This is a genomic window from Bradyrhizobium sp. Kon58 (assembly GCF_055807455.1).
In genome coordinates this window covers 437,685-523,588 of sequence record NZ_JBVVOT010000002.1, presented here as the reverse complement: position 1 = coordinate 523,588, position 85,904 = coordinate 437,685, and the positions used below count along the sequence as shown (strand labels likewise).

Genomic DNA, 85,904 nt, shown 5'->3' with positions numbered 1-85,904 from the left:
CGCTGGTAAGCTCGACGGGTGCGGATCTGAGCGTCACCGGCAAGGCCGACCTGCTCAAGGCTCTCGGCCTGACCACGTCGACCGGTGCGGGTAATGCCACCGTGAACGTCAACCGGACCACGAGCGCGGCTTCGCTGGGTGCGGAGATCGCGGACGGTTCGTCGCTGAACGTCGACGGTCATGTCATCACCTTCAAGAACGCGCCGGTTCCGGGCTCGACCGGTGCTCCGAGCGTTCCGAGCGGTTATGGTGTGAACGGTGCGGTCGTCACCGACGGCAACGGCAACTCGACGGTCTATCTGCAGGCCGGCACGGTCAACGACGTGCTGAAGGCGATCGACCTTGCCACTGGTGTGCAGACCGCGTCGATCAATGCCAGCGGCGTTGCGGCGCTTACGACCGCCACCGGCCAATCGAACTCGTCGATCAATACGTCCGGTCAGCTCAAGCTCTCGACCGGCATCAACGCCGACCTGACCATCACCGGCAGCGGCAACGTGCTCAACGTGCTTGGCCTCGCCGGCAACACCGGTAATGCGACGGCGTTCACCGCGGCGCGCACCTCGGGCATCGGCGGCATTGCCGGCAAGACCTTGACCTTCTCCGCCTTCAACGGCGGCACGGCGGTCAACGTCACCTTCGGCGACGGCACCAACGGCACGGTCAAGACGCTCGATCAGCTCAACACGCAGCTTCTGGCCAACAACCTGGCTGCAACGATCGACGCCAACGGCCGGCTGACCATCACCGCGTCCAACGACTATGCGTCCTCGACGCTCGGTTCGACGACGGCGGGCGGCGGAATCGGCGGCACGCTGACTTCGGCGCTGACCTTCTCGACGGCTTCCAGCCCCGTCCAGGATGCGGTTGCACAGACGGCCCGTGCGAACCTGGTGTCTCAGTACAACAACATCCTGAACCAGATCGACACGACTTCGCAGGACTCCTCGTTCAACGGCGTCAACCTGCTGAACGGTGATCAGCTCAAGCTGGTGTTCGACGAGACCGGCAAGTCGAGCCTCAACATCACCGGCGTGACCTACAACTCCAAGGGTCTGGGCCTCGCTGCCTTGACCGTCGGTGTCGACTTCATCGACAACGCCGCGTCCAACCGCGTGCTGACCAACCTGAACGCCGCGTCGAGCACGCTGCGCTCGGAAGCCTCGGCGCTCGGTTCGAACCTCTCGGTGGTGCAGGTGCGTCAGGACTTCAACAAGAACCTGATCAACGTGCTGCAGACCGGTTCTTCGAACCTGACGCTGTCCGATACCAACGTCGAGGCGGCCAACAGCCAGGCGCTGTCGACCCGCCAGTCGATCGCGGTCTCCGCGCTGTCGCTGGCCAACACTTCGCAGCAGAGCGTGCTCCAGCTACTCCGCTAAGTAGCTGGTATCATTAAATAAAATAAGAGCGGCGGGGTCATTTGCCCCGCCGCTTTTTTGCGTCCGGAGGCGGGCAGGGACGTTCACCGGCCATTAACCCTATCCCTTAAACCGGCGTTAACCATACTTTAAAGGACAGCCTCTAAGACTGGACAAAAGCCCGCTTTCAAGACCGCGCGGCCGATTCGTACCCGGTTCAAGAGGAAGACTCGCCAATGTCCAACATCGTTCTCTCGGCGTCCGTTCGCCAGAACCTGTTGTCGCTGCAGTCGACGGCCGACTTGCTGGCCACGACGCAGGAGCGGCTGTCGACCGGTAAGAAGGTCAACACAGCGCTCGACAATCCCACCAACTTCTTCACGGCCCAGGGGTTGGACAACCGGGCGAGCGACATCGGCAACCTGCTGGATGGCATCAACAACGGTGTGCAGGTGCTCCAGGCCGCCAACACCGGCATCACCTCGCTGCAGAAGCTGATCGACAGCGCCAAGTCGATCGCCAACCAGGCGCTCCAGACCACGGTCGGCTATTCTACGAAATCGAACGTCTCCACCACGATTCCGGGTGCGACACCCGCCGACCTCCGCGGCACGACCTCCTATGCGAGCGCGACCGCCAAGAGCAACGTGCTCTATACCGGCGCAGCCGGTGGCGTAACCCCGGTCACGGGAACCGCCGCGCTCGGCGCCTCGCTGGGCTCGAACGCCGGCACGAATGTCGGGTTTGCCGCGACCGCGGCCGACGGCACGACGGCACTATCCGGTGCCACCACGCTGGTCGGCACCACGACATCCACCACCTTCGGCGCGCCGCCCGCGGACGGCGACACCATCACGGTCAACGGCAAGACCATCACCTTCCGCACTGGTATCGCCCCGACGACGCAGCCGACCGGCTGGGGCCTCAACCCCAGCGGGCACATCGCAACGGATGGTAACGGCAATTCGATCGTCTACGAGGGAACGCCGGCTGCGCCCGGCGCAACTATCAACGACGTCCTCAGCGCGATCGACCTCGCCAGCGGCGTCAAGACCGCGGCAATCAGTGCAGGCGCGGCAACCATTACGGTCAGCGGCTCGAGCGGTCCGATCGGCACGCTGCAGGTGGCATCGTCCGTCACGGGCGGCCAAGTCACGCTGAAGAGCTCGACCGGCGCCGATCTGAGCGTGACCGGCAAGGCCGACTTCCTCAACAAGCTCGGTCTGACCGCGGCGACTGGCGCGGGCAATGCGAGCGTGACCGCGGACCGATCGACCACCGCGGGCTCGCTCGGTTCGCTCGTTCAGGACGGCTCGACGCTGAACATCGACGGCCACACCATCACTTTCAAGAACGCCCAGTCGCCCCAATCGGCATTGAGCGTGACCTCCGGCGGCGTCAACGGCAACATCGTCACCGACGGCAACGGCAATTCGACCGTCTACCTCCAGAGCGCAACGCTCTCCGATCTGCTCAACTCGATCGACCTTGCCACCGGCGTCAAGACCGCCAGCATCTTCAACGGCTCGGCGACGCTGTCGACCACCGCGGGCCAGATCCCCTCGTCGGTCAACAGCAGCGGTCAGCTTGCGCTCTCCACCGGCATCAACGCCGACCTGTCGATCACCGGCACAGGCAATGCGCTCAACGCGTTCGGTCTCAGCGGCAATACCGGAACGGCGACCGCTTTCGCCGCGGCGCGCAACTCCGGTGTTGGTGGCGTCGCCGGCAAGACGCTGACCTTCACCTCCTTCAACGGCGGCACGCCGGTCAATGTCACCTTCGGCGACGGCACCAACGGCACCGTCAAGACGCTCGACCAGCTCAATGTGCAGCTTCAGGCCAACCACCTGACGGCGACGATCGACGCCAATGGCGTGCTGACGGTCACCACCGTCAACGAGTACGCATCCTCGACCCTCGGCTCGAGTACCGCCGGCGGTACGGTCGGCGGGACGCTCACCGGCGTGCTGGCCTTTACCACCGCGCAGCCACCGATTCAGGATCCCGTCGCGCAGACCGCGCGCTCCGGCCTGGTCAGTCAGTTCAACAACATCCTGGCGCAGATCGACACGACCTCGCAGGACTCGTCCTTCAACGGCGTCAACCTGCTCAACGGCGACACGCTGAAGCTGGTCTTCAACGAGAACGGCAGCTCGACGCTCGGCATCAACGGCGTCGTGTTCAACGCGGCCGGCCTCGGTCTCAGCAATCTCGTTCCGGGCACGGACTTCATCGACAACGGTGCCACCAACAAGGTGCTGGCCAGCCTGAATGCCGCCTCGAGCACGTTGCGCTCCGAGGGTTCTTCGCTCGGTTCGAATCTGTCGATCGTGCAGGTGCGTCAGGACTTCTCCAAGAACCTGATCAACGTTCTGCAGACCGGCTCGGCCAACCTGACGCTGGCCGACACCAACGAGGAAGCGGCGAACAGCCAGGCGCTGTCGACCCGCCAGTCGATCGCGGTGTCCGCGCTGTCGCTGGCCAACCAGTCGCAACAGAGCGTGTTGCAGCTGCTCCGCTAATTTCGCGGCGCAAGATCACTCATCGATTTCGCGGCGGGGCTAACGCTCCGCCGTTCATTTTACGGAGATCGCTAAGGCAGGATTAGCTGAGATCGACGCGCACCACGCGTGACGTGTTTACAGCGTGCACATGCGCGTCTAGCTTCACGATGACGAAGAACTCCGAGACCCGTAATAATCCGGAGTGCTTCCAAGCACACATGTAAGCAAATCTTAAGCGGTGCTGCCTAGGGTCAGGAAAGAATTCCTTAAGCGCGTTCAACGCGCTAGGTAACCTCCAGGGTGTGATTGATGTCGAATTCCGCTGCCTCGGCCTACGCGCGTGTTGCAACGACCACCGCATCTCCTCGCGACATCGAAGCGCAGACCCTGCTCAAGGCCGCGAACAAGCTTCAGGATGCGATCAACAGCGCCGAGCCGTTCAGCGAGCAGACCACGCAGGCCCTGATGTTCAATCGCAAGCTCTGGACGATTTTCCTGAGCGAGGCCATGCGCGAGAACAATCCGCAGCCGATCGACGTCCGGCAGAAGATCGCCAACATCAGCGTGTTCGTGCTGAGCCAGACCGCCGCGCTGCAGATGAGCCCGCAGTTCGATCATTTCCGTCCGCTGATCGAGATCAACCGCAATATCGCCGCTGGTCTGTCCGGCCGTCCGTGATCGAGCACGGCTCGTTCCGCCTCGGCAACACCAAATTCATGCTGACGGATAACGGCAAGACGCAGATCAGGAACGTCGTCACCGGTCCCGCGACCGGTTCGAGCGATCTCGATGTTGCCGTTGCGAGGCTCGACGCCCGATTATCAGGCGCTGCGGTCCGTGCTGGCCGGACGCGAGGGCTCGGATTTCAAATCCTGCGCATGGAAATAGGCCCGCCGGCGCAGCATTGCTTCGTCGGGGAACTGGTTGACCACCGCGTCGGTCCTGTCGTTGACGACCTGGAAGACGAACGACGCCGCCGCCTGGTCGAACACGACCTGGCGTGAGACGTTCTCGTTGCTTCGCAAATCATTGCGTGCAGGCGCGCTCGCCTCGCCAGCGGCCACTGTCTGGCTCACGGGCAGATCGGTTTGCACGGCCTCGTTCGCCGCCGCATTGGACGTCGTTACGATTTGCACGGCGACCGGTATCCCCACCGGCCTGATGCTGAAATCTGTACTCATGGCAGCCTCCTGGTTGCCTCACGTGAGTCAAATCCCAACCCCTCTCAATACGCAACCATGGAACACCAGGATTGAACACCCGGTAAGGAAACGTGCCTAACCGCGCGACGATGTTGCCGCGCGGTTTTTCATAAAATTGTCGTTTGTTATTGCGCGCGCTCAGAGCGAGCGGCTGACCGCGAGCGGCGTGATGTGGCGTGGGCCCGGCGTGGCGCGGCGTCCCGCGGCCGTGTAGGTGTTCGGAACGTTGCGCTTCTGGATCTCGGCGTTGACGCCGCGCACGACGCTCTCCGACACCGCGTGAGCGGTTGCGAGCACGGTGAGGTTGACCTGAAGCATCGCGCGGAATGCATCGTGGTGCCGATGCAGCGTCGAGAGCAGCTCGGGCGCGGATTTGGCGAGCTGCGCCTGGTTCGCCTTCAACTGGGTGACGGCGCCGACATAGTTTCGCGACAGCTCCTGCTTCTTGCTCTCGAGGGTCATCGCCTCGCGGACCTGGCCGGCACGTACCAGCTCGGTCTCGCGCTCGATCAGACCGAGCAGGGCACTCATCGCATCCATCAACTGCTCGGCGATCTTGCGCGCCTCGGCGCTGCCGGGTGCGGTGTTCGGGCGCTGCGCTTGCACCGGCTGACGCGAGGCGTTGAAGTGGTTCATCTCGTTTGACCTTATGCCGTGCGGATCGTTTTTGCCTGCTGCATGATCAGGGTGCGATAGACGTCGGTGGCGATGCCGACGCCGCCGGCGTTGGCGAAATTCTTGGAATATTGCTCGGTCAGCATCGAGCGCCACACGCCGGTGCCAGGCGTGTCGCCGAACGGGCCTTCGCCCTTCAGGCCCGAGGTCATCTGCGAGAACATGCTGTTGAGGAACATCGCCTCGAAGTCGGTGGCGATCTTCTGCGCCTTGGCCTGCTGCTTCGGCGAGACCTTTTGCAGTGCCGCCGCGAGATCGAAGTCCGGCCGGCCGTTGCGGCTCTCCACCGAGAAGGCGGAGCTGGCGACCCGTGCGGTGTTGACCATGCCGGTCTGCATCACATCACCTCGATGTCGGCTTCGATCGCACCGGCGGCCTTGATCGCCTGCAGGATGCTGATGAGATCGCGCGGGCCGATGCCGAGACCGTTGAGGCCGTCGACGAGCTGCTGAAGCGAGACGCCGTCCTTGACGACGGCGAACTTCTTGCCGTCCTCGGTGACGCTGACGCTGCTGCGGGGTGCGACCACGGTCCGGCCCCGGGACAGCGGGTTGGGCTGGCTGACCTGCGGGCTCTCGGAGATCGTGACGGTGAGGTTGCCCTGTGCGACCGCAACGGTGGCGACGCGAACGTCGCGGCCCATCACGATGATGCCGCTGCGTTCATCGATGATGATCTTGGCGGCGAGATCCGGATCGACCTGGAGCTGCTCGATCTCGGTGAGAAAGGCGACGACGTTGCCCTTGAACTCCGGCGGGATCGCAAGCTGCACGGTCGATGGGTCGATCGGCTCGGCGGTCTTGACGCCGAGATAGTCGTTGATCGCGGCCGCGATCCGCTTGGCCGTGGTGAAGTCGGCATTGCGCAGCGCAAGGCGGACGTTCGGCAGGCGATTGAGCGCGAACTCGATCTCGCGCTCGATGATGGCACCGTTGACAATGCGTCCGACGGTCGGCACGCCACGCACGATTTTCGCCGCCTCACCCTCGGCCTGGAAGCCGGAGATCGCGAGCGAGCCCTGTGCGACCGAATAGACGTTGCCGTCGGCGCCGAGGAGCGGGGTGACGAGCAGGGTGCCGCCCTGGAGATTCTTGGCGTCGCCGAGCGCGGAGACGGTGACGTCCATGCGCGTGCCCTGGGTGGCGAAGGCCGGCAGATTGCCCGTCACCATCACGGCGGCGACGTTGCCGGTGCGGATGGTGGCGCCGCGGATGTTGACGCCCATGCGCTCGAGCATCGCTTGCAGCGACTGCTTGGTGAAGGGGATGTTGTTGAGGGTGTCGCCGGTGCCGTTGAGGCCGACGACGAGGCCGTAGCCGATGAGCTGGTTCTGCCGCACGCCTTCGATGTTGGCGAGATCCTTGATGCGCGATGTCGCGCTTGCAGAATTGACCGAGAGCACCAGCGCTGACAGCGCGGCGCAGGCCACCCCCACAAGTCTCACCCAACGAACGCTTGGCATCCTCTGCTCCCCGAGGCTCCTCAAATCAAAGGACCATCACGACACTCCCATGACGAGCTGGTCCGACGCTGTCCTTGCGAGCGCTGTGCCAACTCGGGGCAGCGGGGGTAGGTCGCTGAATAGGTTGAATAAATCTGTTTCGAGCGACCTCAGCCGGTGTTGTCCCTGAGGAGCGAAACTGCCGCCCGTCGGCACATTTTGCCGGGCTGTTTACGGGCCGTTAACCATAAAACTGCGAATGTGGCGCATCGATCACCCGGATTGCTTCCGATGCGCATCTACGGACCGAACGGCACCACGCTTGGAACGCCGGCCAGCCAGGCCAGGCGGACGAGCTCCGGCACCTTCGTGTTGCCCGACGCCTCGTCGGCGCCGGAGACGCGGGGCGCCGCCGCACCGAAGGCGGCCGCCAACATCGACGGGCTGCTCGCGCTGCAAGGCATCGAGGAGGATCCCGTCGAGCGTCGCAAGCGCTTGGTCGTGCGCGGAAAGACCGCGCTCGACGTGCTCGACGATCTCAAGATGGGACTTCTCTCCGGCAAGCTCGACGCCTCGACCGTGATGCGGCTGCGCGACGCTGCGGCGAACCTTAAATCGTCCTCCGGCGATCCCGGCCTGGATTCGGTGCTGTCCGAGATCGAGCTGCGCGTCGAGGTCGAGCTCGCCAAGGCCGGGCAGGCATAGCGTCCTACGCCGCTTCATCCTTCAGCTGCGAATCGTAGCGGCGCTGGGCGGCAAGCACGTCTTTCAGATTCTGTTCGGCCCAATCGCGCAGCGGATCGACGGCTGCGGCGAGCGTCACGCCGAGTTGCGTGATCGAGTATTCCACGGTCACCGGCACGGTTGCGATGGCGTGACGCTTGAGCAATCCGTCGCGCTCGAGCGACTTGAGAACCTGGCTCAACATCTTCTGCGAAATGCCTTCGATCGTCCGGCGCAACTGATTGAAGCGCATCGGCTCCTCGCGCAGGAGCAGCAGGATCAGCACCGCCCATTTGTCACCGACGCGGTCGAGGATCTGTCGCGTGGGGCAGTTCGCTGCATAGACGTCTGGCTTCATCGTTGGGTCCTCACGATCCATTCCGCTTATTTGGCGGCCGGCGCCGGTTACTCCTGTGTAATCAGGTAAGCACAAAGTGCTCTCTTAACACCAGCGTTCTTTACGATATCTAGTCACTGTTGGTTACCACAGAAGCAAAGGAGCCTTCCATGAAAATCGCAGTTGCCGGCGCCTCGGGCCGGGCCGGGTCGGAGATCACCAAAGAACTGTCCCATCGCGGCCACACGGTTACGGCCATCGCCCGCAACCCCGAAAAGATCGCGGCCCTGCCGAACGTCACCCCCACCAAGGGAGACGTGCTCGACCAGCTAGGCCTTACCAAGCTGTGGGCCGGGCACGACGTCGTCGTGAGTTCCGTGCACTTCCTGGCCAGCGACGCGCTCAAGCTGATCGGCGCGGCCAGGGACTCCAAGGTCGGTCGCTACCTCGTCGTCGGCGGAGCCGGCAGCCTGGAGGTCGCTCCGGGCGTCAAACTGGTGACAACTGCCGGCTTTCCGGCTCAGTACAAGGCTGAGGCGGAGGCCGGTTCGGCCTTTCTCGACCTGCTGCGGCAGGAAAAGGAGCTGAACTGGACCTTCATCTCGCCGTCTGCCCTGTTCATCGAGGGGGAGCGCACCGGCAAGTTCCGGCTTGGGACCGATCAGCTTCTCGCAGATGCGAACGGGAAGAGCTGGATCAGTTTCGCGGATTACGCCATCGCGCTCGCCGACGAGATCGAGCGGCCGGCCCATGAGAGGCAACGTTTCACGGTCGGCTACTAGGCCTACGGCCGCTCCCGGGCCCTTCAGGATAAACCTTTCCTGTGCAAGGGCTTGGGGGCGCCGGTCGGGCGATCAGGGAAACATTGTCTGTCACAGGAGGCCGCTATATAACGCCCCGCTCAGCGGACCCCGTTCCGCGTACGAGTCGTTGCTTAGACAGATAGGCCGCCCTTGGAAAAGTTGAAAAACTACCGACCGACCGAAAAAGAGCCTTTCATGAACGACAGGCAGAAGGAGTACTTCCGCTTGAAGCTCCTGGCCTGGAAGGATGAGATCCTCAAAGAGTCCAAACTCACCCTGCAGGCCCTGCAGGAGGAGAACGTGAACCACCCCGATCTCGCTGATCGGGCATCGTCCGAAACCGACCGCGCCATCGAACTCCGTGCCCGCGACCGCCAGCGTAAGTTGATCGCCAAGATCGACGCCGCGCTCCAGCGTATCGAGGACAACACCTACGGCTATTGCGAGGACACCGGCGAGCCGATCTCGTTGAAGCGGCTCGAGGCCCGTCCCATCGCAACGCTTTCGGTGGAGGCGCAGGAGCGCCACGAGAAACGCGAGAAGGTCTATCGCGACGAATAGAGTCCGAGCCGCAGCGATGCGGCTCTTTGTTTTTGAACGCAAGGCGCGCCTTTTCGCGTCGTGATCAGCATTTTGCCTGTCGCTTGCAACCGTGCGTTCGGCGCGCGAGCGGAATCACGAAAAGTGAATCGCGATCAATGGGCTAGACTCAACTCCTCCGAGCTCACGTGAGTTCAGATGAGAAACAGCCTTCACTCAGGTGCGGGAGGTTTTGCGAGTCGCATCAAGGACATCGACTCGAATGCTGAGGCACTGATCCAGCAGCTTCACGCATCGCCGCAATCAGGCCTGGTGCGACGCTGCAAGGTGCGCATCCCCATAAAGCCCGGACCAGCTCAATATTTCCTTAAACGCCGGCGCAGCCGATGAGGCTTGCCGTGATGTGGCCGATCAGCGTCCGCAGCTCATTCCAGCTCGGGCTGGCAATGACGTGCGGCCGCGCGACCCCCGCGCTTGTCACGCCCCGGCGGGGATGCTGAAGTACCGCCCTCGATTGTGGTGTGTAGGAGCGGGCGCCGATGGACACAATTCTCGCAGCCGCAAAGGCGATCGCGCTGGCGCGCCGCAACCATGCGCCGCTCGCGGCGCTCGAAGTTCCTCCCGCCGATGAAGCCGAGGGCTATCAGGTCCAGCGCGCGCTGCACGATCTGCTGCTGCCGCATGCCGGCCCGCTGGTCGGCTACAAGATCGGCTGCACCAGCCAGGTGATGCAGGATTACATCGGCATTCCACACCCCTGCGGCGGCGGCGTGTTCCAGAAGGGCGTGCACGACAGCGGCGTGCAGCTCGCGGCTGCCGACTATGTCCGCGTCGGCGTCGAATGCGAGATCGCGGTGCGGCTGAAGCGCAATCTCGCCGCCGGCGAGGCGCCGTTCACGGCCGAATGGGTCGGCGAAGCCGTCGAGGCCTATCATCCCGCGATCGAGATCGTCGACGACCGGTATGTGAAGTGGGAGACGATGGGCGCGCCGACGTTGATCGCTGACGATTTCTTCGCCGCCGGCTGCGTGCTGGGTGAGGTCGTGCCGCGCTCGTCGGTGCCGGACCTGAAGGCGGTCAAAGGCCGCGCCATCGTCAACGGCGAGGAGGTCAGCCACGGCACCGGCGCCGACGTGCTCGGCCATCCCCACAACGCACTCGCCTGGCTCGCCAACCATCTCGCCGCCGAGGGCAAGGGGCTGCACGCGGGACAGCTCGTTCTCACCGGCAGCCTGGTGAAGACGCTGTGGCTGAAGGCCGGCGACAAGGTGCGGATGGAGCTGGACGGGCTGGGTGTGGTGGAGGCGGAGTTTACGTGATCTCTCCGCGTCCTTGCGAGCGAAGCGAAGCAATCAAGAGTCCCTCCGCGGAGAGGCTCTGGATTGTTTCGCTGCGCTCGCAATGACGGAGGTTGGGGCCGCGGCGTCGCTACGATCGTGCACCTGGCCGGCTGTACGCAGCGGCACCATCGCCAAAATACATGCGGCCCTCGCCAGGGGAGCTAGCGAGGGCCGCGTTGTACATCGTCGTCCGCGCCTAGGTTCGCGAACACGATGTGGGAGCTCGGGAGAAGCTAGAAGGGCAGCAGCACGTCCATGACTTGCTGGCCGTAGCGCGGTTGCTGCACGTCCATGATCTGGCCGCGGCCGCCGTAGGCGATGCGGGCCTGCGCGATCTTAGTGGAATCGATGGTATTGTCGCTCTGGATGTCTTCGGGACGGACGATGCCGGCGACGATGAGCTCGCGGATTTCGTAGTTGACGCGGATTTCCTGCTTGCCTTCGACCACGAGGTTGCCGTTGGGCAGGACCTGGGTGACGACGGCCGCGACGTTGGTCTGTAACGCTTCCTTGCGGTCCACGCTTCCTTTGCCCTCGCTGGACGCGGTCGAGTCGGCGGTGAGGATACGGCCGGGCAAGACCTTCTGTGCTTGGGCGCCCAATGTCTTGGCGCCGATGAAGTCGGTGATTCCGGAATCTTCCTTGTTGGTGCGGCTGCGCTGGGTGTCGTTTTCGATATTGGCCTTGTCGGTGATGTTCACGGCCACGGTCAGCAGATCGCCGACCTGATGGGCGCGCTGGTCCTTGAAGAAGGCGCGGCTGCCGTTCCGCCACAGCGAGTTCGGATTGTAGGAGGCGACTTCCGGCTTCGGCATCGGCATCTGCACCGGCTTGTAACCGGGCTGCGTCGTCGGATTATCGATCGCCGACAATTTCGGCTGCTCGCCGATCTGCGACAGCCGGTCGATCGAGGAGCAGCCGCTCGCCAGCGTGCAAGTCGCCAGCAGCAGGGCAGAGATCGCGATGCGACGGGGCCGAAAAGCCGAACTGAACGTGGACATGACTTACTCTGACTTGGCTGGAGCTTGCGAGACGCGAACTTGCGGGATCTGGGCTTGCGCGATCTGCGCCGGGGATGCCGGGGTCTGGACCAGGTTCCGGACGAGGGCTGCGGTATCGACGGGGGCGGGCGCCTCGTCGCGCTTGAGCGAGGAGGTCTGCTCGACCGCGGCCGGCATCGGCGCGGCCTGGCTGGCGCCCTGGACCGTCACCTGGCCGCGGCCGGTGACGACGCCGCTCAGCGTGCGCTTGGTCTGCAGATTGAGCACGCTGATGGTGTCGCCCTCGGCGCCGCTCTCGATCGCCTTGCCGCGCGTGGTGAGGTAGATTCCGGGGACCTGGTAGATGACGGTGACGTTCTGGTCGCGCTGCACGAAGTCGGGCTTGACGATGTCGGCGACGCGGATCGGCGTCCCCGCCCGCATCGGCCGGCGGAGCTGCATGCCGAGCGTGCGATCGCGCGAGGCGGCCTCACCCGTGACCTCGGCCTTCGGTCGGCGCTCCACGGCGACGTCGGAGGCCTTCAGGAGATCGACACGATCGATGTCGCGCGTCAGCACGGCCACTTCCACCGTTTCGATCGCGGTACCGGTGAAACGCAGCTTGGTCGGTGCCGGATTGTTGTCGTTGTTGATCTCGAAGGCGATGTCGAAACGGCCGCTGCGGGCGTCGTAGCGCGTTGCGACTGGCTGCAGCACGCCGGTGTTGGAGGCATCCAACCGCATGTCGGCGATGCCGCGGTCGAACGTGACGGTGATGTTGGCGGCATCGCCAAGTCCAAAGCGGCGCTCGAGCGCCGTGGCGACGGCGGTTTCGAGGTCCTTGTTCGCGAGCGTGCGGGCGAGACGGGTGACCTGGACCTCCCTGATGTCGCCGGTCATGACGCCGATCACCTGCTTTGCGCGTAACACCGCCAGCACCTGGGCGACCGGTAGCGCACCGGTGGTGCCGAGATCGGGCGAGCGGTAGACCGGGATCAGCGCGGCCGAGCCGGCATTGTCGATGAGATCGCCGACCCGCACCACGTCCGAGGTCACGGTGATGCTCGCGCGCAGCGTCGGCGTCGCGATGAAGTCGTCGGCGGCCCGTGCGGGCAGCGCCAGCACGAGGAGAGCGGAGATGGTGGCGAGGGTGGTGCGGATCATCGTCATCACCTCAGCGGAACAACGCCGTGGTCGACTGCATCATCTGGTCGGCGGCGCTGATCACCTTGGCGTTCATCTCGTAGGCGCGCTGGGCGGCGATCAGGTCGCTCATTTCCGAGACGACGTCGACATTGGCCTGCTCGAGGCTGCTCTGGGTGATGTTGCCGAAACCTTCGGAGCTCGCGGTACCGTCCTGCGGCGGGCCGGAGGAGGGCGTCTCGGTGAACTGATTGTTGCCGACCGGCTGGAGGCCCGCCTTGTTGATGAATCGGGTCAGGCCGATCTGGCCCTGGACGGCCGAGGTCGACGAACCCGGCAGCGTCACCGAGACTTGGCCCTGCACGTTGATGGTGAGGCCCGAGGCGTTGTTCGGGATCGTGATCGTCGGTTGCACCGGGTTGCCCTGCGCGGTGACGATGCGGCCCTGATTGTCCATCTGGAAGGTGCCGTCGCGGGTGTACTGGTAGCTGCCGTCGGGCATCAGGATCTTGAAGAAGCCTTCGCCCGTGATGGCCATGTCGAGGTCGTTGCCGGTCTGCGACAGCGTGCCCTGGGTCATGCTGCGCGGGGTGCCGACGGTCTTGACGCCGCCGCCGATGTCGACGCCGACCGGCAGGATGGTGCCCTGGTCGGACGACTGGGCGCCGACGCGGCGGACGTGTTCGTAGATCAGGTCCTGGAACGCCGCGGTCTGCTTCTTGAAGCCGGTGGTGCGCAGGTTCGCGATGTTGTTGGAGATCACCTGAACGTTGAGTTCCTGTGCCGCCATTCCGGTTGCTGCGGTGTGAAGCGCCTGCATGTCAGTTCTCCCTCAATCAGGCCGGAACGTCGGCGAGCTTCTCGATCGCCGATTTGTGCATGTCACTCTGCTGCTGGAGCAGGGTGGCCATGGCGGTGTAGCTGCGCATGACCTCGACCATGCGGCTCATCTCGCCGACCGAGTTCACGTTCGACTTCTCGACATAGCCTTGCTGCACGGTCGACTTGGTGTCGGTCTGCGGGACCGCGGAGCCGATGTTGTAAAGGTTGGCGCCGAGCTTGGTCAGCTTGGCCGGATCGTCGAACGAGGCCATGCGGATCTTGCCGCGGATCGAGTCGTTCTTGGCCGTGCCCTCGAGCACCGTGACGGTGCCGTCCGGCGCGACGTTGATGTCGTGGTCGGTCGGCTGGAAGGTGATCGGGCCGCTGGTGCCCAGCACGAGGTTGCCGTCGGAGGTGACGAGCTGGCCGGTGCTGTTGAGCGAGAATTTGCCGTCGCGGGTGTAGCGCTCGGCGCCATTGGCCTGCACGGCGAAATAGGCGTTACCGCTGATCGCCATGTCGAGCGGATTCTTGGTCGGCTCCATCGGCCCCTGGCCGACGTCGCGGAAGGTGCCGCGATCCTGCACATAGGAGACCCGGCGGTCGGAGCCGACGAAATTGTCCTCACGCGCGTTCGAGTTGAGGTACTCCTCGAACAGCGAATGGTCGGCCTTGAAGCCGTTGGTGTTGGCGTTGGCGACGTTGTTGGCGATGACATCCATCTGCCGTTCCAACGTCATCTGTCGTGACAAGCCGATCAGAAGCGCGTTCTGCATCGGAAATCTCCCCTGAGTGAGATCCGCCAGCTCGCTCTCCCAAGCGCATTGGCCGATCCCGTGAACGAGACCTCGGGTTCTCCCAAACCCTGGGTCTCGATCCTTTCTCAGCGAAACTCGTGCCAAGCTGGAAAACTTTTCAATTTCAATATGTTGACTGTTTTTCGAGGGCACGGGGAGGCGGCAGAAAGGGTCTGTTAGCCATGTTTGCCCGGCAGATTTTTCCTAGCGAAGGCCCGATCGAAAGGTTCCGTTAACCATTATTACCGTAGCGTTTGGGCGTAAGAGGAGCACTGCGCTGGGGCATTTGTATCGCGTCACTGTCTGCCAGGAGCTTCGCTCTTTCGACCCCTTTGAGAGATGAGCGAGCGCGGCGATCATGGCAGAGAATGAAGCGGAAGGCGGCGCAGCCGCTGAGGGCGCGCAAGCCGCTCCGCCCAAGAACAAGTTCAAGCTGATGATCATGGCGGTAGGCCTGCTCGCCGTTCTCGGCGGCGGCGCCGCGACGTGGTTCTTCTTTTTCCGTCACGGCGACGACGAGCATCACGCCGAGGCGGCGCCTCCGCCGAAGCCGCCGTCTTTCGTCGAGGTTCCCGACATCATGGTCAACCTCGCCGGCGCGCCGGGCGAGCGCGTGCAATATCTGAAGCTCAAGATCGTGCTGGAGCTGAAGGAAGAGAAGCAGGTCGAGGCGATCAAGCCGACGATGCCGCGCATCACCGACATCTTCCAGACCTATGCGCGCGAGCTGCGCTCCTCCGACCTCAACGGTTCCGCCGGCATCTTCCGCCTCAAGGAAGAGCTGACCAAGCGCGTCAATGCCGCGGTCGCTCCGGTCCAGGTCAGCGCGGTGCTGTTCAAGGAAGTCGTGATCCAGTGAGCATGACGGGCTAGGGATCATGGCAGGCACCGACCAACCAGACCAGGATGCAATTGCCGCCCAATGGGAGGCCTCGCTCGATTCCGAGGATCCCGCCGAGGCCGCGAAGGCTGCTGCCGAAAACGAACTCTCGGAGACCATGGCCCTGCAATGGGCCGCCATGGTCGAGGATGGCAGCCGCGATCTCGGAGCCGGCAAGAATTCCGGCGAACGGGTGCTGTCGCAGGAGGAGATCGACAACCTCCTCGGCTTCGCGGTCGGCGACGTCACGCTCGACGACCATTCCGGCATTCGCGCCATCATCGATTCGGCGATGGTCTCCTACGAGCGTCTGCCGATGCTCGAAATCGTCTTCGACCGCCTGGTGCGATTGCTGACGACCTCCTTGCGCAATTTCACCTCCGACAACGTCGAAGTCTCGCTCGACCGCATCACCTCGGTGCGCTTCGGCGACTACATGAACTCGATCCCGCTGCCCGCCGTCCTCACCGTCTTCAAGGCCGAAGAGTGGGACAATTTCGGCATGGCCGTGGTCGATTCCAGCCTGATCTACTCGATGATCGACGTGCTGCTCGGCGGCCGCCGCGGCTCGAGCCAGCTCCGCATCGAGGGCCGGCCCTACACCACGATCGAGACAGAGTTGGTCAAGCGGCTGGTCGAGGTCGTCATGGCCGATGCCGAACAGGCGTTCAGGCCGCTGTCGCCGGTGACCTTCACCATCGACCGGCTCGAGACCAACCCGCGTTTCGCCGCGATCAGCCGTCCTGCCAACGCCGCGATCCTGGTGCGCCTGCGCATCGACATGGAAGATCGCGGCGGCAACATCGAGCTCCTGCTGCCTTACGCGACCATCGAGCCGATCCGGGGCGTCCTGCTCCAGATGTTTATGGGCGAAAAGTTCGGCCGCGACCAGATCTGGGAAGGTCATTTCGCCACCGAGATCGTCCAGGCCGAGATCTCCGTCGACGCCGTGCTCTACGAAGCCGACATCCCACTCAAGCAGCTGATGCGGCTGAAGGTCGGCGACACGCTGCCGCTGGACATGCGCGCGGATGCCAACGTCACCGTTCGCTGCGGCGACGTCACCATCACCGAGGGACGCATGGGCCGGGTCGGCGACCGCGTCGCGATACGGGTGACGAAACCCTTGCGCAAGCCAAGTACGACACTTGCGATGTTCGAAAAGGTCGACGAGCAGAACAAGATGATGGAGGCCCCATGAACCACTCCCTAGGAATGGCGATCGAGACGCTGGTGGCTATCCTGCTGATGCTGACCATCGTCTACTGCGTCACGCTCAACAAGCGACTGACGCGGCTGAAGGCGGACGAGCATTCGCTGAAGGCGGTGATCGGCGAGCTGATCACCGCAACCGAGATCGCCGAGCGCGCGATCGGCGGGCTGAAGCTCGCCGTGCGAGACGTCAACGAGAACCTCGGCAGCCAGCTCGCGTCGGCGACCCAGATGTCCGAGCAGCTCTACAAGCAGCTCGGCGAAGCCGACAACGTGGTGCGGCGGCTGTCCAAGATCGCAATCGCCGCGCGCCCCGTCACGAACCCGGAAATGGCCGCCGCGCCCGCAGCCAAGCCCTCGTCGGCGAAGGCGGTGGCGGCTGCGGCCGAAGCCTTCTCCGAACGCCGACGATCCAACGGTCTTGCCGCATAAAGTCAGAGTATGAAGTCTTTTCGCAACATCCGCGTCATTCCGATCGTGCTGGTTGCCGTCGCTGGCCTCGCCACGCTGAAGGTCACGGGTCTTGTGATCAATGGCGGCTATGTCTTCGACTACAAGCCGAGCCCGACCAAGAAGTCCTGGGCGCAGGAGAATCTGAACTTCCCGGCGAGCCGCGAAGATCCCGATATCACCGGATCGACCCATGGCGCGCCGAAGGAGGCGCCGAAGCCGGCCGCACCGGACACCAAGTCCGAAGGCGCGGCGGTCAAGGAGGAAGCCCAGCCGCAGATCTCCGCCTCGGAGCGCGCGATCCTGGAACGCCTGCAGTCGCGCCGCCAGGAGATCGAGGCCCGCCAGCGCGAGATCGACATCCGCGAGAGCCTGTTGAAATCCGCCGAGAAGCGTATCGAAAACAAGGTCGAGGAGATGAAGGCGGTAGAAACCCGTATCTCCGCGACGCAGGCCGAGCAGAAGGCCGCCGAAGCCCAGCGCATGAAGGGCCTCGTGACCATGTATGAGGGCATGAAACCCAAGGACGCCGCGCGAGTTTTTGACCGGCTCGAGATGGGCGTGCTGATCGAGATCGCCTCGCAGATCGCGCCGCGAAAAATGTCGGACATCATGGGATTGATGTCCCCGGAGGCCGCCGAGCGGCTGACGGTCGAGATGGCCCGTCGGGCCAATGGCGGCGGCGATCAGTCCGCCTCGGCCGGCGAGCTGCCCAAGATCGACGGCAAGCCGACGCAAAAGCCGAATTGAGGGCTCATACTTAAGAAGTCCTTAATTGCCAAAATCTACAGTCTGGGGCAGGGGCCGGCACCAACGCCGGCGTGGACGTCGAACCGGAAGTAATGCCGCCAATGGCGCGAGAGGCTGCCGCTGGATTTGTGTCGCGAGCCCGCGCCCTGGCGCGGAGGCTGTCGCGTCATGTCCGCGCGGCGCCGCTGCTGGCAGCCGGCCTGCTGATCGGCTTCACGGCGCCTGTCCGGGCGGCCGATGCTGTCCGGGGCGAGGCGACTTTCTCGGCCGGCGGCGGCTTTGCCCGTCTCGTGATCAAGCTCGGGGAGGACGTCCCCTCCGAGGTGACGACGGCCGGCTCCATTCTCGTCATCCGCTTCGACCGGGCGGTCGACGTGCCCGTCGACCGCGTCCCGGAAGGCGCGCCCGACTACGTCAACTCGGCGCGCCGCGATCCCGACGGCGGCGCCATCCGGCTGTCGCTGGCGCGGCGCGTCACCGTCAACACCATGAATGCCGGCGAACGTACCTTCATCGACCTCTTGCCGGAGGGTTGGAAGGGGCCGCCGCCGAGTCTGCCGATGGACGTGGTCAAGGAACTCGCCGAACGCGCGCGCGTCGCCGAACGCGCGCTGCGCGCCCAGCGCGCCGCGGCGGAGAGCAAGAAGCGTCCGCAGATCCGCGTGCGCGCCTCGGTGCAGCCGACCTTCGTCCGCTTCGTGTTCGAGATGCCCGACGGCGTCGGCGTGTCCTCCGTGCTCAACGAGCAGAAGCTCACGCTCGCCTTCAACGCCAACCTCAATTTCGATCTGGCGGACGCGGTCGTCGCAGCGCCGCCGAACGTCGCCTCGATCAAGCAGAAAGGCGACATCGACCAGACCAGCGTCGAGATCGCGCTGATCGGCGATTCCGACGTGCATTCGTTCCGCGACGAGAAGAACTACGTCGTCGACATCTCCTTCCAGCCGGACAAGGGCAAGATGGCCAATTCGGCCGAGGCTGCGATCGCGCAGGCCAAGCCCGCCGCCCATGGACCGGCGCCTGCGCCTGAAAAGCCTGCGGCCGAGAAGCCGAAGGACGCGCAGCGCGAGATCGCGCCGCCGACGTCCGAGATGATCGCGCGCGAAGCCAGGATCGACGTCAAGCCCGAGGTGAAGGCGGAAGCGCCCGCCGCCATGTCGCCATCTGAAGCGCCGAAATCGATGCCCGCTCCTGCGGCCGAAGCTGCGCACGTTGCGCAAGCGCCAAAGGAGGCGCCCAAGGAAGTTTCAAAGACGGTGGCGCCAGTTGCAGAAACTGCGGTCGCGTCCGCCAAGCCCGTCATGGCCGAAGCGCCTCAAGAGGTCGTGAAGGAAGCTGCCAAGGAACCCGTCAAGGAACCCGTCAAGGAGCCGGTCACGGAGGCCGTCAAGGCTGCTCCAGCAGAGGCGCCCGCAGCTCCGCAGCCGAGTGGTGCCAGCGTCGATGTCCGCCGCGACAGCGACGGCCTGCGCGTGACCTTCCCGCTTCAGGTCGCAACGCCTGCGGCGGCGTTCCGCCGTGGCGATACCGTCTGGCTGGTGTTCGATACGGCGAAGCCGATCGACGTTGAGGCGATCCGCACCAGGGGCGGTGCGATGATCGGGGAAGTCGGCCGCGTCCCGCTGGAGAAGGGACAGGCGGTGCGCATCCGTCTCACCCGGCCGCTGGTCTATTCGCTGACGAGCGAGGAGGTCGGCAAGCAGACCAACTGGCTCTTGACCCTCGCCGACAAGATCCAGGCGACGCCGCTGCCGCTGATGATCTCGCGCAACATCACCGACCCGGCGCTTGCCAACATCGCGATCCCCTTCGCCAATCCGGGGCTCCTGCACAAGCTCACCGATCCCGATGCCGGCGACACGCTCTACGTCATCACCGCGCAGCGGCCGGTGCGCGGCTTCATCAAGCGGCAGGATCTCGTTGATCTCGCGCTGCTGGAATCCGCGCATGGCATCGCGATCCGACCGAATTCCGACGAGGTCGGCGTCGAGGTCGGGGCCGACAAGGTCATCCTCGGCAAGAAGGGTGGGCTGACGCTGTCGCCGGTCGACATCTCGGCCGAGCGCGCGCCGACCGCGGTGCGGCCGGTCTTCAGCCCCGAAGGTTGGCGCAAGGGCCAGTCGGAAAATTTCATAGCGCGCCAGAACGAGCTGATCACGGCGATCTCCAACGTCGAACCGGCGATGCGTTCGCTGCCGCGGCTCGACCTCGCGCAATTCTACATGTCGCGCGCGATGTATCACGAGGCCAAGGCCGTTACCGAATTGATGCTGGCCGATCCTCTCAACAAGGAGGAGAGCGGTGCGCTGATCATGCATGCGATCGCGAGCATCCTGATCGGCCGGCCGGCGCAGGGCCTGAAGGACCTCGCCAACCCCGTGATCGGCAACAGCCACGATTCACAGCTCTGGAAAGCGCTCGCCTATGCGCGCCAGGGCAAATGGGCGGATGCGCGCGAGAAGTTCAAGAACGTCGAATTCGCCATCGCCTCGCTGCCGCTCGACATCCAGCGCATCGTGACGATGGAGGCGATGCGGGCTTCGCTCGAGGTGAAGGACTATGCCGGCGCCTCCAAGCGCCGCAGCGAGCTCGAGGTGGTCGGCGTCTCGCCCGAGGCCGCGCCCGGCTTTGCCGTGCTGCGCGGCCGGCTCGCCGAGGCGCTCGGCCACGACAAGGACGCGCTCGACGACTACAAGTTCGCGGTCGGCTCGTCCGACCGGCCGGCTGCGGCCGAGGCCAAGCAGCTCGAGGTCGCGCTGCGGCAGAAGCGCGACGAGATCGGCAAGGAAGACGCGCTGCGCGAGCTCGAAACGCTCTCGATGACCTGGCGCGGCGACTCGATCGAGGTCAAGACGCTCCAGATGCTGTCGCAGATGTTTGCCGAGAACGGGCGCTACCGGGACGCGCTCACCGCGGCGCGTACCGCGACAAAGCTGCAGCCGAACGCGGAAGCCTCGCGCCAGGCGCAGGACCTCGCGTCCGACCTGTTCACGCAGATCTTCCTGGGGCCCAAGGGCGACGAGCTGCCGCCGATCGAAGCGCTGGGGATGTTCTACGAGTTCCGCGAGCTGACGCCGATCGGCCGTCGCGGCGACGAACTGATCCGACGCCTCTCCGACCGTCTCGCCTCGATCGATCTGCTCGACCAGGCCGCCGAGCTCCTGCAATACCAGGTGGACCATCGCCTCGAAGGCGCGGCGCGTGCACAAGTCGCCGCACGCCTGTCCATGATCTATCTCGCCAACCGCAGACCCGACATGGCGATCACGGCGTTGCGCGCGAGCCGTATCAGCGACCTCTCAGGCGAGCTCAGGCAGCAACGCCTGCTGCTGGAGGCGCGTGCCCAGAGCGACGTCGGCCGCCACGATCTCGCGCTCGACATCGTCTCCAACGTTACGGGGCGCGAAGTGCTGCGCCTACGCTCCGACATCTTCTGGGCGGCGCGGCGTTGGCGTGAATCCGCCGAGCAGATCGAGCTTTATTACGGCGAGCGCTTCCGCGACTTCAAGCCGCTCAACGCGGTGGAGAAAAGCGACATCATCCGCGCCGCCGTCGGTTATGCGCTCGCCGACGACTCGATCGGCATGTCGCGCTTCCGCGAGAAATATGCGCCGCTGATGAGCGAGAGCGCCGATCGGCTCGCCTTCGACATCGCGAGCAAACCGACCGGTGCCTCCAGCGCCGAATTTGCCGATATAGCCAAGCTGGCTGCCAGCGTCGACACGCTCGATGGCTTCCTGCGCGAGATGAAGCAGCGCTTCCCCGATGCCACCGCCCGCGCGCCGGCCTCGCCGCAGGCCAAGGACGAATCTGATCACACCGGCTCGCTGCCCACGATCCCGGTGGTGCGGCAGATCAAGATGACGCAGTAGGATCGCTGCTCCTTCTGGGCCTCGCGAGAGGTGTCCGTGAGCAAGCTCCTCGAAGTGACGGGCAGGGGCCGAAGACGATCGCCCAGGGGCGCGTACTCATCAACCTGATCAGCCCGCGTGGAGAAACAGCGAAGCAGCTAAGGCCAGCAAGCGACGTTAACGGGCTTAATGGAGCTTTATCCGCACCTGATAAATTGCCGAGCCCAAAGTCGACGCAAGCACAAGCACAAGACCAAGCCCGATCATAGGGTTCCTTGCGATCACCGCCGCAAGCGATACGCCCAGCGCAGCAGCCAACATCTGCCAGAAACCCAACAGGGCCGAGGCAGCACCGGCGCGATCGCCGAACGGCGAAAGAGCTTGCGCGCTGCAGAGCGGATTGACCATGCCCATGCCTAGCAGGAATACGCATGCGCCGACAAGAAATGGCAAAAAGCGCCCGTCGAAAAGCGCGAATAGCAACACCATGCCGCCGCCGACACAGGCCAGCGCGAGACCGATGCAAATCGATCGGTCGAGACCAAGGTGCGGAACAATTTTTGTAGCGATAATGCCAGCGCTAAAGACGATCATGACAGTGCCTGCGAAGAACAGGCCGAGTTGCATGGGTGTGAAGTCGAGGCCTTCTATCAAGACACGCGGCAATGCCGAAAACATTGCAAACAGCGCACCTAAGATGAGGCTAACAGTTGCGGCAGGAACCACGAAACGGCGGTCAGTCGATAGCGACCAGTAATTCTTGGCGATCGTCGAGGAATTGAACTCGGCGCGCGGGCCGTGGTGCGTTTCTCCGAAAGCCGCAAGAAATGCTGAAGCGGCGACGACGGCGAAGATTCCGACGAACACAAATGCTGAACGCCAGCCAAAAAAATGATCGAGCGCGCCACCGACCAGGGGCGAGAATCCGGGCGCTGCTGCCATCGCAACCATAACAAAGGTGAGCACGCGGGCTAGCTTTTCGCCCTGAAAAAGATCTCTTGCGATGGCTCGCGAAAGGACAGACGTGGCACATGCGCCACCGGCCTGCACAACGCGGCCAATCAATAGTGCCGCCAAATCATTGGCTAACGCGCACCATATGCTACCTGCGAAAAATACAGCAAACCCGATCATCACGGGTACGCGCCGGCCGAAACGATCCGACAACGGGCCGACAACAAGTTGTCCGACCGCGAACATGGCGAGGAATATGGTGATAGCTGACGTTACCTGAGCGCTGGAGACGCCTACCGCGACGGCGATACTCGGTAGCGAAGGCAACAGAATGTTGGTGGCCAACGTGCCACTCGCAGACAACGCAGCAAGAACGGCGACCTGAAGACCAAGCGGCACGACTCGAGTGAGCGGACGGTCTTCGACGTTGCTGATCATAAGCCGCTTCGGATCAATGGATGATAACCATCATATCAACCACCCATTGAATGCGCAACCTGAGCATAGTGCGGTATGTCACGAACCGCCGAACGCGCTCACGGTGGCAGGCTTTCCCCTTGCGCTGGCAAGCTCAAGTGCACGCCTACGAGCCTTGGGTCAGAGAGGATGAGGGCACCCCCGGGCCCGCTACCCCCCGTAACTCTGCACCAGGCTCCCTGCCACCAGCGACCAGCCGTCGACCAGCACGAAGAAGATCAGCTTGAACGGCAGCGAGATGGTTGCCGGCGGCAGCATCATCATGCCCATCGACATCAGCACGGAGGCGACGACGAGATCGATGATCAGGAAGGGAAGGAACAGCAGAAAACCGATCTCGAAAGCACGCTTCAGCTCCGAGATCATGAAGGCGGGGACGAGGATGCGTAAGCCGAGCTCGTCGGGAGTGGCGGGCGGCGGCTCGCCGGAGAGATCCAGGAACAGCTTGAGGTCCTTCTCGCGCACGTTCTTCTGCATGAAGCCGCGCAGGGGGACGGAGGCGCGCTGAAGGGCGTCCTCGACGCCGAGCTGATTGGCGACGAGCGGACGGATGCCTTCGTCGTAGGATTTTTGCAGGACGGGTCCCATCACGAAGAAGGTGAGGAACATCGCCAGCGCGATGATCACCGAGTTCGGCGGGGCGGTCGCGGTGCCCATTGCGGTGCGCAGCAGCGACAGCACGACCACGATGCGCGTGAACGAGGTCATCATGATCAGGATCGACGGGGCGATCGACAGCACGGTGAGCAGCGCGATCAGCTGGATCGCGCGCTCGGTGACGCCGCCACCGCCAGCGCCTCCGCCGCCGAGATTGATGCTGATGTCCTGCGCATGCGCCGGCATCGCGAGCGAAGCCGCGCCGATCAGGACAGAAAGAAGAAAAACTCTACGCGGGAGGGCCGGCAGCCTCACGAAGACGGCTTCGGACGGCCGAGCAACGAGGCCATCTCGTCTTCGAGATTTTCAAAGCTGGTCTTTTCCGGGGCCGGCTTTGCGGGAGTGGCCGGTGGTGCCGGCGGCTCGCTGCGGGCCACACGCGGAGGAGCGGCCGGGGGCTCCGGGGCGACCGGAGGAGCAAGTGTCTCGCCGGCGGGGCGGCGCAGCGCAGCTTCGAGCCGCTGCGCCATCTCGGCGAGATTCTGCTCGGCGCTCGATGGCGCCGCAGGAGCGGGCGCCGGCGGCGGAACGGGCGGAGCCTGCGGCACAGGCGGAGGAGGCGCGGCGACGCGCTCGGCGCGCACCGGAGGCGCCTTCACCGGCTCGCTCTGGCGCGGCGGACGCGGCATCAGAGGGGGTTCGTTGCGCGCAACGCGCGGCGGAACAGGTTCGGGACGCAGCTCGCGCTCGGGGCGCGGCGCGATCGGCTCGGAGGTGAAGCCGCCCAATGGCGGCTCGCTGCGGCGTTCGGCCATCGCGGCAGCCGGCCGGCGCACTTCGTCGGCGAAGGAGGGGCGCGTGGGCCGCGGTGGCGGCTCGGGCATGTGCGGCTCGGGATGGTCGAGCAGCTCGGGCCGCGGTGCTTCGTCGGCCCAGCTGCTGGTATCATGCATCGGCGCAAGACGCGGTGGCTCGGCGGCATTGGGACGCTGCGGGAGCTGGTCGCGGCCGGGCGCTGCGCGCACGATGTTGGGTTCGACGACGATGTCGGTGGGGCCGCCGATCATCAGCAGATGCTCGACATTGTCGCGCCGGACGAGCACCAGGCGGCGGCGGCCGTCGACCGCGGCGGCATCGATCACGGCGAGTCGGGGCATCCGGCCGCGCTGGGTGTTGGCGCCGAGCCGGCTGGTGGCGAATCGGCGAACCAGCCATGCAGCGACGCCGATCAACGCCAGAACGACGATGAACGCGACGATGAAGGTGATAGGGCTGCCTTGCATACTTGTCCCCGACAAATGGCGCTTGTCTCGGGCCGGTGGTCAGATGCGCCAACCACCGGCTTACGTTGCCCCAAACTGCGATTTCTTAACGTCCCACGGCAAGTTTTGCCGTCCCCAACTCTTAATAACCCATGAATCGCTCGATCCAAAACGACTTCTTGGCCTGTGCACGCGCCGCCAAGCGGTTGGGTTAATGCCGCTTTTGGAGGCGTAGAATCACGGGGCGCGCGCATCCTTGTCCCGGCGGGGGACAACTGCCTACGACCTCCTTAACCAGCTGTTAACCATACAGGCGGCAAATTCTGCCTAGCTTCGGACCCGGGTCCTGCGAGGCGGAAGGAGCCGCAACGATGTCCATCAACGATCTTCCGGTGCTCTCGGCGCTTCGCACCAAGATGCAATGGCACCAGGAGCGCCAGCGCGTCCTGTCCGAGAACGTCTCCAATTCCGACACGCCCAAATTCCGGCCGCGCGACTTGGTCGAGCCGAAGCTGGACAAGGCCGGGGCCGTTACGGGTTCGATGGGCCCCTTGGCGCTTACCCGCACCAGCGGTTCCCACATGGCGCCGTCAGGCGCGGCCTCCGGATTCGACCAGAACAAGAATGCGGGTTTTGAGACCCGCCCCGCGGGCAACGCCGTCAATCTCGAAGAGGAGATGATGAAGGCCGCCAGCAACCAGATGGATTATGCGGCGGCGACCTCGCTCTATTCGAAGAGCCTGCACCTGCTCAAGACCGCGATCGGCAAAGGCTAGAGCTAGAGGAAGCGCATCATGGCGAATGACAGCAGCGACTTTGCCCGTTCGATGGCGATCGCGACCTCCGGTCTGCGGGCGCAGGCCGGGCGCATGCGGGTGATCTCCGAGAACATCGCGAACGCGGATTCGACCTCACAGAGCGCCGGCGGCGATCCCTACCGGCGCAAGGTGCCGACCTTCTCCTCCGCGCTCGACCGTACACTCGACGCGCAGGTCGTCACCCTCGGCAGGATCAAGCCCGACCAGTCCAATTTCCGCACCAAATACGAGCCGAACAATCCGGCGGCGGATGCGACCGGCAACGTCAAATATCCCAACGTGAACTCGGTGGTCGAGATGACCGACATGCGCGACGCGCAGCGGTCGTACGAGGCCAATCTCAATATCATCAGCGCGACGCGCCGGATGATCCAGCGCACCCTCGACATCCTCAAGAGCTGAACAGGACATTTGAACCATGGCAACACCGACAATTGCCGCCAACGCCTATGCAAACCTCGCTCGCGTGCTGGAGAACAGCGGCGCCGGCAAGGGCAGCGAGCCGAGCGGCCAGTCCTTCGCCTCCCTTCTGAAAGACACTGTCGGCAGCGTCCTGGAGTCCGGCCGCAAATCCGATGCGCAGACGGTGGCGATGGCCGCCGGCAAGGCCAACGTGATGGACGTGGTGACGGCGGTGGCAGACACCGATGTCGCCGTGTCCACGCTGGTCTCGGTCCGCGACCGCGTGATCGCGGCCTATGAAGACATCATGAAGATGCCGATCTGATTTTTGGCGCTCGCGCCCGCCCCAACCGTCAATGCGAGCGCCGCGAAGAAATCCAGAGTCTTTCCGAAGCGGCAGTCTGGATTGCTTCGCTACGCTCGCAATGACCGGGGATAGGCCTTCGCATCGCTCACAAGAGCGGTGGGAGGCGAGGAATAAGACAAAGGAACTGCGAAATGACCGGACCGGAAACCCTCGACGTCGCGCGTGATGCGATCTGGACCATCGTGATCGTGTCGTCGCCCCTGATGGTGGTCGGCCTCGTGGTCGGCGTCGTCGTGTCGCTGTTCCAGGCGCTGACGCAGATCCAGGAGCAGACGCTGATCTACGTGCCAAAGATCCTGGCGATCTTTGCCACAATGCTGTTGGCCTTGCCGTTCATGGCCGACGCGCTGCATTCCCACATGCTGCGGATATCGTCGCGAATCATCGGCGGCTGAGGCACTATGCGCCCGTCATGCGCATCGACGTCTCGCTGCTGCCGGCGCTTGCCGCCTCCTTCATGCTCGCCTTTGCCCGGGTCGGCGCGATGGTGATGCTGTTGCCGGGCCTGGGCGAGACCAATATCCCGACACGGATCAAGCTGTCGATCGCGCTGCTGCTCACGCTGATCATCCTGCCGCTGCATCGCAACGCCTATCAGGTCGACATGGGCTCGATCGCGCCGCTGCTGGTCCTGATGCTGCATGAGATCGTGATCGGCATCGTGCTGGGGGCGACCGCGCGGGTGACGTTGTCGGCGCTGCAGGTTGCCGGTTCCGTGATCGCGCAGCAGATGGGGCTCGGCTTCGTCACCTCGGTCGATCCGACGCAGGGACAGCAGGGCGTGCTGGTCGGCAACTTCCTGACGATACTGGGGGTCACACTGCTGTTCGCCACCGACAGTCATCATCTGGTGATCGCGGCGCTGAATGACAGCTACACGATCTTCGCGCCGGGCGAGACCGTGTCGAGCGCCGATGTCGCCGCGCTGGCGACGCGCGCCTTCGCCGCCGCGTTCCGCCTGGGCTTGCAACTTTCCGGCCCGTTCCTGGTGTTCGGCCTCGTCTTCAACATCGGGCTCGGCGTGCTGGCGCGGCTGATGCCGCAGATGCAGGTCTATTTCGTCGGCGTGCCGCTCTCGATCTTCGCCGGCTTCCTGGTGCTCGCCGTGGTGCTCACGGCGATGATGGGCACCTATCTCGACTATTTCATCGGTGTCATGCACCAGATGATGCCACTCAAGTGACCAGGTGATCGATGGCGGAAGACAACGATCCAGAGAGTCAAACAGAAGACCCGACGCAAAAACGTCTCGAAGAGGCGCTCGAACGCGGTGACGTCGCCAAGAGCCAGGAGATCAACACCTGGTTCATGATCGCGGGCGCCACGCTCGTGGTCTCGAGCTTCTCGGGATCGGTCGGCAGCGGGCTGTTGGCGCCGATGCGCAACCTGCTCGCCAATTCCTGGATGATCAAGACCGACGGCAGGGCTCTGCTCGCCCTGATGCAGCAGATCGAAGTCGCGGTGCTGGCGGCGGTGGGCGTGCCGCTGCTGATGCTGGTACTCGCGGCAATTGCCGGCAACGTGCTGCAGCATCGCCTGGTCTGGTCGGCCGAATCCCTCAAGCCCAAGTTCAGCAAGCTGTCGCCTGCCGAAGGCCTCAAGCGCATCTTCGGCAAGCAAGCGGCGGCGAACTTCCTCAAGGGTCTCGGCAAGCTGATCGTGCTCGGCGCGGTCATGACCGTGATCCTGTGGCCGGAGCGGCATCGCATGGAGGCGATGGTCAGGCTCGATCCGGCCGCGCTGCTCGGCGCCTCCACCAGCCTGACCATTCATCTGCTCGCCGCGGTGGTCGCAGCGCTCGCCATCATCGCCATCGGCGACTATTTCTTCCAGTATCGCAGCTGGTTCCAGCGGCAGAAGATGTCGCTCCAGGAGATCAAGGAAGAGTACAAGCAATCCGAAGGCGACCCGCACATCAAGGGCAAGCTCAGGCAACTGCGCCAGCAGCGCTCCAAGAAGCGCATGATGGCGGCGGTTCCCAAGGCCTCCGTGATCATCACCAACCCCACCCACTATTCGATCGCGCTGTCCTACGAGCGCGGCATGTCGGCGCCGATCTGCGTCGCCAAGGGCGTCGACAACCTCGCTTTCAAGATCCGGGAGATCGCGCGCGAGCACGATATCCCGATCGTCGAGAACGTGCCGCTCGCCCGCGCGCTCTATGCCACCGTCGAGATCGACGAGGAAATCCCGACCGAGCACTACCATGCGGTCGCCGAAGTCATCGGCTACGTCATGCGTCTGAAGAGCGGATTCGGTGCCAGCCGGCAATAAAACCCCTGAAAAGTACTGGAAATGGCCGTAATCTGGGAATCAGCGTACCTTTCGCCCCTGCTGCCCTTGCGCCTGCGGGTCCGATTCAGGCAGGGAGGACCCTGCGCGCCCTGTAGCGCGTTGATTCTCTGCCGACAGGCTGTGCCAGCTTGAGATGACTGCCGAGACCGACCACGACCTCACACGCGAGCCCGTTGCGGCGCAAGAGCCGTCGCCGCGCTCGGGCAGCATTGCCCTGGTGCTGCTGGTGGCCGCCGGGCTCGTCGCCGTTGCCGTCGGGCTGATGACGCTCGGGCGCGCGCAGGCGCAGCCCTATATTCTCGGCATCCTCGCCGTGCTGGCGATGGTCGGCCTGTTCAACCTGTTCGCCTTTGCCGCCGGCATCATCCGCTTCGTCGATCGCAATCTCGACGATCCCGTGATGGGCCGCATCGCCGATCACGCCTTCGACGGCCTCGCCGTGACCGACCCGCGCGGCCATGTGGTCTATTCCAATGCGGCCTATCTGACGCTGACCGGCGCCGCCGGCCCGCAGGACGTGCGCCCCGTGGAGCGCGTCTTCATCGGCAACCCCGACGTCTCCGAAGCGGTGTTCCGCCTGTTGAAAGCCGCGCGCGAAGGCAAGCGGCAGCAGGAAGAGGTGCGCATCTCCGGCCATGACGGCAGCCAGGGCCGCTGGCTGCGCATGCGGGTGCGGCCCCTCGGCACCGGCAAGCGCGAGACGAGATACGCGGTGTGGTCGATCGCCGACATCACCCGCGACCGCGAGCGCCAGGAGGACGTGTTCCAGGAACTCCAGCACGCGATCGAATATCTCGATCACGCGCCTTGTGGTTTCTTCTCGGTCAATCCGGCCGGCGAGCTCGCTTACGTCAACGCGACGCTGGCGAACTGGCTCGACTACGACCTCGCCGAGATCGGCTCGGGCGGGCTGAAGCTCACCGACATCGTCTCCGGCGACGGCGCTTCGCTTCTGACCGCGATCGTGGCGGTGCCGGGTGAGGTCAAGACGGAAGTCTTCGACATCGACCTGCGCATGCGTACCGGCAAGACCATGCCGGTGCGGCTCTATCACAAGCTCGCCTTCGGCGCCGACGGTGCGCCAGGCCCGTCGCGCACGCTGGTGATCAGCCGCGCCCGTGACGAGCGCAGCGATCCGGACCGCGCCGCCGAAGTGCGCTTCATGCGCTTCTTCGACCATACGCCGATGGCGATCGCCACCGTCGACCGCGGCGGCAACGTCGTGCGCGCCAATGCGCGCTACGCCAAGCTCGGGCAGGCGTTAGGGCTCGACAGCGCCAGCAAGTCGATCTTCCGCGCGGTCAATTCGCGCGACCGTCATTTGCTGATCGCGGCCATCAACCAGGCCGCCGAGAATCAGGCCGACATCGCGCCGGTCGAGGTCGCGCTGGAAGGAACCAAGGAGCGCTGGGGCCAGTTCTTCGTCACGCCGGTCGACGGGGGTGAGAACGACGCGGAAGCCGCCATCGTGCACATGCTCGAGACCACCGAGCGGCGCGCGCTGGAGAACCAGATCAACCAGTCGCAGAAGATGGAGACCGTCGGCCAGCTCGCCGGCGGCATCGCCCACGACTTCAACAACGTGCTCTCCGCCATCATGATGGCGAACGACTTCCTGCTGAACGCGCACAAGCCGACCGACCCGTCGTTCCAGGATATCATGCAGATCAAGCAGAACGCGACGCGGGCCGCCACGCTGGTGCGGCAGTTGCTGGCGTTCTCGCGGCGGCAGACGCTGCGGCCGCAGGTGCTCGACCTCGGCGATGCGCTCTCCGACCTCGCCATGCTGCTGCGCCGCCTGATCGGCGAGAAGGTCAAGCACGAGACCATCCACGGCCGCGATCTTTGGCCGGTCAAGGTCGACGTCTCCCAGTTCGAGCAGGTCATCGTCAATCTCGCGGTCAACGCGCGCGATGCCATGCCCGACGGCGGCAAGCTGATCATCCGGACCGCCAACGTCACCGCCGAGGAGGCGGCCAGGCTGGCCTACAAGGGCATGCCGGCAGCGGACTACGTGCGGATCGAGGTCGCCGACACCGGTACCGGCATCCCCGCCGATATCCGCGACAAGATTTTCGAGCCGTTCTTCTCGACCAAGGAAGTCGGCAAGGGTACCGGCCTCGGGCTCTCCACCGTCTACGGCATCGTCAAGCAGACCGGCGGTTTCATTTACGTGGACTCCGAGCCGGGGCAGGGCACCTCGTTCCAGATCTTCCTGCCGCGCCATCATGCCGAGCCGGAGGTGCAGGTCGAGCAGCCGGCGCCGGTCGTTGGCGCCAGCAATGGTGCCGCGAAGGAAGCCGGGTCCACGGCGGACGCCAAGCCCCGCACCGATCTCACCGGACAGGGCACTATCCTGCTGGTCGAGGACGAAGAGGGCCTGCGCGCGCTCAATGCACGCGGTCTGCGCTCGCGCGGCTACACCGTGGTCGAGGCTGAGAACGGCGTCGAGGCGCTGGAAGTCCTGGAAGAGCAGAGCGGCGGAATCGATCTCGTCGTGTCCGACGTCGTGATGCCGGAGATGGACGGCCCCACGCTGCTCAAGGCGATGCGCGAGAAGAACCCCGACATCAAGTTCATCTTCGTCTCCGGCTACGCGGAAGACGCGTTCGAGAAGAGCCTGCCCGAAGGCCAGCAGTTCGACTTCCTGCCCAAGCCGTTCACGCTGAGCCAGCTCGTGGCGGCCGTGAAGGAGACGATGGCGAAGGCGGGGTGAGGGCGCGGGCTCCACGTTCTCCGTCATTGCGAGGAGCGAAGCGACGAAGCAATCCAGTTGCCTCCGCGGAAACAGCCTGGATTGCTTCGCTTCGCTCGCAATGACGAGAAAAAAGCTCTCAACAGCCACCGGTAACCCGCGACCGCGGCTCCTTCGCTCACCCGGCCAAGCTGCCGCCAAATATGGGCTTTTGCCACATCCCCGCGACTGAGGGCCGCAGCCACAAGTTCCGATAGTGGCTTCCTTTTTACGGAAGGCTGCCCATCTTAGGGGCACGTCCCCATGCCGGGGATCTGGGAAACCAACATGAATTTCTCGCAACGCTCCCGCAGCATCTTCAAGACGATTGCCGTCGTGCTGGCGCTTGCGCTGCCGACTGCGCTGGCGATCTCGTCCGCCGACGCGCGCGTCGGTGGCGGCATGTCGTCGGGTTCGCGCGGTTCGCGCACCTATTCGGCCCCGCCATCGACCACGACCGCGCCGGGCTCGACCTCGCAGTTCAATCGGACCTACACCCAGCCGGGCGCAGGCATGAATTCGGCTGCCGCCGCCCCCGCGCGCGGCGGCCTGTTCGGCCGCGCCGGCGGCTTTATGGGTGGCCTCGCGGCCGGCTTCCTCGGCGCGGGCCTGCTCGGGATGCTGTTCGGCGGTGGCCTGTTCGGCGGTCTCGGCGGCATGTCGTCGATCATCGGCCTGATCATCCAGATCGTGCTCGTGGTGCTCGTGGTTCGGCTGGCGATGTCCTGGTGGCAGCGCCGCCACACCCCGCAGGCGGCCTATGCCAACGCTGACGCCGGCGCCGGTCCGGGACCGCAGGCGAACAACCGTAGTGGTCTTGGTGGCGGTCTTGGCGGCGGCTTCGGCTTCGGCGCCAACAACGCGCCGCTCGAGATCAAGCCGGACGACTATGAAGCGTTCGAGCGCCTGCTCGGCGACGTCCAGTCCGCCTGGTCCAACGAGGACGTGGCCAAGCTGCACACGCTCGCGACGCCGGAAATGGTCTCCTATTTCGAGCAGGACCTCGGCCAGAACCGCGCCCGCAATGTCGTCAACAAGGTCAGCGGTGTGAAGCTGTTGCAGGGCGACCTCGCGGAATCCTGGCGCGAAGGCGAGACCGATTACGCGACTGTGGCGCTGCGCTTCGCGCTCACCGACAAGACGCTCGACCGCAATACCGGCGCAATTGTCGCCGGCAGCGAGCAGCCGGGCGAGGCCACCGAAGTCTGGACCTTTGCCCGGCGTCCGGGCGGCGCCTGGGAATTGTCGGCGATCCAGCAGACCAACTGATCGCGCGTATAGCGACAAACGAGGGCGTCGTGCTTCGGCACGGCGCCCTTTTTGTTTGAGCGGCACGTTTCCGGTCAGGTGGCCATTTGGGCGAAGCACTTAATTGCTTGTTGGCCGCGCAGAGCTGCCCCAATTTCGCGCCTGCCGGTTGGATGAGGAGATATTCCGTGAGCCAGTGTGTCGCGCGCCTCAGGACAAACTACGAAGGCATTGCCAGGAGTTCGTCCCTGCTGCTGGAGGCGATCGGAACGGCGTATGACCGGATCGAGGCCGAGCGCGACCGCAATTGCTGGATCCATCTTCGCCCACGGCAGGAGGCACTCGAAGAATGCCATAAGCTGGTGGCGCGCGCGCGGACGGGCGAAAATCTTCCGCTGCTCGGTATTCCCTTTGGTGTGAAGGACAATATCGACGTTGCGGGCATGCCGACCACTGCCGCATGTCCGGCGTTCAGCTACACGCCCTGGCATTCCGCGCACAGCGTGGAACGCCTCACCGCAGCCGGCGCAATTTGCCTCGGAAAGACCAATCTCGATCAGTTCGCCACAGGCCTGTCCGGCGTGCGTTCGCCCCATGGCCCCTGCGCGTCGGTTGCCGATGCGCGCTATGTTGCGGGCGGCTCCAGTTCCGGGTCCGCGGTCGCCGTGGCGGCCGGGCACGTCGCCTTTGCGCTCGGCACCGATACCGGCGGCTCGGGGCGCATACCTGCCGGGTTCAACAACATCGTCGGAATCAAGCCGACCGTTGGGCTGGTGTCATCACGTGGCCTGGTGCCGAATTGTCCGACGATCGATTGCGTGTCCGTATTCTGCAATACTGTCAGCGACGGCGAGGCAATCCTCGACATCATCGAAGGGTTTGATTTCGAAGATCCCTACAGCCGCCTGCCCAGAACCTTTTTCCCCGCCAACGGAGCGGCGGCATCATTCCGGTTCGGCCGCGTTGCGCCAGCAGATCTCGAATGCTTCGGCATGTCGGAATGCGGCGAACTCTACGAGAGCGCCTGCGAACGTCTTGCTCATATCGGAGGAACGGCGATCGAGGTGGACTTCGCCCCATTCCGCCAGGCCGGGGAGTTGATGTTCAGCGGTCCCTGGGTCGCGGAGCGGCACTCTGCCATCGCTTCGCTCATTGACGTCGAATCCGGCGCCTTGCTTGATGTCACGAGGACCGTGCTGGGCTCAGCCGCCGGCTATTCGGCGATCGACACGTTTGGCGCCATTCACCGGCTGCACCGGCTTCGCCGCGACGCCGAAGCAATCTTTGCCGGCATCGATGCCCTGGTGGTTCCGACCGCGCCGCGGCCGTTCACACTGGAGGAGATGCATCGTGATCCGATCACCCTCAACAATCGTCTGGGCTACTACTCGTACTTTGCCAATCTACTCGATCTCTGCGGCGTCGCCGTTCCGAATGCGAAATTGCCAAGCGGGATGCCCATGGGCGTGACCCTGCTGGCGCCGGCTTGGCACGATCGCGCGCTGATCGGACTGGCGCGGCGGTTCGAGGCCGGCGCAGACGGATCGGCGTTCGAGTTGAAGTCTGGCGGCTAAAGGGCGGACATTATCCGATCGCCTGCCCGAGCGTAGAAACATCCAGGATCGAAATCACGGATCTTTCGTATCTGATCACGCCTTCGTCCTGGAGCCGCGCGAGTTGCACGGTCACCCATTGGCGGGTGGATCCGATGAGATTGGCGAGATCACCGTGGGTGAACGGCATGCCGACGACGACCTCGTTGTCGCGCTTCACGCCGTAGACGTGCGACAGGAAGATCAGCAGGCTGTGCAACCGCTCGGTGACCGAGCGCGTCCCAAGCATCTGGGCCATTGCCGAATAGCATCGCGCCTTGAATGCGAGGGCATCCAGCAAGGCGACGGCAATCGTCGGCGCTTCCAGCGCAAGCCGCCGCAGCGCCGGTCCGGGCATGAACGTCAACCGGCTGCGCTCGGCCGCAACCGATGTCCACATGTGCGGGCCCGTCCCGAATATGTCGGGCCCGCCGACGAAGTTGCCGGGAAACCAATAGGCGAGCGTGACTTCGCGCCCCGACGGTGCAGCATAGTAGCTGCGTATGCGCCCCTCGCTGATCAGGTAGATCCCGGCCTGTGCGTCGCCCTGAGACCAAACCAGTTGGCCGGCTTCCAGGATCTTTTCGCGTCCGATCGCACGCAAGCGATTGCAATCAGCCCGGTTGAGACCATCCAGCAAGCCGGGAAGCGGTCTGACGAGATCGTCAGACTCCGCGAGCATCACACCTGCCGCTATCGCGCTGTTCGCCCTGTGCATGGCCGGCTCCGCAGGTGAGACCCGGCATCGACTATTCAAGAACCATGCCAGCCCGCTGCGTCGCCTCAGACCCGCGGGCTCCGCGTCGTCAGTCCGCGTCCGACTGATTGAACGCCCGCAACCCTTCCGCGCGGATGACGTCGAGACAATCCTTCTTGAGCGACAGATAAGCTGGCTCGACCATGACAGAACTCGACCGTGGGCGCGGCAGCTTGACCGCGACTTCGCGCAGGATGCGGCCGGGTCCCGCGCTCATGATGAGAACGCGGTCGGCCAGTACGATGGCTTCATCGATGTCATGCGTCACGAATACGATTGTCGCCTTGATCCGGTCGCGCAGCGCCAGCAGATTGTCTTGCATCACCGCGCGGGTCTGCGCGTCGAGCGCCCCGAAGGGCTCGTCCATCAGCAGCACACGGGGCTGATTGGCCAGCGCTCGTGCGATCGCCACGCGCTGTTGCATGCCGCCGGACAGCGTGTTCGGATAAGCGTCGGCGAAACGCTTGAGGCCGACCATCGCGATCAGATCGTCGGCGATGGCATACGCTTCCGTCCTGGACTTCCCGAGCATCCTGGGACCGTGGGCGATGTTGCTGCGGACCGACTTCCAGGGGAAGAGATGCGGCTGCTGGAACACCATGCCGACATCGGGACGCGGACTGTAGACGGGCGCGCCCTCGACCAGGATCTCGCCTTCGAACGGCACTTCCAGCCCGGCGATCGTATTGAGCACCGTCGATTTGCCGCAGCCGGAGGGCCCGGCGATGCAAACGAACTCGCCAGGCGCCACGTCAAAGGAAACGCGATCGACTGCGATCATCTGCCCGCGCTTGGTGTCGAAAACGATGCTCAGGTTCGAGACTTGAATGGCCGGTTGTTTCCGCGCCGATTCGTCGGAGGCAGGCGAACTTGCCAGCGCCAGCTTCATGCTCGATCGAGACCCCGACATCAGCGCCACCAGACGATACGTTCGGCAAGAGCCGCAAACAGCCGGTCGGCTATGAACGACATCAACCCGAGCGCTGCGAGTCCACCCATGACCTGGCCCGTTTGCAAATTCTGCTGCGCAATCTCGATCCTGTAGACAATGCCGGCGAAAGCGCCGGCCAGTTCAGCCGCGACGAGCGTGTAGAAGGAGATGCTGACGGCGGTGCGCAACCCGACCACGATGTAGGGAAGCGCGCCCAGCAGCACGATCTCCTGCAGCATCTGGCGTCGGGGCGTGCCGAGCATCAACGCCGCCCGAATAAGGCCACGGTCGACCTTCTGCACGCCGATGTGGGTCGAAAGCCATACCGTGAAGAATACGCCCCATACGACGAGGAACAATTTGCCCGCCTCTGACAGGCCGAACCAGAGGATGACGATCGGCACGAAAGCAATCGGTGGAATTGGCCGCAGGATATGGAATAGCGGGGACAGCAAGCTCGAGATAACGGGGAATTGGCCGGTGAGAACACCGAGCAGGATGCCGAGCGCGCCGCCCACGATGAACCCCGTGGTGACGCGAAAGAGGCTGGCCAACAGATCGCTAAAGAACTGTCCGCTTCGTATCCATTCAAGCACGGCCGCAGCAACCACCGTCGGCGGCGGAAACAGCACCATGTTGACGGTCCCGGAACGGGAGACCAGTTCCCAGAGCCCAATGAACAAGGGAAGAGAAAGCGCCCCGACCAGAATATTGAGGCGGCGCAGCCCAGCTGACTTCGGCCGCCGAGCGCGACCGCCAGTGCGGATGGCAATATCGCTTGCTGCTGAAGTGGCTTCCGGCATGGCCACGCGGGTGCCTATTTCCACGATAAGGAGACGCGTGCGGGATCGACCTTTTTCAGTGGCTCGGTGACAACGACCTTGCTGAAGTCGGGCATCGCCGCTCCCGGAGGATGGTTGCCGCTCTCGAGGCGCCATGCGGAATGGGTCTTCAGAATCTCGATCAGCCGGTCATCGAGACGCACCCGGTAAACATAGTCGGCCCAGATCGGGGCGAGTTCGTCCCGCTTCATTCCGACTGCGTCTGCCACTGTCGTAATTGCTTCATCCGGGTGTGCCTTCATCCAGATCTCGGCATCGATCAGTGCGGCGATGAATTTCTCAACCAGCACGGGGTTGGCGTCCAGATAGGACTTCATGACGACGATATTGAACGTCTCGGAGTAGGTGCCCTTTGTATCGACCTCAGTAACGGCTTCGCCCAGGGCCTTCTTCGCGTTGGCGACGTGGGGCTCCCAGGTGTCGAACGCGTCGATGCTTCCGGCTGCAAGTGCCGGCAGCATCTCCTGCGGCCGCAGATTGACGAGGGTGACATCCTTGGGCATCAATCCCACCGACTTCAGCAAGGTCGCCGTGTAAACCTCGCTGCCGGTGCCGGCAGTGAAGGCTATTCGCTTGCCGCGAAGATCTTCCTTGGTCTTGATGCCGGCCTTGGCCGCGACCAGCGTCTTGAGATCAGAATATTCCATCCCGGCGACGAAGGCGATGGGCTGGTTTGCCATCGCCGAAGCGGTGACCGGCGCCTCGGCCGTCGTCGCGATGTCGGCGCCGCCCCCGATCACCGTGTCCAGGCACTGCTTGCCGGACGTGAAGTTCGAGACCGTGATGTCCAGTCCGTTCTTTTCGAAAATTCCCTTCGATTTGGCGACGATCGCAAGGCCGGAGATCGGCCCGAGGTTTTGCGCAAGCCGGGCTTTGAGCAATTCCGCGGCCGAGGCGCAGTCCGGACCAATGGCAAGACCGACGGCAAGGCAGCAAAGCATGGCACGGCCGGCAATTGCTGTGATTGGGCGGATGGTGGTCCGGTGCATGACGATCTCCCCTTGCGCCGCGCCCTGCGCAGCCCCGATGTGATCGCGGATACCGCCCTGAACGGTCCCGCCACAGTCCCCCCGCGTCCTCCCCTGGACGATCACTTGCGGACCGGCCCATTTGGTATGCTCGCCCGGCACCATTGTTCCGGGAAGCAATTAATCGACATGGCAGTCGGGAAGCGGCTGGGAATCGTCGGCGATCCCGCTGACCAGCTGATTGCAGGCGACATGAAATAACCAGGGCATCGTGCTTCTTGCATGGAGCCTTTTTCTTTTGGGGGTCTCGCATCGCGGCATCGGAATAAGCGGGGCTGCGTCGGGTTGAAATCTGGCGGCCAACGACAACACAAAGGGAGGACAGGATGATCCGCATTGAGAGAACCGTGACGATTTCAGGTCTTGCGCTCGCTGCAGCCTTGCTTGCGGCGCCATCGGCGCAGGCGCAGTCGGCCGACATGACGTTCTTCGTGACTTCCAGCGGTCCTGGCAAAGGCGCCGATCTCGGCGGCCTGGAGGGGGCCGATGCGCAGTGCCAAAAGCTGGCCCAGGCCGGCGGCGCCGGTAGTAAGACCTGGCGCGCTTATCTTTCGACCCAGGCTGCCGACGGCAAGCCGGCCGTCAACGCGCGCGACCGCATCGGCAAGGGACCATGGCAGAACGCCAAGGGCGCTGCAATCGCCAAGGACGTTGCCGACCTGCACGGCGCGGCCAACAACCTCACCAAGCAGACCGCGCTGAGCGAGAAGGGCGAGGTCATCAACGGCCGCGGCGACACGCCGAACCGGCACGACATCCTCACGGGTTCGCAAGCCGACGGCAGCGCATTTCCCGCGGGTGACGACAAGACCTGCAAGAACTGGACGTCGAGCACGCAAGGGGCGGCGGTCGTCGGCCATGCCGATCGTCAAGGCCTGCGCGATGACGAGCCGTCGAAATCGTGGAACAGCTCGCATCCCTCGCGCGGTCCCGACGGCGGCTGCTCGCAGGCCGATCTGAAGAGCACCGGCGGCGACGGGCTGCTGTATTGCTTCGCGTCGAATTGAGACGCGGAACTCGCTCCGCCGTCATGGCGTTCGTGATTGCGTGCTACACTCGCCACCACGCAATCACGGACAGTTTCCATGAAATACGAGCTCTATTATTGGCCCGAGATCCAGGGCCGCGGTGAATATGTGCGGCTGGCGCTGGAGGAGGCGGGCGCGGCTTACATCGACGTGGCGCGCGGCCCACGCGGCACAGCTGCGATGATGAAGATGATGGACGCGCACAAGGGCACGCCGCCCTTTGCGCCGCCGTTCCTCAAGGCCGGTAAGCTCGTCATCGGCCAGACCGCGAACATCCTGCTCTATCTCGGCGCCCGCCACGCCCTTGCCCCGAAGTCGGAGGCGGGTCAACTCTGGGTGCATCAGCTCCAGCTCACGATCACCGATTTCGTGGTCGAGATTCACGACACCCATCATCCGCTCGGGCCCTCGCTCTACTACGAAGATCAGAAACCGCCGGCAAAGAAGCGCACGGCCGACTTCTGGGGCGAGCGCGTGCCGAAATATCTCGGCTATTTCGAGCAGCTCCTTGAGGACAATGGCGGCGCTTATCTCACCGGCCGCAAGCTGTCCTATGTCGATCTCTCGCTGTTCCAGCTCGTCGCGGGGCTGCGCTATGCGTTTCCGAAGCGGATGAAGGCGTTCGAGACAGATATCCCGGGCCTCGTCGGCCTGCACGAGCGCGTCGCGGCGCGGCCGAACATCAAGGCCTATCTCGAAAGCCGCCGCCGCATTGCCTTCAACGAGCAGGGCATCTTCCGCCGCTACCGCGAATTGGATGGATAGCCGGTCCGAAGGTGCCGAGGGGGTGTTGCGCGCTCACCATACGCCAGGCAGCAGCCGATAGCGCACGCGCGTCACATAGTCGGCATAGCCCGGCAGGCCCTCGCGCAGCGTGCGCTCCTCGATGCGAATGCGGATGGCAAATAATGCGATGAACAGCGGCGCCATCAGAAGTCCCCACCATGAGCCCAGAAGCAGCGGCACGCCGGCGAAGAACAGGATCATGCCGCTGTACATGGGATGACGCACATGGGCATAGGGCCCCGTCGAGATCACGCGCTGCGCGCGCTCGGCTTGCAGCTTCACCACGGGCGCCGCGAACGAGTTCTCGCGGAAGACCCAGAGGATGAACAGCGTCGAGAGCAGGAACAGGGCGAGGCCCAGCATCTGCAGCGCCACCGGCATGTCGGAGGACAGCATGCGCCGGTCGAGCCCCATCGCCGCCAGCCAGACCAGCATCGTGAGGACGAAGACGGTCATGAACACCTTGTCCGCGGCGGGCTGATCCTTTTGCAGGACCGGCCGCAGGCGTTCGGCGAGCAGTGCGGGGTCGACCTGGTACAGCCACCAACCGCCGAGCGGGCCGAGCAGGGCGGAGGTCGCGAGGAACACCCAGGCCGACGGCCAATGCAGGGTTCCGGCGGACACGAACAGCAGCGCGCCCATGGCGGCGGTGGTGATCGTGCTCTGCAACAGCAGTCTTGCGATCATGCGCAGGTCTCAGATAGCCGCGCACGATATTGGTCCTGCTATCCGGCGAAGATGCGGCCGGACACGCGAAAAGCCCGATCGACCGGATCGGGCATTTCATCTTCGACGCGGCTGATCAGGCGAGCTGATCGATCCGCGTACCCTGACCCGGCGGCAGCGGCGCAGGCGGCGGCGGCTTATAGGTCGGGTCGTTGTCCTTGGTCTTGATCTGATCGTCCTGCTGCTTGGTCGTGTCGTAGCTCGGCACCACGATCGCGATCGGCGGCGGCGAAACGGTAGAAACGCTCATCCAGAAATCCTCGCACATGGAAACATTGACACTGCGCCGCGAGGAGCGAAATTTCCTTCAAGCCAATCGTTAAAATGCGAGGGATCTGGTGCGGTAGAATGTGCTCTCGGACCTCTCCTCGTCATTGCGAGGAGCTCTTGCGACGAAGCAATCCAGTCTGTCACCGCAGAGACAGTCTGGATTGCTTCGCTTCGCTCGCAATGACGGAGTGCGTGGAAAGAGCGGGGTCGCCCCGCCTATTCGTCCTTGCCGCGCGTGATCGCGATGGACGCATCCGTCTTGGTGCGGGTGCATTCCATGTTGAGACGCCGGTAACGCATGCTGACCTTGTCGCCGCGCAAGAGTCCCATCCGCTTCAGGCAGCGTGTCGCGCCCGTCGTCGTATCGTCCCTGGTCACGGTGAAGACGATCGCCGCCATCGACCCCACCAGCGCAAAGAACTCCGGCTTGGGCTTGCGATCGCCCTTGGCATAGAGCTCGATCGAATATTTGTCGCCACGGCAAGCCACGGACAATTCCTTGGCCGCGGGGTGCGTCAGGTAGACGACATTCGCGGCGCGGAAATTCACCTTGAGGCGATCGACTTGGTTCGCCAGCTCCTTGGCGCTGTCGTCGCAGCGGTCCGCGCGCGCGGGTGCGGCGAAGGTCACAAGGCCGGTGATGGCGGCGGCGACCAAGATCGCGCCGCGGACGTGCAAGTTCAATGTCATGATGAAAAGCCCCTTAGCGGGCGCATTCAACCGTCGTCGGGCGCGTAGCGCAAGGGGTGCATCCAGGGTCTTCACTGGCGTCATGAGGGCCTCGTGTCCGCCGACAGCCGCCAAAAAAGCTCGCCATGCGTCGAATCGGGATGCCCAGACCGCACCAGAGCGCCTTCCCTTTGCGGCAAAAAAGCTTAGAACGCTTCTATGAAAGGGGCTCATGCGAGGGCTCCAAAACCCCGAGATTCCAGCCCATGAACGCTCCCACCGCCTTCCCCGACCCCGCAAAGCCCGTTCCGCCCTACAAGCACACGCCGCTGTTTCCGCTGGGCAAGGACGAGACGCCCTACAAGAAGATCACAGCCGAGGGCGTGCGGGTCGAGAAGGTGCTGGGGAAAGACATGCTGGTGGTGTCGCGCGAGGCGCTGCGGGACCTGTCGGAAGCCGCCTTTGGCGACATCAACCATTATCTGCGGCCGGGTCATCTGAAGCAGCTCCGCGCGATCCTGGAGGACGGCGAGGCGAGCCCGAACGACAAGTTCGTCGCGCTGGACTTTCTCAAGAACGCCAACATCGCCGCCGGCGGCGTGCTGCCGATGTGCCAGGACACCGGCACCGCGATCATCATGGGCAAGAAAGGCTGCAACGTCATCACCGACGGTGACGACGAGGCGGCGCTGTCGGAGGGCGCGCGCGATGCTTACCTGCGCCGCAATCTGCGCTACTCGCAGGTCGCGCCCTTGTCGATGTACGAGGAGAAGAACACCGCCAACAACATGCCGGCGCAGTGTGAGATCTACGCCGAAGGCGATGACGCCTACAAGTTCATGTTCATGGCAAAGGGCGGCGGCTCCGCCAACAAGAGCTTTCTGTTCCAGGCCACGCCCTCGGTGCTGACCAAGGACCGGCTGCTCGCCTTCCTCAAGGAGAAAGTGTTGACGCTGGGCACCGCGGCGTGCCCGCCTTATCACCTCGCCATCGTGATCGGCGGCACTTCGGCCGAGCTCTGCATGAAGACGGTGAAGCTGGCGTCGGCTCGCTATCTCGACGCGCTGCCGACCCACGGCTCGCCCGACGGAAATGCGTTTCGCGATCTCGAGATGGAGCAGGAGATCCTGAAGATGACGCAGTCGCTCGGCGTCGGCGCGCAGTTCGGCGGAAAATATTTCTGCCACGACGTGCGCGTGATCCGCATGCCGCGTCACGGTGCCTCGCTCCCGATCGGGCTCGGCGTGTCATGCTCGGCCGATCGCCAGGTGCTCGGCAAGATCACCAAGGACGGCGTCTATCTCGAAGAGCTCGAGCACAACCCGGCGCAGTATCTGCCTGAGGTCGAGCAGTCGCTCGGCGGCGAGGTCGTCAAGATCGACCTCAACCAGCCGATGAAGGATATCCTTGCCACGTTCTCGAAGTACCCGACCAAGACGCGGGTCTCGATGACGGGCACCATGATCGTTGCGCGGGATTCCGCGCATGCCAAGCTGCGCGAGCGGCTCGACAAGGGCGAGCCGCTGCCGGACTATTTCAAGAACCATCCGGTCTATTACGCCGGCCCCGCCAAGACGCCCGAGGGCTACGCCTCCGGTGCGTTCGGCCCGACCACTGCGGGCCGCATGGATTCCTTCGTCGATCAGTTCCAGGCCGCCGGCGGCTCGATGGTGATGGTCGCCAAGGGCAACCGGGCGGCAGCCGTGCGTGAGGCTTGCAAGAAATATGGCGGCTTCTATCTCGGCTCGATCGGCGGCGCGGCTGCGAACCTCGCCGAGCACTGCATCAAGAAGGTCGAGGTGCTCGAATATCCCGAGCTCGGCATGGAAGCGATCTGGCGCATCGAGGTCGTCGACTTCCCAGCGTTCATCATCATCGACGACAAGGGCAACGACTTCTTCAAGGAATTGAATCTGGGCTGAGGGAAGTAGGAAGTAGAATGAAATCGTTGGGAAAAACGCTTCGCCTATTCCTCGTAGACGGAACGCCGTCAGGGATTGTGATCGCTGAAATAATTAATTGGTCCGGTCAGTTAGTGCGTGTACCTCGGTCCTTGCTTAGCCAATTTCTCGAGAGAAAGGAATCTAGTCGCACGGGTGTATATCTTCTGATCGGAAATGACGAAGAAGAGGTTGGTCGACTGCAGGCCTATGTAGGGGAATCGGACAACGTGGGCGACCGGCTGCGGCAGCATGCCAATAGCAAAGATATGTTCGATTGGGACTACGCTTGTGTCATCACGAGTAAGGATCAGAATCTCACCAAAGCGCATGGTCTTTTTCTTGAGTCGCAAATCATCGATCGAGCAAAGGTCGCTGGTCGCGTGAAGTTAGAAAACGTTAAGACAAAGATTTACGAGAGTATTCCTGAATCCGACATCTCAGATATGCTGTACTTCTCGGATCAGATCGCGGTGTTGCTTCCCGCATTGGGCGTAGAACTATTTGCGCCTACCACGCTGGCCAGTCGTGCAGTCCATACTTCGAGCGCCGTAGCGCGCCCCGAAAATGCTGAACCAAATGCAAAATCTACAATCCAACAGGATACGGCCTCCGCAACCAGTGGGCCGTCCACAATTGCTGTCGTCTTGAGGGACAACACATTTGGGATTGAAGCCGAGGGGTTGGAGTCAAATGGCGAAATATTGGTTCTCGCTGGGTCAAAAGCCCGAGGTGAGAACGACAGTAAGATCAACGTGTATAGCCAGCTAAGAGAGCGACTAATTCGCGAAGGAAAGATCGTTAAGACAGATAATCCCAAAGTCTTGCTTTTCACTTCTGATGTTCTTTTTAACAGCCCGAGCGCAGCTTCTGCTGTGATATTGGACCGAAATGATAATGGCCGCACTAGCTGGAAGGAAAAGACTACGCAGCGATCGCTGAATGACTGGTACGCCTTCCAGGCTAACCAGGTGCACCAACCGGCAATTTCCGTGGCAAGCTAGGTCGAAGGACTTGATTCCGCGTGACCGCGCTAGGCCTGGATGGGTCTAGGAACGGATGGGTTGCTGCCTCTAGTGACCGGCGCAGCACCCGCTTTTGCGGGGACGTCGCTGAAGCACTATCCGTTCGATTTAACCGGGTGGCGATTGATGTCCCAATGGCATGAGGACGACATGCAGATGTGGTACTAAGCCTCTCTTGTTAGCTCGTCAGAGTGCTTGACGCTAAGTTTGCCCCCAAGAGCTAGCTGCAATTCGTGACCTGGTTGGAGCACAGCCCGCGCCACCAGCCGCGAACGCCGTCCTGGCTCTCGACAAGGCCCCACAGGCCGCTGCAGGCAAAGATGTGCTTCGGTCCGCCGTCGGTGTCGATCGGGCCGCCGAGCTCGCGCTGGGCCGGCATCCATTTCGCATCGACGAAGGGCGCCTGGAACAGGCCGCCCATGCGTGTCGCGCCATTGGCGTAGGACGCGCCGACCTTGTTGGAGGCGACCCAGCCGCGTCCGGCATAGGGCTTTGGCGCGCTGCGCGGATATTTCTTGTTGTCCTCGTAGTCCCTGCCGGGCGGCTTGGCGCCTTTGATCAGAAACCAGCCGCTCTTGAAGCCGATGATGCGGAATTCGGTGAGCCAGCCGCCGTCGGGCGTGTTCTCGCTGCCGCCGAGCTTGAGCCGGTAGGGCGGCGGAAGCGTGCCGAGCACACGCGCCTTGATCGATGGTTCAGCACGCACGTTGAGGCCGTCAGGATCCTTGTCGACGGACCAGGCGCCGAAATCACAGGGCTCGGTGCCGTCGGGAAGCGTTGAACGCCTGGCGGCGAGATCGGCGTGCAGCTTTGCGAACTCGGTGTCGTCGTTGTCAGGATCCGGCCCGCTACGCGGCTTCAATTCGGCCGAGACTGCGCGCGTCGCATCCGGCGTCAGCGCGACCACGAGAGCCTGGCGCGCGACGAACACGCTTGCAGGTGACTTCGGATCGTTGGAGGAGGCCGGATAGCGGCGATGTAGCCCGTCGAACCTTCGGTTCGATAGGCCGTGCCGGCGACATAGCCTGCCGGTAGCATGGCGAGCGCGCTTGCCCGCCACGCCGGTTCGGCATCGTCCGCGCGCGCCGCTTGGGTCGCGACACACAGGATCGTCGCCGCGATGAGACCGAGCGCGCGCACGGTTGCCGCGCGGCTTAGGCGCGCGTGCCGGTGAACGGGAAGCTGCCCATCGGGCCGATGCCCATCTCACCGCTCATGTTGTCGCCGGAGACGGTTCCGATGAATTCGAGCGTCAACGGCATCGGATTGGTGATCGAAACCTTCCAGTTGACGGCATCGCCGCTGACGGTGCCGTCGAAAATCTCGGCTGTATCGCCTTCCGCACCCTGCGTCCCCGTGAGCGTGCCGCCGGCAGCCGTCAGGCTCAGCGTCGCCTTACGCTCGCCCATGGGTGTCGTCAGGGTCAGAGTCCAGTTGCCGTCGACGGCCATTCGCGTCTCCCAAGATCCCGGCGGACCGCGACGATCCGCGGACCAGTCCCGGCCGAGCGTATAGCGCAACTCGCCGCCCGCGCCTAACGCCCCGTTGGAGGCATTTAGGCGCGGGCGGCGGCGCGCAGTCGGCTGGTGACGATGAGGCGAAGCACGACATATTGCACGGCGAAGGCGAGGATCTTGGCGCCGCCCGCGACCACCGTGATGTAGAACGCCCACAGCTTCAGATCGCCTGTGGAGGCGACGGCGATCATGCCGGCGCCGATCACGAACATCAGCGCGGCCCAGGCATAGCCAGCAGCCGTCACATATTCCGGAACGGTCTCGACGACCATCTTCGGCATGTAGCGCAGCATCCAGCCGCGCTTGAGCATGATGGCGCCGATCGCGAAATGCGCGATCGAGGGCTTTGCGAGCATGAAGCGGGGATCGTTGGTCAGCAGCGTGACCGTGCCGAGCACGACGACGAGCGCGACGCTCGCATAGGTCATGTAATTGAGCTGCTGTCCCTTGACGCGCGCGTAGATCACCTGCGCGATCGCCCCGGCAATCGCCACCGACGTTGCCAGGACGACGTTGTCGGTAACGAGGTAGATGACCAGGAAGACGATGGCGGAGAAGAGGTCGGAGGCGAGGCGGGCGAATACGTCCTTCATCGTCGATCCTGTTCAGCGGGAGGTGGGCAACGCGCTGGCCGGCGCACCGTACTTGATCTGCCGATATTCAGGATACCATTTTGTGAAGTAGATCGCGCTGTTGCGGGCGGCGAAGGCGACCGCGAGGCTCGACCAGAGCGGCAGGCCGGGGACATAGAGCAGCACGAGATTGGCGGCCGCCATCAGCAGTGCAGCCGCGGTCCATGCGCCGGTGATGACGTAGTTGGCATAGTGGAAGCCGGGCATTGCCGCGATCTCGGCCGGCACGGATTCGAGCGCGTATTGCAGCGTGAAGGGACGGCGGACCAGCATCGAGCCGAGCGAGATGACGAAGATGCCGATGTCGACCGACAGCTTGACACCGAGTGTGCCGAGCGCCGGGTCGAACAGCGCGAGGTGGAGGCCGATTGCGGCGAACAGCAGCGCCGAGCCCATAGCCAGGATCTTCACCGAGCGACCGCGCACGACATCGATCGAGCCGGTAACAAGACAGATTGCCGAGGCCACGAACACGCTGATCATGGCCGAGGTCATCAGCATCAGGAAAGTGAAGGCGCCGTAGGGCGCGAGGATCAGGAAAATCGCCATGGTTCGCCTCGGTCAGGCCTTATCTTTACGATGTAAAGATTAGGTCGGGAGCGAGCCGGGGTCAAGCAAAATCTTTACAGTGTCAAAATGACGTAAGCTACTTCTAAAAATTGAATTACTGCAATGGCTTGGTCTGCCATTTCGTCGATGAAGCCGGCCCAGGGCAGGTGCGACAGCACAGGTAAAGCACAGGCGGTCGAGAGGACGAAGGCGAGCACGATACCGCCGTTGAAGACGGTTAGGCCGCCCCGCCGCGGCCGAATCATCTGGAGCGTGATCCCGGCGCAGATCAGGAACACGATCAGGACAGCGAGGCGGTCCGCGGCGATCGATGGCATATGCATGAAGAGGCCTTTGGTGACATCAGCGATGTCGAGAGGAGCTAGCGCGCGCCGACCCAATTGCCGTGAAAACCGTCGGGCACGCGATGGCCGAGCTGCACCAGCGCGACGGGGCCGGCCTCGACATCTCCGGCGTTGAACACGGCGAGGTCGCTGCGGTTCTCCCGCGCGCGCCAGGCCACCGCCAGCAGCCAGCCATCGCCTTCCGCCGCATCTTTCGACCGCTCGACGAACACCGGTTCGGAAATGGTGTCGCCGGCCGGCAGCAGATAATGGCCGAGGCGCTTTCCATTGCCATCGACATGGACGACGCCGGAGAGCGCGCCGAACATCGGCAGCTTCGGATTGGCACAGGCGTACCAGCCGTGACGGCTCCTCAATCCGGCGCGGCGGTCGTCGATGCGCGGGAATTCGCCGGTGAGATCGTCGAGATAGGTCTGCTGGAAGCGGTCGGTGTCGCCTGAGAGATCGAACGTCCAGCGGCAATGGCGGGCGCGCGACTTCTCCGGGTCGGTCGGCCGCCCGTCGGGATGCGGAAACAGCGGCGCTTGCTCGAACTGCATGACGTCCGCGATGATGCGGTCACCGTCCTCCCACGCATTCATGACGTGGAAGACATAGCAGGCTTCAGCGCGAAACCAGACGATGTCCTTCGCGCTGCCCTTGCGCTTGATCACGCCGACATAGGCGCCCTTGTCCGGCTCCCAGGCGTAGGGAGGCCGTCCGGTCATCGCCCGCTCCATGCTGCCGGTGAGGGGCAGGATCGGAAACAGCACGTGGTTCTCGGTGACGATGAAGTCGTGCACCATGCTGGCATAGGGCGCCTCGAAGCGTTCGAAGCGCGTCGCCTTGCCGGACGCATCGATCGAGCCGTAGGAGAGGGTGGGCGTCAGCGGTCCCGCGGCGTTGTAGCCGAAGAACACCAGCTCGCCCGTGACGGGATCGAGCTTGGGATGCGCCGTGAAGCTGCCGGCGACGCGGCCGTGATAATTGTGATAGCCGCGCGTTGCGAGCGTGCCCGGTTCGATCTCGGTCGGCAGATGCGCTTCCTCTAGCGCAAGCAGCTTGCCGGCATGGAAGATGATGTTGGTATTCGCAACGCCGCCATCGGTCAGGTTCGCCGGCGCATCCGACAGCTTGCGGCCGAAGCCGCCGAACAACGCGCGGCCGGCATCGTGCTCGGCCAGCCATTTCGGCGTGCGGATCCAGCGGTTGCGATAGCTGGCGCGCCCGTTCTCGAGATGAAAGGCGTGCAGCATGCCGTCGCCGACGAACCAGTGCGCGCCGGGCGAGTCGAACTGCGGATTGGGGCCGTTGCGATAGAGCGTGCCGTTCAGGTCGCGCGGCAATTCACCGATGATTTTCAGGAAAGGCGCGTCGGCCTCGAACGGGATCGGACCGAGATTGTGGCGGCGTTCGGCAACGGCGTCCTGCTGCACGGCGTATCCCTCCTTTATCTTTACATCGTAAAGATCAAATAGCCGTACGAGGGGGCTTGGTCAAGCGAAATCTTTACACTGTCAATATGGCGTCCTATAGCTGGCCGATGGGCAAGAGCGAAATCAGGACAGAAACCGCGCGCGGTGCGCGCACTCCAAAGAAGGCGAGCGCTCCGGCGCGTCCCGCGCGACGCCCGGCGAGCGTCAAGTCCGAGGCGCCCTATCACCACGGCGCGCTGCGCGAGGCGCTGCTCCAGGCCGCCGAACGGGTGCTGGAGCGGGACGGGCTCGCCGGCTTGACATTGCGCGCGGTGGCGCGCGAAGCGGGGGTCTCGCATGCGGCGCCCACCCATCATTTCGGCGACCTCACCGGGCTTCTCAGTGAGCTCGCGGCGGTCGGCTTCCGCCAGTTCAATGCGGCGATGGCCTCGTCCTCTGACAGCGCCACCACCCCGCTCGAGCGCGCGCTGGCACGGCCGAAAGCCTATGTCGCCTACGCCCAGGCTCATCCCGGCATGTACGGCATCATGTTCCGCACCGAGCGCCTGGACTATTCCAGGCCTTCGCTGCACGAGGCCGCCGAGGCGTCCTTCGCCGGGCTCGCCAATGCCGTCGGCATGATGCGGCAGGAGCAGATCAGCGGCGACGCGCTGACGCTCAATCAGGGCGCCGCCATCGCGCGCGCCTGGTCGATGGTGCACGGTTTTACCATGCTGCTGCTCGATGGGCGGCTGGAGGATATTCTGGGGCGCCTGCCCGAGGGCACGACTCCCGAACGCCTGCTCGAGGCGATGCTGATGTCGCCGGTGACGGGGAAGTTGCCGGGTCCCTGATTGATTGTCAGCGAGCGCCTACCGCATCGTCGCGAGCTCGACCGCGCGGCCGCGTGCGCCGATGATCTTCACCTCGTCCTTGCCGCAGGTAAACCTGGGGGCGAACTCGTCTGCCGCCTTGCGGGCCAGCTCATTGGCGTTCGGGTTGGCAATCGCGTCGACATAGGCGACGTGGCAGACGGGGCCGGGTGGCAGCCGGGTCACGATGAGCATGGCCTTGGTGTTCGGCCGCCCCTGCTTGTCGGGATCGGTGCCATCGGCGATGTGCCAGCGCTGGATCATCGCAAACGGCTTGGCCCCCGCGGTGCGCCATTCGACGGTGGTCTCGGACGAGTTGAACGGAGCGAACCAGACTTTTGCCGCCGGTTCCTGGGCCGCGGCCTTGCGATTGCGGCCGACGGAGACGACCTCACGAAGATCATCCTCGGCGATCAGGACCATGAGGCCATCCTTGCCCTTGCAGACCCGCGTGGTGCTGCCGTCGAGCTCGCTGGGCTTGCCGATCTGGCGGCAATCCTTCGGGGCCGTCGAGGTATATTGGCTGCCCACGGATTGGGCGTCGGCGCGGCCGAGACCGCTGCACATCAGCAACATGGCCAGGAGCAATATGGCGAAGGTTGCAGTGGTGATGCGGAACATGACGACGCCTTTGGTCGAGCGGGAACTCCGTACCGTCAGACGTCTTGATTGTGGGCAAGGTTCAAACTGGGTCGACAGACACCTGACAGCGGCGCGGAATCGTTCTAGAAGAGCGGCTTCGCTTGGGCTCTTTCAGCCTCGTTCGCGTCCTCGTTTTTCGTGATCATGCCAGCCACCTCGTCCAACAAACCTTATCGCGTCGGCCGCTCGAAAACCGGGCTCGGCCTCTTCGCCACCAAGCCGATCAAGAAGGGCACCCGGATCATCCGTTATTACGGACCGATCCTGGACTCCCGGATTCCCGAGCACGACGACATCGAGAACAAATATTTGTTCGAGCTCAACGGCCGCTGGACCATCGACGGCTCGGTGCGCAAGAACCTCGCGCGCTACATCAACCATTCGTGCCGGCCCAACGCCGAATCCGACGTCCGGCCGCGCGAGCGCAAGGTCTTCATCCGCGCCATCAAGAACATCGAGCCGGGCGACGAGATCAATTACGACTACGGCACCGATTATTTCAAAGCCTACCTGAAGCCGATCGGCTGCAAGTGCGAATCTTGCGAGAAGAAGCGCAAGAAGCTGCGCGCCGAGGCGCGGGCCGAGCGCGCCAAGGTGAAGGCGCGCACGGAGCGCAAAGCGCAGAAGGCGGGGGCGAAGGCCGCCAAAAAGAAGAAGCTCAACGGCGTCGCTGTTGGCAAGGCGAACGGCCGCGCGCGGGCCTAGTTTGCACTTGCGCAGCCGGCTCCGTGGTTGTGCTCTGTTCAGCCTCAGGCAGCCAGCACACTCCCGCTCCTGCGCAATCCCACATATTGCAGTTCGGCAAACACGCCGGTCGCGATCGCCTGTGCCACGACCATGAGCTCGCCGGCAAGGTTCGGCGACACCGCGCCCGAGAGCAGCAGCGCAATGCTGCCGACCGTCCAGGCCGCGTTGCCGACGACGACCAGCAGCACGAGCGGCTTTGCCACGGAGGCGCGTGAGGCGAGCCAGCCGACGAGCGCCGTGTAGGCGATCAGGAACAGGCCGGTCTCGCGCAGCAGCGCTTCGGGCAGGTTGAACAGCGAGGCGAACGCGCTGGCGCCGAACGTGAAGCCGAGAGCGGCGACGCCGCTGAAGATCGCGTCGGCAAGAAGCGCGCGGCGAAGGAAGGTGGATGCGTCGATCATCGTGGGTCTCCATGGTTGGGGTGGGCTCGAGGTGAAACTCAGTGCAATCCGCGCCACCAGGCCCGAAGCAGGCGGGCGAGGCGGAACGGGCAGAGGCTCCTGCCGACGCTGTGCTCGAAGGCCGTGACCTGCGCGACGACGTAGTCGCCGGTCGAATGCACCAGCGGCTCGGGCATGTTGAGGCTGCGCGCCAGCATCCGGGTTGCGAGCGCCATGGCCCAGGGAACTAGCTGGTCTGTGACGGTCCGGTAGAGCAGCAGTGCGATCATGGTCGTCTCCTGTTGCGACCCAAGATGCGCCGGCCCGAGGACCAATTCGATTACCTCCGACGTAATGGAAGGGCCGAAATCTGCGTGGTAGGTTCTCAACCATGAACGCACATGCATCCACGGCGCAGGCCGAACGCAGCCAACCGATTCATATCGGCGACCATTTGCGCGAATGGCGGCAGCGCCGCCGCATGAGCCAGCTCGATCTTGCCGGCGAGGCCGAAATCTCGGCGCGGCATTTGAGCTTCGTCGAGACCGGCCGTGCCGCACCCTCGCGCGACATGGTGCTCAGACTCGCCGAGCGGCTCGACGTGCCCTTGCGCGAACGCAACGTGCTGCTGGTCGCCGCCGGCTATGCCCCCGCCTTTCCGCAGCGCCCGCTGGAGGATCCCGCCTTGAAATCAGCTCGCCAGGCGATCGACCTCGTCCTTAGGGCGCACGAGCCCAATCCGGCGCTCGCCTATGACCGGCACTGGAATCTGGTCTCGGCCAATCGCATGCTGGCGCCGCTGCTCGCCGGCATTCCGCAGCGACTGCTCGGCCAGCCCTTCAACGTGCTGCGGCTCGCCTTCCATCCGGAGGCGCTGGCGCCGCGCACGGTCAATCTCGCGGAATGGTGCGGGCATCTTTTGGAGCGGCTGCACAGGCAATGCGAGGCGACCGCCGATCCCGAGCTGATCAAGCTGTACAACGACCTGAAGAGCTATCCGATCCCGGCGCGCGCGGCGCCGCTGTCGAGCGACAATGTCGCGATCCCCTTCAAGCTGCGCCACGACGGGGAGATACTCAGTTTCTTCTCCACCACCATGGTGTTTGGCACGCCCGTCGACATCACGCTGTCGGAGCTGGCTCTGGAAACCTTCTTCCCGGCCGACGAGCGCACTGCCGAGCGGCTCCGACAAATGGCAGCAGCCATGGGCTAGCGGCCTTGCCTCGGCATGGGTTCGGCTTATCTTTGGCCACGAACCCGCAACGCCCGAAGGAGGCGCTCATGAGCACCCTAAAGCCGCTCCAGATCGACGTCGTTTCCGACGTGGTATGCCCCTGGTGCTATATCGGCAAGCACCGGATCGAGAGTGCGCTGGCGCTGGTGCCCGACGTTCCGGTCAAGCTCAATTTCCGTCCCTTCTTCCTTAACCCGTGGGTGCCGTCCGAGGGCATCAGCCGGGAGGAGTATCTCACCAAGAAGTTCGGCTCGGTCGAGGCCTACAAGGGCATTGCGGGACGCGTCGTTGCGGCCGCGGGCGAAGAGGGGCTCGTCTATCGGCCCGAGCTTGTCGCGCGTCAGCCCAACACCACCGACTGCCACCGCCTGATCCTCTGGGCCGAGGCGATCGGCAAGGCGCCCGAGATGAAGCAGCGCCTGATGGAGCTCTACTTCCGCGACGGCGGCGACCTCACCGATTTGAACGTGCTGGTGCAGGCGGCTGCCGATGTCGGCCTCGATGCCGCCGACATGCGCAAGCGCCTCGCGACCGACGAGGACGTCGCCCGCGTATCGGCGGACGCGCAGGAAGCCGCCGAGAAGGGCATCTCCGGCGTGCCGACCTACGTGTTCGCGCAAAAATACGCCGTCTCCGGCGCGCAGGATCCCAACATGCTCGCGCGCGCCATCCGCGAGGTCTCGGCGGAGATCAACGCCCAGGCGGCGGAGTAGGAGTTATCCTATTTACGAAGCAGGCGAACTGCGCGGCGCGCCGCCGCGTAGGCGATGCCGTGCGCCGCGAGCGCTCCATGAACGAGCGCCACGATGGGGTCATTCCGCCGCAACGGTATCAGGACGTCGCCGACGGCGAAGCGCCCGCGCCAGATCGGGTTGATCATAGGGTGATCTGCGCTCGCCGTGGAATCCGCGCTGGCGATGGCCGGATCGGCGCAAAGGCGGCGGGTGAGCTCGAGCGTGAGCTGCACGCCCGGCGAATATCTGGCAAAGCGCTCGTCGATACCGAGCTTGAAGAAGAAAGCGCGATCCTGATGGCGCAGCACGATGCCGGCGGCCACCGGCGTCGCGCCGGCGCGAAGAGTGACGATCTCGCATTGCGCGGTTTCTGCCAGCGCGGGAACGGCGCGCCGGATGAAGATTGCATCGCCGGCATGCTGGACCAGCGCGGTTCCGCGCTTGCCCTTCCAGCCACTGGCTTCGAGCTGCAAAAATGTCTCGAGCGCCGGCCTGATCTCGTCGGGGCTGCGCGCGACGTCGAACACGACTGCGCCGTGTTCTTCGAGGCGATGCCGTTGGCGGCGTAGCTCCTTGAGCTTCTTGGTGCCGAGCGCGTCGCGTAGCAGCGTCTCACCGTCCTGGGTCGCGTCGAGGCTGGCGCGGATGTAGGAGCTCAGGAGGCGCGGCTTCAGGCCGTCGCGCTTCAGAATCCGGTTGAGGGCGGTCATTGCCGCCCCATCGAGCGCCACATCGTTCAGCACGAGCGCATGCGCTCCGGTCGCGCGGGCGTGCTGCAACAGGCGCGTCGCTGCCTCGGTCGGGGCATCGCGGTCGATCAGCGGGCTGCACAGCGTGCCGTAGGGATGGGCGCTCACCAGCGCGGGCAGGGGGATCTTCCATGCCCGCCAGAGCGAGATCACCGGCATCAGCCCGATCAGCCGCGATCCATCGTATGCGGCAAGCGCCGAGGCATCGGTGCGGCCGCGCGCGGTTGCACTGACAGCGAGCTCCCAGCCCGGCAGGTAATATCCGTTCGGCTCGATCGCGCGCTGCGCGAGTGCGCGCCACTGGCCGGGTTCGATCGCCGTAAGTGGGACACGCGCGCGCGAGGCCGCGGCAGGCTTTGCCGATGCCGGATTGATCGCAGCCTGGTGCGCGATATCGACCACGTCCCGTCGTCCCCGTTCAGGAGGCCATGCTTAGCGCAAAGATTGGAAAATACCGTTGGGACGCCGCTCCAATTCGAGTGGTAATATTAACGTCTCGTTGAGCATCCGCCGTGGATACGACAGAATTGCTCTCGACCCGGAGGATCATCATGGTCGTCACACCTTTTACGCCGATTGCGTCGCTCTTTGGCGGCGCGTTGATCGGCCTGTCCGCCGTGCTGCTGATGTGGATGACGGGGCGAATCGCGGGAGTCAGCGGAATCGCGGCGCGGCTGTTTCCGCCTTACGAGGATCGGCAATTCGCCGGCCGGCTCGCCTTCGTCGCGGGCCTCGTCATCGCGCCCGCCCTGGTGCGCCTTGTCACCGGAAGCCTGCCGGCGCAAACGATCGCCGCCGGAACGCCGCTTCTGATTGTCGCGGGACTGCTCACCGGCTTTGGCGCGGTGTGGGGCAGCGGTTGCACCTCCGGCCACGGCGTCTGTGGCTTGTCGCGGTTGTCGGTGCGATCGCTGGTCGCGACCATGACCTTCATGGCGGCCGGCATGGCGACCGTCTTCGTGATGCGGCACTGGAGCTGACCGCGATGACAATCCTCATTCAATTCGGGATCGGTGTGGTCTTTGGCCTTGGCCTCATCGTCTCAGGTATGTCGAACCCGGCAAAGGTCCTGAATTTCCTGGACGTTGGCGGCATCCCGGCAGGAACGTGGGATGCAAGCCTCGCTTTCGTGATGGCCGGCGCGGTCGCGGTCACTTTCATCGGCTTCAGCCGGGTCTTGAAACTGGCGCGGCCTGTCTTCGCCGATCGCTTCTATGTCCCAACGCGAAAGGATATCGATCCGAGAATTATCGCCGGTCCCGCCATTTTCGGTATCGGCTGGGGCCTTGTAGGCTTTTGTCCAGGCCCGGCGTTGACCGCGCTCGGATTTGGTTCGGCCTCCGCATTCATCTTCGTCGCCGCAGTGTGTGCTGGCATGGTGCTCGCCCGCTTCATTGCGCAGCTTCCGTCGGCAACGCGTGTCGTCACGCCGACAGATCCGCTCGAAACCTGACATGGACAGGACCGGGCGAGTTGTCTCGTCCGGTCCTGCCTGTCATGGCTTCATCGACTACCAGCGATCGCCGACACCGACGCCAACACTGACGCCGGGCGCGCGGATGCCGACGCCGCCGCGCGGACCATCGTCCCAGTCACGATAGGTGCGGCGCTCGTAGTAACGGTCGCGCGGCATGGTTGCGTAGGAGTCGCGCACGATCACGCGCGAACCGCCGCGGGTCCGATAGCAATTGCCGGAATCGTCGCAGACCAGCCGCACTTGCTGGACGAGATCGGGGCTGGTGTATTCGCTGGTCGTGTAGACGTCGGCGGCCTTCGCGCCGCTCACCGCTGCCAAGGCTCCGACGCCAGCCAGCAATGCAATCGTGAATGTCCTCATCATGTCCTCCTCGAAACTGCCCTCGGCGGTAACAAGAAGGGGAGGCGGCGATCGTTCCGGCAGAACTACAGGTTTTTCCCGGAACCGGATCGCTTGTCGGCGTGATTTGTTCCTAGATCGGCTCGTAGCTTTCCGATCCGCAGATATCGTCCACTTCGGCGCGGCGACGATCGACCACCTTTCCGCCTGATATGGTCACGATGTAGGTCTGTGGCCCGAGCGGCGATCCGGTCGCCGAGGTGAGCTGGGCGCGGACGCAGGCTGTCCAGCCCGGTCCCCGCACCTCACGATGGGGCGTGGCGACATGCACCTCACGCGGATAGGACGTGCTGAGGAAGACGAATTCCATCTGCTCGCGCACGACGCGTTTGACGTCGGGGGGCGCTTCGGGCGGAGGCTGCTCGGCCTCCTTCATGCGCATGAACTCGGGCACCGGTGCGCGGCTGTCCGCAAAGCCGCAGGCCCCGAGCGCGAGCGCGCTGGCCAGCAGCGCGGCATGAACAATGATCCGCAACATCCGTGAAGGTCCCCTGCGGGCCAAAATAGGCACGAATGCGATCCGACGAAGACCCGGCCGATCAAGATTTGCTGAAGCCAGCATTTCCCGAAGCCAAGATTTCCTCAGGCCCTGGAGCCCGCAGCATTGGCTATTCCATAATTGCCGGCTAGTTTGTGCCCCAGACGAGGGGGGATTGCGCCCATGAGGATTTTGGTTATAGCGGCCGCGGTGCTGGCGCTGGCGGTTGCCTCCGCGCAGGCGCAGATGGGCGGCGGCAGGCGTCAGCCCAACGAGGGCGGCCAGAAGGCGGACAACAAGCCCAAGGTCGACGAGAAGGCCTACAAGGCCGCACTCGAGCGCATTCCCGAGTCCAAGGAGAAGTACGATCCGTGGAGCGGGGCGCGTCCGCCTGAACCTGCCAAGAAGCCGAAATAGGTGAGGCGGGCGCTGGCGACCCGCTCCTGCTATTTGGCCGCTCTCATCACGCTCCTCTTGTTTTCGTCGCGGCCAGGCATCGCCTGGGAGAGCTGGGGTGGCGATCCCGGCGGCTCGCGCTTCTCGCCATTGCGAGAGATCGCGCCCGACAATGTCGGCAACCTGGTTCCGGCCTTCGAATTCCACACCGGCGATCTCGCGGCGCGGCCACCCGGGGTGATGCGGCGAACCAAATTCCAGGCGACGCCGCTGTTCGTCGAGGACAGCCTGGTCTTCTGCTCGCCTTTCAACGAGGTGATCGCGCTCGATCCCGGCACGGGCGCGCAGAAATGGCGCTACGATCCGAAGATCGCGATCAACCAGCGTCCCGCCAATCGCTACGTCTGCCGCGGCGTCACTTACTGGATCGACGATCAGGCGCCTGTAGATGCCGCATGTCGATCGCGTATCTTCATGGGCACGAACGATGTTCGCCTGATCGCGCTCGATGCGAAGACGGGAATCCCCTGTGCCGGCTTCGGCGAGGGCGGTGAAGTCAGGCCCGATATTGGCATGAAGCTGGAATGGCCCGGCGAATTCCAGATCACCTCGCCGCCGGCGGTCGGCCGCGGGGTCGTCGTGGTCGGCTCCGCGATCGGCGACAACCGCCGCGTCGACGCACCGAGCGGAATCGTGCGCGCGTTCGACGCGCGCAGCGGTCAGCCACGCTGGACCTTCGAGCCGCTCAAGCGCGATGGCATCGAAGCCGGTCACGCCAATGTCTGGGCGCCGATGTCGGTCGACGCGGCGCGCGGACTGGTATTCCTGCCGACGTCCTCGCCGTCGCCGGATTTCTGGGGCGGCATGCGGCCTGGCGATAACGAGCATGCCAATTCGGTGGTCGCGTTGCGCATCGAGACCGGCGCGCTCGTATGGGCATTCCAGACCGTGCATCACGACGTCTGGGATTACGATCTGCCGGCGCAGCCGACGCTCACGCGCATCGACACCGGCGAAGGTCAGCGCGATGTCGTGATCCAGCCGACCAAGCAGGGCTTTGTCTTCGTGCTCGATCGCGACACCGGCAAGCCGGTGTGGCCGGTCGAGGAGCGCAGCGTTCCGCAGGGGGCCGCGGAAGGTGAACGGCTGTCGCCCACGCAGCCATTCCCGACGCATGTGCCACCGCTGATGTCGCAAAAAATCTCGGCTGAGGATGCGCTCTCGCTCGTTCCGGGCCTGCGCCGCTCAGCTTGCGAGAAGCAGTTCGCAGAGGCGCGCAACGAGGGCCTGTACACGCCACCCTCAACGCAAGGCACGCTGGAGTTTCCCTTCACCGGCGGCGGCGTCAACTGGGGTAGTGCGGCCTTCGATCCCGTCAACCAGATCCTTTATGCCAACACCAGCCGGGCCGTTCATCTCATCAAGCTGATTCCGCGGGCGGAGGCGGCCGGATTCGAGCCTCCGCCCGGTCATGATTTCGGCCAGCAGAATGGTGCGCCGTTTGCGATGTCACGTGCGGTGGCAATGTCGCCGCTCGGGCTTCTTTGCAACAAGCCGCCCTGGGGCGAGATGGTCGCGGTCGATCTGAAGGCCGGCAAGATCCTCTGGCGTTCGACGGTGGGCACCACCGAGGATCTCGCCCCGCTCGGCGTGCCGCTGCCATGGGGTGCGCCGCTCGTCAACGGGCTCGCGGTCACGGCAGGCGGGCTCGTTTTCACCGGCGCGATGGACGCCTATTTGCGCGCCTTCGATGCGCGAAGCGGAAGGGAGCTGTGGCAAGGCCGGCTGCCGGTGCCCGGAGTCGCCAATCCGATGACCTATCTCTGGAAGGGCGAGCAGTATGTTGCCATCGGCGCCGGCGGCCACTCCGAGGCAGGCACCTCGATTGGCGACAGCGTCGTTGCGTTTCGCCTGGCGCGGCCGGGCGAGGGGCCGTCGTTATGGTCGCGTACCATCGATCGTCCCGGTGGACGATTTTTTGCAGCATCATCGGCGATCGCGCTCGCGATTGTCGCGCTCGTGGTTGTAAGCCTGCGCTGGCGTCGCCGACGTCGTATCGCGCGAACATGACGCAGCATCGCGCGCGCGATGCGAACGATCGTTCACATCATGCGCACTACTGTTCGAAAGCGACGCCGATGCGCCTCTCGCTGCGCCAGACGGGGCGGCATTTGCGCACGAAATTGTCGCGCGCGATCGCGAGCGTGAACGATTGCGGCACTGTGACGAGGGCATCGAGGTCGATTGCGGCGCCGTTCGCCGACATGTTTCGCACCGTGCACGTGATGCCGCAATTTTCAAAGGTGATCGTTCCACCCTTGAAAACACGGTAACGCTGCGCTGCACGCTTCTCGATCATCCGCGTTAATCCATAATGATATTTGTGAAGTAGTGCATAGAAATTACGTTGAACTAAACTCAATACTGGCGCTACTTGCACTGCGCTTCAGATTTCGTTTACGACGTCGAAGCGGAAGTCACTCCGCGGATTTTCCCCCAAGCCGTTCCTTTGTGGCGCTACGCGCCGATGGAGATATTGATGAAGACCACGTTCTCGCTTCTGTTCGCCGCAGCGCTCTCGCTGTCGTCCATGCCCGCCCACGCCACCAAGCTCGATCTCGCGACCATGAGCTGCAAGCAGTTCCTGGAGAGCGGCGACGACACCATCAAGATGGTGCTGACCTGGATGGATGGCTGGTACAAGGGCGATGAAGAGAACGCGATCATCGACACCGACGTGTTCGTCGAGAACGCCAAGCAGTTCGGCAGCTATTGCGGAAAAAATCCGAACGTCAGCATCGTCACGGCGGCTGACGAAGTGCTCGGCAAGTAACTTCTCCCGCGTGACGGCGCGAAGCGCGATAGCGCTTCCTGTCTCGACATGACGCCATCGAGAGCCGCGGTGCGCTTTGTGCTCACGCGGCTTTCCTCTTTGATGCTCACCCCGGCAGCATCGCGAACGCGCTCGACACCATCGCCACCGGCTTGTTGTCGGTGGCCGAGAGCAGCGTGACCCGGCCAAAGCTCATGGTGCGCCCGAGTCGCACCACGCGGGCGTCGGCCAGCACGTCCGACGAGGAGACTGCGCGCATGAAATGCGTGGTCTGGTCGACCGTCGTCATCGGACGATAGCCGCGGTTGGCGGCGAGGTTCGCAATCACCATGGCGGTATCGGCGAGCGCCATCAGCGCCTGGCCGCAGACCACGCCGCCGTTGCGACACAGGCGCTCCGAGAACGGCATGCGCAGGAGCGCTGCCGGCTGCCAGTCCGGCACGTCCGGCGGCGGCAGGTGCTCGATGCGCTCGACCGACAGGTTGAGATCCTGGACCCAGGGCGCAAAGACCTCGCCGAGGATGCGTCTGGCTTCAGTGATGCCGAACTCGGCTTCTGGCTGCGATGGCATTGCTGTCGTTTCCTCCGTGTTGCCGGCTGTTCGGCATTCCGAGCGGACCGGCGCGGCAAAGTCACCCGGACTGCCGCGGGTCCCGTCGGCTTGAAAATGCCTGACTTCGCCCGGTATGATGCCACGGAGTGGGTATGGGTGGGTGATGTTGCGTCGGTATGTCCTCGTGTTTTGTCTGGCCGGGCTCGGCCTGTTGCTGAACGGGTGCACCAAATGCGGCCCGATCTGGGACGACTGGCTCCACGCGCCGAAATCGTGCAAATCGGACCGGCTCTAGCGGGTCGAGCGGCCCCTGCGGCTGTGACAGGGGTGACAAGGCGCGGGCGACCCGCGCCGCATGGATGATCAAGGAGTCGATGATGAAGCTTTTCCGTATGGCCGCGGTGCTGGCTGTTCTGGCGGGACCGACCGTGCTGGCGGGACCGGCCTCTGCGCAAATGCCCAATCTCAATTTGCTGCAGGAAGGTCCGGGCAAGACCCCTGAGGAGAAGGCTGCGGAAGCGGAGCGTGACAGGGCCTACAAGGAAACGCTGAAGAAGATTCCGGACTCCAAGGCCTCCAACGATCCCTGGGGTGGCATGCGCTCCGACCCGCCGAAGCAGGCGGCGGCGCCAAAGGCATCGGCCGCGACCGGTGCGCCGAAGAAGAAATCCGGCACGACTGCCAATTGACCTTCTGCCCGATCGGAGGCGGCCGGGACTCCACTTCGGCCGGCCTGCTTCCTACATTGCGCGAGAGCGTATTGCGTAAAGGAGGCGGGACATGGCCGATCGTCCGCGAGATCTCGCCGAGCGGATGGCGCGCCGTCGCAAGATGGGCGGCAAGGCCGGCGCGAGGGCCGGCGATGGTTATCTGCGCGAGACCTTCACGTTGCCACGCACGGCGGCACGGGAGAGGGCCCAGGCTTTCTTCGCCCGCTACCCCAAGGCCGGCTATATGAGCGCGGTCGAGACCTGGCGCGAGCTGCCCGGCGGCGACATCGAATTCACCATGCGGCGGCTGCCCAGCGCGGATTAGGGCCGGCCCCTATTCGAAGGTTTCCGATGTGATGCGGATCCGGAACACGGGCTCCTTGGCCTCGTCCAGCAGCTCCATGTGCCATTCGGAATTTTCCTGGAGCTTGCGGGCGATGCCGGCGGCCATGTCGGCGCAGACGCTGGTCATCTCCTTCCAGGCCAGATCGCGATTTGCAAATTCCGACGCCTGGTCGGCACAGCCGGAATAGCTGCCGCTCCGGATTCGAAAGAAGTAGAGCGGCATGGTTCGCACCGATCGCGCCTGATGGCTCCGTCCCCACGGCCATAATCGCGGGCAGTCCAATCCCAAACCGTCGGCAGATCAATTCCGGTCGGCTACGGAATAGTCCCATGGGCGCCGCTGCGTCCTATAGGCCATGACGGCTGCGGCGCGCCGGGGCGCGCCAGCCGCCGCCGATCTCGGTCCTGCCGTTTAGGCTTGCCGCTCAGGCCGTGTCGCGCCCGATCGCCTTCAGCTCGCGATCGATGCGCAGCTGCACCCGCCGGATCGCCAAGAGATCGATCTTGGTCTCGGTCCGGCCGGTCTTGATCTGCTCGCCGATCCGGAACTGCCACTGCCAGATGCCGGGAAGTGCCGTCTTGGCGACGGTGAACTCGATGCCCCTGTGATTCATGGCCTTCTCCCACGATTCACTTCCATCACTGAGAACATGCTGGGCAGCATAATATTCCAGGCAAAGCTAAATCTGTCGGTAAGCCCCGGATCGCGCACAGCTATCCCGCAAACGCACGCGCTACCGCCCGGCGGCGGCGCGAGACCTCTCCGTGGTTCTCCGGCCAAGAACAGAGTTCCTGGGATGGGTAAGGGCGCCTTCCGGAACGCGGCGGCATGTGCCTTGCTTGGTCCGATGATGGTCAGCAACATGGGCGCGTCATGCCGGGCATTCCCCGCCGCTATTCTCATTTCGTGTTCGGAATCATCCAGTCCGGACTGACCTCGCTGGTCGCCGCGGGCATCGCCAGCTTTCCCGCAGGGAACGCGCTGGACTTCCTCGCGCACTGGATGGTGTCGTGGCTGATCGCATGGGCGGCGATGCTGCCGATCGTGCTGCTCGCGGCGCCGGCGATCCGCGCCTTCTCGCTGCGTCTGACGCAGGAGGAGGGCGGCTCGCAAACCGGCCGGCCGGCATGAAAATCGGCAAGGAAATCGGCAAGAAAATCAGCATGAAAAAACCCCGCTTGGGAGAACCAAGCGGGGAGAAGGTTATTGGAGGCTGAGGTGCTGGGCTGCAACACCATAGCCGGACGACCCTAGCCGGCTCAGCTTACGACAGCCTGACAAGGCCCGACGGTGACAGCGAAAGCCGGAGCGCGGGGGCCGCACACTGGCCCCGCACCGGTCCCAATTTCGACATCCGTTCGCACAACTCAGGACACAACCGCAGGCGAGATTCCGCCGCGACGGTGCTGCCATGGGGGAAACGTGGCGCACCGGCAACGGGGTGGCATCATGGACAACGTAGAGCGGTCATTCGCCGCCGCGACGGCGGCTGGCTTCGTAGTGCTTGTGATCGGCATCGGGTTGCTGGTTCTGCTGTAGGCGATGTTGGGTGCCGGGACGGCTCCGGGGGGTGGAAAGGCCCGTGCGCGCCTTTTAAAAAACACGAAAACAACCCCATGCACAGTAGCCTGCCGGAAAATTACCTCGTTCAATCAATGAGTTAGTGGTAGTATTTAGATACCTTATCGCCTCGGATTTCACCTCCAAGGCCCTGCGAATCCCCATTCCCGTGCCGATCTCCGTGAGATCAATGCGGTCGCTCGGGCACCGTCGCCAGCGCGGTCCCGGCGCCAAACACCGCCGCCTGCCGAGTCGGTAGGCCTGCTCGGTCAGCTCCTAAGCCCTCGTCGTGGCCGCTTTAGTGAACCTTGATCGCGTCCAGCGGCAAACGGAGCTCGGCGGCACGCTCTTCGCGGTCCTTCTTGCGGAACTCGTTTTCCTTGCGCTCGAACTTGCGCATCTCCTCCTGCGCCGCCTCCAGCAGTGGATTGCGCCGGCTCGTATCGTGATGCGTGTTGTTCGTCATGACTGAGGTCCCCAGAGTTGCGGTCCCGTCCAAGACTCCCATGCAAGAGTCCCATCCCAGAGAAGGCCGCAGACCGCGAAAAGGTTCGGTGCCGCAGGATTACGGAATTCTGACGGCGCGCAGGGCATCCGTCTTTGATGCGGGTCATTTAACGCGCAAATCCCCAAAAGAACATATTGCGAACCTAGAACAAATGGGGTACATTGATTTTATCGCCGCGCCGCCTTGCCAGCCGTTTGTCCCTCTAGCGAATCCTCGCCATAAGGAGCACGACCCAATGTCCACCACTGCCCTGCGTATCGTCGAAGGATCTTCCATGGACAAGAGTAAAGCTCTGGCCGCCGCGCTCTCCCAGATCGAGCGGCAGTTCGGCAAGGGCTCGGTGATGAAGCTCGGCAAGAACGACCGTTCGATGGATGTCGAGGCGGTCTCATCGGGCTCGCTCGGGCTCGATATCGCGCTCGGGATCGGCGGCCTGCCGAAGGGACGCGTCGTGGAAATCTATGGGCCGGAATCCTCGGGCAAGACCACGCTGGCGCTGCACACGGTGGCGGAAGGGCAGAAGAAGGGCGGCATCTGCGCCTTCATCGACGCCGAGCACGCGCTCGACCCGGTCTATGCACGCAAGCTGGGCGTCAACATCGACGAGCTCCTGATCTCGCAGCCGGACACCGGCGAGCAGGCGCTGGAAATCTGCGACACGCTGGTGCGCTCCGGCGCGGTCGACGTGCTGGTAATCGATTCGGTCGCGGCGCTGGTGCCGAAGGCCGAGCTCGAGGGCGAGATGGGCGATGCGCTGCCGGGTCTGCAGGCCCGCCTGATGAGCCAGGCGCTGCGCAAGCTGACGGCGTCCATCAACAAGTCCAATACCATGGTGATCTTCATCAACCAGATCCGCATGAAGATCGGTGTGATGTACGGCTCGCCGGAAACCACCACCGGCGGCAACGCGCTGAAATTCTATGCCTCCGTCCGCCTCGACATCCGCCGCATCGGCGCGATCAAGGAGCGCGACGAAGTGGTCGGCAACACCACGCGCGTCAAGGTCGTCAAGAACAAGCTCGCGCCGCCCTTCAAGCAGGTCGAATTCGACATCATGTACGGCGAGGGGGTCTCCAAGATGGGCGAGATTCTCGATCTCGGCGTCAAGGCCGGCATCGTCGAGAAATCCGGCGCCTGGTTCTCCTATGACAGCCAGCGTCTTGGCCAGGGCCGCGAGAATTCGAAAGCGTTCTTGAAGGCCAATCCCGACATCACCGCCAAGATCGAGACCTCGATCCGTCAGAACTCCGGTCTGATCGCCGAACAGATTCTCGCCGGCAGCCCCGAGCGTGACGCCGACGGCGAGGAGCCGGGCGACGAGTAAGCTTCAACAGTAGAGTTTTTCGCGAGGAGCGGGCGCTGAGGACGTTGAGTTGCCGACGTCTTCGGCGCCTGTTTCGTTTTGCGTGGGGGCACCGGGTGGTGCGATGAAGCGTCTGATCTTGACCAGTTCGTCCGGAGGCCAGCTCGCACGATCCGGGTTGGCGGAGCTTGTCATCTCATCCTCGTTTCACTTTGAGTGGGGACCGCTGCCCTCGCCCGAGAAGCTCGCAGCCTATTTCGCGCCGCGTTCGGCGAATCTCGGGCCGGGTGATCATTGGTCTGATTGGGGCATCCGCTGGCCCAAGAGCATCAAGGATCGCAAAGACTTGTCGCTTGCGGACTTCTGCGAGCAATATGACGTGGTTGAACTTTGGTTCGACCCAGCTCCCCGGGATCAATTGCAGCTCGTCTGCCTGCTGGACCACCTCAGCTCCTGCTCCTCGCTGGTGGGAAAGCTTAAACTTCGACTTGTGGCATCCGAGCTGACGACAGCACACGGTGAGGATCTCGCTGCATCCGAGCCGCACATTCATGTCGTGCCTGTTAGGGCCCAGGAGTTCGAGACTGCCCGGTTGGCGTGGGCGGCCTACCGCGCAATGACCCCTGAGGCGTGCGTCGATCTCCTTTACCAGGATCTCAGTGCATTGCTGATGCTGCGCCCGGCCTTGCTCGATCTCTTGGCAGAACTCCCGTCGCCTTCGACGGGACTCGGTGCGACCGAGATGCGGTTTTTGGAGATGCTTGCCAGAGGGTTTGCGAACACGGGTGCGTTGTTTCACCTGTGCTCGCATCGGCGCACGTTCGTGTTTGGAGAGACTGAGTTGGGTCGGTTGCTCGACGGGCTCGCGCTTGGCCCCAAGCCCGCAGTGGCCGGATTGGACGACGAACTGCGCACGATCCACCGCGAGAATCACAGGGATCGGCATGCCGCATATCTCCGCAGCCGACTGTCACTGACCGAGTTCGGGGAGGCTGTCCTGGCTCACCAGGAGGATTTCAGTCGCCACAATCCGATCGACCGCTGGTGGGGTGGCACGCATCTGACCAATGATCGGCTGTGGCGTTACGGCTCTGTTTTGACGAAGCCATCGTGAAGTCATGGGCATGACGCACCTTGTTTCGACGACAGATTTGGCCGTTGCCGACGCCACGCAGCGCGCCGGACTCCTTTGAGGGGTGATCGTGTCACATCTGATTCTGACCACGAACCATCTTGCGGCAGACACGCTTCGCCAGTCCAAACTGGCGAATATCGCGCTCGGCTTCTACACGCGCTTCGTCTGGAGGAAATTGCCTTCCGCAGAGCAGCTTTTAATGGGGCTGGAGCGGCGGTCGGCAAAGCACTGCAATCCAGGCGATCATTGGCTCGACGACGTTTGTCGGGACTGGCTGGAAGGTTTCGGCACGCGCGATATCGGTTTCTTCGAACTCTGCACGAAGTTTGACTCGATCGAATTGTGGGTTGATCCTCGACCAAACGATCAGCTCGTACTCGTCTGGCTGCTCGACCTGCTTCGCCCTTACAAGGAGATCACGACGAAGCTCAGCCTGGTGCATACGGATGACAAGGTCGCCAACTATGCTCCAGAGTCTGTCGCAAAATGGAAGCTGCCGGCCTTCAAGGTGACCGACAACCATTTGGTTACGGCCAGCCGCGCCTGGAAGGCCTATCGGGCTGAAACGCCAAAGCCCTGTTTCGATCTTCTGATGACGGATCTGACGATGCTGCCGAGACTTCGACCGGCACTCATTGCGTTGCTTGAAGAGCTTCCGGACAGCGTGACGGGCCTAGGTGCCAGCGAAATGGATATTCTGGACTTTGTGAATGACGGGCACACGGACCCGAGGCGTGTCACCGAAGCGTGGTGGATGCGCGATGTGTTCGACGAAAACGACGCGCGCGATGCTTTGCTCGAATTGGGGGCACATTCGGCGCCGGCGGTCCTCCTGGGCGATCCGGCGTTCGACAATGAGGCCCGCTACTTCGGCAAGAGCGAGTGGAAGGTCACGCTGACCGAACTCGGGCGTTCAATTTTTGCGCGCGAAGACGACATGTGGCGCCACAACCGGATCTATCGCTGGTGGGGTGGCACGGAGCTGACCAACGAACGGCTCTGGCGATGGGATCGCGAAAGCCGATTGTTGGTTGCGCCTTAGATAAATAAAATCACGTGCCGTAGGCTGTAGGATGGGTAGAGCGAAGCGAAACCCATCGCACTTTGCATCCTTAGAACGGAATGCAGTGATGGGTTTCGCTACGCTCTACCCATCCTACGCAGCGTCCTACTCCGCCGCCTCCGCGTAATCGCTCACCGGCGGGCACGAGCACACCAGATTGCGGTCGCCATAGACGTTGTCAACGCGGCCGACCGGGCTCCAGTACTTGTCGGTGCGCGAGGTGCCTGCGGGGAAGCAGCCCTCGGCGCGGGTGTAAGCGCGCTTCCAATCGTCGTCCGCGATGTCGTGCACGGTGTGCGGGGCGTGGCGCAGCGGCGACGCCTCGATCTTGAACCGGCCGGCCTCGACCTCGGCGATTTCCTTGCGGATCGCGATCATGGCATCGCAGAAGCGATCGAGCTCCGCCTTGGATTCCGATTCGGTCGGCTCGATCATCAGCGTGCCCGGCACCGGGAAGCTCATGGTCGGCGCGTGGAAGCCGTAGTCGATCAGGCGCTTTGCGATGTCGTCGACGGTGACGCCTGAGGTCGTCTTCAGCGCGCGGGGATCGACGATGCATTCATGCGCGACGCGGCCTTTCTCGTTCTTGTAGAGCACCGGGAAGTGCGCATCGAGCCGTGCGGCGACGTAGTTGGCGTTGAGGATCGCGATCTCGGTGGCGCGCTTGAGGCCTTCGCCGCCCATCATCAGGATGTAGATGTAGGAGATGGTCAGGATCGAGGCTGAGCCGAACGGCGCTGCCGAGACCGGGCCGACCGGCGCATCCCCGTTCGCCGCTGGATGCCCCGGCAGGAACGGGGCGAGGTGCGCCTTGACGCCGATCGGGCCCATGCCCGGGCCGCCGCCGCCGTGCGGGATGCAGAAGGTCTTGTGAAGGTTGAGATGGCTGACATCGGCGCCGTAATCGCCGGGCCTGCTCAGGCCGACCTGCGCGTTGAGGTTGGCGCCGTCGAGATAGACCTGGCCGCCATGGCCATGCACGATGTCGCAGATCTCGCGGATGTGCTCCTCGAACACGCCGTGGGTCGAGGGATAGGTGATCATGACAGCGGCGAGGTCGTTGGAATGCTTCTCGGCCTTGGCGCGGAGATCGTTGACGTCGACGTCGCCGTTCTTCTCGCAGGCGACCACCACCACGTCCATGCCGACCATCGCGGCCGAGGCCGGATTGGTGCCGTGGGCGGAGGAGGGGATCAGGCAAATCTTGCGATGCGTCTCGCCACGCGCCGCGTGATAGCCGCGGATGGCCAAAAGCCCGGCATATTCGCCCTGCGCGCCCGAATTCGGCTGCAGCGAGATCGCGTCATAGCCGGTGATGTCGCACAGCCACTTCTCCAGCCGCGCGAACAGCGCGTGATAGCCGCGGGCCTGCTCGCGCGGGGCGAAAGGATGCAGCGAGCCGAACTCGGGCCAGGTCAGCGGCATCATCTCGGTGGTCGCGTTCAGCTTCATGGTGCAAGAGCCGAGCGGAATCATCGCGCGGTCGAGCGCGAGGTCGCGATCGCTGAGCTTGCGCATGTAACGCAGCATCTCGGTCTCCGAGCGATGCGCATGGAAGACGGGGTGGGTGAGGAAGGAGGTCGCGCGCTTGAGCGCCTCCGGCAGCGCCTCGCGCGTGGTCGCGTCGATCTCGGAATAAGCAAGCTGGCCACCGAAGGCGCGCCAGACCGCTTCCACCGTCGCGGGCGTCGTGGTCTCGTCGAGCGCGATCCGCAAGCTGTCGTCGCCAACGCCGAGATTGACCTTCTCGACGGCCGCGCGCGCGACGATCTCGGCACGCTTCGCGCCTGCATCCACGCTGAGCGTGTCGAAGAAGCTGTCGGACTGGAGCGCAAAGCCGAGCTTGCGCAGGCCTGAGGCCAGCACGGCCGTGCGGCGATGTACATTGCGCGCGATCTGCGAAAGGCCTTCGGGGCCGTGATAGACCGCATACATCGAGGCGATCACGGCGAGCAGCACCTGCGCGGTGCAGATGTTGGAGGTCGCCTTCTCGCGGCGGATGTGCTGCTCGCGGGTCTGCAGCGCGAGGCGATAGGCAGGCATCCCGCGCGAATCCACGGAGAGGCCGACGATGCGGCCGGGCAGCGAACGCTTCAGCGCATCGCGCACCGCCATATAGGCTGCGTGCGGCCCGCCATAACCCATCGGCACGCCAAAACGTTGCGCCGAGCCGATCGCGATGTCCGCGCCGAGCTCGCCCGGCGAGGCGAGCAGTGTCAGCGCCAGCAGATCGGCGGCGATGATCGCGAGCGCGCCCTTGGCCTTCAGGCTGGCGATCGCGGGCCTGAGGTCGCGCACCGCGCCTGAACTGCCCGGGTATTGCAGCAGCGCACCAAGCACGTCCGTCTTGTCGAGATCGGTGAGGGGATCGCCGACGACCAGGGTCCAGCCCAGGGGCTCCGCGCGGGTGCGCATCACGGCGAGCGTCTGCGGATGCACGTCCTTGTCGACGAAGAAGGCCTTTGCTTCGACCCGCGAGTGCCGCTCCGCGAGCGCCATCGCTTCGGCGGCCGCGGTTGCTTCGTCGAGCAGCGAGGCGTTGGCGACGTCGAGCCCGGTGAGATCGCAGATCATGGTCTGGAAGTTGAGCAGCGCCTCGAGCCGGCCCTGGCTGATCTCGGGCTGGTAGGGCGTGTACGCCGTGTACCAGGCCGGGCTCTCCAAAATGTTGCGCTGGATCACCGCCGGCAGGATCGTGCCGGAATAGCCTTGACCGATCAGCGAGGTGAAGACCTGGTTCTGGGCGGCGAGCTCGGCCATATGCGCGATCGCCTCGGTCTCGCTGAACGGCTTGCCGAGATCGAGTGGAGTCGTCTGCCGGATCGAAGCGGGCAGCGTCTGCGCCATCAGCGCATCGACGCTGTTTGCGCCGACGGCCTCGAGCATCGCGGTGACGTCGCGCGCCGAGGGGCCGATGTGGCGGCGAACGAAGCTCGTGGTATCGCCGTTCGATTTGCGGTGCGCGGTCATCATGGGTCCTCGCTTTAAATTTTCTTGTCGTGCCCCGCGCAGGCGGGGCACCCAGTAAACGCAGCCGCTTCGGCTAGGGCCGATGGGCCGCGGCGTACTGGATCGTCCGCCTTCGCGGACGATGACACCGAGAGTGTGGTTCGAATTGTTCTCATCTCACGCCGTATGTGCCTTGTACGCCGCTTCGTCCATGAGACCGCCGAGCTCGCTCTTGTCGGCCATCTTGATCTTGAAGAACCAGGCCTTGCCTTGCGCGTCCGAGTTTACCAGCGCCGGCTCGCTCGCGAGCTCGGGGTTGGTCTCGAGCACCTCACCGCTAACAGGCGCGTAGACGTCCGATGCGGCCTTCACCGATTCCACGACGGCGGCGGCTTCCGCTTTCTTCAGCGTGCGGCCAAGCTTGGGCAATTCGACGAACACGACGTCGCCGAGCTGCGACTGCGCGTAGTCGGTGATGCCGACGGTGGCGACATCGCCGTCGATCGCGAGCCATTCGTGGTCGGAGGTGTATAGCGTCGTGGTCATTTTCTCAGTCCTCAGCGTTTGTAGGTGTTTTTCACGAAGGGCATGGCGGCGATTTGCACGGCCAGGCGTTGGCCGCGCACCTCGGCGAAGAGTTTTGTGTCGATCGCGCTCGATGCTGTCGGCACATAGCCCATCGCGACCGGCGCATTCAGGCTCGGGCCGAAACCGCCCGAGGTGACCTTTCCGATCGGCTCGGCGGAGGTCGCGTCCGCAAACAGCAGCGCGCCTTCGCGCACCGGCGCGCGGCCCTCGGTACGCAGGCCGACGCGGCGGCGGGATGCGCCGTGATTGAAATGGACGAGAATCTTTGCCGCGCCGGGAAAGCCGCCGGCGCGCGCACCGCCGGTGCGGCGGCTCTTCTGCACCGACCATTCCAGTGCCGCCTCGACCGGCGTGGTCGCGGTATCGATGTCGTGGCCGTAGAGGCATAGCCCGGCCTCGAGCCGCAGGCTGTCACGGGCGCCGAGCCCGATCGGCATGATTTCGGGATTGTCCAGCAGGGCCTTGGCGAGCCGTTCGGCATCGCCGGCAGGAACCGAAATCTCGAAGCCGTCCTCGCCGGTATAGCCGGAGCGTGAGACGAAGCAGTCGAGGCCGGCGACCTTGTGCGGGCCGGAATCCATGAACTTCATGGCGGGCGCCTCTGCACATAATTTCGCCAGCGCCGCTTCCGCCTTCGGCCCCTGCAGCGCGATCAGCGCGCGGTCGGAGAGCTGCTCGATGATGCAGTCGTCCGAAAGATTCGCGCGCAGATGCGCCTCGTCCTCGGCCTTGCAGGCGGCATTGACGACCAGGAAGAGGTGATCGCCGAAATTGGCGACCATCAGATCGTCCAGAATCCCGCCGTCGGCATTGGTGAACTGGGCGTAGCGCTGCCGGCCCGGCGCGATCGCCAAAATATCCTGCGGCACCACCTGTTCCAGCGCGCGGGCGGCGTCCTCGACCTTGCCGGATTTCGGCCTGAGCGCGATCTGGCCCATGTGGGAGACGTCGAACAGGCCGGCTGCGTTGCGGGTATGAAGGTGCTCCTTCAGGACTCCGGCCGGATATTGCACCGGCATGTCATAGCCCGCGAACGGCACCATCTTGCCGCCGAGCGAGACATGAAGATCGTAAAGGGGGGTACGTTTCAGGGAGTCTTTGTCGTCACGCGCAAGCATCGGGGGGCCCTCGGCGGTTCCCCGGGAACGATTTCCCGTGGACACCAGTCGAAGCCCCATCTGTCGCTGTGCCTGAGAGTATTATCCCGTCGGCGGACGCTGTCCGGACCTAAACCCGTCGGCGCCTCTTTCCAGATGCTGTCAAAGCCACGCGGTCCTTTTGCCTGAGAGTTTCCGGGGCGGTTGCTCCTTCGGCGCCGGCACCAGTGCCGGTCTCTCCCGACGTGGCCGTACGATACAGATGGGTAAAGACCACAGGCCGACCAAGCCTGTCAACGCGGCATCGGCGGCTTTCCAACGGATTACGCGACTGCGGCAACGCCTTGATCCGTCTGCACAGTTTCTGGACAGCGAAGCTGGCCTTGTCTAAAAGCGCTTTGACCCGCAGATATCAGCCCAAACTCGCGGTTTGGACGGCTGGAAGGCGGGTGCAAGCACACCCGATTGGATGAACATGAGCGGCGTCAACGAGATCAGGTCGACCTTTCTGAACTTCTTTGCCGAGAACGGCCACGAGATCGTGTCGTCCTCGCCATTGGTGCCGCGCAACGACCCGACGTTGATGTTCACCAATGCCGGCATGGTGCAGTTCAAGAACGTCTTCACCGGCGTCGAGAAGCGGCCCTATCAGCGCGCCACCACGTCGCAGAAATGCGTGCGCGCCGGCGGCAAGCACAACGACCTCGACAATGTCGGCTACACCGCGCGCCATCTCACCTTCTTCGAGATGCTCGGCAACTTCTCGTTCGGCGACTATTTCAAGGAGCGCGCGATCGAGCTGGCGTGGAAGCTGATCACCAAGGAATACGGGCTCAAGAAGGACAAGCTGCTCGTCACCGTCTACCACACCGACGACGAGGCGGCGGACCTCTGGAAGAAGATCGCGGGCTTCTCAGATGATCGCATCATCCGCATCCCGACCTCGGACAATTTCTGGGCGATGGGCGATACCGGCCCGTGCGGCCCGTGCTCGGAGATATTCATTGATCGCGGCGAGCACATCTGGGGCGGACCGCCGGGCTCTCCGGAAGAGGACGGCGACCGCTTCCTCGAATTCTGGAATTTGGTGTTCATGCAGTACGAGCAGGTGACGAAGGAGGAGCGCGTGGCGCTGCCGCGTCCCTCGATCGACACCGGCATGGGACTGGAGCGCATGGCCTGCATCATGCAGGGCGTCGACAGCGTGTTCGAGACCGATCTGTTCCGTCATTTGATCGACGCGGCCGCGTCTGCCTTGGGAAGCGGACCGGACGAGAAGACCGTGGCCTCGTTCCGCGTCATCGCCGACCATCTGCGTTCGTCGGCCTTCCTCGTCGCCGACGGCGTGCTGCCCTCGAACGAGGGCCGCGGCTATGTGCTGCGCCGGATCATGCGCCGCGCGATGCGCCATGCGCAGCTGCTCGGTGCGCAAGAGCCGCTGATGCATCGCCTGGTCTGGGCGCTGGTGCGCGAGATGGGCCAAGCCTATCCGGATTTGATGCGCGCGGAAAATTTGATCGAGGAAACGCTGCGGCTGGAAGAGACCCGCTTCCGCAAGACGCTGACGCGCGGCCTCGCCATTCTCGACGAGAAGAGCGCGTCCTTGAAGAAGGGCGACATGTTCGACGGCGACGTCGCCTTCACGCTGTACGACACTTACGGTTTCCCGCTGGATTTGACGCAGGACGCGCTGAAGTCGCGCGGCATCAGCGTCGATCAGGCGTCCTTCACCGATGCGATGGAGCGTCAGAAGGCCAAGGCGCGCGAATCCTGGAAGGGGTCTGGCGAAGCTGCTTCCGAGGCGATCTGGTTCCCGCTGCGTGAGAAGCTCGGCGCAACCGAATTCCTGGGTTACGAGACCGAGAGCGCCGAAGGCGTGGTGACCGCGCTGGTCAAGGACGGCAAGGAAGCCACCAGCCTCAAGGCCGGCGACACCGGCGCGATCGTGCTGAACCAGACGCCGTTCTACGCGGAGTCCGGTGGCCAGGTCGGCGACACCGGCGTATTGACCGGCGAGGGCGGCATCAAGTTCCGCGTCACCGATACGCAGAAGAAGCTCGGCGATTTCTTCGTTCACGTCGGCACGGTCGAGAGCGGCGAGCTGAAGCTCGGCACCGCGCTGCAGCTCGAAGTGGATCACGGCAGGCGCTTTTCGATTCGCGCGCATCACTCGGCGACGCATCTCATCCACGAGGCGCTGCGCCAGGTGCTCGGCGACCACATCGCCCAGCGCGGCTCGATGGTCGCGCCGGATCGGCTGCGTTTCGACTTCGTGCATCCGAAGCCGATCACGGCGGAAGAGCTCGCGCGCGTCGAGGACATCGCCAACGACGTGGTGCTGGAGAATGACGAGGTCTCGACCCGCGTCATGGGCGTGGACGAGGCCCGTGAGGCCGGCGCACGCGCGCTGTTCGGCGAGAAATATGGCGACGAGGTTCGCGTCGTCTCGATGGGCCGGACCGCGCGCGAGCGCGGCACCAACGCACTCGGCTGGTCGGTCGAACTGTGCGGTGGCACCCATGTCAGGCGCACCGGCGACATCGGGCTGATCACGCTGACGGGCGAGAGCGCGGTTGCCTCCGGCGTGCGCCGCATCGAGGCGCTGACCGGCAACTACGCGCGAAAACACGCCAACGATACCATGGCGCTGGCGAAGACCGTGGCCCACGAGCTGCGCACCTCGATCGACGACGTCCCCGCGCGCATTGCCGCGCTGATGGAGGAGCGCAAGAAGCTCGAGCGCGAACTCTCCGACGCCCGCAAGAAGCTGGCGATGGGCGGCGGCGCAGCTCCGAGCAACGGCGCGGCCTCCGGCGTGCGCGAGGTCGGCGACGTCAAGCTGATGGCGCGCGCGGTCGAGGGCATCGAGATGAAGGATCTCAAGAGCCTCGCCGACGACGGCAAGAAGCAGATCGGCTCCGGCGTGGTCGCCATCGTCGGCGTCACCGAGGACGGCAAGGCCGGCGTGGTTGTCGGCGTCACCGCCGATCTCACCTCGCGTTTCAATGCAGTCAATCTGGTGAAGGTCGCCTCCGAAGCGCTCGGCGGCAAGGGCGGCGGCGGGCGGCCCGACATGGCGCAGGCCGGCGGCCCCGATGGCGCGAATGCGGCCGCGGCGCTCACGGCGATCGAAAAGGCCATGATCGAACAAAAATCGGCCGGCGCGTAAGCAGGTGCGCCCCGTTCCGCGAGGGCGTGGCTCAACCGATCCCAACCTCAGGGATCGCCTCTACGAATTGCTGGAGCACGATCCGCTGGCCTACTCGGTCGGGTCGCGCTTCATCCAGCTGATCATCGGCGTCATCGTACTCGACGTGGTCGCGATGATCCTTGCCTCGGTGCCGGAGCTGGACGCGGAATTCGGTACGCTGTTCGCAGGCATCACCATCCTGTCCGTAATCGTGTTCGCGCTGGAATATGCCGCGCGGCTGTGGACGGTGGCGGGCCATACCCAGCGCACGGCGTCCGCGCTGTCGGATCGGCTGGGCTATGTCTTCTCCGCACTCGGCATCATCGATCTCCTCGCCTTCCTGCCGGCTGCGATCGTGCTCGCCACCGGCCGGCATGCGACGCTGGCAGCCCTCGGCGTGCTGCCGTTTTTCAAGCTGGTGCGCTACTCGCCGGCGATGCGTTCGCTGCTCGCGGCCGTGCACGCCGAGCGGCGGGCGCTGATCGGCTGCATCGTCATCCTGATCGGCGCGGTTCTGACGTTTGCCTCGCTGCTCTACGCCATCGAGCGCGACGTGCAGCCGGACAAGCTCGGCACCATTCCGCAGGCGATGTGGTGGGCGATCGTGACGCTCGGCACCGTCGGCTACGGCGACGTCGTGCCGGTGACGGCGCTCGGCAAGTTCATCTCCGTCTTCACCATCATCAGCGGATTCGCCATGATTGCGCTGCCGGTCGCGATCATCTCGACGGCCTTTGCGGAAGAGGTGAAGCGGCGGGACTTTGTGGTCACCTGGGGCATGCTGGCGCGGGTGCCGCTGTTTTCGCATCTCAGCGCATCCGAGATCGCCGACATCATGCGGCTGCTGCGGGCGCGCACGATCGAGCAGGGGGAGATCCTGGTGCGGCGAGGCGATGCGGCTTCATCGATGTATTTCATCACCGCCGGCGAGGTCGAGATCGCGCTGCCGAACCAGCAGGTGCGGCTCGCGGATGGCACCTTCTTCGGGGAGATCGCGCTGCTGCATAAGACAAAGCGCAGCGGCACGGTGACGGCGACGCGCAAGACCCGGCTGCTGGTGCTCGACGCCCAGGACTTTCACGCTCTGATCGAACGCATGCCGACGCTTGCCGCGCACGTCCACAAGACGGCAAAGGCGCGGCTGGAGGGCAGCGGCGACCTTGCGGTGGCTGAGCTGGCGCAGGCGGAGCGCGAAGGCACCGACCGCTGAGTGCTCAGCCTTTCTTCAGGAAAATATACTCGGCCGAATAGGGCGCGCTCTTGAAATCGCCGGCCTTGTCGCAAGAACCCTCGAGCTTGCCGCCATGGGTGTTGATGCGCTGGACGGTGGTGACCGGCGTCAGCACGCCGCTGCCGCGGCGGGCGGTCACTTCCAGCTTCAGCCAGGGAATGTCGGCCGCGGTGGTACCCGGGGCATTGCCGGCGGCCTTGGCGGCCACGGCGCTACCGTCGACATGCTCCCAGTTCGGTCCGGCATAGTGACGGGCAATGGTCTTGCCCTCGGACAGCAGCGTCGCGATCGGCTCGCGAAAAGCCCAGGCGAGCTTGCCGTCGGTGCCGGTCTTGCACTCATAGACCTGCGCGCCCTCGGCGTGGACGCTGAGCACGACGCTCTCGCCGGGCGCTGCGATGGCGTCGGGAAGCGGGTCGGCGGCCATAGCCGGTCCAGCGAGCAGCAACAGGCAGGGGACGGCAAGCTTGATCGACATGGTCGCATCTCCACGAAAGGTCTCAAAAAGAACGGGCCGCGCTTGCGGCGCGGCCCGTGATGATGTCCGGCCCAGTCGGGCGAAATTGCGGACGGCTTACGCCGCCAGCGCCTTCCCGAGGTTCTCGGCGACCTTGTCGAGGAAGCCGGTGGTCGAGAGCCAGCGCTGGTCGGCGCCGACCAGGAGCGCGAGGTCCTTGGTCATGTAGCCTTCCTCGACGGTGTCGACGCAGACCTTCTCCAGGGTGTTTGCGAACTTGGCGAGCTCGGCATTGTTGTCGAGCTTGGCGCGGTGCGACAGGCCGCGGGTCCAGGCGAAGATCGACGCGATCGAGTTGGTCGAGGTCTCCTTGCCCTTCTGGTGCTCGCGGTAGTGGCGGGTCACCGTGCCGTGGGCGGCTTCGGCTTCCACCGTCTTGCCGTCGGGTGTGAGGAGGACCGAGGTCATCAGGCCGAGCGAGCCGTAGCCCTGTGCCACCGTGTCGGACTGCACGTCGCCGTCGTAGTTCTTGCAGGCCCAGACATAGCCGCCGGACCATTTCAGCGCGGAGGCGACCATGTCGTCGATCAGGCGGTGCTCGTAGGTCAGGCCCTTGGCGTCGAATTCCTTCTTGAACTCGCGCTCGTAGATGTCCTGGAAGATGTCCTTGAAGCGACCATCATAGACCTTCATGATCGTGTTCTTGGTCGAGAGATAGACCGGGTAGTTGCGCAGCAGGCCGTAGTTCAACGATGCGCGGGCGAAGTCGATGATGGAATCGTCGAGATTGTACATCTGCATCGCGACGCCGGCGCCCGGGGTCTTGAACACTTCCTTCTCGATGACGGTGCCGTCCTCGCCGACGAACTTCATCGTCAGCGTGCCCTTGCCCGGGAATTTGATGTCGGTGGCGCGATACTGGTCGCCATAGGCGTGGCGGCCGATGATGATCGGCTTGGTCCAGCCGGGAACCAGGCGCGGCACGTTCTTGCAGATGATCGGCTCGCGGAAGATCACGCCGCCGAGGATGTTGCGGATGGTGCCGTTCGGCGACTTCCACATCTGCTTGAGGTTGAACTCCTTCACCCGGGCCTCGTCCGGAGTGATGGTGGCGCACTTGACGCCGACGCCGACCTTCTTGATGGCCTCGGCGGCGTCGATGGTGACCTGATCGTTGGTGTGGTCGCGGTACTCCATTCCCAGGTCGAAATATTGCAGCTCGACATCCAGGAACGGGTTGATCAGCTTGTCCTTGATGTACTGCCAGATGATCCGGGTCATCTCGTCGCCATCGAGTTCGACGACGGGGTTGGACACCTTGATTTTTGCCATGATCGGGGAAGCCTCTTGGGAACGGCGCTTTTGGCGCGCCACGGGAATATCCGCCGCCTCTTAGCACCTGATAGCAGCGGGCGAAAGCCAAGGGATTATGCACTTTTAGCTCATCCAGCCTCCGCAGATGGGGGGCGGGAGCAGCCCTGCCGCGGGGACCGGGCTGAGGTTTCAGGCGAGATTCAAAAGTCGAATCCAACCCATTATTTCCCTTGAGAATTTCGTCAGGACAGGCAAACGACAGGCGGACGGGCAGCCGGCCCAAGACTGGGTCAAATCCGGGTCGAGACCAGGTCAGGACCGGCCTTGAATCAATTCATCAGAGCGCCTGTCCAAGACCTTGAGAACCAGTGTGAAAGCGAAGCGAGATGTCCGGGACTGACAAGAGCAAAGCGGGCCTTTCCCTCGACGGTCCCATCGTCATCCTGGTCGAGCCGCAGCTTGGTGAAAACATCGGCATGGCCGCGCGCGCCATGGGCAATTTTGCGCTGAGCCGATTGCGCATCGTCAATCCTCGCGACGGCTGGCCCAACATCGCCGCCCAGCGCGCCGCAGCCGGGGCCGACTATATTCTGGACAAGGTCGAATTGTTCGACACGGTCGGTGAGGCCGTCGCCGATCTCGACCTGCTGTTCGCCACCACCGCGCGTCCCCACGACCAGGCCAAGCCGGTGGTGGGGCCGGAAGCCGCAGCTAGCGAGATTTCCGGGCACGTCGCCGCCGGCGGCAAGGCCGGTATCCTGTTCGGCCGGGAGCGCTGGGGCCTGACCAACGAGGAGGTCGGGCTCGCCAACCGCATCATTACCTTCCCGGTCAATCCGGGCTTTGCCTCGCTCAACCTCGCCCAGGCCGTGCTGCTGGTCGGCTACGAATGGTTCAAGCGGGCGACCTCCGGCGAGCTGCCGCACGCGATGCCGGAGCGCTCCGAGCGCGCCTCGCAGCACCAGATGCAGGCCTTCTTCGACAATTTGATCCGCGAGCTCGACCGGGTCGAATTTCTGCGCCCGGCCGAGAAGCGCGACACGATGCTGGTGAACCTGCGCAACATCTTCAGCCGGATGGAGCCGACCAAGCAGGACATGCACACCCTGCACGGCGTGGTGATGGCGATCGCCGAGGGACGGAAAGGACCCGCCAAGGGCGGCGTGCTCGACGGCGAGCAGGCCACGCGGCTGCGCGCGCTTTTGGCCGAGCATGGGCAGGGCGGCGGGGTGCCTGACAGCGGCTCCACTGTGCGCGGCCTCGCCCGCCTGCTCCGCCGCAACCCGACCGACGCCGAACGGCTGCTCTGGCAGGCCCTCACACGTGATCGTCGATTTGCAGGTGGATTCAAGCGCCAGACGCCTGTGGGGCGGCACATCCCGGACTTCGTCTCGTTCCCGCACCGAATCGCGATCGAGTTGGTGAACCCGGGTGAGAACGAGGCGATCGTCGCGGATCGGGCGTCGCGGCGGACGTGGCTAGAGGCGCGCGATTATCGGGTGATCGAGATGCGGGCCGCGGACGTCGAGCGCGATATCGAGGCGGAGCTGGAGCGGCTGCCGCGAATGATACAGCAGAGCGTGTAGATTTCGTCGGGAAGCAGAGCGAATTGTCGGTCTCGCTCACCTTGGCCGATCAGCGCCGGTTCAGCGCTGAAAGACAACCTTGCCGCCGACCAGGGTCAGGTCCACCTTGATGTCCTTGATCTGCTCCTCCGGCACGGCCGCGTAGTCAGCCGAGAGCACCACGATGTCCGCCAGCTTTCCGGGCTCGATGGTCCCTTTGCGCGCTTCATCGAAATTGTAGCGGGAAGCCGCGCTGCTGTAGAGCCGGAGGGCCTGCTCGCGCGTAATAGCTTCTGCCGAGCCGTAGACGTTTCCGTTGGGGTCCTTCCTGGTCACCATGATGTACATGTTGAGGAAGGGGTTGATCGGGTTGACCGGAAAATCCGTCCCCGCGCCGAGGCTGTTGAGCCCCATTTTTTCGATCAACGTCCTGGTCGGCACGGCGCGGTCGGCGGTTGCTTTCCCGAGAAATCGTTCGACGGTCGCTGCCTTATCCCACATGAAAACGTTCTGGAAATCGATGCGGACTCCCAGTCTTTGCGCACGCTCCATCTGTTCTGGCCGGATCAGGCTGGCGTGGATGAGGACGAAGCGACGGTCGCGGATCGATTTTTCCTTATCCGCTGCCTCGAAGGCATCGAGCACCTGGTCAATACCCAGGTCGCCCACGACGTGGACTCCGACACGCCAGTCATAACGGTTGCAGACGGAGATGAGTTGCTTCAGCCGCTCGGGTGTCTGCTGCGTGATGCCGTGATAGTTGTCGTGTGAATCGGGGTACACGTCACGCATGAGCGCCGTCTTCAGCGTCATGCCGCCGTCGTAAAAGATCTTGATGCCGGCGAACTTGAGCCAATCGTCACCGAAGCCTGATGAGGCCCCATTGCCTGACATGATCGCTTCCCATGCGGTCAGATCGGCTGGGGGCTCCGGTCGAAACATCACGCCGGTGCGCAAAGTGGCTTTCCCGGCTGCAACAAGCTTCTGCAGCGTGCGGACGTCGCGTGGCTCTGTTGCGCCTTCGATCACACTGGTGATGCCGAAACTGTTCAGCACACCTTCGGCAATGGTGAATTGCCGCATTTCGTCGTCTTCTGTCCAGGGTGGTACGGCCTTCTCGACCCGATCGATCGCCGTCTCCACGAGCACGCCGGTCAATTCACCGGCTGCGTCGCGTTCAAACTTTCCACCACTCGGATCCGCGGTGGTCTTGTCGACACCGACCACTTGTAGAGCCATGGTGTTCGCCATCGAGAAATGCCCGACGGTGCGAAGATAGACCGGGTTGTTCGGAGCAACGCTATCGATCTCCTGCCTCGTCAGATAGCGCTTCTCGGCCAATTGTGAGGGTGGATGCCACGCGCCACCTACAATCCACTCACCCGGTTTTTTCTTCGTTGCGAATGATTTGATGGCCTCGAGCGCGTCCGCAACGGTCTTGGCGCGGCCCAGGCTTACGACATAGTCGCCGAGACCAGCGGCCTTGAAGTGAGCGTGTGTATCGATCAATCCGGGGATGACGGTCTTGCCAGACACGTCGAGCACGCGGGTCCGGGCGCCTGCAAGCGCCTTGATCGAAGCACTGGTTCCGGTCGCGATGATCTTTCCATCTGCGACGGCGACTGCCTCCGTGACGGTCGATCGGTCGTCTAACGTCAGAACCTTGCCATTAACGAGGACCAGGTCAGGCGCATTAAGCTCCGGCTGCTGCGCCTCGGCATTTGCGACGCCGGCGATGAGCATGCCCGTAGCAAGGATTGCAAATGCCTTTAACTTGCGGACCATCGCGTACCCCTTTGGATGTTTTTTTGCTTGGCGACAGCTGCAAGAGTATCTTTGATCAAATTTGGGTTCAACGCTTCTCGGGGCTTGGCAGCGTCGCACGGAGGGCAAAGTGGAGTGCTCCCTTGGTAGCCGGAAAGCTGGCCGGCCGCCCATGTCCCTCTACGAAGGACGCCCGAGCTGCACCTCGCGCTCCACCGCAATCCATGTCGCGCGCGCCACCGCGAGCAACTTCCCGACTCCATCATGCACCGCGGCGTCGGCCATGCGCTTGCGGCCGTCGCGGGCGGTCGGCCACGCCGTGATGACGCAGCGGTCGCCGGGGCGGGGGCGGGCTTCGATTCGGACCGACATGCGGCCAAGCAGCAGCGGCGTCCGGTCGAAGCTGCCGGTCTGCTGATCGCAATTGCAGGCAAAGCCGGTGGGGCAATCGAGCGCCGACCAGAGGAATTCCGGCGCGACCAGGCCGTCGTCGGCGGCGAGATTCTTATCCGGTGTCCAGCTCGCTGCGAGAACGGCGTTGTGACCACGGAGCGAGCCGGCAAAAATGCGCAGGCCGTCGCCTTTTGCCCTTGAAGGACCGCACACGAAACATGTCGGCAGGGGGTGTTCGTGCGGTTTGACCGGCGTCAGCAATTCGGCGGCGCGGGCCTCCTCGAAGCTGGCTGTTTCCACGCGCGCAAGCTCGACGCTTGCCGGCCGCCCGGTCGCGACGAGCTTGTCGCCGTCGCGAAGCTCCCATGTGCCGTCGTCCGTTGCGACCGCATCGAGCGGGGTGTCCAGCGGCGGTGGTGCGCGCAGCGTGATCTCCGCGGCGCCGGGAATGTGGCGGGCCAACCGGCCGCAGACATAGCCGCCGTTGCCGGAGTTCGGAGGACCGCAAAAGCGTTTGTCGATGATGATCTGTGTCATCGGTTTTGTTCTCTCTTCCCCGTGCACTTTACCTGATCTTGAGGACAATTCGCCCCTGAACCGTTCGGTTGGCCACGGCACGCATGGCTTCGCCGGCCTCCTCCAAAGGGAGGACGCGATCGATATGCGGGTGGATTTTTCCGCCGGCCAGCAATTGCATCAGCGTGGCGTTCATGCGCGCAGCGTCCGCGGGAAATTTCTCCGCCCAGGCGCCGAGGAAGACCCCGAGGATGGAATAGTTCTTCAGCAGCGGAAGGTTCATCGGGAGCTGGGGAATCTCGCCGCTGGTGAAGCCGATCGGCATCAGCCGGCCGCCCCACTTCATCGACCGGGCCATCTGCTGGAATATCGCGCCGCCGATAGTGTCGAAGCCGATATCGATGCCTTCGCCGCCGGTGATCGCCTTGATCCGGTCGCGCAGATCCTCGCTACGATAATTGACGATTTCGCTGGCTCCATAATTGCGAACCAGGGCGGCCTTGTCATCGGAGCCGATACCGGCGACGACGCGCAGGCCCAGATGGCGGCCGAGATCGACGGCGGCAAGGCCAACTCCGCCGGCCGCGCCGGTGACGAACAGCGTTTCGCCGCGCTGCGCCCTGGCCCGCTCGACCAGCGCGTAATACGCCGTGCCGTAATTATGCAGGACCGTCGCCGCGGCCTCGAACGCGACGCCTTCAGGCAGAAGAACGCACTTTGAGTCCTTCGCTATCATCCGTTCGGCGTAGCTGCCGGTCCAGGCGCTGCATGCCACGCGGTCGCCGGGAGCGAATGCCGTGACCTCGTCGCCGACCGCGACGACGATGCCGGATGCTTCCGTGCCGGGCACGAAGGGCGTCGGCGGCCGCATCTGGTAGAGGCCCGAGACCATCAACTGGTCCATGAAGCTGACGGAGGCCGCATGGACGTCGATCAGGATCTCGTCGCCGGAGGGCTTCGGCTCGTCGATTTCACTGAGGCGCAAATCGCCGGGGCCAGTGAATGAGCTGCATAGAATTGCTCTCATCGTGTCGCTCCAACGGATTGTCTGCATTCGGCAGGTTTGCGTAACGGCGTCGCATATCCCGCGACAAGCTTGACGAAATCCGCCTGTCGCGCTGCACCGGTCTTTTCAAACAGGCGCCGGACATGCGTCTTGATCGTCGTATTGGCGACGCCGAGTGCCGCCGCCACTTCGGGAACGCCGCCGAGTTCGACGATCGCGAGCATCACACGCAACTCCGTCGGCGTCAGTTTGAATGCCTTGCCGATCACTTCGGAACGAGACGGTAGCATCAGCGCCGCCCTGCGGACGAACAGCGCTGCGACGGCGCTGTAGGCGACACCCCCACGTCGGCGCGCGCCGGAAGTCAACGGCAGAGCATGGGCGACGTGGCGCTTTCCATCCCGCCCGATCATCGGCACCGCGATCCCGTCGATGCCGAGGAACGCGTTTTCCTGCCCGGCGGCTGCGAAAAAATGCTGCAGGGTCCGGTTGACCGTCGGATCGCAGGCCGCAAGGTGCCCGCGGATCTCAAACAGGATGTCGCGCGCTTCGATCATGTCTTGCCCCGCAGTATTGGCGTGGATGAGACGCGCCTCCGCGTCAACGAGACAAAGACCGACGTCAAGCCCATCCAGCGTATCGGCAAACGTGGCGGCCTCCGCCGACATCCGGGGAATAGCTGATATTGCATTCATTGCGACGCTCCAGCAGGCCGAGGCGGCTGGCGATCTTCCGTCCGACGACCGAAAAGACGCGGCAGCAGCATGGGAACGCGTCGGCGATAGTCCTGGTAGGTCGCGCCGAATTCGGCGATCAGGTCGCGCTCCTCGAACTGAAGCGCGGCCAGGATGTAGGCGGTGTTTGCGAGCGCAAACAGAAGGTGGCCAACGGTCATCTCGGGCGTGGCCCAGAACGCGAGCAGGAACCCGAGCATGATGGGATGCCGCACGATCTTGTAGAGCAGCGGCGTCCTGAACGATTGACCCGGTATCTCGCTCCCGCGGAACGCGACGAAGGCCTGGCGCAGGCCGAACAGATCGAAATGATCGATCATGTGGGTCGAGGCGAATGCGATCAGCCAGCCGAGCCAATGCACGCCGATCAGCAACCAGGCCGCTATTCCGCTCGTTTGCCAGACCGGCGCCGGAATCGGGCGCCACTGCCAGAACAGGAGCAGCAGGATCAGGCTGGAGAGCAGCACATAGGTGCTGCGCTGGCAGGCCGCGGGGAGGAATTGGACCAGCCATTTTTTGAAAGCCGGCCGTGCCATCACGCTGTGCTGGATCGCAAACAGGCTCATCAGCAGCAGGTTGACGACGACGGCCACGCTCAGGTCGGTGGTGGTACCGAGATCGATCGACTTACCGATCGACATGTCAATCGACTTGGGCACGACATAGTTGCCGACGAAACCGAGCGCATAGAGAAACGAGACCGTGAAGATGACGTAGCTCACGATGGCGTAGAGCAGGATCAGGAGGCGCGAGATCATGTTTTTTCCTATTGTGCCTGATGCAGCCGTGCCGCATGGAGGAGCCTGAATTGCTCGCCCGCGAGCAGGCTCGATCTGCCCCGACTGCTATTGCTGGACCGTCCCCTGTGCGTCCCCCGGGGGCGCCGCAAGGGGAGGGAGGACTTTCATGACGGTTTTCTCGCTGGGGACGTTTGGGTTCCCGGAGGTCCACGCCGACGGCCGCCCGATCAAGTTGGCCTTGCGCAAGGGCCTCGCGCTGCTGGTCTATCTCGCGGAGGCCAAGGGCGCTGTGGCCCGCGAAATTGTGGCCACGCTGCTGTGGCCTGAAACTGACCGCGAGACCGGCCTTGCGCGATTGCGGCGCCTGCTTCACCGCATCGAGCTGACGCTCGGTCAGCAGGTTTTCGAGACCGACCGGACCAGTCTGCGATGGGCTCCGGCAGTCGCGCTGCAGGTCGATGCGCATCTGTTCGAGAGCGCCTGCGATCGCGGTGACCTTGACGAAGCCTGCCAGATCTATCGGGGAGATTTCCTGGCAGGCTTCTCGCCGGAGGATTGTCCGGAATTCGACGACTGGGCGTTCTTCCGCCGCGAGGCGCTGCGCGGACGTCTAATGCACGCGCTGGAGCGCCTGGTGCAGGACAAGACCGCCGTCGGCGACTACTTTGCCGCGGCCACGCATGCGACCCGTCTGGTCGAGCTCGATCCTTTGAGCGAGGTCTACGGCCGGCATCTGATCCGCAGCCTGCTGCTGGCGGGTGACCGCAGCGCGGCAGAACGGCACCACGCGGCACTGACGCAGCGGCTGAAGGACGAGCTTGGCGTTGCGCTCGAAGCCGAGACCGAGGCGTTGATGAGTCCGGCGGCGGCACACGCCGTTCCAGCGACGCGCTACGTCAAGGGCGCCGGCGTGCATCTGGCGTATCAGACCTATGGCAGCGGTCCGCTCGATATTCTGGTCATGCCCGGCTTCGTGTCGCATGTGGAACGCGCCTGGGAGCATCCCGCGAGCCGGGCGTTTCTGGCCTCCCTGATGAAGCTTGGGCGCCTGATCGTGTTCGATCGTCGCGGCATCGGGTTGTCCGACCGGGTCGGATCGGCGCCTGATATCGACGGCACCGCGGAGGATATCGGCACGGTGCTCCGCGCGATCGGCTCGCGCCGCGTCGTGCTGTTCGGCGCATCCGAGTGCGGGCCGGCCTGCATCAAATTTGCGGTCGAC

The 85,904-nt window shown here is 64.1% G+C and carries 90 protein-coding genes, 1 pseudogene and 1 riboswitch (1 of these 92 only partly in view); of the genes and pseudogenes, 45 read left to right on the top strand and 46 right to left on the bottom strand.

Annotated elements, in window-relative coordinates:
- The 3 genes from AC0L20_RS06380 to flaF all read left to right on the top strand — a co-directional run.
- The coding region (locus AC0L20_RS06380) for a DUF1522 domain-containing protein (RefSeq protein WP_473287845.1) at window positions 1-1,382 on the top strand (1,382 nt) is incomplete at its 5' end.
- A 215-nt stretch (window positions 1,383-1,597) separates the two neighbouring features.
- Complete coding sequence (locus AC0L20_RS06375) at window positions 1,598-3,886, top strand: DUF1522 domain-containing protein (protein WP_473287844.1); 2,289 nt, start codon at window positions 1,598-1,600, stop codon at window positions 3,884-3,886.
- A 291-nt stretch (window positions 3,887-4,177) separates the two neighbouring features.
- Window positions 4,178-4,546, top strand: coding sequence for a flagellar biosynthesis regulator FlaF (flaF, locus tag AC0L20_RS06370; protein ID WP_007612319.1), 369 nt, complete (start codon window positions 4,178-4,180; stop codon window positions 4,544-4,546).
- 143 nt (window positions 4,547-4,689) lie between these two features.
- Here the strand turns inward: flaF and AC0L20_RS06365 are convergent, their stop codons facing one another.
- From AC0L20_RS06365 to AC0L20_RS06350, 4 genes are all read right to left on the bottom strand, one after another.
- Window positions 4,690-5,049, bottom strand: coding sequence for a hypothetical protein (locus AC0L20_RS06365; RefSeq protein ID WP_247406883.1), 360 nt, complete (start codon window positions 5,047-5,049; stop codon window positions 4,690-4,692).
- Window positions 5,050-5,208: 159 nt separating this feature from the next.
- Complete coding sequence (locus AC0L20_RS06360) at window positions 5,209-5,706, bottom strand: hypothetical protein (protein WP_027518929.1); 498 nt, start codon at window positions 5,704-5,706, stop codon at window positions 5,209-5,211.
- 11 nt (window positions 5,707-5,717) lie between these two features.
- The gene (flgJ, locus tag AC0L20_RS06355; RefSeq protein ID WP_063995718.1) at window positions 5,718-6,083 is read right to left on the bottom strand and encodes a flagellar assembly peptidoglycan hydrolase FlgJ; all 366 of its coding nucleotides are present in this window, start codon (window positions 6,081-6,083) and stop codon (window positions 5,718-5,720) included.
- Window positions 6,083-7,207: a flagellar basal body P-ring protein FlgI gene (locus tag AC0L20_RS06350; protein ID WP_007602120.1), complete on the bottom strand. Its 1,125-nt coding sequence runs from the start codon at window positions 7,205-7,207 to the stop codon at window positions 6,083-6,085. Before AC0L20_RS06350 ends, flgJ begins: the two co-directional genes overlap by 1 nt.
- Before the next feature lie 270 nt (window positions 7,208-7,477).
- Between AC0L20_RS06350 and AC0L20_RS06345 the strand changes: the two genes are divergently transcribed.
- Window positions 7,478-7,891: a flagellar assembly protein FliX gene (locus AC0L20_RS06345; protein ID WP_473287843.1), complete on the top strand. Its 414-nt coding sequence runs from the start codon at window positions 7,478-7,480 to the stop codon at window positions 7,889-7,891.
- Between the two features lie 4 nt (window positions 7,892-7,895).
- On the opposite strand, the gene AC0L20_RS06340 is transcribed toward AC0L20_RS06345, so the two are convergent.
- Window positions 7,896-8,267 carry a winged helix-turn-helix transcriptional regulator gene (locus AC0L20_RS06340; RefSeq protein WP_007602122.1) on the bottom strand — a complete coding sequence of 124 codons (372 nt, stop codon included), beginning with the start codon at window positions 8,265-8,267 and terminating at the stop codon, window positions 7,896-7,898.
- Between the two features lie 149 nt (window positions 8,268-8,416).
- Here AC0L20_RS06340 and AC0L20_RS06335 point away from each other — a divergent pair, with 149 nt between their 5' ends.
- From AC0L20_RS06335 to AC0L20_RS06325, 3 genes are all read left to right on the top strand, one after another.
- Complete coding sequence (locus AC0L20_RS06335; protein WP_473287842.1) at window positions 8,417-9,028, top strand: NAD(P)-dependent oxidoreductase; 612 nt, start codon at window positions 8,417-8,419, stop codon at window positions 9,026-9,028.
- A gap of 216 nt (window positions 9,029-9,244) precedes the next feature.
- A complete protein-coding gene (dksA, locus tag AC0L20_RS06330) occupies window positions 9,245-9,610 on the top strand; it encodes an RNA polymerase-binding protein DksA (RefSeq protein ID WP_008554760.1) in 366 nt (121 codons plus the stop codon).
- 518 nt (window positions 9,611-10,128) lie between these two features.
- Window positions 10,129-10,908, top strand: coding sequence for a 2-keto-4-pentenoate hydratase (locus AC0L20_RS06325; RefSeq protein ID WP_473287841.1), 780 nt, complete (start codon window positions 10,129-10,131; stop codon window positions 10,906-10,908).
- A gap of 254 nt (window positions 10,909-11,162) precedes the next feature.
- Here the strand turns inward: AC0L20_RS06325 and flgH are convergent, their stop codons facing one another.
- Genes flgH through flgF form a run of 4 tightly spaced genes read right to left on the bottom strand, consistent with a single transcriptional unit; the run spans window position 11,163 to window position 14,650 of the window.
- Window positions 11,163-11,930, bottom strand: coding sequence for a flagellar basal body L-ring protein FlgH (gene flgH, locus AC0L20_RS06320; RefSeq protein ID WP_456769147.1), 768 nt, complete (start codon window positions 11,928-11,930; stop codon window positions 11,163-11,165).
- Window positions 11,931-11,933: 3 nt separating this feature from the next.
- Window positions 11,934-13,073, bottom strand: coding sequence for a flagellar basal body P-ring formation chaperone FlgA (flgA, locus tag AC0L20_RS06315; RefSeq protein WP_473287840.1), 1,140 nt, complete (start codon window positions 13,071-13,073; stop codon window positions 11,934-11,936).
- Window positions 13,074-13,083: 10 nt separating this feature from the next.
- Window positions 13,084-13,872 (bottom strand): flagellar basal-body rod protein FlgG, encoded by a 789-nt coding sequence (flgG, locus tag AC0L20_RS06310; RefSeq protein ID WP_007602131.1) that lies wholly within the window; start codon window positions 13,870-13,872, stop codon window positions 13,084-13,086.
- Window positions 13,873-13,888: 16 nt separating this feature from the next.
- The gene (gene flgF / locus AC0L20_RS06305; RefSeq protein WP_456769149.1) at window positions 13,889-14,650 is read right to left on the bottom strand and encodes a flagellar basal-body rod protein FlgF; all 762 of its coding nucleotides are present in this window, start codon (window positions 14,648-14,650) and stop codon (window positions 13,889-13,891) included.
- A 379-nt stretch (window positions 14,651-15,029) separates the two neighbouring features.
- On the opposite strand from flgF, the gene fliL reads away from it, so the two are divergent.
- The 5 genes from fliL to AC0L20_RS06280 all read left to right on the top strand — a co-directional run bounded on the left by fliL (window position 15,030) and on the right by AC0L20_RS06280 (window position 21,835).
- The gene (gene fliL / locus AC0L20_RS06300; RefSeq protein ID WP_247287339.1) at window positions 15,030-15,530 is read left to right on the top strand and encodes a flagellar basal body-associated protein FliL; all 501 of its coding nucleotides are present in this window, start codon (window positions 15,030-15,032) and stop codon (window positions 15,528-15,530) included.
- 19 nt (window positions 15,531-15,549) lie between these two features.
- A complete protein-coding gene (gene fliM / locus AC0L20_RS06295) occupies window positions 15,550-16,752 on the top strand; it encodes a flagellar motor switch protein FliM (RefSeq protein ID WP_027567600.1) in 1,203 nt (400 codons plus the stop codon).
- Entirely contained in the window at window positions 16,749-17,195 is a 447-nt protein-coding gene (locus AC0L20_RS06290) for a DUF6468 domain-containing protein (protein ID WP_473287839.1), read from the top strand. Before fliM ends, AC0L20_RS06290 begins: the two co-directional genes overlap by 4 nt.
- A 9-nt stretch (window positions 17,196-17,204) precedes the next feature.
- The gene (locus AC0L20_RS06285) at window positions 17,205-17,963 is read left to right on the top strand and encodes a MotE family protein (protein ID WP_247362564.1); all 759 of its coding nucleotides are present in this window, start codon (window positions 17,205-17,207) and stop codon (window positions 17,961-17,963) included.
- Window positions 17,964-18,064: 101 nt separating this feature from the next.
- Complete coding sequence (locus AC0L20_RS06280) at window positions 18,065-21,835, top strand: tetratricopeptide repeat protein (protein ID WP_473287838.1); 3,771 nt, start codon at window positions 18,065-18,067, stop codon at window positions 21,833-21,835.
- A 165-nt stretch (window positions 21,836-22,000) separates the two neighbouring features.
- Here the strand turns inward: AC0L20_RS06280 and AC0L20_RS06275 are convergent, their stop codons facing one another.
- From AC0L20_RS06275 to AC0L20_RS06265, 3 genes are all read right to left on the bottom strand, one after another.
- Complete coding sequence (locus tag AC0L20_RS06275) at window positions 22,001-23,206, bottom strand: multidrug effflux MFS transporter (RefSeq protein WP_473287837.1); 1,206 nt, start codon at window positions 23,204-23,206, stop codon at window positions 22,001-22,003.
- A 189-nt stretch (window positions 23,207-23,395) separates the two neighbouring features.
- Window positions 23,396-24,157, bottom strand: coding sequence for a flagellar type III secretion system pore protein FliP (gene fliP, locus AC0L20_RS06270; RefSeq protein WP_035994574.1), 762 nt, complete (start codon window positions 24,155-24,157; stop codon window positions 23,396-23,398).
- Window positions 24,154-25,125 carry a flagellar biosynthetic protein FliO gene (locus AC0L20_RS06265; RefSeq protein ID WP_473287835.1) on the bottom strand — a complete coding sequence of 324 codons (972 nt, stop codon included), beginning with the start codon at window positions 25,123-25,125 and terminating at the stop codon, window positions 24,154-24,156. The genes fliP and AC0L20_RS06265 overlap by 4 nt, the downstream gene beginning before the upstream one ends.
- A gap of 350 nt (window positions 25,126-25,475) precedes the next feature.
- Here AC0L20_RS06265 and flgB point away from each other — a divergent pair, with 350 nt between their 5' ends.
- The 9 genes from flgB to atzF all read left to right on the top strand — a co-directional run bounded on the left by flgB (window position 25,476) and on the right by atzF (window position 34,542).
- The gene (gene flgB, locus AC0L20_RS06260; protein WP_027518914.1) at window positions 25,476-25,880 is read left to right on the top strand and encodes a flagellar basal body rod protein FlgB; all 405 of its coding nucleotides are present in this window, start codon (window positions 25,476-25,478) and stop codon (window positions 25,878-25,880) included.
- 18 nt (window positions 25,881-25,898) lie between these two features.
- Window positions 25,899-26,324 carry a flagellar basal body rod protein FlgC gene (flgC, locus tag AC0L20_RS06255; RefSeq protein ID WP_027567607.1) on the top strand — a complete coding sequence of 142 codons (426 nt, stop codon included), beginning with the start codon at window positions 25,899-25,901 and terminating at the stop codon, window positions 26,322-26,324.
- Window positions 26,325-26,340: 16 nt separating this feature from the next.
- A complete protein-coding gene (gene fliE, locus AC0L20_RS06250; protein ID WP_007612285.1) occupies window positions 26,341-26,649 on the top strand; it encodes a flagellar hook-basal body complex protein FliE in 309 nt (102 codons plus the stop codon).
- Between the two features lie 173 nt (window positions 26,650-26,822).
- Window positions 26,823-27,086 carry a flagellar biosynthesis protein FliQ gene (fliQ, locus tag AC0L20_RS06245; RefSeq protein WP_007612284.1) on the top strand — a complete coding sequence of 88 codons (264 nt, stop codon included), beginning with the start codon at window positions 26,823-26,825 and terminating at the stop codon, window positions 27,084-27,086.
- Between the two features lie 17 nt (window positions 27,087-27,103).
- Complete coding sequence (gene fliR / locus AC0L20_RS06240) at window positions 27,104-27,874, top strand: flagellar biosynthetic protein FliR (protein WP_456769155.1); 771 nt, start codon at window positions 27,104-27,106, stop codon at window positions 27,872-27,874.
- An 11-nt stretch (window positions 27,875-27,885) separates the two neighbouring features.
- Window positions 27,886-28,965, top strand: a complete 1,080-nt coding sequence (gene flhB, locus AC0L20_RS06235) for a flagellar biosynthesis protein FlhB (protein ID WP_027518912.1) — start codon at window positions 27,886-27,888, stop codon at window positions 28,963-28,965.
- A gap of 154 nt (window positions 28,966-29,119) precedes the next feature.
- Window positions 29,120-31,702: a cell cycle histidine kinase CckA gene (gene cckA / locus AC0L20_RS06230; protein WP_456769157.1), complete on the top strand. Its 2,583-nt coding sequence runs from the start codon at window positions 29,120-29,122 to the stop codon at window positions 31,700-31,702.
- Window positions 31,703-31,984: 282 nt separating this feature from the next.
- The gene (locus tag AC0L20_RS06225; protein WP_473287834.1) at window positions 31,985-32,989 is read left to right on the top strand and encodes a Tim44 domain-containing protein; all 1,005 of its coding nucleotides are present in this window, start codon (window positions 31,985-31,987) and stop codon (window positions 32,987-32,989) included.
- Window positions 32,990-33,156: 167 nt separating this feature from the next.
- Complete coding sequence (gene atzF / locus AC0L20_RS06220) at window positions 33,157-34,542, top strand: allophanate hydrolase (protein WP_473287833.1); 1,386 nt, start codon at window positions 33,157-33,159, stop codon at window positions 34,540-34,542.
- 10 nt (window positions 34,543-34,552) lie between these two features.
- Here atzF and AC0L20_RS06215 read toward each other — a convergent pair whose 3' ends face one another.
- The 4 genes from AC0L20_RS06215 to AC0L20_RS06200 form a co-directional block, all read right to left on the bottom strand.
- Window positions 34,553-35,278: a Crp/Fnr family transcriptional regulator gene (locus AC0L20_RS06215; protein WP_473287832.1), complete on the bottom strand. Its 726-nt coding sequence runs from the start codon at window positions 35,276-35,278 to the stop codon at window positions 34,553-34,555.
- 88 nt (window positions 35,279-35,366) lie between these two features.
- Window positions 35,367-36,206: an ABC transporter ATP-binding protein gene (locus AC0L20_RS06210; RefSeq protein WP_473287862.1), complete on the bottom strand. Its 840-nt coding sequence runs from the start codon at window positions 36,204-36,206 to the stop codon at window positions 35,367-35,369.
- A 20-nt stretch (window positions 36,207-36,226) separates the two neighbouring features.
- Window positions 36,227-37,051, bottom strand: a complete 825-nt coding sequence (locus AC0L20_RS06205) for an ABC transporter permease (RefSeq protein ID WP_473287861.1) — start codon at window positions 37,049-37,051, stop codon at window positions 36,227-36,229.
- 14 nt (window positions 37,052-37,065) lie between these two features.
- Window positions 37,066-38,079 (bottom strand): NrtA/SsuA/CpmA family ABC transporter substrate-binding protein, encoded by a 1,014-nt coding sequence (locus AC0L20_RS06200; protein ID WP_473287831.1) that lies wholly within the window; start codon window positions 38,077-38,079, stop codon window positions 37,066-37,068.
- Between AC0L20_RS06200 and AC0L20_RS06195 the strand changes: the two genes are divergently transcribed.
- The 3 genes from AC0L20_RS06195 (at window position 38,074) to AC0L20_RS06185 (ending at window position 39,911) form a co-directional block, all read left to right on the top strand.
- A complete protein-coding gene (locus AC0L20_RS06195) occupies window positions 38,074-38,319 on the top strand; it encodes a hypothetical protein (protein WP_473287830.1) in 246 nt (81 codons plus the stop codon). The two genes, AC0L20_RS06200 and AC0L20_RS06195, sit on opposite strands and share 6 nt — an antisense overlap.
- Before the next feature lie 125 nt (window positions 38,320-38,444).
- Window positions 38,445-39,125: a lectin gene (locus AC0L20_RS06190; protein ID WP_473287829.1), complete on the top strand. Its 681-nt coding sequence runs from the start codon at window positions 38,445-38,447 to the stop codon at window positions 39,123-39,125.
- A gap of 78 nt (window positions 39,126-39,203) precedes the next feature.
- Window positions 39,204-39,911: a glutathione S-transferase gene (locus AC0L20_RS06185; protein ID WP_473287828.1), complete on the top strand. Its 708-nt coding sequence runs from the start codon at window positions 39,204-39,206 to the stop codon at window positions 39,909-39,911.
- Between the two features lie 33 nt (window positions 39,912-39,944).
- Here the strand turns inward: AC0L20_RS06185 and AC0L20_RS06180 are convergent, their stop codons facing one another.
- The 3 genes from AC0L20_RS06180 to AC0L20_RS06170 form a co-directional block, all read right to left on the bottom strand.
- Entirely contained in the window at window positions 39,945-40,619 is a 675-nt protein-coding gene (locus tag AC0L20_RS06180) for a methyltransferase family protein (protein ID WP_473287827.1), read from the bottom strand.
- Between the two features lie 115 nt (window positions 40,620-40,734).
- Window positions 40,735-40,908, bottom strand: a complete 174-nt coding sequence (locus tag AC0L20_RS06175; RefSeq protein ID WP_007612258.1) for a hypothetical protein — start codon at window positions 40,906-40,908, stop codon at window positions 40,735-40,737.
- 236 nt (window positions 40,909-41,144) lie between these two features.
- Entirely contained in the window at window positions 41,145-41,618 is a 474-nt protein-coding gene (locus tag AC0L20_RS06170; RefSeq protein ID WP_473287826.1) for a hypothetical protein, read from the bottom strand.
- Between the two features lie 245 nt (window positions 41,619-41,863).
- Here AC0L20_RS06170 and AC0L20_RS06165 point away from each other — a divergent pair, with 245 nt between their 5' ends.
- Together AC0L20_RS06165 and AC0L20_RS06160 are read left to right on the top strand one after the other, a co-directional pair.
- Window positions 41,864-43,519: a fumarate hydratase gene (locus tag AC0L20_RS06165; RefSeq protein ID WP_473287825.1), complete on the top strand. Its 1,656-nt coding sequence runs from the start codon at window positions 41,864-41,866 to the stop codon at window positions 43,517-43,519.
- Window positions 43,520-43,536: 17 nt separating this feature from the next.
- A complete protein-coding gene (locus tag AC0L20_RS06160; RefSeq protein ID WP_473287824.1) occupies window positions 43,537-44,541 on the top strand; it encodes a GIY-YIG nuclease family protein in 1,005 nt (334 codons plus the stop codon).
- Between the two features lie 241 nt (window positions 44,542-44,782).
- Here AC0L20_RS06160 and AC0L20_RS06155 read toward each other — a convergent pair.
- The 6 genes and pseudogenes from AC0L20_RS06155 to AC0L20_RS06130 all read right to left on the bottom strand — a co-directional run bounded on the left by AC0L20_RS06155 (window position 44,783) and on the right by AC0L20_RS06130 (window position 49,040).
- Window positions 44,783-45,702 (bottom strand): annotated as a pseudogene (locus AC0L20_RS06155) (SH3 domain-containing protein).
- Between the two features lie 14 nt (window positions 45,703-45,716).
- Window positions 45,717-46,013 carry a hypothetical protein gene (locus tag AC0L20_RS06150; protein WP_247362543.1) on the bottom strand — a complete coding sequence of 99 codons (297 nt, stop codon included), beginning with the start codon at window positions 46,011-46,013 and terminating at the stop codon, window positions 45,717-45,719.
- Between the two features lie 104 nt (window positions 46,014-46,117).
- Window positions 46,118-46,672: an inner membrane-spanning protein YciB gene (locus AC0L20_RS06145; protein WP_473287823.1), complete on the bottom strand. Its 555-nt coding sequence runs from the start codon at window positions 46,670-46,672 to the stop codon at window positions 46,118-46,120.
- A 12-nt stretch (window positions 46,673-46,684) separates the two neighbouring features.
- On the bottom strand, window positions 46,685-47,260 hold the full coding sequence (locus tag AC0L20_RS06140; protein ID WP_473287822.1) for a hypothetical protein: 576 nt from the start codon (window positions 47,258-47,260) through the stop codon (window positions 46,685-46,687).
- 74 nt (window positions 47,261-47,334) lie between these two features.
- A complete protein-coding gene (locus tag AC0L20_RS06135; RefSeq protein WP_473287821.1) occupies window positions 47,335-47,604 on the bottom strand; it encodes a hypothetical protein in 270 nt (89 codons plus the stop codon).
- Between the two features lie 38 nt (window positions 47,605-47,642).
- Window positions 47,643-49,040: a carotenoid oxygenase family protein gene (locus tag AC0L20_RS06130; protein ID WP_473287820.1), complete on the bottom strand. Its 1,398-nt coding sequence runs from the start codon at window positions 49,038-49,040 to the stop codon at window positions 47,643-47,645.
- Window positions 49,041-49,147: 107 nt separating this feature from the next.
- Here AC0L20_RS06130 and AC0L20_RS06125 point away from each other — a divergent pair, with 107 nt between their 5' ends.
- A complete protein-coding gene (locus AC0L20_RS06125; RefSeq protein ID WP_473287860.1) occupies window positions 49,148-49,873 on the top strand; it encodes a TetR/AcrR family transcriptional regulator in 726 nt (241 codons plus the stop codon).
- Window positions 49,874-49,891: 18 nt separating this feature from the next.
- Here the strand turns inward: AC0L20_RS06125 and AC0L20_RS06120 are convergent, their stop codons facing one another.
- Entirely contained in the window at window positions 49,892-50,512 is a 621-nt protein-coding gene (locus AC0L20_RS06120) for a hypothetical protein (protein WP_473287819.1), read from the bottom strand.
- Window positions 50,513-50,677: 165 nt separating this feature from the next.
- Here AC0L20_RS06120 and AC0L20_RS06115 point away from each other — a divergent pair, with 165 nt between their 5' ends.
- Window positions 50,678-51,238, top strand: coding sequence for an SET domain-containing protein (locus AC0L20_RS06115; RefSeq protein ID WP_027567622.1), 561 nt, complete (start codon window positions 50,678-50,680; stop codon window positions 51,236-51,238).
- A 44-nt stretch (window positions 51,239-51,282) separates the two neighbouring features.
- On the opposite strand, the gene AC0L20_RS06110 is transcribed toward AC0L20_RS06115, so the two are convergent.
- Window positions 51,283-51,681 (bottom strand): hypothetical protein, encoded by a 399-nt coding sequence (locus AC0L20_RS06110; protein WP_018456396.1) that lies wholly within the window; start codon window positions 51,679-51,681, stop codon window positions 51,283-51,285.
- A gap of 38 nt (window positions 51,682-51,719) precedes the next feature.
- Complete coding sequence (locus AC0L20_RS06105) at window positions 51,720-51,950, bottom strand: hypothetical protein (protein ID WP_026233166.1); 231 nt, start codon at window positions 51,948-51,950, stop codon at window positions 51,720-51,722.
- 101 nt (window positions 51,951-52,051) lie between these two features.
- Between AC0L20_RS06105 and AC0L20_RS06100 the strand changes: the two genes are divergently transcribed.
- On the top strand, window positions 52,052-52,873 hold the full coding sequence (locus AC0L20_RS06100; protein WP_473287818.1) for a helix-turn-helix domain-containing protein: 822 nt from the start codon (window positions 52,052-52,054) through the stop codon (window positions 52,871-52,873).
- A 68-nt stretch (window positions 52,874-52,941) separates the two neighbouring features.
- Entirely contained in the window at window positions 52,942-53,607 is a 666-nt protein-coding gene (locus AC0L20_RS06095; RefSeq protein ID WP_456769176.1) for a DsbA family oxidoreductase, read from the top strand.
- 8 nt (window positions 53,608-53,615) lie between these two features.
- Here the strand turns inward: AC0L20_RS06095 and AC0L20_RS06090 are convergent, their stop codons facing one another.
- A complete protein-coding gene (locus tag AC0L20_RS06090; RefSeq protein ID WP_473287817.1) occupies window positions 53,616-54,779 on the bottom strand; it encodes a GNAT family N-acetyltransferase in 1,164 nt (387 codons plus the stop codon).
- A 149-nt stretch (window positions 54,780-54,928) separates the two neighbouring features.
- Here AC0L20_RS06090 and AC0L20_RS06085 point away from each other — a divergent pair, with 149 nt between their 5' ends.
- Together AC0L20_RS06085 and AC0L20_RS06080 are read left to right on the top strand one after the other, a co-directional pair.
- Window positions 54,929-55,357 (top strand): YeeE/YedE family protein, encoded by a 429-nt coding sequence (locus AC0L20_RS06085; RefSeq protein WP_473287816.1) that lies wholly within the window; start codon window positions 54,929-54,931, stop codon window positions 55,355-55,357.
- A 5-nt stretch (window positions 55,358-55,362) separates the two neighbouring features.
- A complete protein-coding gene (locus AC0L20_RS06080) occupies window positions 55,363-55,830 on the top strand; it encodes a DUF6691 family protein (RefSeq protein ID WP_473287815.1) in 468 nt (155 codons plus the stop codon).
- Between the two features lie 57 nt (window positions 55,831-55,887).
- On the opposite strand, the gene AC0L20_RS06075 is transcribed toward AC0L20_RS06080, so the two are convergent.
- Window positions 55,888-56,217, bottom strand: coding sequence for a hypothetical protein (locus tag AC0L20_RS06075; RefSeq protein ID WP_018456387.1), 330 nt, complete (start codon window positions 56,215-56,217; stop codon window positions 55,888-55,890).
- Window positions 56,218-56,326: 109 nt separating this feature from the next.
- On the bottom strand, window positions 56,327-56,731 hold the full coding sequence (locus AC0L20_RS06070; protein ID WP_473287814.1) for a hypothetical protein: 405 nt from the start codon (window positions 56,729-56,731) through the stop codon (window positions 56,327-56,329).
- 183 nt (window positions 56,732-56,914) lie between these two features.
- On the opposite strand from AC0L20_RS06070, the gene AC0L20_RS06065 reads away from it, so the two are divergent.
- Together AC0L20_RS06065 and AC0L20_RS06060 are read left to right on the top strand one after the other, a co-directional pair.
- On the top strand, window positions 56,915-57,148 hold the full coding sequence (locus AC0L20_RS06065; protein ID WP_007602200.1) for a hypothetical protein: 234 nt from the start codon (window positions 56,915-56,917) through the stop codon (window positions 57,146-57,148).
- Window positions 57,149-59,197: a pyrroloquinoline quinone-dependent dehydrogenase gene (locus tag AC0L20_RS06060; protein ID WP_473287813.1), complete on the top strand. Its 2,049-nt coding sequence runs from the start codon at window positions 57,149-57,151 to the stop codon at window positions 59,195-59,197.
- Between the two features lie 46 nt (window positions 59,198-59,243).
- Here the strand turns inward: AC0L20_RS06060 and AC0L20_RS06055 are convergent, their stop codons facing one another.
- Entirely contained in the window at window positions 59,244-59,486 is a 243-nt protein-coding gene (locus AC0L20_RS06055; RefSeq protein ID WP_456769183.1) for a PilZ domain-containing protein, read from the bottom strand.
- A 180-nt stretch (window positions 59,487-59,666) separates the two neighbouring features.
- On the opposite strand from AC0L20_RS06055, the gene AC0L20_RS06050 reads away from it, so the two are divergent.
- Window positions 59,667-59,960, top strand: coding sequence for an HdeA/HdeB family chaperone (locus AC0L20_RS06050; RefSeq protein ID WP_007602202.1), 294 nt, complete (start codon window positions 59,667-59,669; stop codon window positions 59,958-59,960).
- Between the two features lie 106 nt (window positions 59,961-60,066).
- Here the strand turns inward: AC0L20_RS06050 and AC0L20_RS06045 are convergent, their stop codons facing one another.
- The gene (locus AC0L20_RS06045) at window positions 60,067-60,531 is read right to left on the bottom strand and encodes a PaaI family thioesterase (RefSeq protein WP_007612196.1); all 465 of its coding nucleotides are present in this window, start codon (window positions 60,529-60,531) and stop codon (window positions 60,067-60,069) included.
- 359 nt (window positions 60,532-60,890) lie between these two features.
- Here AC0L20_RS06045 and AC0L20_RS06040 point away from each other — a divergent pair, with 359 nt between their 5' ends.
- Together AC0L20_RS06040 and AC0L20_RS06035 are read left to right on the top strand one after the other, a co-directional pair.
- Window positions 60,891-61,202 (top strand): hypothetical protein, encoded by a 312-nt coding sequence (locus tag AC0L20_RS06040; RefSeq protein WP_473287811.1) that lies wholly within the window; start codon window positions 60,891-60,893, stop codon window positions 61,200-61,202.
- Window positions 61,203-61,293: 91 nt separating this feature from the next.
- The gene (locus AC0L20_RS06035; protein ID WP_473287810.1) at window positions 61,294-61,548 is read left to right on the top strand and encodes a hypothetical protein; all 255 of its coding nucleotides are present in this window, start codon (window positions 61,294-61,296) and stop codon (window positions 61,546-61,548) included.
- Between the two features lie 9 nt (window positions 61,549-61,557).
- On the opposite strand, the gene AC0L20_RS06030 is transcribed toward AC0L20_RS06035, so the two are convergent.
- Together AC0L20_RS06030 and AC0L20_RS06025 are read right to left on the bottom strand one after the other, a co-directional pair.
- On the bottom strand, window positions 61,558-61,791 hold the full coding sequence (locus AC0L20_RS06030; protein ID WP_473287809.1) for a DUF6894 family protein: 234 nt from the start codon (window positions 61,789-61,791) through the stop codon (window positions 61,558-61,560).
- 202 nt (window positions 61,792-61,993) lie between these two features.
- The gene (locus AC0L20_RS06025; protein WP_473287808.1) at window positions 61,994-62,182 is read right to left on the bottom strand and encodes a hypothetical protein; all 189 of its coding nucleotides are present in this window, start codon (window positions 62,180-62,182) and stop codon (window positions 61,994-61,996) included.
- 260 nt (window positions 62,183-62,442) lie between these two features.
- Between AC0L20_RS06025 and AC0L20_RS06020 the strand changes: the two genes are divergently transcribed.
- Complete coding sequence (locus AC0L20_RS06020) at window positions 62,443-62,700, top strand: DUF2798 domain-containing protein (RefSeq protein ID WP_473287807.1); 258 nt, start codon at window positions 62,443-62,445, stop codon at window positions 62,698-62,700.
- A gap of 727 nt (window positions 62,701-63,427) precedes the next feature.
- On the opposite strand, the gene AC0L20_RS06015 is transcribed toward AC0L20_RS06020, so the two are convergent.
- On the bottom strand, window positions 63,428-63,595 hold the full coding sequence (locus tag AC0L20_RS06015; RefSeq protein ID WP_456769188.1) for a hypothetical protein: 168 nt from the start codon (window positions 63,593-63,595) through the stop codon (window positions 63,428-63,430).
- Window positions 63,596-63,872: 277 nt separating this feature from the next.
- Between AC0L20_RS06015 and recA the strand changes: the two genes are divergently transcribed.
- The 3 genes from recA to AC0L20_RS06000 all read left to right on the top strand — a co-directional run bounded on the left by recA (window position 63,873) and on the right by AC0L20_RS06000 (window position 67,117).
- Window positions 63,873-64,961, top strand: a complete 1,089-nt coding sequence (gene recA / locus AC0L20_RS06010; protein WP_007602214.1) for a recombinase RecA — start codon at window positions 63,873-63,875, stop codon at window positions 64,959-64,961.
- Window positions 64,962-65,064: 103 nt separating this feature from the next.
- Window positions 65,065-66,054, top strand: a complete 990-nt coding sequence (locus tag AC0L20_RS06005) for a hypothetical protein (protein ID WP_473287806.1) — start codon at window positions 65,065-65,067, stop codon at window positions 66,052-66,054.
- 88 nt (window positions 66,055-66,142) lie between these two features.
- A complete protein-coding gene (locus tag AC0L20_RS06000; RefSeq protein WP_473287805.1) occupies window positions 66,143-67,117 on the top strand; it encodes a hypothetical protein in 975 nt (324 codons plus the stop codon).
- A gap of 126 nt (window positions 67,118-67,243) precedes the next feature.
- Here AC0L20_RS06000 and gcvP read toward each other — a convergent pair whose 3' ends face one another.
- From gcvP to gcvT, 3 genes are all read right to left on the bottom strand, one after another.
- Entirely contained in the window at window positions 67,244-70,108 is a 2,865-nt protein-coding gene (gene gcvP, locus AC0L20_RS05995) for an aminomethyl-transferring glycine dehydrogenase (RefSeq protein WP_473287859.1), read from the bottom strand.
- A gap of 156 nt (window positions 70,109-70,264) precedes the next feature.
- Complete coding sequence (gene gcvH / locus AC0L20_RS05990; protein ID WP_473287804.1) at window positions 70,265-70,633, bottom strand: glycine cleavage system protein GcvH; 369 nt, start codon at window positions 70,631-70,633, stop codon at window positions 70,265-70,267.
- Between the two features lie 11 nt (window positions 70,634-70,644).
- Window positions 70,645-71,793, bottom strand: a complete 1,149-nt coding sequence (gene gcvT / locus AC0L20_RS05985; protein WP_473287803.1) for a glycine cleavage system aminomethyltransferase GcvT — start codon at window positions 71,791-71,793, stop codon at window positions 70,645-70,647.
- Between the two features lie 143 nt (window positions 71,794-71,936).
- Window positions 71,937-72,025, bottom strand: a riboswitch (glycine riboswitch).
- A 222-nt stretch (window positions 72,026-72,247) separates the two neighbouring features.
- Here gcvT and alaS point away from each other — a divergent pair.
- Both alaS and AC0L20_RS05975 read left to right on the top strand, forming a co-directional pair.
- A complete protein-coding gene (alaS, locus tag AC0L20_RS05980; RefSeq protein WP_473287802.1) occupies window positions 72,248-74,941 on the top strand; it encodes an alanine--tRNA ligase in 2,694 nt (897 codons plus the stop codon).
- 4 nt (window positions 74,942-74,945) lie between these two features.
- Window positions 74,946-76,172, top strand: a complete 1,227-nt coding sequence (locus AC0L20_RS05975; protein WP_473287801.1) for a cyclic nucleotide-gated ion channel — start codon at window positions 74,946-74,948, stop codon at window positions 76,170-76,172.
- A gap of 4 nt (window positions 76,173-76,176) precedes the next feature.
- Here the strand turns inward: AC0L20_RS05975 and AC0L20_RS05970 are convergent, their stop codons facing one another.
- Window positions 76,177-76,671, bottom strand: coding sequence for a DUF3455 domain-containing protein (locus tag AC0L20_RS05970; RefSeq protein ID WP_473287800.1), 495 nt, complete (start codon window positions 76,669-76,671; stop codon window positions 76,177-76,179).
- 96 nt (window positions 76,672-76,767) lie between these two features.
- A complete protein-coding gene (locus AC0L20_RS05965; protein WP_018456365.1) occupies window positions 76,768-77,982 on the bottom strand; it encodes an NADP-dependent isocitrate dehydrogenase in 1,215 nt (404 codons plus the stop codon).
- 368 nt (window positions 77,983-78,350) lie between these two features.
- Here AC0L20_RS05965 and AC0L20_RS05960 point away from each other — a divergent pair, with 368 nt between their 5' ends.
- Window positions 78,351-79,550, top strand: a complete 1,200-nt coding sequence (locus AC0L20_RS05960) for a TrmJ/YjtD family RNA methyltransferase (protein ID WP_473287799.1) — start codon at window positions 78,351-78,353, stop codon at window positions 79,548-79,550.
- Between the two features lie 60 nt (window positions 79,551-79,610).
- Here the strand turns inward: AC0L20_RS05960 and AC0L20_RS05955 are convergent, their stop codons facing one another.
- From AC0L20_RS05955 to mddA, 5 genes are all read right to left on the bottom strand, one after another.
- Window positions 79,611-81,314 carry an amidohydrolase gene (locus tag AC0L20_RS05955; RefSeq protein WP_473287798.1) on the bottom strand — a complete coding sequence of 568 codons (1,704 nt, stop codon included), beginning with the start codon at window positions 81,312-81,314 and terminating at the stop codon, window positions 79,611-79,613.
- 159 nt (window positions 81,315-81,473) lie between these two features.
- The gene (locus AC0L20_RS05950; protein ID WP_473287797.1) at window positions 81,474-82,223 is read right to left on the bottom strand and encodes a PaaI family thioesterase; all 750 of its coding nucleotides are present in this window, start codon (window positions 82,221-82,223) and stop codon (window positions 81,474-81,476) included.
- A 28-nt stretch (window positions 82,224-82,251) separates the two neighbouring features.
- Entirely contained in the window at window positions 82,252-83,229 is a 978-nt protein-coding gene (locus tag AC0L20_RS05945) for an NADPH:quinone oxidoreductase family protein (RefSeq protein ID WP_473287796.1), read from the bottom strand.
- The gene (locus tag AC0L20_RS05940; protein ID WP_473287795.1) at window positions 83,226-83,876 is read right to left on the bottom strand and encodes a helix-turn-helix transcriptional regulator; all 651 of its coding nucleotides are present in this window, start codon (window positions 83,874-83,876) and stop codon (window positions 83,226-83,228) included. The genes AC0L20_RS05945 and AC0L20_RS05940 overlap by 4 nt, the downstream gene beginning before the upstream one ends.
- Window positions 83,877-83,899: 23 nt before the next feature.
- Entirely contained in the window at window positions 83,900-84,700 is an 801-nt protein-coding gene (gene mddA / locus AC0L20_RS05935) for a methanethiol S-methyltransferase (protein ID WP_473287794.1), read from the bottom strand.
- 148 nt (window positions 84,701-84,848) lie between these two features.
- On the opposite strand from mddA, the gene AC0L20_RS05930 reads away from it, so the two are divergent.
- On the top strand, window positions 84,849-85,904 hold the 5' portion of the coding sequence (locus tag AC0L20_RS05930) for a bifunctional AfsR/SARP family transcriptional regulator/alpha/beta hydrolase (protein ID WP_473287793.1). The gene runs 504 nt beyond the window's last position; the window shows 1,056 of its 1,560 coding nt (coding positions 1-1,056); its start codon is at window positions 84,849-84,851; the stop codon falls past the right edge of the window.

Bases quoted from the DNA above. Each gene is read 5' to 3' on its own strand.
- flgJ (WP_063995718.1), bottom strand. From the start codon at position 6,083: ATGCAGACCGGCATGGTCAACACCGCACGGGTCGCCAGCTCCGCCTTC.
- AC0L20_RS06345 (WP_473287843.1), top strand. From the start codon at position 7,478: ATGCGCATCTACGGACCGAACGGCACCACGCTTGGAACGCCGGCCAGC.
- AC0L20_RS06285 (WP_247362564.1), top strand. From the start codon at position 17,205: ATGAAGTCTTTTCGCAACATCCGCGTCATTCCGATCGTGCTGGTTGCC.
- gcvH (WP_473287804.1), bottom strand. From the start codon at position 70,633: ATGACCACGACGCTATACACCTCCGACCACGAATGGCTCGCGATCGAC.
- AC0L20_RS06125 (WP_473287860.1), top strand. From the start codon at position 49,148: ATGGGCAAGAGCGAAATCAGGACAGAAACCGCGCGCGGTGCGCGCACT.
- AC0L20_RS06165 (WP_473287825.1), top strand. From the start codon at position 41,864: ATGAACGCTCCCACCGCCTTCCCCGACCCCGCAAAGCCCGTTCCGCCC.
- gcvP (WP_473287859.1), bottom strand. From the start codon at position 70,108: ATGACCGCGCACCGCAAATCGAACGGCGATACCACGAGCTTCGTTCGC.
- AC0L20_RS06100 (WP_473287818.1), top strand. From the start codon at position 52,052: ATGAACGCACATGCATCCACGGCGCAGGCCGAACGCAGCCAACCGATT.
- AC0L20_RS06025 (WP_473287808.1), bottom strand. From the start codon at position 62,182: ATGAATCACAGGGGCATCGAGTTCACCGTCGCCAAGACGGCACTTCCC.
- AC0L20_RS06350 (WP_007602120.1), bottom strand. From the start codon at position 7,207: ATGCCAAGCGTTCGTTGGGTGAGACTTGTGGGGGTGGCCTGCGCCGCG.
- fliM (WP_027567600.1), top strand. From the start codon at position 15,550: ATGGCAGGCACCGACCAACCAGACCAGGATGCAATTGCCGCCCAATGG.
- AC0L20_RS06340 (WP_007602122.1), bottom strand. From the start codon at position 8,267: ATGAAGCCAGACGTCTATGCAGCGAACTGCCCCACGCGACAGATCCTC.
- cckA (WP_456769157.1), top strand. From the start codon at position 29,120: ATGACTGCCGAGACCGACCACGACCTCACACGCGAGCCCGTTGCGGCG.
- AC0L20_RS06105 (WP_026233166.1), bottom strand. From the start codon at position 51,950: ATGATCGCACTGCTGCTCTACCGGACCGTCACAGACCAGCTAGTTCCC.
- flgF (WP_456769149.1), bottom strand. From the start codon at position 14,650: ATGCAGAACGCGCTTCTGATCGGCTTGTCACGACAGATGACGTTGGAA.
- AC0L20_RS05955 (WP_473287798.1), bottom strand. From the start codon at position 81,314: ATGGTCCGCAAGTTAAAGGCATTTGCAATCCTTGCTACGGGCATGCTC.
- AC0L20_RS06085 (WP_473287816.1), top strand. From the start codon at position 54,929: ATGGTCGTCACACCTTTTACGCCGATTGCGTCGCTCTTTGGCGGCGCG.
- AC0L20_RS06040 (WP_473287811.1), top strand. From the start codon at position 60,891: ATGAAGCTTTTCCGTATGGCCGCGGTGCTGGCTGTTCTGGCGGGACCG.
- AC0L20_RS06205 (WP_473287861.1), bottom strand. From the start codon at position 37,051: ATGCCGGAAGCCACTTCAGCAGCAAGCGATATTGCCATCCGCACTGGC.
- AC0L20_RS06175 (WP_007612258.1), bottom strand. From the start codon at position 40,908: ATGAGCGTTTCTACCGTTTCGCCGCCGCCGATCGCGATCGTGGTGCCG.
- fliL (WP_247287339.1), top strand. From the start codon at position 15,030: ATGGCAGAGAATGAAGCGGAAGGCGGCGCAGCCGCTGAGGGCGCGCAA.
- AC0L20_RS06110 (WP_018456396.1), bottom strand. From the start codon at position 51,681: ATGATCGACGCATCCACCTTCCTTCGCCGCGCGCTTCTTGCCGACGCG.
- AC0L20_RS05950 (WP_473287797.1), bottom strand. From the start codon at position 82,223: ATGACACAGATCATCATCGACAAACGCTTTTGCGGTCCTCCGAACTCC.
- AC0L20_RS06375 (WP_473287844.1), top strand. From the start codon at position 1,598: ATGTCCAACATCGTTCTCTCGGCGTCCGTTCGCCAGAACCTGTTGTCG.
- AC0L20_RS06160 (WP_473287824.1), top strand. From the start codon at position 43,537: ATGAAATCGTTGGGAAAAACGCTTCGCCTATTCCTCGTAGACGGAACG.
- AC0L20_RS06265 (WP_473287835.1), bottom strand. From the start codon at position 25,125: ATGCAAGGCAGCCCTATCACCTTCATCGTCGCGTTCATCGTCGTTCTG.
- recA (WP_007602214.1), top strand. From the start codon at position 63,873: ATGTCCACCACTGCCCTGCGTATCGTCGAAGGATCTTCCATGGACAAG.
- AC0L20_RS06115 (WP_027567622.1), top strand. From the start codon at position 50,678: ATGCCAGCCACCTCGTCCAACAAACCTTATCGCGTCGGCCGCTCGAAA.
- AC0L20_RS06140 (WP_473287822.1), bottom strand. From the start codon at position 47,260: ATGGCGATTTTCCTGATCCTCGCGCCCTACGGCGCCTTCACTTTCCTG.
- AC0L20_RS06210 (WP_473287862.1), bottom strand. From the start codon at position 36,206: ATGAAGCTGGCGCTGGCAAGTTCGCCTGCCTCCGACGAATCGGCGCGG.
- AC0L20_RS06050 (WP_007602202.1), top strand. From the start codon at position 59,667: ATGAAGACCACGTTCTCGCTTCTGTTCGCCGCAGCGCTCTCGCTGTCG.
- AC0L20_RS06020 (WP_473287807.1), top strand. From the start codon at position 62,443: ATGCCGGGCATTCCCCGCCGCTATTCTCATTTCGTGTTCGGAATCATC.
- AC0L20_RS06180 (WP_473287827.1), bottom strand. From the start codon at position 40,619: ATGATCGCAAGACTGCTGTTGCAGAGCACGATCACCACCGCCGCCATG.
- alaS (WP_473287802.1), top strand. From the start codon at position 72,248: ATGAGCGGCGTCAACGAGATCAGGTCGACCTTTCTGAACTTCTTTGCC.
- AC0L20_RS06335 (WP_473287842.1), top strand. From the start codon at position 8,417: ATGAAAATCGCAGTTGCCGGCGCCTCGGGCCGGGCCGGGTCGGAGATC.
- AC0L20_RS05940 (WP_473287795.1), bottom strand. From the start codon at position 83,876: ATGTCGGCGGAGGCCGCCACGTTTGCCGATACGCTGGATGGGCTTGAC.
- AC0L20_RS06365 (WP_247406883.1), bottom strand. From the start codon at position 5,049: ATGAGTACAGATTTCAGCATCAGGCCGGTGGGGATACCGGTCGCCGTG.
- AC0L20_RS06215 (WP_473287832.1), bottom strand. From the start codon at position 35,278: ATGCACAGGGCGAACAGCGCGATAGCGGCAGGTGTGATGCTCGCGGAG.
- flgC (WP_027567607.1), top strand. From the start codon at position 25,899: ATGGCGAATGACAGCAGCGACTTTGCCCGTTCGATGGCGATCGCGACC.
- AC0L20_RS06075 (WP_018456387.1), bottom strand. From the start codon at position 56,217: ATGATGAGGACATTCACGATTGCATTGCTGGCTGGCGTCGGAGCCTTG.
- AC0L20_RS06045 (WP_007612196.1), bottom strand. From the start codon at position 60,531: ATGCCATCGCAGCCAGAAGCCGAGTTCGGCATCACTGAAGCCAGACGC.
- mddA (WP_473287794.1), bottom strand. From the start codon at position 84,700: ATGATCTCGCGCCTCCTGATCCTGCTCTACGCCATCGTGAGCTACGTC.
- AC0L20_RS06190 (WP_473287829.1), top strand. From the start codon at position 38,445: ATGATCCGCATTGAGAGAACCGTGACGATTTCAGGTCTTGCGCTCGCT.
- AC0L20_RS06095 (WP_456769176.1), top strand. From the start codon at position 52,942: ATGAGCACCCTAAAGCCGCTCCAGATCGACGTCGTTTCCGACGTGGTA.
- AC0L20_RS06185 (WP_473287828.1), top strand. From the start codon at position 39,204: ATGAAATACGAGCTCTATTATTGGCCCGAGATCCAGGGCCGCGGTGAA.
- AC0L20_RS05965 (WP_018456365.1), bottom strand. From the start codon at position 77,982: ATGGCAAAAATCAAGGTGTCCAACCCCGTCGTCGAACTCGATGGCGAC.
- AC0L20_RS06325 (WP_473287841.1), top strand. From the start codon at position 10,129: ATGGACACAATTCTCGCAGCCGCAAAGGCGATCGCGCTGGCGCGCCGC.
- AC0L20_RS06225 (WP_473287834.1), top strand. From the start codon at position 31,985: ATGCCGGGGATCTGGGAAACCAACATGAATTTCTCGCAACGCTCCCGC.
- AC0L20_RS06070 (WP_473287814.1), bottom strand. From the start codon at position 56,731: ATGTTGCGGATCATTGTTCATGCCGCGCTGCTGGCCAGCGCGCTCGCG.
- AC0L20_RS06055 (WP_456769183.1), bottom strand. From the start codon at position 59,486: ATGATCGAGAAGCGTGCAGCGCAGCGTTACCGTGTTTTCAAGGGTGGA.
- gcvT (WP_473287803.1), bottom strand. From the start codon at position 71,793: ATGCTTGCGCGTGACGACAAAGACTCCCTGAAACGTACCCCCCTTTAC.
- AC0L20_RS06290 (WP_473287839.1), top strand. From the start codon at position 16,749: ATGAACCACTCCCTAGGAATGGCGATCGAGACGCTGGTGGCTATCCTG.
- AC0L20_RS05945 (WP_473287796.1), bottom strand. From the start codon at position 83,229: ATGAGAGCAATTCTATGCAGCTCATTCACTGGCCCCGGCGATTTGCGC.
- flhB (WP_027518912.1), top strand. From the start codon at position 27,886: ATGGCGGAAGACAACGATCCAGAGAGTCAAACAGAAGACCCGACGCAA.
- fliE (WP_007612285.1), top strand. From the start codon at position 26,341: ATGGCAACACCGACAATTGCCGCCAACGCCTATGCAAACCTCGCTCGC.
- flgG (WP_007602131.1), bottom strand. From the start codon at position 13,872: ATGCAGGCGCTTCACACCGCAGCAACCGGAATGGCGGCACAGGAACTC.
- AC0L20_RS06200 (WP_473287831.1), bottom strand. From the start codon at position 38,079: ATGCACCGGACCACCATCCGCCCAATCACAGCAATTGCCGGCCGTGCC.
- AC0L20_RS06080 (WP_473287815.1), top strand. From the start codon at position 55,363: ATGACAATCCTCATTCAATTCGGGATCGGTGTGGTCTTTGGCCTTGGC.
- AC0L20_RS06170 (WP_473287826.1), bottom strand. From the start codon at position 41,618: ATGACATTGAACTTGCACGTCCGCGGCGCGATCTTGGTCGCCGCCGCC.
- AC0L20_RS06065 (WP_007602200.1), top strand. From the start codon at position 56,915: ATGAGGATTTTGGTTATAGCGGCCGCGGTGCTGGCGCTGGCGGTTGCC.
- AC0L20_RS06145 (WP_473287823.1), bottom strand. From the start codon at position 46,672: ATGAAGGACGTATTCGCCCGCCTCGCCTCCGACCTCTTCTCCGCCATC.
- fliR (WP_456769155.1), top strand. From the start codon at position 27,104: ATGCGCATCGACGTCTCGCTGCTGCCGGCGCTTGCCGCCTCCTTCATG.
- flgB (WP_027518914.1), top strand. From the start codon at position 25,476: ATGTCCATCAACGATCTTCCGGTGCTCTCGGCGCTTCGCACCAAGATG.
- AC0L20_RS06150 (WP_247362543.1), bottom strand. From the start codon at position 46,013: ATGGCCGTCGACGGCAACTGGACTCTGACCCTGACGACACCCATGGGC.
- AC0L20_RS05970 (WP_473287800.1), bottom strand. From the start codon at position 76,671: ATGTCGATCAAGCTTGCCGTCCCCTGCCTGTTGCTGCTCGCTGGACCG.
- flgA (WP_473287840.1), bottom strand. From the start codon at position 13,073: ATGATCCGCACCACCCTCGCCACCATCTCCGCTCTCCTCGTGCTGGCG.
- AC0L20_RS06275 (WP_473287837.1), bottom strand. From the start codon at position 23,206: ATGATCAGCAACGTCGAAGACCGTCCGCTCACTCGAGTCGTGCCGCTT.
- AC0L20_RS06360 (WP_027518929.1), bottom strand. From the start codon at position 5,706: ATGAACCACTTCAACGCCTCGCGTCAGCCGGTGCAAGCGCAGCGCCCG.
- AC0L20_RS06135 (WP_473287821.1), bottom strand. From the start codon at position 47,604: ATGCATATGCCATCGATCGCCGCGGACCGCCTCGCTGTCCTGATCGTG.
- AC0L20_RS06280 (WP_473287838.1), top strand. From the start codon at position 18,065: ATGGCGCGAGAGGCTGCCGCTGGATTTGTGTCGCGAGCCCGCGCCCTG.
- AC0L20_RS06030 (WP_473287809.1), bottom strand. From the start codon at position 61,791: ATGCCGCTCTACTTCTTTCGAATCCGGAGCGGCAGCTATTCCGGCTGT.
- AC0L20_RS06015 (WP_456769188.1), bottom strand. From the start codon at position 63,595: ATGACGAACAACACGCATCACGATACGAGCCGGCGCAATCCACTGCTG.
- fliQ (WP_007612284.1), top strand. From the start codon at position 26,823: ATGACCGGACCGGAAACCCTCGACGTCGCGCGTGATGCGATCTGGACC.
- dksA (WP_008554760.1), top strand. From the start codon at position 9,245: ATGAACGACAGGCAGAAGGAGTACTTCCGCTTGAAGCTCCTGGCCTGG.
- AC0L20_RS05960 (WP_473287799.1), top strand. From the start codon at position 78,351: ATGTCCGGGACTGACAAGAGCAAAGCGGGCCTTTCCCTCGACGGTCCC.
- AC0L20_RS06120 (WP_473287819.1), bottom strand. From the start codon at position 50,512: ATGTTCCGCATCACCACTGCAACCTTCGCCATATTGCTCCTGGCCATG.
- AC0L20_RS06035 (WP_473287810.1), top strand. From the start codon at position 61,294: ATGGCCGATCGTCCGCGAGATCTCGCCGAGCGGATGGCGCGCCGTCGC.
- flaF (WP_007612319.1), top strand. From the start codon at position 4,178: ATGTCGAATTCCGCTGCCTCGGCCTACGCGCGTGTTGCAACGACCACC.
- AC0L20_RS06005 (WP_473287806.1), top strand. From the start codon at position 65,065: ATGAAGCGTCTGATCTTGACCAGTTCGTCCGGAGGCCAGCTCGCACGA.
- flgH (WP_456769147.1), bottom strand. From the start codon at position 11,930: ATGTCCACGTTCAGTTCGGCTTTTCGGCCCCGTCGCATCGCGATCTCT.